At 66.5% G+C, this 115343-nt stretch carries 106 protein-coding genes and 1 pseudogene (1 of these 107 running past the window's edge); 33 read left to right on the forward strand and 74 right to left on the reverse strand.

The window, feature by feature from the left end; translation table 11 throughout:
- Nucleotides 1-223: the 3' portion of a hypothetical protein gene (locus BJ987_RS29005; protein ID WP_372446958.1), read on the forward strand. The gene continues 209 nt to the left of window position 1, outside the view; 223 of the gene's 432 nt are visible here — the last part of the coding sequence; its start codon lies beyond the left edge, outside the window; the stop codon is at nt 221-223.
- 19 nt (nt 224-242) lie between these two features.
- Here BJ987_RS29005 and BJ987_RS38100 read toward each other — a convergent pair whose 3' ends face one another.
- Together BJ987_RS38100 and BJ987_RS38370 are read right to left on the reverse strand one after the other, a co-directional pair.
- Nucleotides 243-611, reverse strand: a complete 369-nt coding sequence (locus BJ987_RS38100) for a chorismate-binding protein (protein WP_209896119.1) — start codon at nt 609-611, stop codon at nt 243-245.
- The gene (locus BJ987_RS38370) at nt 556-867 is read right to left on the reverse strand and encodes a hypothetical protein (RefSeq protein WP_504739755.1); all 312 of its coding nucleotides are present in this window, start codon (nt 865-867) and stop codon (nt 556-558) included. Before BJ987_RS38370 ends, BJ987_RS38100 begins: the two co-directional genes overlap by 56 nt.
- Nucleotides 868-1236: 369 nt before the next feature.
- Between BJ987_RS38370 and BJ987_RS29015 the strand changes: the two genes are divergently transcribed.
- The 14 genes from BJ987_RS29015 (at nt 1237) to BJ987_RS37880 (ending at nt 16287) form a co-directional block, all read left to right on the forward strand.
- Nucleotides 1237-2334 (forward strand): hypothetical protein, encoded by a 1098-nt coding sequence (locus BJ987_RS29015; protein WP_209896121.1) that lies wholly within the window; start codon nt 1237-1239, stop codon nt 2332-2334.
- Nucleotides 2322-2963: an LmeA family phospholipid-binding protein gene (locus tag BJ987_RS29020; protein ID WP_209896123.1), complete on the forward strand. Its 642-nt coding sequence runs from the start codon at nt 2322-2324 to the stop codon at nt 2961-2963. Before BJ987_RS29015 ends, BJ987_RS29020 begins: the two co-directional genes overlap by 13 nt.
- A 521-nt stretch (nt 2964-3484) precedes the next feature.
- Nucleotides 3485-3868, forward strand: coding sequence for a hypothetical protein (locus tag BJ987_RS29025; RefSeq protein WP_209896125.1), 384 nt, complete (start codon nt 3485-3487; stop codon nt 3866-3868).
- A 650-nt stretch (nt 3869-4518) separates the two neighbouring features.
- A complete protein-coding gene (locus tag BJ987_RS29030; RefSeq protein WP_209896127.1) occupies nt 4519-5823 on the forward strand; it encodes an MlaD family protein in 1305 nt (434 codons plus the stop codon).
- On the forward strand, nt 5820-6857 hold the full coding sequence (locus BJ987_RS29035) for an MCE family protein (RefSeq protein WP_209896129.1): 1038 nt from the start codon (nt 5820-5822) through the stop codon (nt 6855-6857). Before BJ987_RS29030 ends, BJ987_RS29035 begins: the two co-directional genes overlap by 4 nt.
- Nucleotides 6848-7912 carry an MCE family protein gene (locus BJ987_RS29040; RefSeq protein WP_307869791.1) on the forward strand — a complete coding sequence of 355 codons (1065 nt, stop codon included), beginning with the start codon at nt 6848-6850 and terminating at the stop codon, nt 7910-7912. Before BJ987_RS29035 ends, BJ987_RS29040 begins: the two co-directional genes overlap by 10 nt.
- A complete protein-coding gene (locus tag BJ987_RS29045) occupies nt 7909-9021 on the forward strand; it encodes an MCE family protein (RefSeq protein ID WP_209896131.1) in 1113 nt (370 codons plus the stop codon). The genes BJ987_RS29040 and BJ987_RS29045 overlap by 4 nt, the downstream gene beginning before the upstream one ends.
- Complete coding sequence (locus BJ987_RS29050) at nt 9018-10124, forward strand: MlaD family protein (protein ID WP_209896133.1); 1107 nt, start codon at nt 9018-9020, stop codon at nt 10122-10124. The genes BJ987_RS29045 and BJ987_RS29050 overlap by 4 nt, the downstream gene beginning before the upstream one ends.
- Nucleotides 10121-11398, forward strand: a complete 1278-nt coding sequence (locus tag BJ987_RS29055; protein ID WP_209896134.1) for an MlaD family protein — start codon at nt 10121-10123, stop codon at nt 11396-11398. The genes BJ987_RS29050 and BJ987_RS29055 overlap by 4 nt, the downstream gene beginning before the upstream one ends.
- 272 nt (nt 11399-11670) lie before the next feature.
- A complete protein-coding gene (locus BJ987_RS29060; RefSeq protein ID WP_209896136.1) occupies nt 11671-12186 on the forward strand; it encodes an Rv1363c family protein in 516 nt (171 codons plus the stop codon).
- Between the two features lies 1 nt (nt 12187).
- A complete protein-coding gene (locus BJ987_RS29065; protein WP_209899272.1) occupies nt 12188-13033 on the forward strand; it encodes an MlaE family ABC transporter permease in 846 nt (281 codons plus the stop codon).
- A gap of 1 nt (nt 13034) precedes the next feature.
- Nucleotides 13035-13889: an ABC transporter permease gene (locus BJ987_RS29070; protein ID WP_209896138.1), complete on the forward strand. Its 855-nt coding sequence runs from the start codon at nt 13035-13037 to the stop codon at nt 13887-13889.
- A 621-nt stretch (nt 13890-14510) separates the two neighbouring features.
- The gene (locus BJ987_RS29075) at nt 14511-15428 is read left to right on the forward strand and encodes a hypothetical protein (RefSeq protein ID WP_209896140.1); all 918 of its coding nucleotides are present in this window, start codon (nt 14511-14513) and stop codon (nt 15426-15428) included.
- A 727-nt stretch (nt 15429-16155) separates the two neighbouring features.
- On the forward strand, nt 16156-16287 hold the full coding sequence (locus tag BJ987_RS37880) for a hypothetical protein (RefSeq protein WP_281070398.1): 132 nt from the start codon (nt 16156-16158) through the stop codon (nt 16285-16287).
- A gap of 43 nt (nt 16288-16330) precedes the next feature.
- Here the strand turns inward: BJ987_RS37880 and BJ987_RS29080 are convergent, their stop codons facing one another.
- The 22 genes from BJ987_RS29080 to BJ987_RS29185 form a co-directional block, all read right to left on the reverse strand.
- On the reverse strand, nt 16331-17698 hold the full coding sequence (locus BJ987_RS29080) for a CocE/NonD family hydrolase (RefSeq protein WP_281070550.1): 1368 nt from the start codon (nt 17696-17698) through the stop codon (nt 16331-16333).
- A gap of 953 nt (nt 17699-18651) precedes the next feature.
- Nucleotides 18652-19653: a DUF6461 domain-containing protein gene (locus tag BJ987_RS29085; protein WP_209896144.1), complete on the reverse strand. Its 1002-nt coding sequence runs from the start codon at nt 19651-19653 to the stop codon at nt 18652-18654.
- A gap of 319 nt (nt 19654-19972) precedes the next feature.
- A complete protein-coding gene (locus BJ987_RS29090) occupies nt 19973-20311 on the reverse strand; it encodes a hypothetical protein (protein WP_209896146.1) in 339 nt (112 codons plus the stop codon).
- An 864-nt stretch (nt 20312-21175) separates the two neighbouring features.
- On the reverse strand, nt 21176-23746 hold the full coding sequence (locus BJ987_RS29095) for a vWA domain-containing protein (RefSeq protein WP_209896147.1): 2571 nt from the start codon (nt 23744-23746) through the stop codon (nt 21176-21178).
- 11 nt (nt 23747-23757) lie between these two features.
- Complete coding sequence (locus BJ987_RS29100; RefSeq protein WP_209896149.1) at nt 23758-25692, reverse strand: hypothetical protein; 1935 nt, start codon at nt 25690-25692, stop codon at nt 23758-23760.
- 18 nt (nt 25693-25710) lie between these two features.
- On the reverse strand, nt 25711-29430 hold the full coding sequence (locus BJ987_RS29105; RefSeq protein WP_209896151.1) for a phage tail protein: 3720 nt from the start codon (nt 29428-29430) through the stop codon (nt 25711-25713).
- Nucleotides 29427-30989 (reverse strand): baseplate J/gp47 family protein, encoded by a 1563-nt coding sequence (locus BJ987_RS29110; protein WP_209896153.1) that lies wholly within the window; start codon nt 30987-30989, stop codon nt 29427-29429. The genes BJ987_RS29105 and BJ987_RS29110 overlap by 4 nt, the downstream gene beginning before the upstream one ends.
- Nucleotides 30990-31001: 12 nt before the next feature.
- Complete coding sequence (locus BJ987_RS29115; RefSeq protein ID WP_209896155.1) at nt 31002-31367, reverse strand: GPW/gp25 family protein; 366 nt, start codon at nt 31365-31367, stop codon at nt 31002-31004.
- Nucleotides 31368-31383: 16 nt separating this feature from the next.
- A complete protein-coding gene (locus tag BJ987_RS29120) occupies nt 31384-31743 on the reverse strand; it encodes a hypothetical protein (RefSeq protein WP_209896157.1) in 360 nt (119 codons plus the stop codon).
- A complete protein-coding gene (locus tag BJ987_RS29125; RefSeq protein ID WP_209896158.1) occupies nt 31740-32462 on the reverse strand; it encodes a phage baseplate assembly protein V in 723 nt (240 codons plus the stop codon). The genes BJ987_RS29120 and BJ987_RS29125 overlap by 4 nt, the downstream gene beginning before the upstream one ends.
- Before the next feature lie 9 nt (nt 32463-32471).
- Nucleotides 32472-33611 carry a hypothetical protein gene (locus BJ987_RS29130; RefSeq protein WP_209896160.1) on the reverse strand — a complete coding sequence of 380 codons (1140 nt, stop codon included), beginning with the start codon at nt 33609-33611 and terminating at the stop codon, nt 32472-32474.
- Nucleotides 33608-33922 (reverse strand): hypothetical protein, encoded by a 315-nt coding sequence (locus BJ987_RS29135; protein WP_209896162.1) that lies wholly within the window; start codon nt 33920-33922, stop codon nt 33608-33610. The genes BJ987_RS29130 and BJ987_RS29135 overlap by 4 nt, the downstream gene beginning before the upstream one ends.
- Before the next feature lie 10 nt (nt 33923-33932).
- On the reverse strand, nt 33933-34658 hold the full coding sequence (locus BJ987_RS29140) for a hypothetical protein (RefSeq protein WP_209896165.1): 726 nt from the start codon (nt 34656-34658) through the stop codon (nt 33933-33935).
- A 14-nt stretch (nt 34659-34672) separates the two neighbouring features.
- Nucleotides 34673-36469, reverse strand: a complete 1797-nt coding sequence (locus tag BJ987_RS29145) for a hypothetical protein (protein WP_209896167.1) — start codon at nt 36467-36469, stop codon at nt 34673-34675.
- Between the two features lie 3 nt (nt 36470-36472).
- A complete protein-coding gene (locus BJ987_RS29150; RefSeq protein WP_209896169.1) occupies nt 36473-38161 on the reverse strand; it encodes a hypothetical protein in 1689 nt (562 codons plus the stop codon).
- A gap of 1 nt (nt 38162) precedes the next feature.
- Complete coding sequence (locus tag BJ987_RS29155; RefSeq protein ID WP_209896171.1) at nt 38163-39911, reverse strand: hypothetical protein; 1749 nt, start codon at nt 39909-39911, stop codon at nt 38163-38165.
- Between the two features lie 19 nt (nt 39912-39930).
- Nucleotides 39931-40101, reverse strand: coding sequence for a hypothetical protein (locus BJ987_RS29160; protein ID WP_209896173.1), 171 nt, complete (start codon nt 40099-40101; stop codon nt 39931-39933).
- Complete coding sequence (locus BJ987_RS29165; protein ID WP_209896176.1) at nt 40098-40916, reverse strand: T4 family baseplate hub assembly chaperone; 819 nt, start codon at nt 40914-40916, stop codon at nt 40098-40100. The genes BJ987_RS29160 and BJ987_RS29165 overlap by 4 nt, the downstream gene beginning before the upstream one ends.
- Nucleotides 40917-40927: 11 nt before the next feature.
- Entirely contained in the window at nt 40928-41404 is a 477-nt protein-coding gene (locus tag BJ987_RS29170; protein WP_209896178.1) for a phage tail protein, read from the reverse strand.
- 52 nt (nt 41405-41456) lie between these two features.
- Nucleotides 41457-43520: a phage tail sheath family protein gene (locus BJ987_RS29175; RefSeq protein ID WP_209896180.1), complete on the reverse strand. Its 2064-nt coding sequence runs from the start codon at nt 43518-43520 to the stop codon at nt 41457-41459.
- Between the two features lie 22 nt (nt 43521-43542).
- On the reverse strand, nt 43543-44544 hold the full coding sequence (locus tag BJ987_RS29180) for a hypothetical protein (protein ID WP_209896182.1): 1002 nt from the start codon (nt 44542-44544) through the stop codon (nt 43543-43545).
- A gap of 76 nt (nt 44545-44620) precedes the next feature.
- The gene (locus BJ987_RS29185; RefSeq protein ID WP_209896184.1) at nt 44621-45385 is read right to left on the reverse strand and encodes an AfsR/SARP family transcriptional regulator; all 765 of its coding nucleotides are present in this window, start codon (nt 45383-45385) and stop codon (nt 44621-44623) included.
- 342 nt (nt 45386-45727) lie between these two features.
- On the opposite strand from BJ987_RS29185, the gene BJ987_RS29190 reads away from it, so the two are divergent.
- Nucleotides 45728-47785 carry a WD40 repeat domain-containing protein gene (locus BJ987_RS29190; protein ID WP_209896186.1) on the forward strand — a complete coding sequence of 686 codons (2058 nt, stop codon included), beginning with the start codon at nt 45728-45730 and terminating at the stop codon, nt 47783-47785.
- Complete coding sequence (locus BJ987_RS29195) at nt 47782-49917, forward strand: WD40 repeat domain-containing protein (protein ID WP_209896188.1); 2136 nt, start codon at nt 47782-47784, stop codon at nt 49915-49917. Before BJ987_RS29190 ends, BJ987_RS29195 begins: the two co-directional genes overlap by 4 nt.
- A 17-nt stretch (nt 49918-49934) precedes the next feature.
- On the opposite strand, the gene BJ987_RS38105 is transcribed toward BJ987_RS29195, so the two are convergent.
- The 12 genes from BJ987_RS38105 to BJ987_RS29255 form a co-directional block, all read right to left on the reverse strand.
- Nucleotides 49935-50777, reverse strand: a complete 843-nt coding sequence (locus tag BJ987_RS38105) for a WD40 repeat domain-containing protein (RefSeq protein WP_209896190.1) — start codon at nt 50775-50777, stop codon at nt 49935-49937.
- A gap of 518 nt (nt 50778-51295) precedes the next feature.
- Entirely contained in the window at nt 51296-51784 is a 489-nt protein-coding gene (locus tag BJ987_RS29205; protein ID WP_209896192.1) for a hypothetical protein, read from the reverse strand.
- Nucleotides 51785-51795: 11 nt separating this feature from the next.
- Nucleotides 51796-52038 (reverse strand): hypothetical protein, encoded by a 243-nt coding sequence (locus tag BJ987_RS29210; RefSeq protein ID WP_209896194.1) that lies wholly within the window; start codon nt 52036-52038, stop codon nt 51796-51798.
- A 3-nt stretch (nt 52039-52041) separates the two neighbouring features.
- A complete protein-coding gene (locus BJ987_RS29215; RefSeq protein WP_209896196.1) occupies nt 52042-52179 on the reverse strand; it encodes a hypothetical protein in 138 nt (45 codons plus the stop codon).
- A gap of 123 nt (nt 52180-52302) precedes the next feature.
- A complete protein-coding gene (thiG, locus tag BJ987_RS29220) occupies nt 52303-53259 on the reverse strand; it encodes a beta/alpha barrel domain-containing protein (RefSeq protein WP_209896198.1) in 957 nt (318 codons plus the stop codon).
- Complete coding sequence (locus BJ987_RS29225) at nt 53252-54550, reverse strand: aminotransferase class I/II-fold pyridoxal phosphate-dependent enzyme (RefSeq protein ID WP_209896200.1); 1299 nt, start codon at nt 54548-54550, stop codon at nt 53252-53254. Before BJ987_RS29225 ends, thiG begins: the two co-directional genes overlap by 8 nt.
- Entirely contained in the window at nt 54547-55575 is a 1029-nt protein-coding gene (gene speB, locus BJ987_RS29230) for an agmatinase (RefSeq protein WP_209896202.1), read from the reverse strand. Before speB ends, BJ987_RS29225 begins: the two co-directional genes overlap by 4 nt.
- 36 nt (nt 55576-55611) lie before the next feature.
- Nucleotides 55612-55890: a hypothetical protein gene (locus BJ987_RS29235; protein WP_209896204.1), complete on the reverse strand. Its 279-nt coding sequence runs from the start codon at nt 55888-55890 to the stop codon at nt 55612-55614.
- Nucleotides 55891-56007: 117 nt separating this feature from the next.
- A complete protein-coding gene (locus tag BJ987_RS29240; protein ID WP_209896206.1) occupies nt 56008-56733 on the reverse strand; it encodes a PAS and ANTAR domain-containing protein in 726 nt (241 codons plus the stop codon).
- A 394-nt stretch (nt 56734-57127) separates the two neighbouring features.
- Nucleotides 57128-57475, reverse strand: coding sequence for a Clp protease N-terminal domain-containing protein (locus tag BJ987_RS29245; RefSeq protein WP_209896208.1), 348 nt, complete (start codon nt 57473-57475; stop codon nt 57128-57130).
- 300 nt (nt 57476-57775) lie between these two features.
- On the reverse strand, nt 57776-58498 hold the full coding sequence (locus BJ987_RS38110) for a GAF and ANTAR domain-containing protein (RefSeq protein WP_209896210.1): 723 nt from the start codon (nt 58496-58498) through the stop codon (nt 57776-57778).
- A 429-nt stretch (nt 58499-58927) separates the two neighbouring features.
- Nucleotides 58928-59878, reverse strand: coding sequence for an alpha/beta hydrolase (locus BJ987_RS29255; protein ID WP_209896212.1), 951 nt, complete (start codon nt 59876-59878; stop codon nt 58928-58930).
- A 408-nt stretch (nt 59879-60286) separates the two neighbouring features.
- Here BJ987_RS29255 and BJ987_RS29260 point away from each other — a divergent pair, with 408 nt between their 5' ends.
- Nucleotides 60287-61402, forward strand: a complete 1116-nt coding sequence (locus tag BJ987_RS29260; RefSeq protein WP_209896214.1) for a GGDEF domain-containing protein — start codon at nt 60287-60289, stop codon at nt 61400-61402.
- A 109-nt stretch (nt 61403-61511) separates the two neighbouring features.
- Here the strand turns inward: BJ987_RS29260 and BJ987_RS29265 are convergent, their stop codons facing one another.
- The gene (locus BJ987_RS29265) at nt 61512-62804 is read right to left on the reverse strand and encodes a family 1 glycosylhydrolase (RefSeq protein WP_245366180.1); all 1293 of its coding nucleotides are present in this window, start codon (nt 62802-62804) and stop codon (nt 61512-61514) included.
- Between the two features lie 332 nt (nt 62805-63136).
- Here BJ987_RS29265 and BJ987_RS29270 point away from each other — a divergent pair, with 332 nt between their 5' ends.
- Together BJ987_RS29270 and BJ987_RS29275 are read left to right on the forward strand one after the other, a co-directional pair.
- Nucleotides 63137-63925: an ABC transporter ATP-binding protein gene (locus BJ987_RS29270; RefSeq protein WP_209896218.1), complete on the forward strand. Its 789-nt coding sequence runs from the start codon at nt 63137-63139 to the stop codon at nt 63923-63925.
- A gap of 9 nt (nt 63926-63934) precedes the next feature.
- On the forward strand, nt 63935-64696 hold the full coding sequence (locus BJ987_RS29275) for an ABC transporter permease (RefSeq protein ID WP_209896220.1): 762 nt from the start codon (nt 63935-63937) through the stop codon (nt 64694-64696).
- Here BJ987_RS29275 and BJ987_RS37890 read toward each other — a convergent pair.
- Nucleotides 64693-64821 (reverse strand): hypothetical protein, encoded by a 129-nt coding sequence (locus tag BJ987_RS37890; RefSeq protein WP_281070400.1) that lies wholly within the window; start codon nt 64819-64821, stop codon nt 64693-64695. The two genes, BJ987_RS29275 and BJ987_RS37890, sit on opposite strands and share 4 nt — an antisense overlap.
- A gap of 245 nt (nt 64822-65066) precedes the next feature.
- Complete coding sequence (locus tag BJ987_RS29280) at nt 65067-67490, reverse strand: molybdopterin oxidoreductase family protein (RefSeq protein WP_209896222.1); 2424 nt, start codon at nt 67488-67490, stop codon at nt 65067-65069.
- A gap of 282 nt (nt 67491-67772) precedes the next feature.
- On the opposite strand from BJ987_RS29280, the gene BJ987_RS29285 reads away from it, so the two are divergent.
- From BJ987_RS29285 to BJ987_RS29295, 3 genes are all read left to right on the forward strand, one after another.
- Entirely contained in the window at nt 67773-68060 is a 288-nt protein-coding gene (locus BJ987_RS29285; protein ID WP_209896225.1) for a hypothetical protein, read from the forward strand.
- Between the two features lie 183 nt (nt 68061-68243).
- Nucleotides 68244-68972, forward strand: coding sequence for a class I SAM-dependent methyltransferase (locus BJ987_RS29290; RefSeq protein ID WP_209896227.1), 729 nt, complete (start codon nt 68244-68246; stop codon nt 68970-68972).
- A 74-nt stretch (nt 68973-69046) separates the two neighbouring features.
- A complete protein-coding gene (locus tag BJ987_RS29295; protein ID WP_209896229.1) occupies nt 69047-70834 on the forward strand; it encodes an AfsR/SARP family transcriptional regulator in 1788 nt (595 codons plus the stop codon).
- Here the strand turns inward: BJ987_RS29295 and BJ987_RS29300 are convergent.
- The 17 genes from BJ987_RS29300 to BJ987_RS29380 form a co-directional block, all read right to left on the reverse strand.
- Nucleotides 70807-72366: an FAD-dependent monooxygenase gene (locus tag BJ987_RS29300; RefSeq protein WP_209896231.1), complete on the reverse strand. Its 1560-nt coding sequence runs from the start codon at nt 72364-72366 to the stop codon at nt 70807-70809. The two genes, BJ987_RS29295 and BJ987_RS29300, sit on opposite strands and share 28 nt — an antisense overlap.
- A complete protein-coding gene (locus tag BJ987_RS29305; protein ID WP_209896233.1) occupies nt 72363-72821 on the reverse strand; it encodes an SRPBCC family protein in 459 nt (152 codons plus the stop codon). Before BJ987_RS29305 ends, BJ987_RS29300 begins: the two co-directional genes overlap by 4 nt.
- Before the next feature lie 18 nt (nt 72822-72839).
- Complete coding sequence (locus BJ987_RS29310; protein ID WP_209896235.1) at nt 72840-73595, reverse strand: cyclase family protein; 756 nt, start codon at nt 73593-73595, stop codon at nt 72840-72842.
- Nucleotides 73595-73840, reverse strand: a complete 246-nt coding sequence (locus BJ987_RS29315) for an acyl carrier protein (RefSeq protein WP_209896237.1) — start codon at nt 73838-73840, stop codon at nt 73595-73597. Before BJ987_RS29315 ends, BJ987_RS29310 begins: the two co-directional genes overlap by 1 nt.
- A 16-nt stretch (nt 73841-73856) precedes the next feature.
- Nucleotides 73857-75074 (reverse strand): ketosynthase chain-length factor, encoded by a 1218-nt coding sequence (locus BJ987_RS38115; protein WP_209896238.1) that lies wholly within the window; start codon nt 75072-75074, stop codon nt 73857-73859.
- Nucleotides 75071-76324: a beta-ketoacyl-[acyl-carrier-protein] synthase family protein gene (locus BJ987_RS29325; RefSeq protein ID WP_307869793.1), complete on the reverse strand. Its 1254-nt coding sequence runs from the start codon at nt 76322-76324 to the stop codon at nt 75071-75073. The genes BJ987_RS38115 and BJ987_RS29325 overlap by 4 nt, the downstream gene beginning before the upstream one ends.
- Nucleotides 76325-76333: 9 nt before the next feature.
- Nucleotides 76334-77092, reverse strand: a complete 759-nt coding sequence (locus BJ987_RS29330) for a glucose 1-dehydrogenase (RefSeq protein ID WP_209896240.1) — start codon at nt 77090-77092, stop codon at nt 76334-76336.
- Between the two features lies 1 nt (nt 77093).
- Entirely contained in the window at nt 77094-78131 is a 1038-nt protein-coding gene (locus BJ987_RS29335) for a methyltransferase (protein WP_209896242.1), read from the reverse strand.
- A 128-nt stretch (nt 78132-78259) separates the two neighbouring features.
- Nucleotides 78260-79027, reverse strand: coding sequence for a class I SAM-dependent methyltransferase (locus BJ987_RS29340; protein ID WP_209899278.1), 768 nt, complete (start codon nt 79025-79027; stop codon nt 78260-78262).
- A gap of 28 nt (nt 79028-79055) precedes the next feature.
- Complete coding sequence (locus BJ987_RS29345) at nt 79056-79406, reverse strand: DoxX family protein (protein WP_209896244.1); 351 nt, start codon at nt 79404-79406, stop codon at nt 79056-79058.
- Nucleotides 79358-79777: a chitin binding peritrophin-A domain-containing protein gene (locus BJ987_RS38285; protein WP_209896247.1), complete on the reverse strand. Its 420-nt coding sequence runs from the start codon at nt 79775-79777 to the stop codon at nt 79358-79360. The genes BJ987_RS29345 and BJ987_RS38285 overlap by 49 nt, the downstream gene beginning before the upstream one ends.
- On the reverse strand, nt 79728-79955 hold the full coding sequence (locus tag BJ987_RS29355; RefSeq protein ID WP_209896249.1) for a hypothetical protein: 228 nt from the start codon (nt 79953-79955) through the stop codon (nt 79728-79730). Before BJ987_RS29355 ends, BJ987_RS38285 begins: the two co-directional genes overlap by 50 nt.
- Nucleotides 79956-80080: 125 nt before the next feature.
- Nucleotides 80081-80437, reverse strand: a complete 357-nt coding sequence (locus tag BJ987_RS29360) for a hypothetical protein (protein WP_209896251.1) — start codon at nt 80435-80437, stop codon at nt 80081-80083.
- A 580-nt stretch (nt 80438-81017) separates the two neighbouring features.
- Complete coding sequence (locus tag BJ987_RS29365) at nt 81018-81608, reverse strand: DUF6630 family protein (RefSeq protein ID WP_209896253.1); 591 nt, start codon at nt 81606-81608, stop codon at nt 81018-81020.
- 1022 nt (nt 81609-82630) lie between these two features.
- On the reverse strand, nt 82631-83227 hold the full coding sequence (locus BJ987_RS29370; RefSeq protein WP_209896255.1) for a hypothetical protein: 597 nt from the start codon (nt 83225-83227) through the stop codon (nt 82631-82633).
- 93 nt (nt 83228-83320) lie between these two features.
- Nucleotides 83321-83716 (reverse strand): hypothetical protein, encoded by a 396-nt coding sequence (locus BJ987_RS29375; protein WP_209896257.1) that lies wholly within the window; start codon nt 83714-83716, stop codon nt 83321-83323.
- Nucleotides 83717-84225: 509 nt separating this feature from the next.
- Entirely contained in the window at nt 84226-84876 is a 651-nt protein-coding gene (locus tag BJ987_RS29380; protein WP_209896259.1) for a TetR/AcrR family transcriptional regulator C-terminal domain-containing protein, read from the reverse strand.
- Between the two features lie 88 nt (nt 84877-84964).
- On the opposite strand from BJ987_RS29380, the gene BJ987_RS29385 reads away from it, so the two are divergent.
- Nucleotides 84965-86431, forward strand: a complete 1467-nt coding sequence (locus BJ987_RS29385) for an FAD-dependent monooxygenase (RefSeq protein WP_209896260.1) — start codon at nt 84965-84967, stop codon at nt 86429-86431.
- Nucleotides 86432-86472: 41 nt separating this feature from the next.
- Here BJ987_RS29385 and BJ987_RS29390 read toward each other — a convergent pair whose 3' ends face one another.
- Entirely contained in the window at nt 86473-86766 is a 294-nt protein-coding gene (locus BJ987_RS29390; RefSeq protein ID WP_209896262.1) for a hypothetical protein, read from the reverse strand.
- Nucleotides 86767-86774: 8 nt separating this feature from the next.
- Here BJ987_RS29390 and BJ987_RS37525 point away from each other — a divergent pair.
- Nucleotides 86775-86858, forward strand: a pseudogene (locus BJ987_RS37525) (short-chain dehydrogenase/reductase); the annotation flags it as partial.
- Between the two features lie 801 nt (nt 86859-87659).
- Nucleotides 87660-88265, forward strand: a complete 606-nt coding sequence (locus BJ987_RS29395) for a hypothetical protein (RefSeq protein WP_209896264.1) — start codon at nt 87660-87662, stop codon at nt 88263-88265.
- A 272-nt stretch (nt 88266-88537) separates the two neighbouring features.
- On the opposite strand, the gene BJ987_RS29400 is transcribed toward BJ987_RS29395, so the two are convergent.
- The gene (locus BJ987_RS29400; RefSeq protein WP_209896266.1) at nt 88538-89233 is read right to left on the reverse strand and encodes a hypothetical protein; all 696 of its coding nucleotides are present in this window, start codon (nt 89231-89233) and stop codon (nt 88538-88540) included.
- Nucleotides 89230-89520 carry a hypothetical protein gene (locus BJ987_RS29405; RefSeq protein WP_209896268.1) on the reverse strand — a complete coding sequence of 97 codons (291 nt, stop codon included), beginning with the start codon at nt 89518-89520 and terminating at the stop codon, nt 89230-89232. The genes BJ987_RS29400 and BJ987_RS29405 overlap by 4 nt, the downstream gene beginning before the upstream one ends.
- A gap of 634 nt (nt 89521-90154) precedes the next feature.
- On the opposite strand from BJ987_RS29405, the gene BJ987_RS29410 reads away from it, so the two are divergent.
- Nucleotides 90155-90568, forward strand: a complete 414-nt coding sequence (locus BJ987_RS29410) for an acyl carrier protein (protein WP_209896270.1) — start codon at nt 90155-90157, stop codon at nt 90566-90568.
- A 219-nt stretch (nt 90569-90787) separates the two neighbouring features.
- On the forward strand, nt 90788-92191 hold the full coding sequence (locus tag BJ987_RS29415) for an MFS transporter (RefSeq protein WP_443677977.1): 1404 nt from the start codon (nt 90788-90790) through the stop codon (nt 92189-92191).
- A 1015-nt stretch (nt 92192-93206) separates the two neighbouring features.
- Here BJ987_RS29415 and BJ987_RS29420 read toward each other — a convergent pair.
- The 4 genes from BJ987_RS29420 to BJ987_RS29435 form a co-directional block, all read right to left on the reverse strand.
- A complete protein-coding gene (locus BJ987_RS29420) occupies nt 93207-93833 on the reverse strand; it encodes a hypothetical protein (RefSeq protein WP_209896273.1) in 627 nt (208 codons plus the stop codon).
- On the reverse strand, nt 93833-94441 hold the full coding sequence (locus BJ987_RS29425; protein ID WP_209896275.1) for a hypothetical protein: 609 nt from the start codon (nt 94439-94441) through the stop codon (nt 93833-93835). Before BJ987_RS29425 ends, BJ987_RS29420 begins: the two co-directional genes overlap by 1 nt.
- A gap of 283 nt (nt 94442-94724) precedes the next feature.
- On the reverse strand, nt 94725-96125 hold the full coding sequence (locus BJ987_RS29430; RefSeq protein ID WP_209896277.1) for a hypothetical protein: 1401 nt from the start codon (nt 96123-96125) through the stop codon (nt 94725-94727).
- On the reverse strand, nt 96122-96439 hold the full coding sequence (locus BJ987_RS29435) for a hypothetical protein (protein WP_245366182.1): 318 nt from the start codon (nt 96437-96439) through the stop codon (nt 96122-96124). The genes BJ987_RS29430 and BJ987_RS29435 overlap by 4 nt, the downstream gene beginning before the upstream one ends.
- A 251-nt stretch (nt 96440-96690) precedes the next feature.
- Between BJ987_RS29435 and BJ987_RS29440 the strand changes: the two genes are divergently transcribed.
- Complete coding sequence (locus tag BJ987_RS29440; protein WP_209896279.1) at nt 96691-97617, forward strand: DUF808 domain-containing protein; 927 nt, start codon at nt 96691-96693, stop codon at nt 97615-97617.
- A gap of 73 nt (nt 97618-97690) precedes the next feature.
- On the opposite strand, the gene BJ987_RS29445 is transcribed toward BJ987_RS29440, so the two are convergent.
- Together BJ987_RS29445 and BJ987_RS29450 are read right to left on the reverse strand one after the other, a co-directional pair.
- On the reverse strand, nt 97691-98827 hold the full coding sequence (locus BJ987_RS29445; protein ID WP_209896281.1) for an MAB_1171c family putative transporter: 1137 nt from the start codon (nt 98825-98827) through the stop codon (nt 97691-97693).
- Between the two features lie 135 nt (nt 98828-98962).
- Nucleotides 98963-99349 carry a RidA family protein gene (locus BJ987_RS29450; RefSeq protein ID WP_209896283.1) on the reverse strand — a complete coding sequence of 129 codons (387 nt, stop codon included), beginning with the start codon at nt 99347-99349 and terminating at the stop codon, nt 98963-98965.
- 466 nt (nt 99350-99815) lie between these two features.
- Here BJ987_RS29450 and BJ987_RS29455 point away from each other — a divergent pair, with 466 nt between their 5' ends.
- Both BJ987_RS29455 and BJ987_RS29460 read left to right on the forward strand, forming a co-directional pair.
- The gene (locus BJ987_RS29455) at nt 99816-100541 is read left to right on the forward strand and encodes an aspartate/glutamate racemase family protein (protein WP_209896285.1); all 726 of its coding nucleotides are present in this window, start codon (nt 99816-99818) and stop codon (nt 100539-100541) included.
- A gap of 169 nt (nt 100542-100710) precedes the next feature.
- Complete coding sequence (locus BJ987_RS29460) at nt 100711-101439, forward strand: endonuclease/exonuclease/phosphatase family protein (RefSeq protein WP_209896287.1); 729 nt, start codon at nt 100711-100713, stop codon at nt 101437-101439.
- 3 nt (nt 101440-101442) lie between these two features.
- On the opposite strand, the gene BJ987_RS29465 is transcribed toward BJ987_RS29460, so the two are convergent.
- From BJ987_RS29465 to hxlB, 4 genes are all read right to left on the reverse strand, one after another.
- The gene (locus tag BJ987_RS29465) at nt 101443-102360 is read right to left on the reverse strand and encodes a hypothetical protein (RefSeq protein WP_209896289.1); all 918 of its coding nucleotides are present in this window, start codon (nt 102358-102360) and stop codon (nt 101443-101445) included.
- Between the two features lie 138 nt (nt 102361-102498).
- Nucleotides 102499-103491, reverse strand: a complete 993-nt coding sequence (locus BJ987_RS29470) for a zinc-dependent alcohol dehydrogenase family protein (protein WP_209896290.1) — start codon at nt 103489-103491, stop codon at nt 102499-102501.
- A gap of 47 nt (nt 103492-103538) precedes the next feature.
- Nucleotides 103539-104276 carry a triose-phosphate isomerase gene (locus BJ987_RS29475; RefSeq protein WP_209896291.1) on the reverse strand — a complete coding sequence of 246 codons (738 nt, stop codon included), beginning with the start codon at nt 104274-104276 and terminating at the stop codon, nt 103539-103541.
- A 12-nt stretch (nt 104277-104288) separates the two neighbouring features.
- Complete coding sequence (hxlB, locus tag BJ987_RS29480; protein ID WP_209896292.1) at nt 104289-104912, reverse strand: 6-phospho-3-hexuloisomerase; 624 nt, start codon at nt 104910-104912, stop codon at nt 104289-104291.
- 397 nt (nt 104913-105309) lie between these two features.
- On the opposite strand from hxlB, the gene BJ987_RS29485 reads away from it, so the two are divergent.
- Nucleotides 105310-108465, forward strand: coding sequence for a beta-phosphoglucomutase family hydrolase (locus BJ987_RS29485; RefSeq protein WP_209896293.1), 3156 nt, complete (start codon nt 105310-105312; stop codon nt 108463-108465).
- A 98-nt stretch (nt 108466-108563) separates the two neighbouring features.
- On the opposite strand, the gene BJ987_RS29490 is transcribed toward BJ987_RS29485, so the two are convergent.
- Genes BJ987_RS29490 through BJ987_RS29500 form a run of 3 tightly spaced genes read right to left on the reverse strand, consistent with a single transcriptional unit; the run spans nt 108564 to nt 111306 of the window.
- Nucleotides 108564-109184 (reverse strand): hypothetical protein, encoded by a 621-nt coding sequence (locus tag BJ987_RS29490; RefSeq protein ID WP_209896294.1) that lies wholly within the window; start codon nt 109182-109184, stop codon nt 108564-108566.
- Nucleotides 109185-109236: 52 nt separating this feature from the next.
- A complete protein-coding gene (locus BJ987_RS29495) occupies nt 109237-109749 on the reverse strand; it encodes a hypothetical protein (RefSeq protein WP_209896295.1) in 513 nt (170 codons plus the stop codon).
- 30 nt (nt 109750-109779) lie between these two features.
- Nucleotides 109780-111306: a tetratricopeptide repeat protein gene (locus BJ987_RS29500; protein WP_209896296.1), complete on the reverse strand. Its 1527-nt coding sequence runs from the start codon at nt 111304-111306 to the stop codon at nt 109780-109782.
- A 524-nt stretch (nt 111307-111830) separates the two neighbouring features.
- Between BJ987_RS29500 and BJ987_RS29505 the strand changes: the two genes are divergently transcribed.
- Nucleotides 111831-112241, forward strand: coding sequence for a DUF7144 family membrane protein (locus BJ987_RS29505; RefSeq protein WP_209896298.1), 411 nt, complete (start codon nt 111831-111833; stop codon nt 112239-112241).
- A gap of 8 nt (nt 112242-112249) precedes the next feature.
- Here the strand turns inward: BJ987_RS29505 and BJ987_RS29510 are convergent, their stop codons facing one another.
- Together BJ987_RS29510 and BJ987_RS29515 are read right to left on the reverse strand one after the other, a co-directional pair.
- Complete coding sequence (locus BJ987_RS29510; protein WP_209896300.1) at nt 112250-114724, reverse strand: winged helix-turn-helix domain-containing protein; 2475 nt, start codon at nt 114722-114724, stop codon at nt 112250-112252.
- A 151-nt stretch (nt 114725-114875) separates the two neighbouring features.
- The gene (locus BJ987_RS29515; protein WP_209896303.1) at nt 114876-115235 is read right to left on the reverse strand and encodes a hypothetical protein; all 360 of its coding nucleotides are present in this window, start codon (nt 115233-115235) and stop codon (nt 114876-114878) included.
- Nucleotides 115236-115343 lie beyond the last annotated feature (108 nt).

Below are 115343 nucleotides of genomic sequence, written 5' to 3' on the forward strand. Positions count from 1 at the left end.
ACTGTACAAAGTGCGGTACACCGACGACACCCTCGAGTGCAAATACCCCTACCCACCGCTCGGGCCACCAGAAGGCGCCCAAGGCAAGGACACCGCCCAAGACGACTGGGGAATCCAGCCCACCCCGAAATACCACCGGCTCGGCTTCCGCGAACTCGTACGCCTGCACGACGAACGCGAAGCACGCAAGGCTGCCGGGCAACACCAAGATGCGCCCCGGTGAGCACCGGCCAGTTGCTCTGTCAATCGGGCGTGTTCCGGCCAGCGGCCGCGTCGCCACCGCACCCACGTCGTCGACGGTGATGATCGCCCCAGGACCGAAACCGGCTGTCAGCGGCGCCACCGAGCTGAAGCAGGAACGAGCGAGCAGGCGTGTTCGCCCGCCGACCGAGCTCGTAATTCGCAGGCACATCGACAGAAAAGAGGAACCGTACCGAGCGTGACAGGATCACCTTCTGATACTGACCCTCCCGAATCTCCTTGACGGCCTGCGCAACCCGACTTCGGAGTGCCCGGTCGGTAAACAGACCCGATGACAGCGGCAGTCGATCGAGGTCATGCGCGCGGGCACCGCGGAACACGGAAAACCAGCGGTGCAACGACAAGTCCACGCGGCGGTATTACGCCGCTGGGGACGTCGTAGGCGGTGGATAGGTGGGCGACTCGCTGGGCGCGACTGAGACGTGGTGGGTCGCTGCCGTCCCGAATGACGCGGCCGCGGGCTTCGAAGTCGGTGAGGAAGCTGCGGGCGCACGTGACTTCGTCGAAAGTGGGGCTCAGAGCATCGTTGACGATGCGCGCGCAGCAGCACGTAGACGTTCCTGCCGGATAGCGCCGATGTAGCTGAAATTGCAAGCATTGCAACATATTTCGTGGTTGAAGAATGTTGCTCTCATCTACGGAAGTTGTATCTCGGCGGGGATGGGCTCAAGGGGGCGCTCAGCCTGGATCGGGGTGCTCGGTCGACATACAAACTGGTGATACCCCAGCAACCGCGGGATTCACGCCAAGCCACGACAATTTACCTGTGCCGACGGCGGGCCTCGCGCTCCGGCGCCGGAAGCGGACGGCATTGCCAGTTTCGACATCCGGCCCACCGTCCGAGCATCGCAGAGCTATGCGCGGAACGCTTCACCGGATCAACCTCGGATAATCCCGACCACCGGAGTCGTCGACGGCTCCGATGCCAACCCATGTTTTCACAGCGGATTCAACTGAATTTCAAGGACTTTCATCGTGAAGGTTGACCATGTCCAGCAACGATCGCGGTTCGCGCCGACAGCCCGCTGGTTGCGCGATCTGATCATCGAGCGCAACGCGCAGGGACGCCCGAACATGCTGTTCGCGGGCCAATCAGTCAGTGAAGAGGGGGCGCACCTGGCCTACACGCTGAGCCTGGTGCATACCCCGGGGACCGGGGTCGGCGACTGCGTGTCGTTTCTGGCGAATTCAACCGAAGAGGGGATCTCGGCGGCGGTCAAACTCGCACGCCACACTGCCGCCCGCGACGACCGTTCCGGACAAATCCTGTTCATCGATCCGGAACAGTCACTGGTCCAGTACTTCGACCCGGCCCGAGCCGGGCTCGCCGATGCCCTAGTGCCAGGTGTGCAGTCGACCGATTCCGTCAAGGCGGCCTTCGACGTGCTCGCCACGGAGTCGTGGGCTGCGGTGCTGATCGTTCTTTCCGACGAATTCGACGGGCTTTCGGACGAAGTGGAGGACCTGCTGCGCAGGGCGTCCGCTGACGGCGCGATGCGCATTGTCTGCGACCGTCTGCCGATCCCGGCAGCGATCGGTGATCGCCGGCTGCCCGCTGCCGCGATCGACGCCGATGTCTGGGTCTACGGTGAGAACCTCACCGACCACCAGGTCCCGTTCGGTTGCTCGGTGATGACACGGCGGGCGTACACGGTGTGGAACAACCCGGTCGACTGCCTCGCGCACAGCTCGACCTTCGGCGGCAACGGTATCGCGGCCACGGCCGCACTGCACGTGCTGCGGGAACGCGGCTATCTCGACGATCGGGCCGAGCGGGTGCTCGCCGATATCGTCGCCAGCCGACGCGCCCGCAATGCCGCGTTCGCCAGGCACATGGCCGCGAAGATCGAATCGCGCATCCCCTCTTCCTCGCGGTGGTGCTCGGGTTGTCGATCATCGCGCTCACCATCGCGTTTCGAGCTCCGCCGGTTGCGCTCAACGCGGCCGTTCTCAACGTGGTGTCCGTCTGCGCGGCTCTCGGTGTGGTCATCGCGGTATTTCAATCCGGTTCGGGCAGCTCGCTTCTCGGTGTCAGGGAGCACTGGCCAATTCCGGCATACATGGCGTTGCTGATATTCGCGTTCATCCTCGGATTGTCGATGGACTACCAGGTGTTCATCCTGGAGCGCGACCTGGGCTCCAAGGTCTCGGTCAGCTTCGGTCCGAAACCGTTGCTGCTCACCGCGATCGACCATCAGGTCCAGTACGTGAGCCTCGACAGCGACGATGTCGGATTCGGGTCGGCCATGGATCTGAAGGTGCACGCGCGGCTCAACGACATCACGCTGATCGACGACGGTCGTGGCGGCGCCGACGTCGGCAGCAGCAGCGTCGAGGCCACCTGGAGCAACGACGGCATCGCGCAGACGCTGAAGGGCCTGGTCTCGGAGGTCCGGACCGATTCGCGCACCGGCGTGCTGGAGTTGCAGGTGCTCGGCGGCATCGCCGACCTGCAGGTGACACCGCACATCGTCGGCGGCAGAGTCGAAGCGAACACGCGATCGGCACAGCTGTTCGGCATCGGTCTACCCACCGATCTGGCGGACAGCATCGTAGAACTGTTGACCAAGATCCTGCAGAGCTATCCGATGGACCTGAAGCCGACCGAGGTGCGAATTACCGACAGCGGTATCACGGTCAGGCCGTCTGGCGGCGCCACCCGCCTGCAGCCCGACCAGAACGGCGAAACCATCTCCTGCTGACCACCCGGTATTCAGAGGTTGGCGAGGCGGGGCGCGGATGATCGCTCCGCTTCGCGGGTGAGTTCTCCTGCACTCCCGAGTGCTTCAGTGTGCTCGTTTGCTGTCGACCATGAGGTGCGTCACAGCAAAGCCGTCGTACAGTAGCGCGGCTACTTGGGCGCCTGGCCGCAGTTCGCGCGGAGTTTCCTCACCGTTGCACCGGGCGCCTGACCACGGTCATTGGCAGGTTCGACGGTTCGCCGAAGAGATCAGGCGCACTCGCCCGGTGCCGTGACCGGCGCATCGAGGCACAACTGAGCGGCGGTGCCGAGCAGCACCCATTTCAACCCGCGTCGGCGATGGAAATGTTATTCTCATCAATGATAATGACGATTCCGGAGAGTAGTAGTGGTGTTCTATGCCAGTTCGCTCGCGGAGACACCGCGAATCCACAGCCGATCCGACGGTGCGGCCGAACCACACCGTTCGCGAGAACCACGCCGCGTGGTGCCGGTTCGACACCGACAGAGGATCGATCCACGGTGACGCTGCGGTCCGTGATGGACGAACGACCCAAACGCCTCAGTCAGAACGAGGCCTTTGTGGTGTTCGATCCGGCGACCGGGGAGCAGACCTCCGCGTTCACCGACCGCAGGGAAGGCTGCGCTAACGATGCGGTGGGCCGTGTCAAATCCTCGTTCGAGGCGAGCATTTGGCGCGAAGTTCCCGCTCGGGAGAGGGCGAAGATCATGTGGCGCATCCCGGATCTCTCCGAGGCCGTGGCGATGGCCAACGACAGCACCTATGTTCTCGAGGCTATGGTGTGGACCATCAATCTCGACCGCCGGGGCCATCGCCTGGCCAAGCGGGCCGCCGACGGGCGCCATAGGCCTGAACTGTGGGTTGGCCTTCGATCACGACACTAATCGCGCCGCTGATCCGCGAACCGCGCCGGCGGGGGAAATCCGCGCGCCGCGACGACGCCACACAGCGTCTCGATGCGGGCTGACCGAATCGTCTCGCATCGATACGGTTGCCCCGCCGGGATCGCACACTTCCGCGCCGCGCCAATGGGGGTGGTATTTCTGATCGAAATTCCGAAAGTTGATTACAAATAGCGCGAAGCTATGTCTCGAAGACGAATTTCTGCTGCCCGTCGAAATGGAGTAACCAAGTTCCGTATTACGACAGGGTGCGATTTGCCCTGCCCGGAATAGGTGCTGGAAGCGCCTGAAAATATTCACCTAGCACCTATTGACTCATCAAATAACCGCGTGCAGAATCGTCGCAGTAGTGAATCCCCCGGGGGGCTTCGACAATGAGTCGGAAACATCAATGTCGCACGAACTATTGCCACGGCCCCCTGGTTGCGCGGCCCACCCCGGACCCAAACCACCTAGACCGCTGCGGATTACGACCGACCTCAGAGGAGCCGGCGATTACAGATTTCGACACCATCGACTATTTCACCGGCTCCGCATTGAGTCCTGGCCTCTATATGCATTTCGACCACTTGCGAAATTAATACACGCACTGTTGATGATTACCGACGCACCGAAAGGGTGAGTGGAACCCAGTGTCGACCCAGTTCGATCCCGACGGCCGTGGCCCGTCCCGACTTCGGCTGCTGCTCACCGGAATCGGGTTCGTCCTGATCCTCGCTGTCGCCGCCGGCGCGATGATCGCGAACTCGCGGGGGGTGTTTCGCAGCACCGTGTCGGTCACGGCGGTGATGACGAATGTGAGCGACGGGCTACCCCCCAAATCGGATGTGAAATTCCAGGGGGTACGCGTCGGCCTCGTCACCGCAGTCGCACCTGCGGAGGACGCCGGAATGAACGATGTCCGCATCGAATTGGATCCGCGCTACGCGCGGTCGATTCCTCGCACCGTCACCGCGCGGGTAGTGCCGAGCAACGTCTTCGCGGTGCCCTCGGTGCAGTTGGTCTACAACGGCGCGGGCCCCGCGGTGACGGCGGGCTCGCAGATTACCCAGGATCGCAGTCTGGCGACCGTGCGCCTGCAGACTTCGCTGGATCAGCTGCACCGCATCATCGCCGCGGTCGGCCGCGAGGACACCGACACCGCGGTCGGCATGCTGGCGACGCTCGCACGCGCCACCGAGGGACGCGGCTCCGCCCTGGGGGACGCGGGCGCGCAATTACGTGAGATCGTCACACAGCTGCGGCAGGTGGTGTCGGTGCGAGAGGCTCCTTCCGCGCTCGACTCACTGTCCGCGGCGCTACACGAAATCCGAACGGCGACACCGGATTTGCTCGACGCCCTGCACCATTCGATCGTACCGATGCAGACGCTCGCCCAGGAGCGGGCCAAGCTCACCGCGCTGCTGGCCGGAGGTCTGCACACCTTCGGGACCGTCGGCGACGCTCTGGATCACAACACCGACCGCCTCATCGACATCACCACGCACATCTCCCCCGCACTCGGCGCGTTCGGTGACGGCGCCGCGCACTTCCCCCAGATCAGCGTCTCGGTGACCAGGCTGAACACCCTGTTCAACGAACTGTGGGACCCCGAGACGCAGCTGATCACCCCGAAGGTCATCGTGCAACTGACCCCGAACCGGCAATACACCACGGCGGACTGCCCCCGCTACGGCGCGCTGGCAGGGCCCAACTGCGGCGCCCCGGACACGCTCGCACCCACCGAGGCGCTCCCGTCCAGCCTCGACCCGCGGAACTTCGTGCCACCGAACTCGCTGGCCCCGGCGATCGGCCCGGTCGGTAGCCCGGCGGAGCAGCAGCAGATCGCCGACATCCTCGGCGGGAAACCGAACGCGGCCGCCAACATCCTGTTCGGCCCGCTCGCCCGCGGTACCACCGTCACCGTTGTCCCGGACCCGAACGGAGGTGGCCGATGAGCTATCGCAGGTCATTGCTCGTGCTGATCGTGTTCCTCGTCGTCTCGGTGGTGCTCACCTGGACCGTGATCGTCACACTCGAACGCGGCATCAGCGGTGCCACCCATCGGTATTCCGCGATGTTCACCGATGTCTCCGGCCTGCGAGTGGGCGACGACGTGCGGATGGCCGGGGTCCGGGTCGGGCGGGTCGATTCGATTCAGCTTTCCGGCGCGCTCGCGCGGGTCGGTTTCGAGGTACAAGACGACCAGGTGATCACCGGGAATACCACCGCTTCGGTGACCTATCAGAATCTCATCGGTCAACGCTATCTCGGGCTGGCCATGGGCAATCACAACGATCCGGCTGCCCTGAAGCCCGGCGCCGAGATTCCGGTCGGTCACACCGAGCCCTCGTTCGATATCTCCAAGCTGCTCAACGGATTCGAGCCGTTGTTCGGCACGCTGGACCACGCTGCGATAGACAACATCACCGACGCCCTGATCAAGGCGCTGCAGGGCGACAACGGCGCGATCACCACCCTGATCGCCGAAACCACCAGGCTCGCAGAGGCTTTCGCAGGGCCGGACGAGGTGCTGGGCCGGGTTATCACGAATCTCGCCAATATCACCGGGTCCCTCGCCGCGCAGAGCGGGAATTTGACAACGGTCATCGAGCAGACCCGCACCCTCTTCGAGGGACTGGCCCGCAACCGGCAGGTCCTGTTCGATTCCGTGGACCGGATCTCGGTGGTGGTCGCCCGCGCCTCGCAGATCCTGGCCGCCGACATGCCCACGCTGACCAACTTCCTGAACCGAAATCCCGGCTACTCCCAGCACTTCCTGGACAACAGGCACAAGTTCGAAAACCTGGGCTTCAACCTGCCACTCGTGCTCAAGGGCATGGCCCGTATGACACAGGAAGGGGCCTATGTCGATGCCTACCTCTGCAATATCTCCGTCTCGCTGGTCCCGGGTCTGACTCCGATGATTCCGGAAATAGTCGACGCCGTGACCCCAGGTGGGTCGGCCCAACACACTTCCAAGTGCAGGTGAACAATATGCCACTTAAGTGGAACCTACTCCGCCGCAGCATATTCCGGCGCCACCAGCTCGAAGACTTCAGCAGGCCGTGGCTCGGTTTCGCCGCGATCGGCTTGCTGGTCGTGGCGGTAGCCATTGTGCTTGTCGTCAATTCGCTCGATATCGGGCAGCGACGTGTGGAGGCCGACTTCGCGCAAGCCGCACAGCTCGGCGTCGGGGATCAGGTGACCGTGGCGGGTGTGCCGGTCGGGCGGGTGGCCGGGCTGCGGCTCGCCGGTGACCATGTCTCGGCCACGCTGAGCATCAACAACGATGTAGCGCTGGGCTCGAACACGACGGCGGCGATCAAGCTCACCACGCTGCTCGGTAACCGCTATGTGGAACTGCGACCGGCGGGCTCCGGAACCCTGGCCCGAATTCCCGTGGCGCAGACGGAAGTTCCCTACGATCTGCAGTCGGCGCTGTCCGACGCGACGACGACGCTCGACCAGGTCGACGCCGACAAGGTGGGCCAGGCGCTCACCGAACTGTCCACCCAGCTGCAGGGTGTGCCGCAACTGGTGCCGTCGGTGATGCAGAACGTCAAGACCCTTTCGGGTGTGATCGCCGATCGCCGTGACCAGATCGGCACCCTGCTGACCAGTACCGCTCAGCTGACCACGGTGGTCCAGAACCAGCGCACCAGCCTCGATGTGCTGTTCACCCAGGGCGGCGAACTGTTGCGGGCGGTTCAGGCCAAACGCCAGGCGATCACCCAGATCCTTACCGCTACCCGCAATTTGGTGAACACGCTGCAACCGCTCGCGGTGAACGATCAGCAGGAGATCCAATCGCTGATGAGCAATCTGAACCAGATCACCGGGATGCTCGCCCGCCACGACGACCTGTTCCGCAATATCCTGCAGATTCTCCCGGTGACCTGGCGGAACTGGGCGAACTTGGCCGGATCGGGACCGGAGATGGAAGCGAACGCCACGTCGGGGGCGTTCATCGACGCTTTCATGTGCGCGGTCGTCGCGCGGGACCCGCAGGTGAATCTGCCGCCGTATTCGGAGGATTGCAAATGAGGTCGCTGCCCCGCCCCGTCAAGCTCGTCCTGCTGCTCGCGGTCGTCGTGGCGATCGCCGGTGCGGCCACCGGCTCCATCGCCCGCCTGACCAGCGAAGACCTCATGATCACAGCGCAATTCGAGAGCGCGGCCGGTGTCTTCCCGGGGAATTCGGTGGCTGTGCTGGGGATGCCGGTCGGTAAGGTGGTGTCCGTCGAGCAACGTGGGGCGTACGCCGAAGTGCGGATCAGTGTGGACAGCTCGGTCCGGATTCCCGCCACCGTCACCGCGGTGATCGTCTCGGATTCGGTGCTGACCGACCGGCACATCGAATTCACCCCCGTTTACCGCTCCGGACCGGTGCTGGCCGACGGCGCTGTGCTCGGTCCGGACCGGACGAGGACCCCGGTCGAATTCGACAGCCTGCTCGCCATGGCGGACAAGCTGTCCACCTCGCTGGCGGGTGACGGGCAGGGGCACGGCCCGATCGGCGACATGGTCGAGGTCGGCGCCGCCGTCGCCGGCAGCAACGGCAACGACATCAAGAGTGCGCTGGATCAGCTGTCGCGGGCGCTGCGCATGGGCGACGATCACGGCGCGGCGACCCGTGACGCGATCACCACGCTGGTGAACAACCTGGACGCGCTGACCACCGCCGCCGCGAACAACGACCAGAAGATCCGCGAATTCGGTCAGGGCGTACGGCAATTGAGCGATTTGCTGGCCGACCAGCGTCTCGGTGAGGGCGACACCGGCGCCAAGCTGAACGAGATTCTCATCCGGACGACCGATCTCATGCAGCAGAGCCGAGGTGAGCTGGCGGGCACGGTGTCCGGCGGCAACGTCGTCATCAAGTCCCTGGCGGATTACCGCCGCGAGGTCGCCGAGTTCATGGATGTGTTCCCGCTGGCCGTCAACAATGCCTACGCCGTGGTCGACCAGGAGGCCGGCGCGGCCCGGGTGCACGTCAATATCGACAAGGTCGCGCTGGACGGGCAGATGGTGAAGCAGATCTGCAACCTGCTCGACCTGAAGCAGCTGGGCTGCAACACCGGGAAGATGTCGGATATGGGACCGGACTTCGGCATCGTGGCCATGCTGGTCGGAATCGCAGGTTTGCCGAAATGAGCACGAGGAAAACAACATCCGCGGTCGTCGCGGCGGTGAGCGTGCTCTCGGCGAGCGCGTGCTCGGTGAGCCTGGATAAGATCCCGCTCCCCGCTCCCTCGGTCGGGACGCACAGCTACGCGCTGACCGCGACGTTCGCCAACGCCCTGAACCTCCCGACCAAGGCCAAGGTCAAGCTCGACGGCGCCGATATCGGCGAGGTCGAGTCCATGCGGGCTCGCGACTACAACGCCGTCGTTGCCCTGCGGATCCGCTCGGAGGTGGTGCTGCCGGCCGGCACGACCGCCGAACTCCGTTCCGCCACACCGCTGGGCGACGTTTTCGTCGCGCTCAACCCGCCGCCGAATCCACTACCCGGGGCAACGGCTCTGCACGATGGAGACCACATCCCGCAGGCGTCGACCTCCGCGGCGGCCACCATCGAATCTGTGCTCGCCCGCGCCGCACTGCTCGTAAACGGCGGCGTGATCCGGGATCTGACCAAAGTGATCAACGGGCTCGGTGCCGAATTCGGCGGGCGCGGTGACCCTCTCGGGGATCTGATTGCCCAGTCCACCGAGCTGATGCGGACCCTCTCGGCCCGGTCGGACCAGATCCGGGCCGTAGTTTCCGACACCGCTGCGCTGACCGATTCGATTGTGGCGCAACAGAATACCGTCAACGATGCGGTCGCAGCGGCCGGACCGGCACTGACCGCCCTGAGCTCCGACACACAGAACATCGTAGATCTCGCGGCCCAGCTGGACCGGATCGCCCGCAACCTGCAGCGGTTCCCTTCCATACAGGGCACGGGGCAGCGCAGCCTGGTCACCGACATCGATAACCTCGCCGCTGGGCTCAATGCCGCGGCCCAGGACCCCGGCGCTGATCTCGGCCCGCTGTTGAACACCCTGGCCATTGTCGGCGGCAAGGTGGCCAACGCCCCCGCAGCCAGCGTGAACGCTGACATCGCCCAGCTGGTGCTGGGAGCGGTGCCCGATCCGAACTTCGCCGGCAATCCGGAGGCCCGAGTGCCCGATCAGACGGATTGGGTCAACTTCGTCGGCTCATTGGCGTACACGCTGGGCCGGCTGCACGACCGAGTGATCGGACCGGGCCGATGAATCCAGGCTCCAATCCCGATGTCCTGGAGTCGATCTCGACCGCGATCGTATCCATCGTCGACCGGCTGGTCCGGCATCGGCTCACCGTGTCGGGGCTCGCACTGGTGGCCACATTGCTCATGGGCGCAACGTATCTCGTGTTCGGGTCGCTGGAGTTGAATCCGCTGGCATCGACCTATCAGATTCGGGTGCACCTGCCGCAGTCCGGCGGGCTACTCCAGGACCGCAACGTGACCGTGCGCGGGGTGCGGGTGGGCCGGGTGTCGTCGGTCGACCTCACCGGCGAGGGCGTCGTCGCGATCGCATCGATCGACAGCCGCACCCGGATCCCCGTCGACACCACGGTTCGAGTGGCGGGATTGTCGATGGCCGGTGAGCAGTACCTGGATTTCGTCCCCTCGAACTCCCGCGGGCCCTACCTGGCCGACGGCGCGGTCGTCGACACCGCCCGAGCCTCCGTTCCGGTGCAGCTGGCGCAGCTACTCGTCGATCTCAACGGCACCATCGTCCAACTCGATCCTGGCAAGCTCCAAACGATCGTGCACGAACTGGGCACCGGTCCCGCGGCGCCGGAGAAACTGGCGGCGATCATCGACGGCGGCGCGTTCCTGATCACCACGCTCGGTTCGGTCCTGCCGCAGACCGTCAGCTTGCTGCACCACAGCGAGATCGTGCTCAGCACATTGCGCGATGTCGGGCCGGGACTGGTGGCCACGGCGAACGGTCTCGAGCGCACCCTCGCCGGAGTGGAGTCGATGACCGGCGGATTCCGCACCCTGGTCGGGACCGGACCACAGGCGCTGCAGACCATGGATCAGATCATCGCCGACAACTCCCCGACGATGGTCCAGCTGCTCGGAAATCTCGGCACCGTCGCCCGGATGTCGTATCTGCACGTCCCTGCCATCCAAGAGCTGTTCTTCCCGCAGGAGCGAGCCGGTTCCACAGCGGACGCCGCCGCCATGGCCGTGCACGAAGGCAGCCTCTGGGCGCTGGTCAATATCTATCCGCGCAAACAGTGCGACTACGACCTGCCGCGTCTGCCGGCCATCCTGCCCAATTTTCCCGAGCCTTACCTGTACACCTACTGCAACGACCCCACCCTGATACCGCGCGGCGCTCGCAACGCACCGCGACCGCCCGGCGACGACACGGCCGGCCCACCCCCGGGTGCGGATCCACTCGCGACCGCCGACCCCACACCCGTTGGGCCGCTGTCGGTTCCGACTCCTTACGGCGGCGCGTTCGTGCCGTCCTATGTACCGCCGAAGTGACACGACCAACGAAGGTCTGGAGGACCGCGATGAAGAAGGCAACAATGGAGGTAGCTGAGGGCTCTGCCGGGGCAGGCGAAACACCCACCGTGGCAGCGGATGTCGCGGACCGCACTGAAACATCGACCGCGGCGGCCGAGTCCGAATCACCGACTGCGGCAGCGCGCGGATCCGATGCGGAGACCGCGGCGAAGGGTCGTTCCGGGACGACCGATGCCACCGCAGAAGCAGACGAAGAGTCCGGAACCAACGAGGTCGCAGCGGAAAATGCTGTGGCCCAGAATTCTTCGCCGGAATCCCGGCGACGGCGCCTGGCCGTACGCATCGGTGCCGGTGCCGTCGCCGTACTCGCCGTCGTGGCGACCGTCACCGCCACTGTCTTCGGCTGGAAACTGCACGACCGCGAGGAGATCGATACCGCGGCCCGGCAGGCCTCGACCATCGCACAGGACTATGCGGTCAAGTTGACCAGCATCGATTCCCAGCACATCGACCAGAATTTCGCCGATGTGCTGGCCGGTGCGACCGGGGAATTCAAGGAGATGTACGCGCAATCCAGCGATCAACTCAAGTCTTTGCTGGTCCAGAACAAGGCGGCGAGCAGGGGCCGCGTGGTCGACGCCAGCGTCAAATCCGCGTCGAAGGATCGCGTCGAGGTGATGATGTTCGTCGATCAGCAGGTGACCAATGCCCTCAGCACCGATCCACGCATCGATCGCAGCCGGATCCTCATGACGATGGAACGCGTCGGCGGCCACTGGCTTGCCAGCAAAGTGGAAATGGCCTGAGATGACCGTTCGACCGTCCGGGTCATCGACGTCCCGGATTACCGCGTGGGGGCGCGGCTATCTGCACCGGCATCCGGTTGCCTCGCTCGATACCGTGGGTGCGCAATTCATCATGGGTGTGCGTGCCGTGCAATACCTCGTGACCGATATCGTGACGGGCCGCTTCGCTTTCAAGGAGTTCGTGCATCAGGCCGCATTCATGGTCAAGACCTCCTATCTGCCGACCGTCGCAGTCGCGCTTCCGATCAGTGCCACCCTCTCAATTCAGTTCGGCCTGATCGCGGGCCAGGTCGGTGCAACCTCTTTGGCCGGAGCCGCAAGCGGTCTCGCGGTCATCCGACAAGCCGCGCCCGTGGTCACGGCTCTACTGCTGGCCGCAGCCGTCGGGTCGGCGATCTGCGCCGATCTCGGCTCCCGCACCATTCGTGAGGAGATCGCGGCGCTGGAAGTCATGGGAGTCTCGGTACTGCACAGACTCGTGGTCCCGCGGGTGGCCGCCGGTGTGCTGGTCGCGGTTGGGCTGACCGGGCTGAGCGCGTTCGTCGGATTCGTCGCGGGATATCTGTTCAATGTCTATGTCCAGGGCGGCACGCCCGGCAGTTTCATCGCCACTTTCTCGTCCTTCGCCCGTATCGGCGATATGTATCTGGCGATGGTCAAGGCGGTGGTGTTCGGGATGATCGTGACCGTTGTGGCGTGCCAGAAGGGGCTCAGCACCAAGGGCGGGCCCGGCGGGGTGGCAAATTCGGTCAATGCCACCGTGGTCGCATCGATCGTGCTGCTCATGGTGGTGAACGTCGGGTTTACCCAGATGTATACGATGCTCTTCCCACGACAGGCGCTCTGAGATGGCTGCATCCTTTTATCCACTCGGCCTCGGCAGGCTCGTCCGCGCGGCCGGTCCGCCGATGACGGAAATGATGCGCCTCGGGCACATCGCGACGTTCCTGTTCCGCGCGCTGTTCTCGATTCCGGTGGTGCTACGCCACTATCGCAAGGAACTGTTCCGGCTGATCTCCGACATCACCTGGGGCAACGGGTCGTTGATCGTCGGCGGCGGCACGGCCGGAATCATTGTGGTCCTCGGCGCGAGCTCCGGTGCGCTGGTGGGAATTGAAGGCTACAGCGCCCTGAAATTGCTCGGGATCGGCCCTGCCACCGGACTGGTTTCGGCGACGGCCTCGACCCGGGAATTGGCACCGATCATGGCCTCCATCGCCTTCGCCTCGCAAGCAGGTTGCCGGTTCACCGCGCAGCTGGGCGCCATGCGCATCGCCGAGGAGATCGACGCACTGGAGACGATCGCCATCCGGTCCATCCCCTATCTGGTAACGACCCGCCTGATGGCCTCGGTGGCCACCATCATCCCGCTGTACATAGTCTGTCTGGCAATGAATTTCGTCTCGGTCGAATTCGCGATCGGCATCGCCGGCAGCCGATCCCCCGGAACCTTCAGCCACTATTTCCACCTGGTGCTCACCTCTACCGACATCCTCTACTCACTGTCGAAGGCCATCGTTTTCGTAGTGATCACCACGATCATCCAGTGCTACTACGGCTACTACGCCACCGGCGGCCCGGTCGGCGTCGGCGTCGCAGCTGGCCGTGCCATGCGCGCAAGCATCACCGTCATGATCTGCGTCAACCTACTGATGACGCTGGCACTGTGGGGTTTCGACTCCGGCGCCCAGATCAGCGGATAGATAGTGTGGCCCACACGCTCATCGTTCACTCGTGATCGGGTCCCACAGACCTTGCGCTGCAGCATGTTCGACCTGGGCCACACGTTGGCTGCGGGCGGGTCGACGAGCGCTCGCAGCTGGAGGCCGGTCAGGCGCCGCTGCGATACAACCAGCCTCTCAAAGTCACCCCGCCACTGGCGAATTCGACATCGACGCGCATGAAGCCCCCTCCAAAAGATCCTCGCGCCTGACGGTACGTCGTTGACGGCTCGATGTCGAAGGTTTCGTGCGCCTGAGCGGTAAACCCTGACATGAGGTAACGCGAGTGAACAAGAAGACAGCGCGAAGGAAGCGCAGTGGCATAAGTCCGACCTCGATCATCGTTTGGAACTCGCGCCAGTTGTCTGAGCCGATTGATCTTTGATTGCCTGACGTTCGCCGGATCGCCTCGTCCCGTTGTGCGAACGTTCGTTGTTGCCGACGTGCGAGTTCGCGGGCACGGGGTTGTCCGTCGATGTCCTGGCTGTTCGGGCAGGCATGTCGGGTGTGGCGGGTATCCCTTGGCTGGGCAGCGATATGGCTGGCCCGCAGGTGTTTCCGCGTCCCCCAGCACAGATAGGTGATCGAAGGGAGTTCCACGTTATGGCTAGTTTCCCGGACGGCAATTTCACCATCACCAACAACGAAACCGGCCGCTGTTTGCGCGTCAGGCTCGGCCGGAGCGAGGACGTCAGTGACTACAAGGAAGGCACGAAGTATCTACAGACCGTGACCGCCAAGCCGTGGCTCGAGCTCGGCGAGCCCGATGGCAGCATCGCCACCGCCTGGTACTTCCGCACCGTCATCGATCCACTTGAGAAGGTGCCTGTGAACCAGATCGCCAGTGTCGCGGTCAGCGACCTGCAAAACATCGGTGATTACTGTGTCTGGCTTCGCGTTCCGTTCCTCGACGATGCCACGGCAGCGTCCAAGACTGCCTACCGGCAGCTGCCGGCGGTGATGGAGTCCCGTGAGCCCGGGCGTGTGGAGCTGATGGGCAGCAAGATTCCCGCGCAATGGACAGGCAGCCAACGACACTGGGAACAGTGGTGGATGCGTTATCTGATCGAAGGTGAGCAGGCCCCCCTCGACAGCGCCGTGCACGGGTCGAGGGCGTCATGGAAGGGCGACCGCGCAGAGTTCATCGCCGCGCTGAACAGCTTCTCGGCGCACGCCCGCCCGGAGCTCGAAGCCGCGGCGAAGGCGTCGGGAAACGAGCAATCGAGGGTGGCCGACGCGACCACGGAACTGCGCGGATGCGGGGCCAGCCGCGGCGATACATCCACCTACCGGTGGGCCACCGACGGCCGCTACATCTACGGCGCCGATGACACGACCGTGCCCTCCTCGCGCACCTACTGGACCGATCTCGGCAGCCAACTGGCCGGCTGTCCCCGAGGCCGACCCGGCCAAAGCTGGACTATCAAACCCTGGAACCCGCCACCGCCCCCTGCCGACGACGGTGAAGCCATCATCCGCACCGGCCTGTTCGGCCCGATCGGCACCCTTCTCGGACTCTGAGCTCCCCGACCGCCCGGACGCCCCTTTCGGCGCCCGGGCGGTCACCACGACGCCATGCCATCCCCCTCGTCGACGCGGCCAACTGCAATCGTCCGGTCGGCCCCGATTCTTTGTTGACCGCCACCCCGATCCAGACCTGGTCACGAGGTCGATGATGGGTCTCCTGACGTGGTCGGGTGTAGACCATTCGCGTATCTCACTGGTGCCGAGGACCTTGACTGAATACCACGCTCACCGAAATGTATTGGCGCAGTTGCCTTTCTGTGGGCCCTGTGCGTCGAACACCGGCATCTTCGGGCAGTCCGGAGCGGCGACGGCGACCAGCTTGCCATATGGCGAGATCCTGCTGTCGACAGCCGGTAGACGACTTTCGTCTGGGTTCCGTCGATGAGCACACCGGTCGGGTTGCCGGGGCAGGCTACTACTGCGTATTTGTCGTCGGCGGAGCAGGAGATGCCGGAGGGGCTGCTGACGTGCTCGATGGTCGTCACACGGGCCCGCATTTCGCTTGATTGCGCCGCTGTGTCCGGGGTGTGCGGGAGACATTCAGAGCAGTCGCGTCGGGCCAGACGCGCCCAGCACTCGGCGGTGGCGGGTGTGATCGCGAGGATGTCGGCGACAACGGTGGACAGGCATATCAGTGACCGCAGCCATGATGGCAGTGCCGCAGCGATCCGCACGGGTAGCCCATACTCGGCTAGGAGCCGTTGCAGGGCAATGGAATTGCGTGGCCGCGACGGTGGCTGCCAGGAAACAGGTATTGCGCATGCACCTGATCGCCATGCAGCACGTGGCCCTGGAGCACATCGATCGGCTGTACTCCGAACTGGTTGCCGTCGCGGCCGAGCCGGACGAGTGATCCCGGTGCTAGACGGTAGGAATCACTCGCCGGGAAGTAGGGCTCAGTATTGCTGGGCTCCTTCCAGGGCCGGGATCTTCTCGATCGGAATGGTGATGGACGCGTGCCCGTGCGTGCTGGACAGGGTGAGAGTGCCGCCGGGAACGGGGCGGGGCAAAGGCTGAAGATCACTGCGGGGTGGCCTGAGGTTGGTTCCGTACTCGTACAGCCAATCAATGCTGTCGACGATAAAGACGATATTGTGCCCCCGCGGAACGCGATAATCGGTGCCCTGCAGGGTGAGCTGAACATTGGTTGGAATCTTTGGTTCGTTGTTGCGCACGGTTTTCACCGCATGCGTGATAACTCGCAGAATTTTGGTGAGCGGGTTGTAGTCGAACAGATATGCCGCCACCGTTACTTGCTTGTCTTCCGGCGTGACACTTATTTGCAACTCAGGATACCCGGCGATGTGGCGGGGTTCGGCAAAGGGAGCAGCAAAGGTCCAGACCCCCGCTTGCGTGCGGCGCACGTCTGCCAGGGATTGCAGCATCGGGAGACCGAGGCGCTCCCCGAAGCCATTGACGATGATCGCGTCCGCCATCTGCACTTGCGGCATACCGGAATTGAAGCTGGTGCGGAAGGATATGGGAGGAAATGTCGCCAGCAGACCGTTGCCGGATTCGGAGCGCGGTTCATGCAAGTAGAAACGCCATTGCCGCTTGGACCATTTATCCGTGTTCGGTGCGGAGTAGGTATGACCGAGATTATGCATGGTTTCCAGGTGCATGACCCCGTCACTATCGATGCCGTTGTCGACTTCGAGCAGGTAGTGATCCAGCCAGTCGTAGCCGGCGTCGGTGGCGCGGCCGGGCACACCATGCATCGCCGGAAGCATGTCCAGGGCGCCGTGGTCGCCGATGGCTACGTCCAAGCGCTTGGGCCCGGGATAGGAATCGACGTATTTGAGCAGCTGGTTGGCCGGGAAGAGTGTCTCGTGCCAATAGGTGGTGAAAAAGGTTGGCGCATAGTTTGTTCCAGTCGAGTGCGCGGGAGACCGCAACTTTGCCCAGTCCACGATGTCTTCGATATTGTCATTGTTTCGGAAGTCGTCGACGATCTTCCGCAGTTCCGAACTGGGTCTGGTGCCCACCGCGTAGAGAGTTTCGACCGCGCCGGAGTGCCGCGTGTGCTTGTCGTAGAGGGCTTCTGCGAGATCGGCCCACGTGCTCAGCGCCACTACAGCCTTGACTCGACTATCTGCCAGAGCCGTGAGTTGACTGATACCCGAGCCGTAGGAAAGGCCGAACATCCCGATCTTGTCGCGGTCCACCCGCAATTCTGGGTGTTCTATCGCCCAGTCGATGACCTTGACAGCGTCCTTGATGTCGCGGGGGCCGGCGATCTCCAACTCCCCCTCCGACCCCGCCAGGCCCCGCCGGCATAGGCGACAACGGCGTAGCCGCGGGTCAACAGATGGAACATTGTGCCGTAATACATCCGGTAGCCGGCGTCTTGATTCAGCCCTGCCGGTAGTACGACGAGAGGGAACGGGCCGTCACCCTCGGGGCGGGCGGCAAACGCCTCGAGCAGCACACCTCCCGCGCCGGGAATAAATGGATACTCGAAGTCATTGTCGGTGAGTATCTTACAATTCTGCCGGACCGCGACGATGTAGTCGACCAGCGGTTCCGGAACGCCTTCCAGGCTACCGGTTTTCAGGGCGCTGGTAACTGCGCGGACTCCGTTCAGTTGGTCCTCGGTCAGTAATTGCATACCGCAGGAGGTCGGCTGTGACATATGCCGTTCCTTTCAATTCTGGTTCCATGGAGGGTTTTTCGAATGCCGCGCACGATCACAGCCGCGCACGATCGATACGCATGGCTGGGGGCGGCGTTTCACGAACCGCTAACACGCCAGATGAATGAGAGACACTGCCGGAAATCTTTACGGCCGAGAGGAAACATCCTCAGCGACATCGGTTGGAGCAGTATATATTCGGTCTCGCGAGTACAGCGTACCTCAGCAATCCGATGTTTGGACAGAACTTGCCGGATCCTGCGGATCGCCGATAGCCAATTAATCGAGCTTTCGGCGAGGTGTTCGAAAGCCATCGAGATCACCGGTTATCGCGATGTAATCGAGATAACTTGTGCCATCGCCGATGTGAAGACCCCCACCGGCACCTGGACCAGATCCAGGCCGGGACCGGGTCCTGACAGCAAGTGTCTAATGGGTGCAGCTCGGCAAGTTCTCGATCGAAGAGTGACCGAATCGGTTGGCCCCGTGCGGGTTCTTTGCCTGATCGAGTGTGTGGTGATGTCAGCCGATTCTGACGGCGAACATCCCGTAGACAGCCGGGGTTCGGCTGGTCCGAGCGTGTTGTCAACCCGCAGTGGTGGGGCGGGGTTGGATGGCGGCGCCGAGAGCGCGGGCGAGCAACCGGAGGTCGGACGCGCGGTCACGTTCGATCTCGGTCATCCGCCACCGTCCCGCACCGCCATTCAATGCCCTATGGGCGCGCCGGTCCTCGGTGAGCCAGCTGCGCACCTGCTCACCGAGTGGACTGTCGGGGGCGATCGCGACCGGCTGTCCGCGTTCTGCCGCGGCGAGTGCGTCAGTGAGGCCGGGAGTATCGGTCAAGCCGTGCAGACTGGTGAGCCGTCGTACTTCGGCGACCGCGTCGACAGGGCCGTCGTAGCCGGGGCGAACAGCCGGATCGTTGCGTGCTCGGGCGAACCAGGGCTCGATCTGTGCACTCATCAAGGGGCCGGTGAGCGCCTCGAATGTAGGCAGACGGCCGGTGAGCCGCTCGATCAACCGTAGGCAACGCCCATGGGGGCGGTCGTGGTTGGTGTCGAAAGCGTCGTCCTCGTAGAAATCGCCATCCTCATCGAAAATGTCGTCCGCGTCGACTTCGTTGTCTCCCATATCGAATCCGACTTCGAGCATGTGGGAGAGCAGGCGGTCGGGATCGGCGCCGTACCGTAGGTGCGGGTAAGGGCAGGTCGGATCGAACCCGGTGATCAACACCCCATCGACTGCATAGGCGAACCCAGGAGACGCGTAGTCGTGCCGCAGCACCGATAACACCTCGGTTCCATGTGACAGCGCGGAGGTCAGGCTGCGGCCGTTGAACCCCTCCGACTCGAATACGACGGTCCACCCACCCAGCGGTAACGCCAACGCCATCTCGGGATATCCATCGTCGAAGTTGTCCAGGCCCCCGACATCCGCCCATGTGCGGGTCGCGAACGTGCCGGGCAGACCACCCATTCGCCGCAACGCCTCCGCAGCGTCCACATCACGGATGAAGGTGAGACAGTAGATCTCTCCCAGCGAATCTACTCCCCCACCGTCCGCCCAAGCCAAATCATCGACAGCCACTGGGTCACCTTTCGTCAAGCAAGGCTGCACGTGAGTCTAACGTGCTTGCCGCGGCGAATTGTTTTGTGCCGCTGCCTTTTCAGATCTTTGCCGCGGGTTTCTGCACAATTCGATGCGCCACAGCTGGTTTCGCCGGTGCTCGGCATAGCTGCGCTGAGTCGAATGGTGGTGCCGGGCAGCGGTTGTGCGAAGGACAGCTTCGCGTTTACCTGCAATCGCTGTGCCCTTATGCCAACTCACCAAGACCTCGGCCGAGGCGCCCGCCCTCCACAGACGGGTGACATGAAATCCGGGGCCCAGCCGAGCCGACATGCCCCGATTACTCGCCTTCATACATGCAATAGTCCCGGCCGGCGTCGAACCCCTTCCTGTAACCTTTCTCGAAGCCCTCCCTGTACTTCTTATCCTGGGACTGAAGAGATCTCAGGGCTTGGGCGAGCATCGCCTCCTCCTCCCAGCACATCTCTTCCCCATCCTTGCGGCCCTGCCTATAGCCCTGTCTGAAACCTTTTTCGTACTGCTCCCGCTGCTGGCTCCGGTCTTCTTGGGTTGGGCTGCTCATGCGATCATCTGCCTGGATGTCGGCGTGTGCGAGCGGGGTGGCGGCGATCCCGGCGCACAGCAGCGCCGCGGCCAGCAGAGAACGTGTTCCACGCATGACGGAGCTTCCTTCCGAAGTATTTGCAACGACAGACATTCCACGACGCGGGTAGTGAAGAGTCGGCGCCGACAGCGCGAGCCCCTTTCAGCAGGACGGATTCAGTTTCGGATGGCACAACCCGGGCGGGGAGAGGACGCGCCGCGCCGGAATCGACCCCGAGCCGTGCCTGCCCCGCAACGCACATGATCTTGCTGCGTGCCGGTGTGGGGTACCGGTGTCCGGGGGTGCCTCGGCGCACCGGGTTCATTGCTCTTACAGGCGGCCAGCGTCTGTCTGCGTCCTTGTGCCGACCGTGATCGTGAATACCGTGCCCGGGGAACCCTGGTCTTGCCCAGGAAACGCCGGATGGATTTGATGGACTTCGGTCGGAATCAACAGATCGAAAAGGACTGAGGCATATGAGTTTTCGACGGGCGATCGCCACCGTATCGGTAGTCGGCGCATGCGCGATGCTGGGAGTGGGCGCGCCTACCGCACTGGCCGAGACCGGCCCCGGGGCAGGCGGATCGACGACGGGTAGCGCCAGCGCGTCCGGGCTGGTTTGCATGTTCCAATGGGCACTCTGGTGGGGCGGCAGCGCGGGGCATCCGACCCCTCAGTATCCGTGCGGCCCGCTCGGGTAAAGGGTGGGACCGCGCTCGCCGATGTTACGTCGGCGAGCGCGGATCACGCAGCGACTGGGCGACAGGACGTCGCAGGAAGCGCTCGAATCGACCGGCTGGTCCGGCCACGGGTTGGTCGGGGCGCCGGAGGCGTGTCGATACCAGCTCGATTTCGCCGCCCCGAACACCGTGCCGGCGAGCGCCTGCCGCACCCATCGCTCATACCCTTCGTGGCCGGTGTGTTCCTGCTGATCCCCTCTTACCCCGAGGAATTCCAGGTTCGCCAGCGCGCGAGCACGCGGCGGCGCGGCCGGCGGCGACGGCCGACCGGAATCGGGTCGAGGACATGCCCTTTGACTGTCACCGTGACAGTGCCCGCCGCTCCTTCCGGCAGGCGCAGTACCCGGGTGTAGCCGCCGTCGTAGCGGCTCAGCAGCGCACCGCCGTCGGGGCGCGGATAGCTGATGCCAAGCGCGTAACCTGGTATCTCGCTGAAGAATTCGCCGATATCGGTGTCGAAGCGGACGTCGCTCGGACGGAAGGGGCCGAGATCGCCGCCGTTGCGGTCACGGGGGTGCACGGTGATCGCGAGATGTCGCGAGTCACCGCGCGATTCCTGCCATTCGGTCTCGACGGAGCTGGCGGACGGGTCGACGCCGACGCCCACCCAGCGCGAAACCATGGCGACACGGGCGAAATCGCTGCCGTCGGGCAGGGTGCCGGTGATGGTGAAACGCCACCGGTAGCTGCCCTCGTGGAGCGTCTCGACGTACCGGTTGCGGTAGTCCCCGGTGTCGTCGACGTCGAAGAGTTCGGCGGTGCCGTCCTCGAAGACGGCGGTCGGTGTCTCCTCGGGCAACCCCGGGTCGTCCTCGTCGCGTAGCAGCGACCGGATCATCAGAGCTTTCGGGGCGGCCGGGTCGGGTGGCCGCGGGCGGCCCGGACGGTATTCCTGCCCGGCGGCAGCCAGGACTGTGCCCAATGACGCTGCGGGACGGACGAGTTCGACATGGACGCGGGCATTGCGGACCGCGTCGTCGCCGGCCCGGATCCGGCAGGTGATCTCGATCGGGTCGCCGGTGTCGTAGCGGTCCCGGTCGAAGCCGACGGCGGCGCGCACCAGCAGGTCCTCGAAGGCGAGCAACTGGGTGATCGGGACCGGCGTGCCTGCGGCCCGGTACCGCACATGCCATTCCGTGCCCGGGACGGCGTTCTCGTCACCGCCGAACAGCGCCGCGACGTCCACCGAGGTCAGCACGTGAGTGTCGAACACCAGGCTGGTGCCGGTGACGGGCACCAGTGGACCACCCGCCTGCGGCCGATACGACAGCTCCACCGTGCCGCCGGGCGCGGCGTGCACCGAGAACACCACCCGCCGGGCGCCCGCGGCGACCAGCACCGTGTACTCGTTGCCCACGCCGGGCGTATTCACCTGGGCCGGTTCCACCCCGGCGGCGAAGGCGGCCATCTGCCCCAGCGCGGTCGTGAGCTGACCGACCTGGGTCAGCTTGACGTACGCGCCGCCGGAGTCCACCGCGAGCGCGTCGAGCACGTCTTCCTGCACGGTGGCGCCGAATCCGATGGTGTACAACGACATCCGCTGATCGACGGCGAACCGGGCACCGGTGGCGCGGGCCACCTCGAACCGCTGCGTGCCCGTCGGCGCCGGACTGTTCGGGTCGACCACCACGACGCCCGCGTTCTCGTATCCGTCAGTGAGCAGCACCGTGGTGAAGTGCGGGTCGCCGGTGGTGCCCGCGGCGGCGAAATCGTTCATCGCCGCCACCAGGGCATCACCGATCGGCGTGCACGCGCCCGGGGCACCGAAGGACACACTGGTCACCGCCGCGTTGCCGAGCGCGGACAGGCCCAGGATGCGCTCCAGCGAACTGTCCGGCGTAGCGGTCTTCCAGGCGCACCCGGAGTGGTCGAAGGCGAGCAGTGCGAGGCGATCGTCGCTGTGCACGCCGGACCGCATCGCGACGAACAGGCCCGCGAGCACTTCGGCCGCCACCACCGCGTTGTCCCAGCGCCCGCCGGCCGACATGCTGCCGGACCGGTCCAGGACCAGCGCCAGTCGTTGCGGGCGCGGCGTCACACCGAACGTCCGGCTGGCCGATCCGGTCAGGCCGGTCCCGGTGTAGGTGAGGCGAAGCGTCGTGGTGATGGTCTTCGGCTGGTATACCGTCGGCAGGGCGCACACCAGCGTCGGATTCGGGCCGGTCTGCGGAAACGCGGTCAGCACAACGGGTCCGGTCTTGGTCCAGGCGTATTCCAGCGGTGGCGCCGCGCCCACGGCGGTCGATCCCGCGGTGCCCGCGGTGCAGGTGACGGTATCGCTCTCGCGCACCGTATCGCCGGACAGCGTGGACGCCGCCACGGAGAAGGACGCGGCCGGATCGCAGAGCACGCGCTGAATTGTCCGGTGCCCGGGTTGATTCGAACTCTGGCCGATATCCCAGGTGGTCGGCGCGCTCGCGGCGGCCCGCACCGACCACGCCTCCTTGGCCGCCGGATTCGCGACCGCCACCACCTCGACGCTGATCACCACATCGACGCCCTCCGCCACGACCTCGGCGACGATCCGCCGCGCGGCGACCGCATCGCTGGTGTGGGACGCCCCGGCGGTCGTCGGCAGCGCCACCGTAATTCCGCCGTGCTCCAGCATGACCGCGGGCGCGACGGTAGCGGCCGGAAATCGCACCGTGAAGGTGCCGAAATGCTGTGCGGTGAAGATATTCAGCGACAGGTCCGCCAGCAGGCCGTGGGAATCGTGAGCCCGGTAGACCGGCTGGTCGAATGTCGTCGGTGTAAGGAACGGTGCGGCCATGGTCGACTCCTTCATACCGCGGTGACGAATCGCTTCGTGTAGATCCGGACCGAGCCGGTGCGCGTACTGGCCCAGAACACCCAGACGGTGGTGTCGGGCCCGGCCACGGCGAACGGCATCGTGTCGTCGAACCGGCTGCGGACCAGGTGACGCGGAGTCCCCCACTGCCCCATCTGATCTCGCCGCATGGCCAGGAGGTCGCCCTCCAAGATCGGCCCCCGGCACCAGATCAGCCAGAAGGTGCCGTCCTCGGCGTCCTCCACAGCGCACGGCGCGCGGTCGGTGGAATCCGCACCGCCCAACCCGGATACCGGTGTCTGCCAGGCGTTATTGATGAATTGGCTGGTGTTGATCCCATTCGCGTCTTGCCAGAACAGCCACGCGCCCCCGCCGCGCGGGCACAGCATGAACGGCGGTGAGGTCGCGCCGCCGGGCGGGCCGGCCACCTTCATCGGCGTGCCCTTCTCACCCGTGCCCGGCTTCACCCAGGTCGCCTGGATCCCTTGGCTGGTCACCATGACCGTCCAAATTCTGCCGGTGCTGTCGAGCGCGGCGTGGAAGTCGCGCAGAGGGGTGTCGAGGGCGGCCAGTTCGGTCGGCCCCTCCACCCAGTCGTCCGTGACCATGCTCCAGCGCCGGAAGTACCAGCGCTGGGTGACCTGAGCACCGGGCACCGTCTTGTGGAAGAAGACGGTCACCACCGCCCCGGCCGCGACGACGAACGGATTGTCCTCGGCCACACCGGGTGTCGCCGCGACGGGCAGTTCCGGTGCGGTTCCCAGCTCACTGAACGGGGCCCGTTTGGCGTGCACGCCGGCACTGGACGTCGATTCGCTCTGATAGACCACGAACAGGGTCCCGTCGGGCAATTCGGCGACCGCGGGGTTGGCGTGTGCTACGCCGTCGGTCACCCGCAGGGCGTTCGCGAATCCACCGGCCACATCGTCCAGGCTCATGCGAGACGCGTAGACCTGTCTGTTGTTGCCGCGATCGCTCTCGAACACCGTGACCAGGCCCCGGCGGCTGTCCCGCAGCACCGCGCGGGCGAGGGTATCCACCGTGGTTGATCCGGGCGGCGGCGGCGCGACCGGTTGGTCGGGCGTCATCGGCAATTGGCCGCGCAGCAGCGCGTTGATCGCGTCCCGCAGGCTGACCGGCGGCCGGTCGAATCCGGCGCGATAGTTCGAGGAGCTGGTGCCCAGCACGTCCTCGATCAGGGTGGCGGGCGGCAGTTGCAGCCGGCGATGGCGGCGATCGTCGACATCGGTGGCGCGCACGGTGCCGTCCCCGGCGCGCCTGGTGAGTACCGCCAGCAGCGAATAGGAATGCCCCGCAACGACATCAGGCTCGACGCCGTGTGGAGCGGTCTGTCCCGACCGGACCCGCACCGCCCAGTCGCGGCGCACCCGCGCGCCGGTTTCCACACCCAATCCGGCGTGCAGCAGGCGCGTGTCGTCGTCGGCGGTGACGAAAGACTCCCACACGTCGAGGTAGATCGCCATCTTCCCGTCGTCGGTGGCGTTCGTCAATCGGCGCACCGGCGGCACCCCCAGTTGCTGCGCCAGGACCTGCGCGCCTGGGTGATCCTCGTGCAGTTTCTGGGCGGTGAACGCGATATCGGCCGCAATGGTGGCGTCGAGCCCGTCGACCAGAATGCGGCCCACGCCCCGCAGTCCGGCTTCGTCGGCGGGGATGTTCGCGTCCGCGGCGGTGCCGCCCGCGCCGATGGTGAAGTCGTCGACCGCGCCGGTGCCGGTGATATGGAATCCGTCGTTGCCGTCCGGCACACCGTCACCGACGAACCATTTCAGATAGGCGCGGAGCTCGAACTTGCGAATGTCGTCGAGTTCGTTCAGATCCACGTCGGCGATCGGAGCACCCTGCAGGATACGGACATTGACGTACCGGGCCAGTGGATCGAAGGTGCTCGCGGAGATCTGGGTCATGGTCTTCCTTCCGGGTGATCAGCGGTCAGGGATACCGGCGATGCGCACCTGCGCCGCCACGAATCCGGCCAGCAGCCGATCCAGGCGGCGGGCGTCCGCCGTGCCGACCGCGGTCCCGGTGTGGCCGGGGCCGACGTGGATGGTCACAGTGCTCGGCAGATAGCGTTCGCCGGGCGCGGGGGCGTCGCCGCGGGGGCGCTGCGGCGTGTAGGCCAGCAGGTCGCCGAAGGTTCCGGCGGCGGTGTTGCGGGCGGTGTCGTCGATGTTCACGGTTCGGGTGCCCGCGTAGCGCCGCACCGAGATCTCCGGTGCTGCAGCCCCGGTGGCCTGGTTCGCGAGTGCGGCCGGTGCGACATTGCGGTCGCTGCGGAACAGCAGGGTCGGCGGCGCCGCATCCGGCAGCACCGCCGGATCGGTATCGGAGGCGGGTCCGGTGGTGACCGCGACGGGCGCGGACACGATACCGGCGGCACTCACCTGCACCCGCCAGATACGTTCCCCGCCACCACGATCGGAGCGGAAGTACACCCGTATCGATCCGTCGGCCGCCGGGGCGAGAACGGGTTCGCGGTCCTGCGCGCCGACCGGAGTCAATGCGGTGACAGCCGACCACGTGGCGCCGCCGGCCGCCCGGCGGCGCAGGGTGAGCTGCCAGGTGCCACCGGTCGCGGTGCGGTGCCGGCGGGCGGCGGCCAGCAGCACCGTCGTTCCGGCCCGGGCCAAGTGCGGTTCACGTTCCCCCGCGGCGGAATCGGCGGCGAGTTCGAGTGCCGACCACGGCTCGGACAGGGCGACAACGCTGCCCGGCCCCACGTTCCTGGGCGACCAACGGCCGCCGCTCCCCCGGCCGAATGCCCCGTTGGCGGTGGCCACCCAGATCTCGTCGCCGGTGGCCACGATGGCGCGGCAATTCGGATCGGCGATCCCGGCCGCGCTGCCGTGCAGGATTCGCCGCCGCGCGTCCCGGATCTCCACGACACCCGCCCCGGTGGCCGCCCAGACGGTGCCGCCGTCAGCGGTGAGGTCGCGCACATCGGTGGCACCGGGCGCGAGGTCGGTGAGGTCGTCGGCGACGAGATCGCCGCCGCTGATCCGCAGCACTCCGGTGGCGGTGGCCACCCACACCGCGCGGTCGGGGGCGATCAGGATGCGCCGCACCTCCGGACGGTTCGCGGCCCGCAGCGTCGTCCAACGGTCCGCCCGGCGCACCGCGATCCCGGTCGGCGTTCCGGCCCACACGCTCCCGTCCAGGCCGACCGCGATGGCGCGAATATCGTCGGCGGGCAGGCCCTGTGCGGCGGTGAACGCGGTCCAGGCGCCCACCGGATCCCGACGGCTGACGCCGCCCGCGGTGGCCACCCAGATGCTCCCGTCCGGGCTGATCGCGACGCCGCGCAGCGTATCGGAGACCAACCCGCCCGCGGTGGTGGCCTTGGTGAAGGTGGTGACCGCTCCGGCGGTGTTCCGGGCGGCAAGCCCGGCCGTGGTGGCGAACCAGGTGGTCCCCTCGACATCGGTGACCGCGTCCCGAATATCGTTGGCGGGCAGACCCTGCGCGGTGGTCAGTGTCGAAATTCCTTCCGGCGTAACGATATTCAGCCCGGTACGTGTCGAGACAAGCATCCGCCCGGTCCAGCGGGCCGTGATCAACCGCCAGCTCCCGGCGTCGTGGTGACTCCAGCACAGCCGTACCGCGCCATCGCCTTCCACCAGGGCGGCACAGTCGGCGCTGTGCCCGGCCGGTGCGGGCACCACCCGGCGCGGCGGGCCCCAGTCGACGGCGGCGTCCCAGCTTCCCCGCCCGATCGCCTCGCGATTCCCGAGGCCCAGTGCCCAGGCTCCGGTGGAAGCGGCCAGGTCGACGCGCAGGGTGGCCTCGGGTCCGGCCGCGACCGTCTCCAGGACGAGTCCGTGCAGATCGACGGCTCGCAGGCCGGCCAGCTGGGCGTTCATGGCCGCCGCCACCTCGGCGGCGGTCGCCGCGGCGGGATTCGCGTAGTCCTGGGCGCGCACGGTGAAGCGCTGCGCCGCAACCGATCCGGTGAACGTCACGGTCGCGCCGGGGACCAGTCGGAACGGTGCGGGCAGTTCCGCGCGCAGTCGCGCCGGAATCGGCGGCTCGGGGACACCGATCCGGAAGTACGGCATCGAGTGGTCGGTCGCCGGATCCGAGATCCACGCGCACCACAGGCGTCCACCCGGCAGCGCCACCAGTGCCGGATCGGATTCGGGCCGGCTCGCGGTGCCGGTCTCGAAGCCGTCGCCGCCGATCGGCCGCGCGTCGTACCAGCGCTCGCTCCGGCGCGCGAGCACCCGGAGATGCGCTGCCGGCGCGTCGGCGGCGCAGGTGGTCGCGTAGGCGACCCAGTGCACCCCGGTGCCGTCGAGCGCGGTGGCCAGGCGTCCCCGCGGCGCGCCGTCCAGGGTGAACAGCGAGGCGGCGGCGGCCGAGACCGCCACCCGCGCTTCGGCCGTCGTGCGCACCGAGGCGATGCGGAGCTTGCCGCCGACGACGTTCGCGCTGACCCCGGGCACCCCGCGTGCGACGACCGCGGCCATCTCGGCGGCGGTAGCGGCGCCGATCCGGGCGAAATCGGCGGCGGACAATCGCAGCACCACCGGCGGAGCACCGTCGACGGCCACCCGCAGCCGCATCCCCTCGGCCAGTGCGTAGGGCCCGGCGGCCGCGGTGACCTGGGTACCGGTCGCGCCGGCCAGTCCGAGCGGCACGGCCGCGTCGGCGCTGCCGGTCCAGCTGCCGTCGGCGCGTTCGACAGCGGCGTGCGGATTGCGCTGCGGCGGGCTGTTGGTGTGTGCGAGTTGCTGCGCCGCTTCGCTGATACGCGCGGTCCAGCCGGTGTAGTGAGTGACCAGCTCGGCGATGCCCGCGATGGTGCCCGCCGTCCGGTAACGCTGTGGCGCGGCGGCGATCTCGCCCCGCAGCCGGGCGACCTCGCCGCGCACACCGGCGATATCGTCGCCGCCGGGTTCCCAGCCGATCCACTGCGCCAGCAGCGGAAGGTATTTCGCGTCGGTCCGCGCGGTGTCGCGCAGTCCGCGCAGGCCGTCCGCGCCGCCGCGCAGCGCCCCGACCGCCATCCCGAAGACATCGACCAGGCGCTGGAGCTGACCGCCCGCCGCACCGGCCTCCGGGAACCAGCCGGTCCCTTCGTCCACGGGCCGTGTGACGGTGTCGCCGCGGCGATACACCTCCGGAATCGCCTCGTACAGGGTGCGGTGGTAGTGGTACACGCCCCCGGGAGTCGCGCTGACCCGCAGGACTTCCGGTGGGGCCGCAGCGGATTCGAGCCGGTAGTAGCAGGTGCGGCCGGGTTCGAGGGGTGCCGCCGTCCCCGCGTCCAGCAGTTCGACCTCCTGGCGCACCAGACTGTGATCGGCGCGCGTGAAGGTATATATGGTGCGGCGCAGCACTTCCCGCATCCGCGCGCCGTCCGGCCGGGCGACGCTGATCGTTTCGGTGGTCCGGCGCAAGCCCTCGACCAGGTCCACCGCGCCGGGGAGCCGGCGCACCGCCACCTCGGCGCTCTCCGGCGGCGGAAACGCCGCGCTGTCGTACACCAGATACGGTGCGGCGGCGGCCGGGAAATCGAAGTCGCGCGCCTTCCGGTGCACCGAGACCCGGGCGAGCCCGCCGTTCGCATCGGGAACCACGGTCCACGACAGCAGGATTCGCCGCCCGATCAGATCGGCGGACGCGTCGAAGCCCACGGTGGTCATGGCCGTGCCTCCCGGATGTCCAGGGTGCCGAGCACCGGGATCTCGAATTCGCCCGCCTCGACGCGGCCCCCGGGCGCGATATCCGCGGACACGGCATCGCGCACGAAGACCGGCAATCCCTCGAGCGCAGGCAGGCCCGCCGCGGCCAGCGCCGCCTCGACATCGGGCGCGGGCCGATCGGCGCGACGGAACCGGTCGACGGTCGCACCGAGGACACCCGGCACCGATTCCACGACCGCGTACACCTCGCTGAGATAGATCGTCTGTCCGAAGTCCCGGTCCGCGAACGACAGCAGTCGCGCGACGGCCGAACCCACCGCGGCGGGCACCGTACTCGGCGCGGCGCGTTTGTCCACGACCACCGAGACGGTGATGTCGATCGGTGCCGGCCGCGCGCCGAACACCGAGACCAGCGTGGTCGCCGACCGCTTGTCCTCGAAGTAGGCGATCAGGTGATCGCGCAAGGAATCGGGCAGCGGGGTGAGCCGGTCACCGGCGGGCGCGACATACAGATCGACCCGGTTCCAGGAGCGACTGTGCACCCGCACCTTGGCGACAGCGCCCGCGCGCCGGGCGAGCGCCGCGTAGTCCGCCGCGGTGACCGCCCGCTGCATGGAGCGGAACAACTCCGGAGCCGTGCGAATCGCGCTCTGCACCGATTCCGCATCGCTGCCACCGGCCGCCGGATCCGGATTGGTCACCGTGGCCAGTGCCGTGATCGGCGCCACCGCCTCGGTGATCGCCCCGGCGGCGACATTGCCGCGCGCCCCGACGCACACCCGGTAGCCGGCGCGAATATTGTTCAGGGCGACCGGCGGCCGACGGGCGCCGAACACCACCTGCGGCGTTTCGGTCGCGTCGACCACGAGCCGATATTCCCGGGCCACCGAATCCGGTGTTCGCGCCGCTGCGGCCGTCCGCTCCCAGAGTACCCAGCCCGCGCCCTCGTTCACCTCGACCCGCACCGAGTCCAGGTCGATCTCGCGGTCCGGCAGCGCGACCATCTGGTCCGGCACGTCGCCGCCGGAGCCGATGACCACCGGCGCCACCACCCGGCCCTGGGTGACCGGCAACCGGTCGTAGTGCACCAGCGGCGCGAAGGGATCCGCGCGGACCTGGCTCGAGCGCAGATCGAGCGCCAGATCCGGCCCCAGGTAACGGAATTCGATCGCGCCCTCGGCCGCCACCTGGGCGCGGAAGCGAGTGCCGGTGGCCACCGTGACCCGGTCCGGGTCCGCGGGGGCGACCGGCGCCCGGAAACTCAGCCGCAGATCGGCGCGGGCGGGCGTGGACAGCGCGAATTCGTAGCCGATCAGCCGCAGCAGGTCCACCAGGCCGGCCCGCTCGGTCGCCGTGGACGGGAACAGCTCGCTGGCGATCCGATCCTGGTAGTAGGCGACGATATCGCCGCAGTAGGCGAACAGATCGATGAACACCATGATCAGATCGGACGGTGAGCGATCGGTCCACTCGGGCAGCCGCTGCGCGGCCAGGCGCAGCAGCGCGGCCCGCAGGGACGCGTAGTCCTTGTCGGTGTAGTCGATCGCGGGCGTGCCCATCGGATGCCTCACTCAGGCCAGAGGAATGATCGCCAGACCCGACGCCGGCGCGTCGGCATGGAGGTACCGCAGCGCCAGCTCGACCGTGTCCCCGTGTCGCCGGACCTGCGCGCTGGTGACGACAACCCTTGTCTCCCAGCAGATCACGGCTTCCTCGGCCTGGCGGCGGAGCAGGTCCGCGGTGACGTCGTCGTCGGGTTCGTGCGCCAGCGCGGCGACATTGGACCCGAATTCGCGCAGCATCGGACGTTCGCCCAGCCGGGTGCCGAGCAGCAGCATCAGATCCTCGCGGATCTTCTCGGTGCCCGTGCTCCAGGCCGCCGACCCGGTGCCCGGGTCGATACGGAACGGGATGGACGGGCCTCTCGGTTCGGTCATGATCGCTCCTCGATGATCAATCCAGCGGGCACGGCGGTAGTGCCGGTGGTCGCGGCAGTGCGGGCAGGTCCGGTAGCGCGGGCAATCCGGGCACGGCGGGCAGTGGAACGGCCACCGACGGCAACGGCGGCAATGCGATTCCGGGCAGGTCGGGCAGTTCCAGATCCGGCAGGGCGGGCAGGTCCGGCGGGGTGGGCAGGCCGGGCACGGCGGGCACCGGTACGGCCACCGCCGGCAACGGCGGCAACGCGATTCCCGGTAGCTCCGGCAGCCTCGGCACCGGGACATCGGGGAGATCCGGCGGCACGGGCAGGCCGGGCATCGCCGGAATCGGCACCGAGATCGCCGGGAAGGGCGCGAACGCGCACTTGCTCATTTCACGACCACCGAACTGCTCAGGTGCACACCGGGGACCAGCTTGGGCAGCACCGCCAGCTGCGGCGACGGCCCGCCCGGCGGGTGGACATGGCTGACCAGCAGCGTCCACAGCGCCTCCATGCCGCTGCCGAGCACGGCGGTATCGGTGGCGCCCGCGCCCAGGGCCACCGTGGTCGCCTCCAGCACGACCTTCGCCGCCCGGATGTGCACCGTGTCGCCGGTGACGTTCACGACCGCGCCCTCGGCGTTGATCACGCCGATTCCCTTGTCCCCCATCGCGAGAAAGTTGCCGTGCCCCTCGGCCAGCGTCGCCGATTCGCCGGCCGCGTCCAGGTGCAGATACGACCCCGCCGGACTCGACAGCAGCACGCCGCCCTTCTCGTCGATCGAGATCAGTCCGTCACCGGTGTGCTTGATCAGCACGGTGTCGGCCGAAACCTTCGCCTGCGCATCGGGATTCAGCACGACCGCGGTCCACAGCGGCGATTCGGGATCGCCGGCTTCGAATTCCACGAAGACGCCCGCACCCACCGGCGGCGCCATGTATGTGCCGTACGGCAGGCACGCTTCCGCGCTCACCCGGACCCCGGTCCCGAACACATCGGGCACCTCGACCTCCAGCATCCCCCGCTGTTCGGCATCGGCATTCGCCAGTACGGTGGCGCGGTACTTGCCGTAGTAGCGTCCGACGTGGCGGCTGCTCTCCTCGATCAGCATCGCGATCTCCTATCTCGTGGCCAGGAATTCGGTGGAGTAATTCGGCCCGCTGCCGCCGCGCCGGTAGTGGTGGCCGACGCGCCGCACATACCAGTCACCGACCGCCCAGGGGGCTACGCCGGCGATACGCACCCGGGATTTCGCGCGCAGCGCCACGGTGCCCAGGGCGATGCCGCGCCCGTGCAGCCCGAGTCCGGCGGTCGGATCCTGGGCCGGCCGGTAGGCGAGTTCGGCTGCGGTGCGGGCGGATTCGCCGCTGATCCGCTCGACCGGCCCGGCCAGCCGGGCGGTCGCGGTCGCCGCCACCTCGGTCAGCGCCTCGAGCGCGGCGCCGCGGCGCGCGCCCAGCTCCGCCGCGCGGTCGGTATCGGGTGCGGGCAGCGGCGCGGCGGTGGCGACGGCCGGGGCGGGCGCCGTGCGCGCCGTGCCGGTCGCCGGATCGATCGTGGCGGCGGCGCGGACCGGCGCCGCCAGCGCGGAGCTGCGCTCATAGCAGAATTCGAGCAGCGTGCCGCCACCGCGCGCGTAGGTCAGCTCACCGACCGGCTCGGCCGCGACGATCTTCGTCAGCGGCGTGAAATAGAAGTTGGAGGTGTCGACGCCGTCGAATTCGCAGAAGGCCAGGCAGCCCTGCCGCCGGGCCTGATCCAGGACGAATTCCCATTCGTTGACATTGGCCGGCCGGCTCGGCCGGCGGGTGTCGAGCATGATGTCGGCGCTCGGCTCGATCTGGAAGGGCCGCAGGTCATTGGCCGGCCGGCCGACGACGCGGGTCAGCACCGAACTCAGGGTCTCCCCCGCTCGCCATTCGGCCGGATCATAGGGGCGGGCGGCCAGCCGATAGGTGAAGTCGAGCGCGGTGAGTTCGACCAGCTGCCGCCGCGGCGCCGCGAGCATCCGCGCCGCCATCACGACACCTTCGAAAATGTAGGTGGGCGTCGCCGATGCACCGAATCCGACGCGCACCTCGAGGCCCTCGAAGGAGGCGTCGGCGAGTACCCCGGTGCTGTCGTCGAAGCGGATGACCGCCTGGTCGGTGATCCGGTCGTCGTCCTCGACGGTCACCGCGGCGAGCGGGGCGCTGACATCGCGCCAGTCGGTCCCGTCGGCGCTGACCAGCACCGTCGCCGTCACCGCGCTACCGCTCACCGGAACACTCGCGTCCGGTCGGTCCGGTCGGGCAGCTCACCCACCGGGATGTCGAGAATGTCACCCGCGCGCAGATCCAGCGGGAACCGCACCGGGTTGCGATCGGCCACCGCCCACCACGCCGCGCTGTTGCGCAGATAGCGCCAGGCCAGATACTCCAGGTCCTCGACGCCGCCGAGCCGATGCCGGTAGCCGGCGGTGTCCACCGCCGGGGTTCGGCGGATGGGCAGGGTGGCGTGTACCGCGCCGTCGGCGCCGGTGGCCTGGTAGGCGCCCAGTTGCCGGTAGCGGGAATTGATCGAGACGGCCATGACTGTCCTTTCACAGATCGAACACGTCCTGCGCCAGCCCGAAACCGGGAATCTGTTGCAGGAAGTCGTCTTTGTCGAGGCGGCCGCCGCCGAGTGCGCGCACGGCGTTGATGTTGCGGGTGATCGTGTCGACGACGGTCGACAGCGAACGCGGCTGTTCGGACAGGGTCAGGCTGATCTCCGCGCGGGCGGCGGTGAGGTCCGGCGCGAATCTGGTGATCTTGATGTTCAGATCGGTCATCACACACTCCAGGGCGATATCGCCGAGCTTGAGCTGACAGGTGGGCGGAAATTTCCACGCCGGTTTGCGAAACAGCTGCGGCAATTCGACCGACGGATTCATGAAGGACCGCAGTACCGCAAGATCCAATTCGATATCGCGCGGTTTCGCCGGACCGCGCACCGCGACATCGGCCTCGTCGGGTTTGCCATTGGTGTCGATCGCGAATTCCAGAGCGAAGGTCCGCGCCTTTCCCGCCTTCGCGACCTGCGCCTGGGTGGCGGTGAGCAGGGTGCCCAATTCCAGCAGGTCGTCGTAGGCGCCGCCGGCCATGGCGAGTTGCTTGGCGCCACCGGTCTTGCCGACCCCGGCCGCCTTGGATTTGTCGAAAGCCCAGTCGCCCCGATCCTGGGACTCCTCGTAGGTGAAAGACCGCTTCTCCGAGAGGATTTCGGGGTGGTATTGGAATTTGAAGATGAGCGGCGGCAGGTTGAGTGCGTTCGCCAGATAACCCATGCGCATGACTCCTCCTAGCCGACCTGCGGTACATAGGGCCGGGGCTGGAACAGGGTGCCCCGGATGGCGTCGAAACGGTCCCGCCCGGCGATCCGGTCGCGGATGTCCGCTCCCGGTCCCGCGGGCTCCTCGGGCCGCCAGAACGATTGCGGTGGCGGCTCTTCCGGTGCGGCGGCGGGCGCGATATCGATGACGACCTCGTCGATCCGGATCACCGCGGCGGGCGCGCCGAGTTGCGGCTGTTTCGCGAAGTCCGGCCCGGCCCGCGGTGTGGCGAAGTAGGTCCCGGCCTGGTCGAGCAGCCGCCCGAGCCCGCTATCGACCAGCCATCTGCCGTAGGCCTCGGCGATGGGCGCGAAATCGGTCGGAGCCGCGGGCAGCGGCGGCAGCAGCTCCGCGGCGGTCCTGTCCGCTTGGGCACCGAGCTTGGGCAGCCGGTCGGCCAGGGTGCGATCCGAGCGTTCGACCTCCTCGAGCGCCGCCTTGTCCAGGCTCTCGGAGAAGGAGGTAAGTCCTTCGCGCAGTGCGGCGGTCGGCTTGCTCACCAGATCGGCTCCGGCGTCGCCGATCTTCTTGGCCGCGGCCTTGGCCTCGGTTCCGGCGGTCGCCATGATCTCGGCCAGATCCGGTGGCACCGGCGGCAGCGTCAGCGGGAGACGTCCGGCATCGCCGGTGCCTTTCGTTCCGGGCGACGGTGTGGTCGCGCCGTCGGCTTTGCCCTTCGCCGCCAGGAGCGGAACCAGATCCACCACCTTCGACAGCAGCCCGAACACCCGCAACGCCCCGATCTCGCGCAGGATCTTGTCCACCGCCGGAACCAGCCAGTTCAGCAACGCGTTCGCGGTCTTGACGACGGCGGCGCCGACCACGCCCACCAATCGCAGTGCACCGTCCAGCACTCCGCCGATCGCGGTGAACACCGCACCGAGCGCCTCGGTGAGCGTCGCGGACAGGGTGCGCACCGCGAGCGCGGCCACCCGCACGATCATCGCCAGTGTCTCCAGCGCGAGCACCACGACGGCGCCGCGCAGCACCAGCACATTGCGGACCGCGAAGCGCAGCATGTCGACAATGGCGTTGCGCAACCGCGGCAGCCGGTCCAGCAACCACGACAGCGCCGCGATCGCGGTCGGCACCACGGTGAGCAGACCACCGGCCAGCCGGGTCGCGGCGTCGAAGGCGACCGTCAGGGAATCCGCGAGACCGCGCCAGCGTTCGGCGTCCGACGGGGCGGGCCCGGGCGCGGCGCCGGCGGCGGTGGGGCGCGCGAATTCGCCGTGGGCGGCCCGCAGTAGCGCGGTGACCACCTCGAATCTGCCGCGCACCGACTTCAGCGTGGCCACCAGGTCGATCGGGGCTTCCGTCGCCGCGGGCGGCACCGCCGCGGGCGCCATCGGCGCGGAAATCGCCGGTGCCGCGGAGCGACCCAGACCGAGCCGGGCGATGATGCGCTCGACGCGCTCGACGATCCGGTCGATGGTCTGCAGCGATCGGGCCAGCCACCACGATCCGGCCGTACCGCCCACCACACCGCCGAACAGATTTCCGACGAAACTGCCCACGCCGCCCAGCAATCCGGCGAGTGCGTCACCGAAACCGCGCCCCGGTTCCAGATCCGAGAGATTGACGACGTACACCCGCAGCGCCCCCTCGTGCAACGGCGGAGCGCCGAATCCGCCTGTGCCGGAACCGAATGCCGTCATGGCCGAGAGGCTGTAGCGGGTGGTGGTCCGCTCGATGTCCTCCAGCGCGCGGCGCGCGTAGCGGGTCTGGGTGAGCAGCAGGCCCAGGGCGGTGATCACGTCGTCCATGACTCACCTCCCGATCTGCGCGCGATAGGACGAACGCACGGTGGCGGCGAATTCGGTGGCGACGGCGTCGAGCACGTCGTCGGTCACCGGGCCGCCCACTCGCACCAGCACCCGCGGCACCGCCACCCGGGGCAGTGGACGACGGGCCAGCACATGCGGCGAGGTGGGCGTGGGGCGTCCGGGGCCGGGCCCGGCCGGCTCCGGTTCGACGAGATAGCGCGCGTGCCAGCGCTGTGCGGTGTGCCGCGCGTAGCCGTCCAGGGCGGCCGCGAGCGTCGCCACTCCTCCGGCGACGAGCCAGGATTCCAGGGCGAGGGCGAGCGGATCGCGCTGTGCCGGTTCGGGTTCCAGCGGTAGAACGGTGTCGGTGAGGTCGCCGTAGTCCAGTGCCAGGCGCGCGTCCAGCCGGGTGTTCGTGGCCGCCAGGCGCCCGAAGTCACCCGCGGTCGCCGCCAGCCGGTCCGCGATTCCGGTGAACCCGGTGGTCAATGCCGCTCGCACGTCGGTGCTGGTCGTCGCCAGTACCGAGGCGACGTCCCGACGGACCTCGGCGCCGAACAGCGTCCCGTCCCAGGCCGGTGTCGTCAGATGGAATTCCAGCGCGGCTTCCGGCTCCACCGCGGGCGCGTCGAACGGTCCCGGAGGCAGCCAGCGGTCGAGTCCGATCAGCTCGAGCAGTCCGGCCACGAAACGCACCCAGGCGACCAGCACATGCAGGAAGTGCGCCAGCTGGGCGACGAAATCCCGGACCGCCGCGCCGAGCGCCGTCCCGAAGCCGACGGCGAACCGCGCCAGCCCGTGCGCCATTCCGCCGGCCAAGCTCTCGACCCCGCGGAACAGCCGCAGCATCCACGATCCGATGGACCGCAGCCCGGCGAACAGCGCGCGATAGGTCCCCGCGAGCGTCCGGTGAACATAGCGCTCGGCCAGCTCGAGCAGGTCCAGGACGAGCAGCTGGGCACGAATATCGAGGGCCGCCAACAGGATCGACGCGAGCCGTGGCAGCGCGACGACCAGCAGACCGGCCGCCAGCACGATCTCATCCGCTTCGTCGCCGAGGGGCGCGGCACCGGCGGACCCCGCCCCGGCTCCGGATACTGTGCCGGCTCCGGCAATGGAGCCGGCTGCGGCGGCGAGCGAGAGTGTCTGTGGCGCAGGGGGTTCGGCTGATGCGATCGCGACAGCGCGCACTACGGCGGCGGCCAGCAGATCGAGGTCGCCACCGGGCACACCGGCCCGCAGCAGACCTCCGTAGAGCGCGGCGGTCACCCCGACGAGGTCGAGCACGGTGCGCGCGCCGGGATCGAAATCCGCCGGCCTCGGCCGGTCGTAGCGGGTGATCGAGGCGTCGATCGCGGCCAGCAGTTCGTCCGCCGCCGCCACTAGAACGGGCACTCCCTGCGCCGCGCTCCACCAACGGGCCCATCCGGTCTCGACCTGCGCGCCGAAGGCGACGAACCCGCCGAACGACGCCGGATCGGGCTCGGCCGCCACCGGGACCACCAGCACAGCCGGCGCGGCCCCTTCGAAGGCCAGGACCGGTAGCTCACGCGAACCGAGGTCGGCGGCGCGCACCGTAGTCCCTCGTCGCGCGACCGCGGCGACCAGACCCCGTGCGGCCGCGGCCGCCAGGCGGTCCTGGCGAATCAAGGCGGCGAATCGAATCGCGAGGGCGGCGAAGTCGAGTGGCATCTCACTGCCCTCCGGCCGGGACGGACACCGCGTAGGACTGCGCACCCAGGCGCCGCGTCAGTTCCTCGCGTAGCGATCGCGCGTCGGCGGGCGCGTACCCGGGTGCGCGCACCCGCAGGGTGCCGATCTCCGGACGCACCGGTATCGATGCCTCGGGGCGCAGCACCGGCAGCACTCGCTCGGCGGCCCGCGGCGATTCGGCCTTGCCGTACACGAATCGAGCTATCCGCTCCGCCGCGGCCGACAACTGCGGTGCGTACCGGTTCCACAGTCCCGGAGTCAAGTACGTGCCGATCAACGGCGTCAGTGCGGCGATGAGCTCGGTCATCCGCACCCGGTCGGCCGCAAGCCGCTCGCGCAATCCCGCGCGCTGCGACGCGAAGACGCTGGGGCGGTCCGCCATGCTCGCGAGCGCGAGCGCGCCGCGTACCTGCCACACCAGCGTGGGCCTGATCGAGCCGCGTGGCACGACGGCGCCCGCCTGGGTCAAGGCTTCCATCGTCAACGGCGGCCGGGCCGGTAGCGGAGTTCGCTCGAGAATCTTGCCCACCTCGGGGAAATCCAGCGGCGGCAACAGCAATTCGCGCCAGGTCGGATGGACCGGCGGCGGCTCCCCGGCCTTGTCGGCCATGGCCGCGGCCAACGCGGTGATCATCCGGACGGTCGGGTTCGAACGGAACGAATCGACCAGGTAGGTGACGACCTGTTCCAGGTAATCGCCGATCAGGCCGGGCAGCCGTCCGGCCTGCCGTTCCATCGTGTCCATCGCCAGCTCGATGCCCTGCCCGGCGACATCCATCAGGACGACGATCAACTCCTGGACGGGGGTCGCGAGATCGCCCAGCCCCCGGCCCGGCGACCGATCGCCGGTGCGGAACCGGGTCAGCTCCCGGCCCGCGGAGTCGACGATGGCGGCCAGCGCGGCCGCGGTCGTGGCCAGCGCGGCCCGGACCGCCGCGATGCTGCGGGCCACCGGGACGAGCTGTGGCACCACCCGGGTCACGACGAAGGCGATCGCGCCCAGCAGCTGAGCAGCCACGGCGCCCATCCGATCGCCGAAGCGCAGCAGGGCCGCCAGCAGCGGATTGCGTACGGCCGCACGCGGTCCGGTCAGCAGCCGCAGCAGGGCCGTGGCCGCGGCCATGGTGGCGGCCACCGCGGCCGCCGTCGCGAGTACGGCGTCGATCTGCTCGCGCAGCAACAGGAAGGCTCCCAGCGCCCCCGCCGCCCCGAGCGCGGCCGTCGCGCCGAACGCGGTCACCCCGATCGTGGCCAGCGCACCGAGCTCGGTCACCCCCAGCGGCGACAACACGATTGCGGCGGCAAAGGCCAGGGCCAGGGCCAGCAGTTGCAGCACCCCGAACAGCACGGTGACGATTCCGAGCCGGCCGGTGCGGAACAGGAGCTTCCAGCCCTCGATCTGCCCGCCGGGGCTGAGCAGCAGACCGCCGAGCATGCCCGCCAACGCCGATACCGGGTTCACCACCGCGGCCGCACCGTCGGTCGGCGCACCCGTCGTGCTCAGCAGGCGCGCGTCGAGTTCGCCGCGATTGATGAGCACGACCCGGACCTGACCCCGGGTGTGCGGCACCGAACGCCCGAACCAGGCGGACAGGAACGCCCCGCGCCCCCGCTGGATCAGCACCGCCTCGGCGCGCAGCGTATCGGCCCACGACAGCAGGGCTTTCGCCGCCGCCAGGGGCACCGACAGGCGTGCCGACGGGGTGTCCAGCAGCAGTGCGATCGGCACCGTCGTCACCTCCTTCGACTCAGCGGCTCTGCGCGGCCTCGATGTGGGCGTTCTCCTGATCGATCTGCTCGACCAGCAGTCGTACGAAGTCATGGCGTTCCCCGACTGCCATGTCCATCAGGTCCGGATAGGACCAGTGCAGGTGGTAGGCAAGGAAGAACACCTCCCGGCGCAGTTGCTCCGCACTCACTCCGGAGCTAAAAAATTCGTCATGTCCAAGCTCGCCCGGATCTCGTGACCACAGGCCGGGCAATCCAATTCGCGCACCAGGTCGATGCCGGGTGCGGCCTCGTTGAATGCCTTGTCGATCAGCCGCCGATCACCCAGGGTGAGATCGGCGAAGATCTTGGTGCCCAGCGCCTCCATCCGATGCGCCGGCATCTCACCCAGCCCGCGCAGGCAGCGGGCCAGCAGCGCGTTCTTCCCGAGCGAGGCGTTCTTGCGCATCTGCGGCGCGGCCGCGGACTCGTCGTCGCCGCGCGCCAGCCGCAGCGTCATCGTGGTGTGCGCCGTCCCGTCCTGGTCGAGGTAGCCGTCGCGCAGCTCGACCTGGATGTCCTCGGGTAGTTCGCCCTCGGCCAGCATCCGGGTGGGCAGATCGTCGAGGTGCTCGGTCGTCTCGAATCGCTCACCGCAGGCCGGGCAGGTATAGGCCGCCGCCAGTTCGTCGCCGAAGGTCAACGACCGCAAGGCGATCAGCAGATAGTTGCGGTCCACCGAGTAGAGCGCGTCGACATCGCGGCGACCGAAGTTCGGCAGGTCGCCCAGGCGCACGATGCAGCTGGCCAGGAGCGCGGTGACCAGCCGGCCGCCGTTGCGCTGATTGGCCGGATCGGCCAGCAGCGCCTCGTCGCGCCCGGTCATCTTGCGCAGGGTGATGCTCCGATGCACCTGACCGTGTTCGTCGCAGAAGCCGACGGGCAGGCGTAGCTCCACCTCCCGTCCGCCGCGCAGCGGGCGGGGCGGTTCCGCGGTCACCACCGGTGGGGTATCCATCATCGTCATCGCGACTCTCCTCAGTTCTTCGGACTCCACTCGAGACCTTCGTGCTCGAGCACAATGGTTTGCAGCATCAAATTGGTCGATCCCGCCTCGAGATCACTGAATTTCGACGACTTGACCCAGGCGAGCCGGAACAGGAAGCGGCCCACCTCCTCGCCGTTGTGGTTCTTGATGATCGCGCCGTTGCGGCGCTTGCCCGACCCGCCCTGGCGCAGGGCGTCCAGGTCGAAGGTGTCGCGAAACCACTGCCGGAATTTCGCGTCGTCGTCGCTGCCGTCGACGCGCCGCTCGATGGTCAGCGGCTCGAATTTCACCTTCGCCGCCGACAATCGATACACGTGCCCGGTCCGCCCGTCGGGCTGCTCGGTGGTCTCCACCTCGCCCTCGCTCAGTCCGGACACCTTGCTCAATCGCGGGCTCCACGTGCCGTCGACCTCCATATAGAACTCGCCGGCCCGGTAGCCCTCCCAGAAATCGCCGACCTGTGGCATCGAAACTCCTTGGTTACGTTACGAATACGGTTCTGTGCGAGACATTCGCGCGCTAGCCCTCCGCTACGGTGGCGCCGCTGGCCTGCTGGCCGACCCGGACCACGATGGTCTCGGCGGGACGCGAGGGATAGAAGTACACCTCCGCCGTCAGCAGCCCCTGCTCCACCTGATCGGGTGGGTTGTTGGTGGCGTCGACGATGACGGTGAAGGTCTGCGCCGCGGTTCCGGTGCCGAAGGCGCCCTGTCGCCACAGCCCGAGCAGAAACGGGGTGATGGTCGTGTATTTCACCGAGGTCCACAGCGCGTCACGATTGGGTTCCTGTCGCGCCCACCGCAGTCCGTCGCGCAGACTGGATTTCACGTAGTTGAACAGCAGCCGCACGTTCACATACCGCCAGCGCGGATCACCACTGGTGGTGCGGGAGGCATCGATCACGATCCCGGCGCGCGGCACCATCCGGATACCGTTGACCGAGCCGTTCACCACCAGGTTCGTGTGATCGGCTGCCGATAATCGAGTTTCGACGTCGAGTGCGCCGCGCAGGCTCGCCTCGTCACCCGCGGGCGCCTTCCAGATCCCGCGGGTGGTCTCGGTACGCGCGTACACGCCCATGACGTGGCCCGTGGGCGGGACGGTGAGCAGCGGATTGTCGCCGACCCCGGCCGGATCCGGCACCACGATCCACGGACCGTACAGTGCCGCATACCCTTTCGCCGAGGACAGCTTCTGGCCGTAGCCGACGGCCGCGTCCACGTCGAGCCCGCCGGGGACCGCGCCGACGAACATGACATCGCCGCGCTTCTCGCAGTAGCCGATGGCCTGGCGGGCCACCGAGTATTCGGTGCGTTCACAGCACAGCAGCTGGATGTCGATCGGGTCGAACGCGGTGAGCCCGGCTATGAAGTGGGTCGCCGTGGGCGTCGCGTCGGCGCCGCCGGACAGCGGCGTCCACTCGGTCTCGATCGGCCGTTTGGCCGCGCCGGGCTGCGCGGCGACCCGCACATACCGGGACCCGGACACCTGGTTGTTGATCACGCGCGCCACATGATTGCCGAGGCTGTCCTGCATGGACAGCCCTCGATAGGTTTCCACCACGTGCTCCGCGTCGCCCTTGTCCCTGGCGATCAGCAGATCGAAGACCGAGGTACCCACAACGACTTTGCGGACATCGTTGAAGGCGGCGGCATTGGCCAGATCGGGGCTCCAGGTCAGCTCGCCGGTCGCCGGATCCACGGAAGTGACTCGGGCGCTGCCGTTGTTCGTGCCGTCGGCGATATCAATCAGGTCGCCGACCGAGAATCCGGCGGGGTCGGCCAAGGTCGTCGTGTTCTTGCTGAATGCCGCGACCTGTCCGAGCTGCGGGTTCGCCGCCGGAGTGGCGAAACCCAGTGGAGCGTTCGCGGCGACAACCTTCATGCTGGTGAATCCGGACCCCTTCGCCGCCCGTTCGCCCGTGGAGGTCAGCACCAGTTTCGTGCCCTCCAGGGTCACCTCGAGGTCATTGGTCTTGCCGTTGACGACGCTCGCCAGCCCGGCCGCCGTCACCTGGGCCGGATTATCGAAATCGCCCAGCTGGAACGGTATTTCGACCAACGCGCCGTCGACCTCGAGTCTCAGCGGCGGCGCGGTCGACATATCGATGGGCTCGGTCAGCGTAGTGCCGGTGAGCTTGGCCGGCGCGGTCTCCCGGACCCGGCTGGTCCGGGACGAACCGTAGGCGACCCGCGCGAACAACCGCCGGGCCCAGCTGCCCGGATCCGGCTGGCCACGAAAACCACCTTCGACCGTCAGCACCACCGGATCGTTGGCGGCACTTCCGGACTTGATCGCCAGTTTCGCCGGCGTCGTCCCAACCGAGTCGACGATGCGAGCGACGTAGGCGGTCTGACCGCCGTTGTCGAAGAATCCCTTCACCAGATAGGCGCCCATGCTGCCGGTCCGGTAGCCGCCGAACCGCTCGACGAATTGCGCGAAGCTGGTCACCCGGGTGGGCTGCCCCGGTACGCCGCGGTCGGTGGTCACGCACAAACCCGCGACCGACACCGCCGCCCCGGTCACCGACGGCGCGGTCGCGCCATCCACCTCGACGACATTCACCCCGATATCGAAACCCATTGTCCGACTCCTTCTTCCAAACTCATGCCGAGATGTCGAGCAGGTCGCCGACCAGGTCGACGCGCTGCACCGGGACGGCCGCCGCGAGCGCGACCGGCGGGGTACGCACCCCGATCCGGTACCGCAGGACCGGCGCGCCGCCGATCCGATCGCCGTCCGGCGCGCCCAGTAGTTCGAGGGAGGCAGACTCGCCCTCGATTGACAGCGCACCGGCGGCGGGCAACCGGGACAGCACTGTCTCCAGCAGTTGCGCCTGTGTCGCGCGATCGGCGGCGATCACCCGCACCGCATAGTCGATATCCAGCGGCGTCCCCGCCCGGAACTCGCGGTAGCCGCCCGGGGTGAAGTCGCGCCGCACCGGGCGATCGACCTCCCGCGCGGCCGCCCGGCGGATATCGAACTGCTCGATATCGATCGCCGGCGGCGACGGAATCGGTTGCGCGGGAGTCCGAATCGCGACGGGAACAGCGGTGTTGCCGATCCGGACGCTGCCCAGGCACGTCAGCAGCGCCGCGTCCGCGTCGGCCAGCGGCCGTGGCAGCACGGCCGCCAGATCGTCCAGGTGGATCGCGAACGGCCCTGCCACGCAACGTAATCGGAGACCATCGACGCCCGACGCGATCGTCGCCGGCAGGTCGGCCAGGCTCATCGCCACCACTGTCCAGCCGGAACGGCGTTCCACCGGAATCAGCCGCCGCCAGGTATTGGCGGCATGGTCGAACCCGACCGCCGCCGAGGCCAGTTGTACCTCCAGCAGGAAGTCCCCCGGCGGCGCGGTCGTCACCGCGAGCGACAGCCGCAACTCACCGAACGCCGAGATATCGGTGGCCGCGATCCCGCGCTGGAACCGGTGGCCGGCCGCTTCCGGGCTCGCGGTGATCCGCGCACTCACGCCGTCGGTGCCCCAGCCCGCATGCCCGGGGTCGGAGGTCATGGCCAGTTCCGCCGACCCGCTCACCCCGTCGGCCGCCAGTGCTCGCCACGCTGTCACATCGTCCATCGCGTCGAGCACCATCGCGGTCATCGCGGCATCCCCGCGTCCCTGCTGTTCATAGCCTCGACAATGGCAGTGCGGGTGTCACATCCACGTCACCGCGGCGTCACCGCGCCCGCGGCCCCGGTTCGGCGGGCCGGGCGACGAGTTCGGCCAGCGCCGAGGACGGCTCGACGCCGAGCTCGCAGCGAACGATACGGCGGTAGAGCTCGAACGCTCGACGGGCCTCACCCAGGTTGCACTCGGCCAGATGGGCTTCGATGAGTACGCGCTGCGCGCTCTCCCGCAGGGGGTCCGCGGCCACCGCCATCATCGCGGCCTCCACGCTCTCCGCGGACCGGCCGGCCTCCCGCAGCCGCCGCGACAGCTGTTCGGTAGCGTGTAATATCCGCTGCCGCAACCGTTCCCGCGCGATGATCACCCAATCGTCGTACCAGCCCGGCAGCAGATCCAACGCGTCCTCCAGCCACGGCATCAGCCCGAGATCCGCGGCGGTCCAGCTGCCGTCGATGAGGCGGCGCGCCCATTCGCCGGCCAGCTGGGCGTCCACCAGGACGCGCTCCCGCACCGACAGCACCGAGCTGTCACAGGACATGATGTCGACGCCGGCGCCGCGCAACCGCCACAGCGCCGAGCGCAGATTTCCGGCGGCGCGCTGATCGTCGCCGTCGGGCCAGAGCCGGCCCGCCGCGAAATGCCGGTCGACGCTGGGATGGTGCAGCGCGGTCAGCACGACGACGCGTCTGCTGCCGACCGGAATCTCGCGGCGCTCATCACCGACGGTGACATAGGGACCGTGAAACAGATGTAACCCCAGGGAAACCGCTGAATCTCCCGCCAAGGCGGTAGTGGGCGGTGGGAATGTTCTCATCTCAACTCATCAATTCGGCCTGTCAGCTGATGATGCAGTCGCGTAAGAACCCCCGCACAGCTTCGACCGCACCGTCGATATCGTTGAACCGACGCGTCCGCCCGATCCGAGGATCGCTGCCGGCCAGGTCGGTCACAACCGTGACCAATACATCCCCGGTCTGCGCCTCCGCCCGAACAATGCACAGGCCGACCGGACCCATCGATAGCATATCCGTCAGGATGAACGTCGAGCGTCACCGTTGCGTTACCGGTTCCGCCGAGATCACGACCCGTCCGCGATTATCCGGTTTGCTCTGGTCAGACGGGCCGAGCTGTGCTCTCCTGGGTCTATGGGAGAGCCATGAACCCCATGGTCTTGTGCACGGTGGACCACGCGGCCGCCGCGGTGGCGTTCACCCCCGACGGCGCCCGCATCCTCAGTACCGGCCCCGACGGCACGGCGCGGCTCAGCGACATCGCGACCGGAGCCGAACTGACCCGGTTCACCGCACCGGTGCCGCTCGCCCAACCGGCGATCAGCCCGAACGGTGCCCGGATCGCCGTCAACGGGGTGCTGTCCCAGGGCGAATTCGGCGAGGACTCGGTGTACACCACGTTCGTCTTCGATTCCGCCTCCGGCAGCAAACGCTGGGACGTCTCGCATCCGCAGGTGGCGTTCGTAACCGATCAGGTGCTGTTCCCCGCAGGCGGCACGACGCTGTTCCAGGCCGCCATGTACAGCGCCGCGACCCTGTTCACCGCCGCGGACGGCGCCGTGCGCTGGAAGCTCCCCCTCACCCGCCCCGACCCGCTGACCTGCGTGGCCATCGATGTCGATCGCGCGCTGATCGCCTGCGGCAGCGGCGACATGTTCGCCTTCGAGCCGGATACGCCCGGCCGGGTCCGGCTGCTCGAGGCGGCGACCGGGACTGTGCGCTGGAGTGTCGCGGTAGCGCACCCGGTCGTCGGGATCGACCTGCACGCGGGCGCGGGCGTGCTCGCCCTCTGCCGCAACGACAACAGCACCGCGCTGCTCAGCCTGGCGACGGGTGCTCGCCTGCGCGAGCTCGGGCCCGCCCACCAGGAGTTCACCGTGCTCGGCTGCTCCGTGCGGATCGCGCCCGACGGCCGCACCGTGCTCACCCAGGACGCGGTCAACATCGACACGGTCTACTCGGTCTCGAGCGGAAACAAACTGTGGGCCTGGGCTTTCCCTGACCCGGATGCGTTTCCGACGCCGCCCTCCTACAGTCCCGATTCGCGCTGGATCCTGCTGCCCGGAGAGACACTCACCGCCGTGCGCGTCGTCGCCGCGACTACCGGCGCCACCCGCTGCGTCCTGCCCCATCCGGCAGCGGTCCGGTCCGCGGAATTCGATTCGACCGGCGCCCGGGTCGTCACCGGCTGCGCGGACGGCAAGGTCCGGGTCTGGCGGCTGCCGCCGGCCGAGCGCCTGCGCCTGGCACAGGCCGGCGCGGTCACCGGCATCGTCTTCGATTCCGCCGGAACGACTCTCGCGGTCGCCGCTACCGACAAGACCGTGCGCGGCTTCGCGGTCGCCGACGGCGCACCGCGCGCGCGGCTCGATCACGGCGGCCCCGTCCGGGTGCTCTGCGCAGTACCAGGTCAGCCCTGGATCGCGACCGGCAGCGACGACGGCACCGTGCGGATCCTGGACCTCGGCACCGGCGGCGAACGGTTGCGCCTGGGACACGACGGTCCGGTCCGGGCCGTCGCCGCCGATCACAGCGGCACCCGGTTGGCCACGGGCAGTGACGATTTCACCGCTCGGGTGATCGATACGGCGACCGGCGCGCAGGTGCGCGCACACCAGTTCAACGGCGAGGTCACCGCGGTCGCCTTCCACCCGGACGGCACCCGGCTGGCCGCCGCGAGTACCGAGGGCGTCGTCCGGCTCTTCGCCACCACCTCCGGCGCACCGCTGCTCACGATGCAACCCGGATCCGCCGTCACGGCGGTGGCCTTCCACCCGGACGGCCTGCGGCTGGCCACCGCGCAAGCGGACAACACCGTGCGTGTCTTCGACGCCACCAATGGCAGTCAGCGGTTCAGCATCGCCGTCGACGCGGCGGTGAACGCGCTGGCGTTCAGCCCCGACGGCACCCGGATCGTCATCGTGAGTGCGGACCGGACCGCCCGGATCCACGACAGCACAAACGGAGCGCTCGTCCACACCCTCACCCACCCTGCGCCGGTCACCGCGGTGGCTTACCGCGCCGACGGCGCCGCCATCGCGACAAGCGCCGGAACCTTTGTCACCCAGTGGGATTCGAGCACCGGCGATCGAATCGTCGAATTCGGGCACGACGGCGCGGTGACCGCGCTGGCCTACCAGCCGCTCGACCGGGCACTCGCCACCGCCACGGCTACAGCGGTACTGCTGTGGGACGCGCCATGAGGACGCCGGGCGATGTACTCGACACCGCCGCACTCGATTTCGATGTCCGGGTGCTCGCTCTCGCACCCGACGGCGGCCGGGTCGTCGCCGCCGGAACCGCCGTGGCGATCCTGGACGCCCGGACTCTGCGACCGCTCTGGCAGGTGCCCGCTATCGGCACGGTCCGGACCGTCCGTTTCGGGCCGGACGGCAGCCGCATCCTCACCTTCTCCACCATCGATGACGAGCACCATCAGGTGCGGTTACTCGATGCCGCGAACGGCGGTGTCCTCGCGACGTCGGATGTGCCGACACCGATCACCGTCTCCGGTGGCGACCCGGAAAATCCGGTGGGCAGCGCGTTCGGGCTGTTGTTTGCGGGAGCGATCGCCACGGGGATACTCCGTAAAGCGCTCGACGGCACCGCACGCAGCCTTGCCTTCAGCCCCGACGGCCGGCATTTCGCGGGACCGCTGGGTGTATTCGATGGCGCTGACGGCCATCGGCGGTTCGCGCTGCCCGGCCTCACGGAACCGGCCGGGGCCGTCGTCACCGGTCCCCTGACTCTGGCTTTCAGCCCGGACAGCCACACCCTGGTCGCGGGCTGGCATCGCGCGGTCCGATCGATGACCGCCGCGACCGGCGCCGTCCTCTGGACCCATACCCAGCCGGGCAAGATCGGCCGGGTCTGGTTCGGCACCGACGGCCGGGTCCACGTGCTGTGCACGCCGAGCCAGGACATCCTGACCTTGAACGCCGCGACCGGCGCCGTCGAGAGCACGGTCCGGCTCGACCTCGCGATTACCAATCCCATGTTCTTCATCCCGTTTCCACCGCACGCCGAGCCCTCGGTGGACCGCCGTCAGCTGACGGTCTTCGGCGCCACCCGGATGACAGTGTTCGACCTCGCCGACGGCACACGGCGATTCGAACCGATCCCGTATCAGTCGCCGATGGAGGGACCCCCGGTGCATACCCAGCTCGCACCCCAGGGTGATCTGGTCGCGCTGAACCGGATCCCCGGCGCGGCGACCGGAATCATGGTGGTGCGCACCGGTTCCGGTGCCAGCGTGTGGCAGGACCCCGCACCGATCAACGACGCGACCTTCACCGCGGCCCCGCGGCGGCTGCTCGTCGGCGGCGATCGGATGGTCCGAGCACACTGGATCGGCCCGGTTCAGCTCGCTCCGATCAGCCGGCTCGACCACGGTGGCGCGGTGCGGGCGGTGGCCTTCGCACCCGACGGCGGCAGCGTCGCGACAGCGTGCGCCGACAGCACCGCCCGCGTCTTCGACCGCACGACCGGGACCGAACTGCGGCGATTCGATCATCGGGACGGGGTCACCTCGATCAGCTATCACCCCGGTGGCGCCCTGCTGCTGACCGGCTCGGCCGACGGGTTCGCCCGCGGCTTCGACCTCACCGACGGCACCGAGGCATTTCGCCTCCGGCACGAGGGCGCGGTCACGGCCATCCTCGCCCTCGACGACGGTAACCGGGCGATTTCGGGCAGCGCCGACGCCACCCTGCGCATCATCGACCTGAACTCCTCGACGGTGACCCGGACGATCCAGCTCGTCGGCGCGGTGGAATGCCTTGCCGTATCCTCGGATTCGACCATGGTGGCGGTCGGCGCCGCCGATTCGACGGCGCGCCTGTATCACCTGGGGACCGGTCAGCCGCTACTGACGCTGAACCACGACGCACCGGTACGGGCCGTCGCCTTCAGCCGCGACGGAACCCGGCTGGCCACGGCAGGCGGCAGGACCGCCTTCGTCACCGAGATCGCTTCGGGCGACCCGCAACGCACGGTGACACACTCCGGCCCCCTGCACACGGTGTCCTTCCACCCCGACGGCGTCCATCTGCTCACCGCCGGCGCGACGGCGCGCATCACCGACCTGCGCGACGGCGCGACCACGCTCACGATCACCCATGATGCCCCGATCCACGCCGCCGCCTTCCCGCCCGACGGCAGCCGGGTGGCCACCGCCGGAGCGGACGCCGCCGGCCACCTGACCGAATATCCCGGCGGTGCGGAGCTTTTCGCCCTCCCGCACGACAGCGCGGTCGACGCCCTCGCCTTCGACCACTCGGGCACCCACCTGGCCACCGCCGCCTCCCGCAGTGCCCGCGTCTTCTCGACCATCTGACCGGGCCCGGCGCGCCGCTATGCGAACGCCCACGTTTGGATTACCCCACCTGTCGTGGCTGCCAGGAGATGGCCGGTGTCGAACGCCAGCGACTCGGGTTTTCCGGATGCCTCGAACTCGTCCGCCCTGCTGAACTCGCCCGAACCGACGTGCCAGACCACGATCGAACCGTCAGCGCTGCCCGCTGCCAAGAACCTTCCGTCCGGACTGTAGGCAATGGAGAGGATTGGGGAGGCACCACCGTTCAGGACCTGAAGTTGGCGCGGGGTTGCCAGATCCCAGAGCCGTATCTCCCCTGCTGTGGTACCTGTTGCCACCACTGTGCCATCGGGTGAGACCGCGACCGAGACGAACCCGTCCTCGTTCCCTCCCGCGCCGGCGAGACGGGGGCGGACCGGCTGCAAGGTCGCGGTGTTCCACACGAGAATTGCCGCCTCGGGGGCGGCGGAAACGGAAACGAGCCGTGTGCCGTCCGGGGTGAACGCGAGCGCAGTTACTCGCGTGGCCTGCCCGAGCAACGAAAACCGGCGCGGCTGGTCCCGGTCGGAGATATCCCACATTGTGACCGTCGGGGTTTCGTCGCTCACCGCCAACCGCCTGCCATCGGGGCTGAAAGCAATCGATGCCACAGGACTGCGGCCCAGTTGCAGCTCGGCGATCACCACCTTCGGGCCGGACGGGTCGATCAGCAACACCGTTCCGTCGGAACTGCCCATCGCCAACAGCCGCCCGTCCGGACTCGATGCGACAGCAGACACTGGGCCGCCGTATTTATAAACGACCGCCGATCCGACCCGGACGGAACCGTCCCGGCTGCCCGAAACAACCCTGCCCGCACGGTCGTACACCGCCGAACTCACGCCGGGAACGTCTTGCGTTGACGCCAGTTCGAAGGTCCGCGAGGAATCGGGCGGGCCCACAAGCCGCACTGCCAGCAGGATGAGACAGATAACGACCCCGGCTACCGCTGACGCCGCTGCCACGCGTGTCCACCAGCCAGTCTTCGCGGTTCTTAGACCCAGTGGCGGCGCGGATCCAAAAGTGGGCTCTAACGGTCGAGAACCGTTGACACGGTCGGCCCGAGCCGCAGCGGAAGTGCGTGAAGGGCGGGCCGATGCGGCGGGTTTGCGTGAGAAGGGCGCCGAGGGCGGGTGGCTCGAATTGGTCGGGCGATCGCGGCGCACAGCGGCGCCAGGATCGGATCGATCGAGGACATGTTCGCCGTCACCGCGACGGAGGACGACAGTGCCGAGCGGCTGAGCGGCCCGCGCGGGACTCGGCACAGTCGAGATCGGGCGATTGGCGATGGCCGCGGCGATGCGGTCGATCAGCGTCGCCGGACCGCGCCGCCGACGACCCGCGGGGCGACGCCAGGTGTTCAGGATTGACGCCATTGTTCCTCCGAGGCGAGCGGTGCGGGTAGCGGGTCAGCGATCTGTTCGGCTGCCGGAGTCGCCACCACCTGAGGATCCCCCTGCCCCGTTCCGGTCGCCGTCTCAGCGACGGCAGGGTCCGCGACCGGATCGCCGGCCGGGGTCTCGGCCGGAAGATAAGTGCTGGCAGCACCGCTGAGCGCGAAGGTCGACCCCGCACCGATCACGATGGCCGCGCCGAGTCCAACTATCCAACCGGCCGCCGCTTGCAACCCCACCACCATCATCGCGACAGCTACGCGAAGAAGGACATTGCTGCACAGCCAGAACATGAAGGTAGGAAAGAGCGGTTCGCCTTCTTTCACGGCTTCACCTTTGCCCCGCCACGGGTATCGAACTGTCTTACGGGTGAATTGCCACAACTCGTACGTGGCGGCCGCAATGGCCGCAACACCGCCGGCCGCGGCGTACTCGGCGACGGCCGATACGTCCATACCCGGCATTATTACTGAAAACTCTTGCGTCCGAAGCCATACAGTCGTGGTGCTACACCCCGATGACGCTGTGCAGCGGGTGGTGCATGCTGTACGAATAGTCGCACGGACTTGATCTGCTCGTAGAAGCCGCTCTCCTGGAGGTCGCGGCTGTTCGCGTGACCATAGCGGTCAGCTTGAGCGAGATAGCCGTAGCTCGTCTCGCCAGTCTGGTTGGGACCCTTGTAGTCGATGGTGGCAGCCTGGACAGTCATCGCTCAGCCCTCCTCTGCTCGCCCCGCGGCGCTGAGCCGCCTGATCCTTTGCACGACGTAGCCGGTCAGCGTGGCCTGATCGGGGCGGGCCAGTGCCCGCGGTATGACCTCGTCGACGTCGTACCATGGCAGTTGCGGCATCCCGGTGCACCTCGAGATGCACGCGCTGGCACCCGCGGCAGGGCGCTTCAGACGCCGCTTCGGCCGATGCGCTGAACTGAACGACCCGCCGCGCGACAATACTGTGCGGTCGGCCGAGCACCCTTACGGCCGTCGCCTTTGCTGCTGGGCAAGGTAGGCGGCCCGCCCAGCGGCAATCGCGTGCGCGAGCGCGACAGCGGCGCCGGCTTGATCGGGCGCGCGAAAGACGACCGTGGAAGCGACTGCGGCGCAACCCATTTCCATGGCCTGACACGCGTGGGCCGCCGTGCCGGTCCCCGCGCCCAGGATGACCGGAACCTCAACGCGGTTTAATACCGCAGCAAACCTGTCGAGGTCCGTGATGCCCCGTCCGGACCCGCTCGGCGACCCTTCCAGTACAAGTCCGGCACAGCCGATCGCGACCAGATCGGCCGCGACGTCCGGGTCGGCAAGGATGCGGGGATAGACGTGAAAGCCATCCTCGACCAGCTGCTCCGCCGCCGCGATCAGGCCACCGGCATCCGGGGCATCATCGGCGGTGACGATCAGCTGCACCCACCGGGCACCGACGATGTCACCCCCGTGCCGCGCTGCGACGACGGCGGCGCGAGCATCCTGGCATCCGGAGGTGTGGGGCAGGATGCGCACGCCTTGGTCGAGCAGCAGATCAACGACATCGCGCAGTACGTCTGGGGTTTCGGGGCTGGCTTTGATGGTCGCGGATTGGATCCCCGACGCCTGGGTGACAGCCGCGAGATAGGTGAGGTCGGCGTTCTCGGGAATGGCGAACATCAACCGTGACTCGAGTTCGTGCTCGCCCAGTTGCCACGGATCGGGCGTCCGGCTCTGAACCGCGCCGGGCTTCAAGCTGATCGCGCACAACTCCAACCCCTCGGTGAGCGCGTAGTCGTGCCAGTCCGCGCGGCGCACGATACGGCCCCGGACCGACACCGAGACCGCGTCGGCCGAATACCCTGCGCTGTGCAGGAACCCGGCAATACTCACCGGTGCGCACAGCCGATGCCGAGCCCGGTTGACAGTCACCGTGACCGTATCCGCGGTGCGGGCGGGTTCAGGCATGGCCGGTTTCCCTGTCCGGTTGGGTGATGATGATGTTCTGGTCGACGAGGGCGCTGAGGGTGCCGCAGAGTCGTTCGACGTGGTCGGTGGTGTTTGCGGCCGTCATCTGGATCCGGAAACCCGCCTCCTTCTTCGGGACCAGCGGGTAGGCGGCCACGGTGACGTAGATGCCGTTGTCCCACAACAGTTCCGCGGCTTGCGGAACCTTCTCCGGTTCGGCGACGGGAATCTCGATGATCGGTGAGCCAGAGACGTTCGGGGTGCCGATGCCGAGCGCGTCGAGATGGTCCAGAACGCGGCGGGTCTTGCCGTAGAGATCGGCGCGGATGAGGTCGCCGTCACGGTCGTTGACCTCGAACCCCGCCAGCACCCCGGCCAGCGACGCGGTCGGCGACGGCCCGGAGTAGAGATAGGGCGGAGCGCTGTATTTGAGCTTCTCCTTCAGGGCGGTCGGTAGTGCGATGAACGCCAAGATCGCGGAGTAGGCCTTGGAGAAACCACCGACAAGGATGAGGTTGTCGTAGCCTTGGTCGAGGTGGCGGACCACACTGTTGCCGCGATATCCGTAAGGCAGTGCGGGCGAGGGGTTTTCGCCCAGAACACCGAATCCGTGCGCATCGTCGACATACAGAATCGCACCCTGGCGCTCGCACAAGGCGGTCATTTCCGCCAGAGGCGGCACATTGCCGGTCATGCTGTTGAGCCCGTCGAGGCAGACCAGCAACGGCTGCCCCGCGCCGATCGCGGCCCGCGCTTTGCGGAGTTGGTCCGCGAAAGCGTCGAGGTCTTCTTGGCGGAACCGTTCGAGGTAGGTGCCCTGGTTCTTGGCGATGACCGCGGTGTCGTACAGGGTCTTGTGCGCTCGCCGTTCCAGCAAGATCGCACCGCCCTCGGCGAGCATCGGCAACACCGCGGTGTGGATGAGCGTAATCGTCGGCAGGACAAGGGAATCCGCGGCGTGCAAAAGATCGGTGAGGCGCTCCTCGATCTCGGGGTAGAGCGCGGGATTGCCCAGCAGACGCGACCAGCTCGGGTGCGTGCCCCAGCGCTCGATCGCCTCCTGGGAGGCGGCGATGATCTCCTGGTTCAAGTCGAAGCCGAGGTAGTTGCAGGAGGCGAAGTCGGCGAGCCACTTGTCGCCGATTCGGATGTTGCGTCCGTCGACCTCCTCGATGGTGGCGTCGTACATGGTGGTCTGTTCTCCGGTGCTGTCGAGATCGCCGGCCCCGGAGTCGATTCGGGCGGTCAGTCGGCTCATCGCGGAGTTGCCGGGGTGCTCGGAAGATGTCACGGGTTTCTCCCTGGACGGTCGTCGAGTAGGGGGCGTTCGGGGGGCCAAGCGTCACCGGTGCTGAGCTGCCGGCGGCGCCAGGCGATTCCGGAGAGCGCTTCGAGGATCACGCGGTTGGCCAGGTAGGCCGTGGTTTCGGCATGGTCGTAGGGCGGGCTGACCTCGACGATTTCGATCCCGGCCAGCGGGAGTTGCTGGGCGAGGGCGCGGACCGAGTCCAGGAGTTCACGGGAGGTGAACCCGCCCGGCTCGGGCGTGCCGGTGCCGGGCGCGGCAGCGGGATCGGCGACGTCGATATCGATCGAGAGATAGACAGCGCTTGCGTATGCGGTCGCGGCCGCCATAGTTTCGGTCAGCACCGCGGGCAGGCCGCGGGCGCCGATCTCGCTCATCTCGTAGGAACGCAGCCCGTTGGCGGCCATCCAGGCCAAGGCCGGCGGAGCGGGCCAGTAGCCGCGCAGGCCGATCTGGATCAGGTCGGCACCGTGCACGGTGGCTTCTTCGACGAGGCGGCGCATCTGCGTGCCGTGGGCCTCCCGAAGTCCGAACTGGGTGTCGTCGGTGTCGGCGTGGGCGTCGAAGTGCACCAGCGCGGTTCGTTCGGGTCGTCGGTGCGCGGCCAGAGCCCGCATCGTCCCCAGCGAAATGGTGTGATCGCCACCGAGTACGACAGGGATGGCATCGGCCGAGAGCACGCTGGTGACGGCTTCCCGCAGCCGGTTCATACTCTCGGATGTGTCGCCGGGCGGCATTTCGATGTCGCCACCATCGACTACCCGCAGATCGGTCAGCGGGTCCACGCGCAAGGCCAGGTGTGGGCGCACACCATCCCAGGGTGCGCAGTCCGCGCCCCGAATCGCGTTGGGCCCGAACCGCGCTCCCGGGCGATGCGAGGTACCGGCGTCGAAAGGCGCACCCAGGATCACCACGTCGGCGATACCGTTTCGCAGCTCGCGCAACTCGACGGCAGGCACCCCGAGAAAGGTGAAGGCCGGACCGAACATGCTCCGGTGAGGACTGGTCATCGGCACCTCCTTGCCGCCGCCACTACAACGCGTGGCTCAGCTGTTCACGTTGTCGCGGTGCGCGACATAGGCCCAGGTGCGCATCACCTGGGCCACACAATCCGCGGAGCGGGTGAGGGGGTCGTCGTGCTCGAAGGCTGTAAGAGATGACCGGAGCGATCTGCTTTGCCCCTGAGTTTGAAACCCCGCTGGCGAGAACAGCTTCCAGACCTCGAGGCCGGGCCGTTTCGCGCGGGCGGTGATAACCAGGAGGTCCGCGCCGACATGAGTTTCCGGGTCAAGGGTGGCCGATTCGGTGAAAAGTTCTGAGGTCATACAGGTCTCACTTGCCTGGACATCATGTCTAACCTGCATAACCCGACAAACCCTGCATAAACGTCGCCGTCTGCGTGTCGCCGGTGTTTCCCGCCGCCGAATCGAACAGTTACGAAATCATTGGCCTCCGGCCGGACTACCGCCACCGACGACAGGCGTGAGCCCCAACGGGTCGGGCTGTTCGTGCGCGGTCAGCAATAGATCATCGAACTGGGTTCGAACTTTGACCGGAGCACCGTGAAGGCCATCGACCGCGTTCAAGATTTTGGCGGCCAGGACCCGCAGCTTGGTATTGGTCTCCTGCGAACGCCAGCGCAGCACCCGGAAGGCCTGCTCGGCGTTGATACCGTAAACGAACATCAACACCCCCTTGGCCTGATCGATCACCGCCCGCGCCTCGACCAATTCCGGCAGCACCTCATTGAGAATTTCTTGACGGGACTGATCCAACGGGGTGGTCAGGTCGATGTAGTAACCACTGGAACCCACCACCGTCCCGGCGTTGTCGTGCATCAACTCCCCGACCACCAGGACATAGCGGATCGTCCCGGCGGTGTCGATGATGCGGTGCCGTGAGCAGAACGCCTGACGTAAGCGCACCGCGGTAGCGAGAGCCTCGGCGACGGTGTCGCGATCGGCAGGATGTTTGTGCGCGAGCAGCAAAGCGGTAGTCGGTTCGACCGCACCCGGTAGGTAACCGTGCAAGGCAAAGACCTCATCGGACCATTCCCAACGTTGATCAGCGAACCAGAACCGGAACCCGCCCGTCACATAAGGACCGTCGACGGCACTCCGCCCTGGAGTTGCCCGTCCCGAGCCGGCAGATGAAGGCGGTTTGGCCATACCTGATTATGGACTTTTATCTCGCAGAAGAGCGTCCCCGATAACGGTGTGCCTGCCACCAGGGCGAGTCGCGATATTCCGTGCGTCTGCTGCCTTTCCCATCAACTGGGTTCCTTCGTTCCGCTTCGCGCCGCGGAAAACTGTGAGCCTGCTGTTGTCCCGACGTAATTCCTCCGCCGAGTTGTCGACGAGGATATTTACAGCGTGCAATCGCCGCGATGCCCGTTGTTCGGCGCCGGAACCCGCACAGCCAGCGAAAACGCTACCTTCCACTCCGAGCACGGCACGCTGACCGCGGAGGGTGCCCTGATCCAGCCCGGCGACACGGCGTACCTCAGAGCTGTCGGCGCGGGCATCAATTTGATCGTCGAGGGTGTTGGCATCGAGGTGCGGGTCATCGGCGGATCGAGCGCCAGCAGAATATGTCGGTAACCCGTCGAGGTTGGTCGGCTTCGACGTGACTGGCCGCTACGACGTTGATCAATGCCTGCTGCCACTGCGTCACCGTCTGGGCGTCGTTTCCGGCCGTCCGGGCTGTCGAATATGGATTCTCGAGGATCGCGAGCGCGACATGTTCGATCCGCACCTGCTGTTGGCCGGCGGCGTTGGCGATATCCACCGCGCGTTGCAGCACCCGCTCGAGGTCGGCGGTGACCCATCCTTGGAGTCGCGTCGCGTGCGCAGACAGTGTCGGATCCGGGGTGGTTGGTTCGCTGGGGCTGGCAGCGGCCGTCGTCGTCACTCTTGTCCTCCGGTCTCGAGCGGTGCGATCAGGATGGCTTGCAGGGACTGGAGCAAGAGTCCGATGCTCAGCCCAGGCGTGAAAACGCCTGAGCAGGGCGCTGATTTCACCATTGTGCACCCGGGCTGTGCAAAGCCCTACAAACAAACCGCAAGGGCACGCGACAACGGGATTCAATGGACGAGGTGCCTCTTTCACCACCCTCGCGGAAGAGCCTGGAACCGCTCACAGGTCGTCTGGCTGGGACCTCGTCGCTCATCGCAGAAGCCACGGCACTGCTCCCGCTCGTGGGTGAGTTCATCACTTTTCGGGATCAGGATCGAAACGCAGCCGACGCGCCACCACATCGGCGGCGACCTCGGCCAAGGTGTGCCCACACCCGCACGCGTGGGCCTGCAGACGGGCGTAGGCATCGCGCACCGGTATCCCCAACTGCGCGGCCACCATCCCGCTGGCCTGATGGATTTCGCGGGTGCGGGCCGTCGTATTCCACCACTGACCCAACACAGCCGCTGGATCGACAAGAGAGCCGCTTTGATCCGATAGCAGGATCATCGTCACCATCGTGGTGACCGCGGACACTGCCGCCCACTGTGCTCGATCCAAGCAACCAGGCGTCTCTCTGAACAGATCCAGGACTCCGAGCTGGGCCGCGCCCACCCGCAGCGGTATCGAAAACACAGCGCCGATTTCGCCGAGCTCCATGCCCGCACCGAGCAGCGGCCATCGATGCGGGATCACCGCCGAGTGCTCGACCACGACCACCTCGCCGCACGCTGCGGCGTCGAATCCGGGGCCCTGGCCCGCGGCGGCCTGCAACGCCTCGAACCGGCCGGCGGCGGGATCGCTGGCGCACAATACTTCCCAGCCACGTCCTGTCACCTCGACCGAGATCGCGGCGCCCTGCACCGGCAGCACCGCTACGCAAGCCGCACACAGACGCGGCGACCCGAGCGCACTACGCGGTAGCGCCGACAAGGCCGCCAGGAAACGTTCCGGGCCCACCGCATCGGCACCGCTCACGAGTGCCGCACATCCTCCGAACGACCTACGCGATCGAGAACGTGGACCGCGCACGGCTGGACCCGGCGGCGGTTTCGCGGTGCAACCCAGCTGATCTCCATGTCCCGATACCCACTGTCCACTCTGTCGGAAGCCGGCCCCCGGGGAACGAGGCGGCAACAAACAACGCTAGCGTGGAACACGCTCCCTGACAGCAGATTTCAGGCAAACCGCGCACCCACCCGTAATCCCTCACGGCGATCGCCGTCTCTCGATTCCGCGTCGTCGATCGACGACCGACCGAGGTTCTGTCGGGTTCACCGTGACGCCGAGGGTTCCACGGTTGGGTTCGAACTCACGATGACCACGCCGGAGTGACCGGCCACCGGCGGAACGCACTGGAACGGGTGCGGTTGCTGCTCCGAAGTCGAGCTGAGATGTTGATCGATGTCATCCGACCTCGGAATGTGCTCCCGCGAAAAGGTCTCTCAACCAGCGATGGGCGGCGCCGATGTGTCTCCGGGCCAGATCGGTGTCGTGTGCCCATGTTTCGAAGCCGTGCGGTGCGCCGGTCGCTTCGTGGAGCGTGACGTGGACACCGGCACGATCGAGTCGTCGGGCGTACTCGCGGATTTCGTCGGAGAACAGTTCGATGTCTCCGACTCCCAACCATGCCGGGGGGAGCCCTTCGAGAGTTTCGGCGCGGGCGGGGACGGCTCGGGGATCGATATGGGCCGATCCCGGTTCGTCGGCGAGGTAGGACCGCCAGCCGAATCTGTTGAGGCGGTTGTCCCAGACGTGGTGCCGGATCCGGTCCAGTTCGCGGCGTGCGGCGGTGCGGTCGTCGAGCATGGGACTGAACAGCCACTGTCCCAGCGGCTGGATCTGGCCGGTGTCTCGAATCCGTTGCGCCAGTGCCGCTGCCAGGCCTCCGCCCGCGCTCTGGCCGCCGACCACCACCTGTCGGGAGTCGATGCCGAGGGTTGCGGCGTTGTCCTGTAACCACTTCCACGCCCGCATGCTGTCGTCGAGGGCGGCGGGGTATGGATGTTCGGGTGCCAGGCGGTAGTCGATCGAGACGACCACGATGCCCAATTCGCGGACAGTCGCTCCGCACAGACGATCGTCCTGGACAGCGCCGCCGATGATCAGCCCGCCCCCGTGGATCCACAGCAGCGCCCGGGTCGGCTGCACGGAATCCGGCCGATAGATCCGCAGCCCGACTCCGTCGACGACCGAGCTTTCGATCCGCACGCCCGCGGTGGGGGTGGCCTTCATCCGGGCGAGGAGCTGGACGGACAGCCGACGAAACCACGCGCGATGCAAGGGAAGCCTGGGTAGCCGGCGCAGCGCGGCCCGCAGTTGCGGCGCCGGGGTCGGCACCACCGCTGATCTCTTCACGAGTCCACCTCTCAATTCGATGTCGCTCCCGATCTTGCCGACATCCAAGGCCAGAGGAACCCGTAATCGACGCGATACTCATAGGGTGCGACGTCAGAGCTGGGTGGGAAGCACCTGCGACGGGCCGCGGCTGGAAAGCGCCGGTCCCGGTGGGACCCGTTCGATACCGGTCACCACTCCCGGCGTCCAGCGGTTCGAATCTCGGCGTCACAGCGACAGGCGCAGCGTGTTCTCGCGTTCGTTGCCGGCACCCGGCCCAACACTTGTGACGTTCTGCGACATATACGCGCTTGTCGGGTATAACGTGTCCGAGCCGGCCCGCTGCCGATCAGCCGGTGAGACCTCCGGGCGACCGCGAACACAGTCCGGTGACAGTGGGTGACGCGACCTGGACCCAAAGGTGAGTCGATGGATCACGGCAAGACGCTGCGTGCCTGGTGGCGCGACTCGGTCGACTATCGATGGCTGGTCCGCACCCTCCAAGCTCGATCGGTGCTGAGGCCTCTGAAGATATTGATAGGCCTCGCGGGAGCCGCGATCGCGGTGATGGGCGCGGTGATCGCGAGCACGCCGGTGGGCCCTCCTGGACATCCCGGCATAGCGTCAACGGTCGGGGTGCTGTCGGGAACGTTGTGGGCATTGCGCTGGTGGCTGCTGCCGTGGCCGAACAGGATAGAGTCACTGGCGCTGATCGGCTGCGCCGATGTGCTGTTCACGATCGAATTCCTGCAAGTGCCGAACCGGCTGTTCGGTGCGATGGGCGCGGTGCTGCTCGTGGTCACCGGCAGCTATTTGAGCTTCTTCCACAGCGCGCCGGCATTGGTCCTGCATTCAGCGTGGGCACTGCTGTCGGTGACGGTGTTCTCGGTGCGGATCGCCACCGGCGGCGAAGATATCCGCTTGGCTATCGCGGTCGCATTGCTTCTCGTCGCATCAGTGGTCAGCGCGCCGCCCGCATTCAAGATCCTCTATTGGCTGCTGCGCGCCGAATCGCTGGCGGACCCGCTGACCGGTTTGCTGAACCGGCGAGGTCTCGAGACCCGGCTGCCATCGCTGATGGATCACAGCGCGGCGATCTGTGTCATGTGCTTCGATCTCGACAGATTCAAGGACGTCAACGACACCTGGGGTCACAGCATCGGCGACGTGGTCCTTGCTCGCACCGCGCGCCGCCTTCGAGATGCCGCCGGAGACTCCGCGGTGGTGGCGCGAACCGGCGGGGAAGAGTTCGTTGTGGCCGCCCCGATCGCAGCGGTCGCCGCACCGTCCGAGGCGGAACGCCTGCGCCTCGCGATCGCCGAACCGGCGGAGGGCGCCGTAACGGTCACCGCGAGCGTCGGGGTCTCGGTATTCGATACGAAGATTTGTCCCGACTGCCCCCGCCCGACGGCCGAGCGTTTGCTGCAATCGGCCGACGCCGCGATGTACCGGGCCAAACAATCCGGCGGAAATCTGGTGATCGTCGATGGACCCGCTGCCCTGCGGCATACACACCACGACCCCAGCCCGCACCGCCCCCGATAGCGCACTGCTCGAGGTGCGCGGGAGGCCTCTCGTGCCCACCGCGGTCGAACCGAAAGCGCGGGCTGCCAAGGCTTTTCGGCGAGGTGGTCCAGGATACCGTGCGGGCGCGTCAGCGTGGCTCGACCGACACCGGATCGCCGCAACTGTCGGGCAGCGCGATCAGTGCGCACGGTGCCGGCTGGCGCGTCGGCCGGTAGGTGGAGGGCACGCCGTGGTTTTCGGTGATTTCGCGGTAGGCCGCCACCGCGACGGTCGGGCGGCGGGTCAGGGCGGGGTCGTGGACGGCGTCGACGCTGTAGAGGCCGAACCGGGGGCCGTATTCACCCCATTCGTAGTTGTCGGTGAGGCTCCAATAGTTGTAGGAGACGACGTTGATGCCGTCTCGGCGTGCGCGCTGAATCCAATAGACGGTGTCGCGGAGATGGTCGTCGCGGCGGTACCCGTCGGCGCGGTTCTGATTCGCGTCGGTAGCCAATCCGTTCTCGATGACCCGCAGCGGTTTGCCCGGATATTTGGCGGCGAAATAGCGCAGCACGTAATACATGCTCTCCGGTGATTGCGGCAGATTCCAGAACGAGCCACCCGAGGTGGCGAACGACGCCAGTTCCGACGGCGCGATCGAGTAGTACTGGTCGACGCCGATGAAGTCGAAGGAATCGACCATACGGTCGGAGAACATGGCTTCCAGCGCGGGTTCCACGCCGGGCAGGGGGATGTAGGCGATGTTCGAGGAGACCTGGCCCCCGGGCTGCACGGCATGGATGTAAGACGTGATCGCCCGATGAGCCGCGATGATCCCATCGACCATGAGTCCGGTGTTGGCCGGTGCCAAACCGCCGTAGGTCAGTTCCCGCCGGACGTATTCGCTGGGCTCGTTGAATGTGATCCAGATGGGCTCGGCCCAGGTATAGCGATCAACGACGCGTCGCCCGAATGCAGTCAGGGCCGCGGCCATCTCCGGGTTGTTCCATCCTCCACGATCGACCGCCCAACCAGGATGAACCCAGTGATTCAACGTGATCATGGGGCGCATGCCCGAGGCTACGACGCGGCCGATCACCGCGTCGTAGAACGCCCAGCCGGCCGCGTCGTCGACACCGGGCTGCGGCTCGACGCGCGACCACTCCACCGACAGGCGATAGTTGTCCACGCCGATCGAGGCCGCCCTGGCCACATCGCCCTCGTACTGATGGAAGAAGTCCACGGCGTTTCCCACCGGCTCGTGCAACTTGCCGTCGTTGCCGTAGCGCAGGTAGTTCGAGTCGTGGTTGAAACCTTCGGACTGGAAACCGGATTGAGCGACCCCGAACTCGAAGTCCGCCGGTAACGCGGGAAGGTCTTCGGCCGCCGAGGGGGCCGCGAGGGTGGTGAGGGCCAGCACTGAGACCACTGCGGACACCATCGCGGGGACAGTTGCCGATCGACGCATATCTTCCTCGCTTCATTGCTTCGACGTGCCGCTGGCCGTCGGCCATCAGGCGCGGCGCAGCAGCGCCGTCGTACGGTAACACGGTTACTCATGCACTTCGGGTGCATCAGAATCCGACTCGCCAGCTGATCCGTAAGCGGCCCCCATGCCCCATGGAGCTGCGAAATGCTCGTCAGCGGCGCTCGCACTTGCCGAAATCGCCCACGGGTTGCGTATAAGCATACATCTACTTACAGTAGGTTCGCATACGTATACATCTACTTATGCCGGGCATCCGCTCCGGGAGAAGAAGGTAGGGCCATTCGATGACGACACAGCAAGCTCCGGCGATCTCCGTGCGAGGCTTGGAGAAGTCCTACAAAGACCTGCATGTGCTGCGCGGCGTGGATTTCGACGTGGCGCGGGGCAGCATCTTCGCCCTGCTCGGCTCCAACGGCGCGGGCAAGACCACGGTCGTGCGCATCCTTTCCACCCTGTTGCACGCGGACGCGGGCACGGCCACCGTCAACAGCTTCGATGTCGCGACGGAAGCGGCTGAAGTCCGTGAATCATTCAGCCTCACCGGACAATTCGCCGCCGTCGACGAAATTCTCAGCGGCCGGGAGAACCTGGTCCTGATCGCACACCTGCGGCGCATCGAGAACCCCGGCAAGGTCGCCGATGAACTGCTCGAACGCTTCTCGCTGACCGACGCCGCCGGCCGACGGGTCTCGACATACTCCGGTGGCATGCGCCGCCGTCTCGACATCGCCATGAGCCTCATCGGGAACCCGCCGGTCATCTTCCTCGACGAACCCACGACCGGGCTCGATCCCCAAGCCCGCATCGAAGTCTGGAAAGCCGTCAAGGATCTCGCCGCGCACGGCACCACGGTCCTGCTCACCACCCAATACCTGGACGAGGCCGAACAACTCGCCGATCGGATCGCGATCCTGCACCGGGGCCGGATCATCGTCAACGGCACCCTCGCCGAGCTCAAGGCACTACTGCCGCCCGCCAAGGTCGAATACGTCGAAAAGCAGCCGACTCTGGAAGAGGTCTTCCTCGCACTGGTCGGCGACACGGACACCGACACCGCAACCCCCGCAGCGTAAGGAACAGCGATGACCACTCGATTCTTCGGCGACACCGGCTACCTGCTGGGACGATCCCTGCGCCACATCGCCCGCAGCCCCGACACCATCATCACGACCACGATCATGCCGATCGCGTTCCTGCTGCTGTTCGTCTACGTCCTGGGCGGCGCGATCAACACCGGGACGGATTCCTATGTGACTTACCTGCTGCCCGGCATCTTGCTCATCACCATCGCGTCGGGCATCGCCTACACCGCGTTTCGCCTGTTCCTGGATATGAAGAACGGGATCGTCGAGCGATTCCAATCCATGCCGATCGCCCGGTCGTCGATCCTGTGGGCGCACGTGCTGACCTCGATGGTCGCCAACTTGATCTCGGTGGTGGTCGTGGTGGGCGTCGCCTTGATCATGGGGTTCCGATCCAGCGCGGGCATCGTCGCCTGGCTCGCCGTGACCGCGATCCTGACCCTGGTCACGTTGGCGCTGACCTGGCTCGCCGTCATCCCCGGGCTCACCGCGAACTCCCCCGACGGCGCGAGCGGATTCTCCTATCCGCTGATCTTCCTGCCGTTCATCAGCTCGGCGTTCGTGCCCACCGACTCCATGCCCGGCCCGGTGCGCGCCTTCGCCGAACACCAGCCGACCACCTCCATCGTCAACGCCATCCGTGACCTGCTCGCCGAGGATCCGGTCGGCACCGACATCTGGATCGCGCTGGGCTGGTGCGCCGGAATCCTCGTCGTCTCCTACGCCTTCGCGATGAACATCTACCGCCGCAAAGTCTCTTAGCCGGCCCGTCCGCCCGCTCGTGGTGCGCTGTAAACGGGGAAGACACTGTGGTCGCCGTAGTACTGCGCGAAGGCGTCGTTGGGCTCCCCGCGGGGGAAGATCTGGTCGAATCCGTTGTGGCTCAATGCTTCTCCTGTTCTACGGGATGTCGTGAGTGGATCGGGTGCGCCGACCGGTACCGCGGCCACGGTGCATCCGGGTCGGATACCCGGGTCCGCGCCGCGGACACACCGCCCGTCAGAGGTGGCTTTCAGTCTCGCGAGCCTCGAATCCGGTTGCCGTGCAACGTTTGTCCGCACCTCCGGGCGCTGTGCATCTTTCCCGACCGACCAGCTTGTCTGTCCGGAAGGACGACGGCCGACCGGCAACGTCATACCGACCTGTCCACCACCAGCGCGTTCGCGCACACGGTCGGTGGCACCGAGCCGTCGACCGGCGCGGACGCCGCGGTCGTGGGTGCCGGGGCGGGACCGGTGCCGCGTTCGAGCAAACGCAAACGGGCGGCGCCGGTCTTGAAGATCGGCTGCTTGGAAGCCGGGTCCCAGGCGGTGGGCGTCAACTCGTTGGCGGCGCGATCGTGGGCGGGGTCGTCGGCGTCCCAGTAGCCATAGTGGAACGGAACGAACAGCACACCGCGGCGGATCCGCGAAACCCGCACTCGCGCCCGGATTTCGCCGTGCGGTGTGGTCACCTCGATCAGGTCGCCCTCGGCGATGTCCCACTCCTGTGCGTCCGCGATGGAGATCTCCACCCAGACTTGTGGTGCGGCGCCTTGTAGTTGCGGTGCGCGCGCGGTTTTCGTCCGGGTATGGAAGTGATAGAGGGTGCGCCCGGTGATCAGCGCGAACGGGAAGTCCGCGCTCGGCCGTTCCTTCGCCGGATGGAACTCCGCCGCTTTGATCATCGCGCGACCCTCGGGGTTGAGCTCGCGGTAGGCCGCCTCCCCCAGGGATTCGCCGGTGACGATGTCCTTGCCGTAGGACTCGCAATAGTCGGGACGGCTCCAGAATTTCCCGTCGGCGTAGAGACGTTCGGTGCCCTCCGGCCGGTCCGCCGGGCAGGGCCACTGGATGCCCGAACCGCCGCGCAGCAAGGTATAGCTGAGGCCGGTGTAGTCGCACGGCCGGCCCGCCGAACACGCCTGCCACGCCCGAAACGCCGATTCCGGGTCGTGCCAGTGCACCAGCGGATTGCCGTCGCGGTCCCGGAAATCCATGCGGCGGGCATAGTCGAGCAGGATCTCGAGGTCGCTGCGGGCTTCCCCCGGCGGCGTGACTGCCTGATCAGAGAGGTGGATCGTGCGATCCGCGTTGGTGAACGTGCCGGTCTTCTCGCCCCAGGTCGCCGCGGGCAGGACGACATCGGCCACCGCGGCTGTCTCGGTCAGGAAGATGTCCTGCACCACCAGAAACAGACTGTCCCGCTCCAGAATCGAGCGGATGCGGCGCAGTTCCGGCAGCGACACCGCAGGGTTTGTCGCGCTGACCCACAGCATCTGCAGACTGCCCTGCTCGGCCAGTTCGAAGAGCTGCATGGCGTGGGTCGGCGGCCCATCGTGGGACAGCCGGCCGGCGTCTACGTTCCACAGGTCGGCCAGCTCCTGGACGTGCGCGGCGTTGGCCCAATTGCGGAAACCGGCGATATCGCCGTCCGCACCGCACTCGCGCGTGTTCTGCGCGGTCGGCTGGCCGTTCATCTGCAACACCCCGCAGCCCGGCCGGCCCAGCATGCCCCGGACCAAATGCACGTTGTTGACCTGGACCGCGGCCGCCGTGGCCTGATGCGATTGATAGAACCCTTGCAGCACGGTGGACAGCAGGCGGCGTGCGGTGCCGAGCACCCGGGCCGCCTCCCGGATATCCGCGGCCGGGACGTCGCAGATGCGGGCGGCCACCTCCGGCGAATAGTCCGCTACGCAGGCGCGCAGGTCGTCGATGCCGACGGTGTGCACGGCGATGTACTGCTCGTCGATCCATCCGTGGGCGAGGATCTCGTGCAGCAGGGCGTTCATCAACGCGACATTGGTCCCCGGCAGCGGAGCGAGATGCACGAGCGCATGCTCAGCGACGGGTGTCGGGCGCGGATCGACGCAGATGAGCTGGGGCGGGTCACCGCCCGCCAACCGATCCAGGATGCGCGACCACAGTATTGACTGCGTCTCGGCGACATTGTGGCCGAACAGCGCGATCACATCGGCGTGATCGACATCGGTGTAAGAGCCGGGCTGGCCGTCGCAGCCGAAGGACTCTTTGAGCGCCTCGGCCGCGGTCGCCGTGCACAACCGGGTGTTGCCGTCGACGTGATTGGTGCCGATCCCGGCGTGCGCGATCACGCCCAGGGTGTAGTACTCCTCCAGGAACAACTGACCCGAAGTGTAGAAGCCGATCGCTTCCGGCCCCTGCTCCCGCAGCAGGGTCCGCGTCCGCTTCGCGACATGGTCCAGCGCCGTGTCCCAATCGGTTTCTACCAGGTGCCCGTCCCGGCGGATCAGCGGACGGGTCAGCCGATCCGGTGCGGCGTTGGCTTGCCAGCCGAACAGGTCTTTCGGGTCCAGCCGTCCGCGATTGACCCGATCGGACGCCCGGCCGCGGACGCCGACCATGCGGTCGCCTTCGACCGCGATGTCGAGCGCGTCTCCGTTGGAGTGCAGTATCGAGGCCGACTGCGCCCAGCGCACCGACGCCGGGTCGGCCCCGGCCACGAGATATTCGTCCTGCCGGACTGGCCAGCTTTCACCCGCAGCGTATGGCGTCCGACGGCCCCAGGGCTGTGCGATCCGATCCCGAGTGTCCATAGCCGCGGCGTACCCTGGCCCTACGGCAACTAACCTGCTAATGATCGGGCTGTTCAGTGCCGCGCCGTCAACAGTGAACTCATCCGCGCCGGAGCGCCCGACCGTGCGCTCGGCGGACCACACCAGCGCGCTGACCCAGGACGAATTCGCATCCTTGCCGAGCGGATTGTCGCGAGGAGCGTGGCTTCTGCTGTAGCGACCGCCATTTCGTTGTCTCCCATGACATCCCGCGTTCCAGCGCTTCCGCCTCATGTTCCTCGGTCAGGGCTATCGTGGGAAAGTATGACGACCAGGGATGTCACGGTGACTGTCTCCATGGACGACGTGCAGTGGTCCAGCCTGCGAGCGGCGGCCGATTGCGCGGGGATGAGCGTTGAGGCATACCTCTGCTGGGGGATTCGGCTCATAGCGGCACAGTCGCTGCCCGGTAAGAACTTGTCCGCTCGTGTCCGCGGACCGATCACCCCCTCCCGCACACCACCGGCCGTCACAGAGGATCCGGCGTCGGCATGGATGGACACCTTCTCCGAACGACTGACACATCGCGCCGAGCCCTATCGCGAAATCTGAAATCCCGAACACTGTCCAACGCGTATCGAAAAGTGCTGGCAGGGAATGGATTAGAGGTACCTCGTTTACGATGTATTCGGTGCCGACGATATTATCGATATGACCCCCAGGGATCTGAGCACCATCGCCTGCGGCCGGAAATGCTCAGTGCGGTCTGCGTTTTCAGGAAGCGGAGGCCAAAGAATGGATCGTGAGGACCGCGACGGCCAGGTACCGGCGGAGGACCGGATTCAGGCCGGTATCGAGCCCTATCATCGCCGCATGCTGGCCGTCTACGACTGGCTGGTGCTGGGGCTGGTGTGCCGGTGGGTCTGGCGCTGCCCGCGCTCGACGATGCTGGCGCACTACGACGAGCACGTCGGCGCCCGCCATCTCGATCTGGGCCCTGGCACCGGCTGGTTCCTGGACAACTGCCACTTCCCCACCCCGGCGCCGTCGATCACGCTGGTCGACCTGAGCGAGGCCGCCCTGGCGACGGCGGCGCTGCGCATCGCCCGGTATCGACCGGTCCGTCACAGCGGTGATGTCTACAAGTCACTGAATCTGGGTGCGGCGCAATTCGATTCGGTGGGCATGAACCTGCTGCTGCACTGCCTGCCCGGTTCGTTCCGGCAGAAAGCCGTCGTGTTCGACCATGTCACGCCACATCTCGGCGCGAACGGGCTGGTCTTCGGCAGCACCATTCTCGGTATCGACAAGCGGCACACGACGCTGTCCACCGCGCTGTGCCGTCGCCTCAATCGCGCCGATTCCTTCGACAACGCCGCCGATCGCATCGAGGACCTGGCCCGCGAGTTGGAGACCCGTTTCACCGAGGTCCGGCTCGTGCGGTCGGGTGTCGTCTGCCTGTTCTCGGCGCGACATCCCCGCCCGGCGGCTCCCGCCCGGGGAGGCGCCGGCGCCCTCCGATAGACGAACCACCCGGCGCTATCGACGCTGATGACAACGAGCTGAGTGGGCGGATCCCAGGTGAACAGAGGCAGCACGTGTACGTCACGGTTCTCGGTGAGTTCTCGGTAGCGCTCGACGATATCGACCTCACGCCACGGCAGTCCAAAGTCCGCAGCATGCTCGCCCTGCTGACCATCGAGCACGGGCGCACGGTCCCGATGGAGTGGATCGTCGACGAGCTCTGGCACCGCCCCACCTCGGCCAAGCCGGACAAGACGGTGCACACCTATATCTACGCGCTGCGCAAGGCGCTGGCTTGTTACGACGCGAATCCGATCGTGACCCGGCACGGCGGCTATTCGCTGGTCCTCACCGACGCCTACGTGGATTCCGACGAGTTCGAGACCCTCGCCGACAGCGGCGCCGACCTGTTGCGCGCCGGCATCAGCGAGGACTGCCCGGAGAAGCTGTCCGAGGCCAGCGACAACCTGGGCCGGGCGATGTCGTGCTGGCGGGGCGCGCCGCTGCGCAACGTGATTCTCGGCAAGCGTCTGCATACCCGGGTGGCGTGGCTGGAGGAACGCCATCGGCAGGTGATCGACATGCGGCTACGCGCCGAGATGCGACTCGGGCGCTTCGATCAGGTGATCGCCGAGCTGACCTCCCACATCGAACAGAACCCGTTCCACGAGGGTTTCCACGAAACGCTGATGGCCGCGCTCGCGCACTCGGGCCGGCGGTCGGACGCGCTGAATGTCTACCGGGACTTGCGTACCCGGCTCTCCGGCGAGATGGGCATCGAGCCCGGCAAGTCGGTGCAGCGGCTGCACCTCGACATCCTGCACGGCATGGGTTCGGCCCGCACCGCGCCCGCCGCCACCCGGCAGTCGGTCAAGCTGGCGCAATTGCCGCCGATGGTCGCCGATTTCGTCGGCCGCGATCGCACCGTCGACACCGCGGTCGATTTCCTGACCCGGCGGTCCGCCTCCAAACTCGCCACGATCTGCGTGCACGGCATGCCCGGCGTGGGCAAGAGCGCGGCGGCGCTGACCATCGCGCACGCGGCGGCGCAGTCGTTTCCCGACGGCCAATTGCACATCGACCTCGACGATGCGAACCGCTCCGGCCTGGCCGCCTTCACCGATCTGCTGCGCGCCCTGGATGTCGGCGACCGCGAACTGCCTGCGACGCTGGCGGGCGCGGTGGCGCTGTTCCGCTCGATCACGCGCGGGCGTCGCCTGCTGGTCGTCCTGGACAATGTGCCCCGCACCGCGGATATCGTGCCGCACCTGCCGCTGGGTTCGGCGACGATCATCACCGCCCGCCGCCCGCCGACCGGTCTGTTCGGCGCCGAGAAGTGCCTGCTGGATCCGCTGCGCACCCCCGACGCCCTGCATCTGCTCGCCGCCATCGTGGGTACGGCCCGCATTGAACGAGAGAAGCGCGCGGCCGAGCGGCTGGTCGAAACAGTCGGCGCGCTTCCGCTGGCCATCCGGTTCATCGGTGACCGGCTCACCTGCTCACCGTGGTATCCGCTCGACCTGCTCTGCCGGCGGATAGCGAATCCTGTTGACGCGGTTGCGCTTTCCGATCTCGCCAACCTGGGATTCGACCTGTTCTATCGCATCGACGCGGTCTATCGTGACCTGGATACCGTGGAGCGCATCGTCTTCCGCAGCATCGCCGCGCTGCGCGATCGACCCTTCGGCGTCGCGGACGTGGTCGGGCTCGCACCGACCACGCCCGCGCAAACCGAGGTCGCGTTGCTGAGCCTGATCGATTCGGGCATGGTGACCGTGCGCGGACCCTGGACCGAACTGGCCGACCCGATGATGGTGCACCCCATGGTCGCTCGCTATCTGACCGAGCTGGAGACCGGTTGAAGGATCGCGCGTAGCACGGCCGCCAGGTCGTCCCGGTTATCAGCCGCTCGGCTGCGCCAGGCGATGAAACCATCGGGCCGTACCAGCACCGCCCCCGTCTCGGTGACCCCGTAGGCCGCGGGCAAGCGCGCCGCGGTGATCCGGTGTACCGGCAAGCCCGCGTCGGCACCCGCCCGCTCCCAGCTCGCGTCCGCGGTGAGCAGCACGAAATGCCTTCCGAACAGGTCGAGGGTGGACTTGCCGTGTTCGACGATATGCGCCGCCCTGGTCCCCGGCCGCCCGGACGGGTTTCGCGGATCCTCGGTGGCCTCGGCGGTAGCCGGCGCTTCGGCGATCAGCGCACCCTCGCGATACCGGTAGCCCAGGCAGATGCTGGCCTTGCCCGGGCGGTTGGCGGGCTGGTGGGCGCCGCCTTCGGCAGCACCGGCCAGCAACAGGCCCGCGCGCACCACCGAGTCCTCGATCAGCAACTGTGCCACGGGTTTTCGCTCCTGCTCGTAGCTGTCGAGCAGCCCCGGCCCGGCCGTGCCCGCGAGCACGGACGCGATCTTCCAGGCCAGATTATGCGCGTCCTCGATGCCGGAGTTACCGCCGTAGCCGCCGGTCGGCGGCAGTGTTTTGGCCGCGTCGCCGACCAGGAACACCCGACCGCGCCGGAACGAATCCGCGAGTAGCGCCCGCATCTGCCAGATGTCCACGCCGAGTACCTCGACGCCGAGATCGGGCACACCCACCGCGCGACGGATCAACTCGGCACAGCGCGCGGGCGAGAGTCCCGCGTCGGCCGCCGGATCGTGCGGAACGCTGAGCGTCCAGCGGTGCAGGTTGCGGCGCAGCAGCACGTTCAACCGCATTCCCGGTGCGGCGTCCTGGAGTTCGTCGACCATGCACAGCACGAAACTGCGGCCGCGCAACGCCGCGGTGAGGTCCGCGCGGAACAGGATGCCGGCTTGCAGTGCCAGCAATCCCGGTCCGGCATAACCGATTTCAAGCGCTTCCCGCACTGGGCTGCCGGAGCCGTCACACGCGATCAAATAGTCGGCGAGCACGGTGGTGCGGCGCCCGGTCGCCTCCTCGCGCAGATCGGCCCGCACCAGCTGGTCCGATTGCTCGAAACCCGTGAGTTCCACGCCGAAGCGCAGGTCCGCGCCGAGTTCGGCGGCCCGGTCCCGCAGGATCGGTTCGAGCTGATCCTGATCGCACCACACCTGCTTTTCCGGTGTGATTCCGCCGAATTCCTCCGGGCCGCCCATCGGGAGCCGGTCGAGTTCGCGTCCGGCGAGCGTGTCGACCCGCAGGATCGTGCTGTCGCGGTCCTCGTCACACCGGCGGACCCGATCGTGAATTCCCAAGACGCGCAGCAGTTCCATCGCGCGCGGCCCGATGTCGTTCATGCGCGGATGCGCCGAGAGTCGCGCACGCCGCTCGACGAGCCGGCACTCGATCCCGTGATGGGCCAGGAACGCGGCCATCGTCAGCCCGCTCACCGCGCCACCGACGATCAGCACCGGCACCCGTTCCACGGCGTTCACCGCACGCCCGGCGCATACGGTTGTGCGACAAGGGATTCGATGTAGTCGCGCATCGCTTCCTGGTTGGCGGCGGTGTGTTCGGCCATGCGCTCGCGCCACTGTGGTTCCTCGTCGCGCTTGTCCTCGGCCAGCTCGAAGTACATGTCCCAGGTCATCTGGCTGCGGTAGCCGGGCAGCGGCTGATACACCCAGGTGAGGTGATTGAAGGTGAACGGCGCCAGTGGATCGAAGCGTTCCGCGTAGGAGATCAGTGGCGGATACAGCATCCGCCACGACACCCAGGACGCGTTGTCGGCGTTGGTCAACCGGAACCAGATCTTGCGGCCCTCGTGGCGCAGGATCTCCGCCTTCAGGTATTCGGGGATCATCTCCGGCCACTGATCGATACGATTGGAGATCTCGTAAACCATGTCGACGGGTGCGTCGATGATGACCGAGCGTGTGATGCACTGCATGGTGTTCCCCCTCGGGGTTCAGAGGACCGCGATCGCGCGGGTCCACGCCGCCGTGGCGCCCGCGATCAGAACGGGTAGGGCGATGACGAAGAAACCGGCGGCCGGGAGCTTGTCCAGATTGGCCAGGCGCTCGATTTGGTAGTAAGGACGTCGGCGGCCGAGAACGTGTGCGGGCCAGAGGGATTCCCGATCGCCGTCGGCCAGGAAGCGTTCGATCATCGGCTCGAAGGGGCCGTCGAAACTGGCTCCGTCCGTGCCGATCACGTCGATGCCCGCGTCGAGCAGGTATTCGATGACCTCCGCCGCGATCGCTTTGTCACCGCCGGTGCGGATCAGCACGATGGTGCCGGGGCGGGTGCCCTCGGGCAGCACGATCTCGGTGCGCGTGATCACCGAGGTCTGTACTGCCGCAACGTCGAACAGCAGACCGGGCCCGAGGAAGGAACGTAGTGGCGCACTGTTGATTTCACGCTGCACGCCGTCTGCGGCGGGACCGTAGTGCCCCGGCGCGTCGATGTGCGAGCCGGCGTGCACCGAGGCGTGCACCATTTCGTGCCGGAGGAAGGCGCCGTCGGGAAAGTCCGCCGCTCGCAGCCGGCCCACCGCGTGCGCCGCGATCTTGGGCAGCACGTTCTCGCAGAAGAACGCGGCGCCCGGCTCGGGCTCGAGCGCGTCGATGCGGGTGCCGAACGGGCCCTCGGCGTGGTTGCCGATATCGCTGGAGATATCGATCAGTTCCGAGCCCGCCAGCAATCCCGCCCAGTCGCCGGGCATTACCGCTCACCTCGGTGATCGGCGACCAGGCTCAGCACTTCGCGCGGCGTGCTGGTCGCTGCGATGGCGTCGTCGCCGAGTTTGATGCTGTAGGTGCGCTCGAGATCCGAGGTCACCTCGAGCAGTGCGATCGAGTCGTAGCCGAGGGCGTCGAAGTCGGTGTCGATGATGGTGTCGTCGAGCACCACCTGATCATCGACACCGGCGCAGCGGCGCAGTATCGCGATTAGTTCACTGAGTCCCATGGGGTTTACTCCTGTTCTAGCAGTGGGTTGTGCGGCGCACCACCATCGCGGAGTTGAATCCGCCATGGCCGCGAGCCAGGATCAGCGCCGCCCGCAGCGGCAGTGGCCGGGCCGCGCCGACCACCAGATCGATGTCGTGCTCCGGGGCGGGCGTCACATGCGGGGTGGGCGGAACGACGTTGTCCCGCAACGACAACAGCGCTGTTGCCACATCGAGCGCGGCGCCGCCCGCGCCGAGACGGCCGATCAGGGTTTTCGGCGCCGTGACCGGAATCCCTCGGGGGCCGAAGGTTTCGCGGATCGCCCCGGCTTCGGCGGCGTCGAGCGGTGCCTGCGCCGCCGCGTCGGCGAAGACGACGTCGATGTCCGCCGTGCCCGAATCCGCTGTCGCGAGGGCCGTTTCGATCGCCCGGCGCAAACCGTCCGGGCTTTCGGCGCGCGGATCGAAAGTCGCTCCGTACCCGGCGATCTCGCCATAGCAGCGCCGCACACCACGCGCGGCCGCATGGTCGGCGTCCTCGAGGACCAGCAGCGCCCCACCCTCCCCCGGCACGTAACCGCCGGCTCGGGTGTCGAAGGGCAGGTAGGCGCTGCGCGGGTCGCGGGATTCGCTGAGCTGTCCGCGGGCGAGATGACCGGCCCACCCCCACGGGCAGACAATGCCGTCCACGCCCCCGCACACGACGACCGGCGTGCCCCGGGCCACCAGGCGACGGCCCTGCGCGACCGCCTCCAGACCGCCCGCGTCCTCGGCGACCAGCACCCCGCCCGGTCCGCGCAGGCCGCGCCGGATCGATATCTGCCCGGTGTTGACCGCGTAGAACCACGCGAACGACTGGTAGGCACTGACATACGGGCTGCCCTTGCTCCAGAGGTTCTGGAGCTCGCGCTGACCGAACTCGAATCCGCCCGCCGAACTCGCGGTGACCACGCCGCCGTCGAAGCCGTCGCCGACCGCCGGACCGATCCCGGCCTCGTCGAACGCCCAGTCGGCCGCGCTCAAGGCGAGCCGGGTCATGTGATCGGTCTGCGGTAGCAGTCGGCCCGAAAGATGTTCCTCGGCAACATAATCGACGACCTCACCGGCCAGCTGCGCCGGATACCGCCCGGCCTCGAACCGGCGCACCCGTCGAATTCCATTGGCTCCGGCCAGGGTCGCCGACCAAAATCGCTCGGTTCCGAGTCCGTTCGGGGCGACGATACCGAGCCCGGTGACCACGACCGGCGCGCTCACAGTCCCGCACCCGGCCCGGCGAGCACCATCGCCGACTGGAACCCGCCGAACCCGCTGCCGACGGTCAGCACCACGTCAGTACGCCACTCCCGCGCGGTGAGCGGCACGTAGTCGAGATCGCAGGCGGGGTCGGGCTCGTGCAGATTCGCGGTCGGCGGGATCACGTTGTCGCCGATGGCCAGCACACACGCCGCGATCTCCAGCGATCCGATCGCGCCCAGCGAATGGCCGATCATCGACTTGATCGAGCTCATGGGAACCGCACCGGCCCGCGCACCGAAAACCCGCTTGACCGCGTTGGTTTCGTGCAGGTCGTTCTGCTTGGTGCCGGACCCGTGGGCGCTGATGTAGTCGACGTCCTGGGTGGCGACCCGCGCTTGGTCCAGCGCCGCCCGGATCGCCGCCGCCATCTCCGTCCCGTCCGGGCGCAAGCCGGTCATATGGAAAGCGTTGCAGCGCGATCCGTAACCGACGATCTCGGCGAGGATGTCGGCACCGCGCGCCCTGGCGACGCCGTACTCCTCCAGGACGAAGGCGGCGGCACCTTCGCCGAGCACGAAACCGTCGCGGGTCCGATCGAAGGGCCGCGAGGCGTGCTCCGGATCGTCGTTGCACTGGGTCGTGGCCTTGATGGCGTCGAAGCAGGCCGAGGTGATCGGGGAGATCGGCGCGTCGGTCGCGCCGGCGATCATCACCTCCGCCGTGCCCTCCCGGATGAGTTCGGCCGCGTGCGCGACCGCGTCGATACCGGAGGTGCAGCCGGTCGACACCACCGCGACCGGCCCCCGCGCGCCCACCCGGCGGGCGACCTCCGCCGCGATGGAGCTGGGGACGAAGTAGTCGTAGAGGTGCCCGGCCGCCAGCCGATGATCGACCAGCCAATCCCGGCCCTGCGCGCTGACCACTCGGTATTCCCGCTCCAGGCCCATCGTCGCGCCCACCGCCGTGCCGATCGTGACGCCGGTGCGGTACCGGTCGAACGAAAATCCGGATCCGAGCGCCTCGCCGACCGCCGCGAGCGCCAGCTGGGTGGCCCGGTCGAGGCGGGCCGCGTCGACCGCGCCGATGCCGTGTTCGCCTGGGCTGAAATCGATTTCGGCGGCCACCTGGGAACGGAAAGGAGCCGGATCGAACAGCGAGATCCGCCGGGTCGCGGTGCGCCCGTCACCGAGCAGTTTCCAGAACTCCCCCACCCCGACACCACCCGGCGCCATCACCCCCATACCGGTGATCACCACTCTCCGTCGCACGCCGGCCTCCTACCGAGCCACCAGGCCGCCGTCGACCACCAGCGGGTGACCGGTCACATAGGAGGACTCCGGCGAGAGCAGCCACAGCACCGCCTTCGCGATCTCCGCCGGCGCCGCCATCCGGGCCATCGGCACGATCGCCGTGTAGCGGGCCTCGACCTCGGGCACCCCGCCGGTGAAACGCTCCAGGAACGGTGTCCGCACGACGCCGGGACAGACGGCGTTGACCCGGATGCCCTGTTCGGCGTACTCCAGCGCCGCGGTCTTGGTCAGGCCGAGCACCGCGTGCTTGCTGGCGACGTAGGAGCCGTTCTTGTCGAAGGCGACCAGCGCGGCGACCGAGGCCCCGTTCACGATCGCCCCGCCGCCGGCCGCCAGCAGGGCCGGGATCTCGTACTTCATGCTCAGCCAGACGCCCTTGAGGTTGACCGCGAGCGCGTCGTCCCAGGCCTGTTCGTCGGCCTGATGGATCTCGCGTTCGGCCATGCCTTCCACGCCCGCGTTGTTGAACGCGCAGTCCAGTCGTCCGAAGTGGCTCACCGCGCACTCCACCATGGCCTGTGCGTCGGCGGCGCGCGATACATCGGCGTGCACCGTGATCGCCTCGCCGCCCGCGTCTTTCACCATTCGTTCGACCTCCGCGCAGTCCTGCACGTCGGCCAGGACCACCCGCGCGCCGGCGGTGGCGAGTTCCACGGCCGCCGCCGCGCCGATGCCGGAGGCGGCGCCGGTGACCAGCGCCACCCGATCGTCCAGTCGAATGCCCATGTCAGCGAACGCCTTCCGAGACGGTGCCCGCGACCAGGGCGAGGAAGGTGCCCGTCTGGCGGACACGGTCGAAAGTGATGCCCGCCCGTTCGAACAGGCCCGCCACATGGCGCGAATCATGTTTCCGCCCACCGACATTGAGCATCAGCAGAAGGTCCAGCGCGGAGGTGACGGCCGGCTCGGGCGTGTGGTCGGTGAGCGTCTCCACCACCAGGACGCGCGCCCCGGGCCGGGCGTTGCGCCGCACGTTCCCGAGGGTGCGCAGCGTGCTCTCGTCGTCCCATTCCAGGATGTTCTTCAGCAAGTAGACATCGGCCCGGATCGGAATATCCTCGCGGCAGTCCCCCGCGAGCACCGTCACCCGCTCGGCCAGCGCACCACCGGCTTGCAGTTCCGGAAGGGCCTGGGCGACAACGCCTTCCAAATCCAGCAGATACCCCCGCACCCCCGGATTGGCCGCCAGGACGGCGCGCAGCAGCCGACCCTGTCCGCCACCGATATCGGCCACCGTCTCCGTGCCGGACAACCCCAGCGCCTCGACCACCGCATCCGCGGTGTGATTGCTCGCCTGGGTCATCGCCGCGGTGAACACCGACACCGCCTCGGGCTCGCGCGTGTGGATGTAGTCGAAGAAATCGCTGCCGAGCACCGCCGCGGACTGGGCTTTGCCCTCCCGCACGGCGCCGAGCAGATGCGGCCACAGCCGCCAGAAGATCGGATGCCCGATCCAGCGCACCAGATAGGTGACACTGTTGGGGTCGTCCTCGCGCAGCAGTCTCGACTGGGAGTTGTTGCGGTAGAAGCCATCCGCATCGCGGTCGAACACCCCGCGGGTAACCAGCGCGTTCAGCAACTGCGCCAGCGCGACGGGATCGGCGTCGAGTTCCTTGGCGAGAACGGTCGCCGAACGGGGCCCGGCCTCCAGTGCGCCGGCCACCCCCAGGTCGACGGCCGCCACCAGCGCTGCCGTCGAAACCAGGCCCCAGGCCACCTCTTTGAGACGAGAAATATCGGATTGCAGTGCGGAGTTGCGCGTCATGCTTGGCCTTCCTCGCGGTCGATCAGGCAATCCTGACGACGGCGGCTCCAGCCGGAGTCAACCTCGGCTCGAGCGGAACTGAGCCGGGCACAGACGTGCTCGAGCCCCACCCGTGCGTGGAAGTTGACTCAGCCGGCGCGCCCGTAGACAACAGGCAGCAGAAAACCGAAAAGCGTTTCGCCTTCCGGGAATTCGACGGATATATCCGTGTCGGCGGCCTGACCGAGGGCACGGAAGGCCGATCGGCTGTAGGAGCGCAGCAAGCTGATGACCGCGTCGTGCACGACCGCGTGGATGGCCCGCACCGGCGCGAAACACGCGGCGACGGTCACCATCATCAGCAGCACCAGCGGAAATCCCAGCAGCAGCACGGCCGTCGGCGGGCGCTGCGCGTCGACGACAAGGAACCTGGCGCCGACCCGGGTCGCCTCGGCAATGGCCCGGGCGGCGGGCTCCGGTGGCAGGTGGTGAAAGCCGTCGACGAAAACGACCAGGTCATAGCTGTCATCCGGAGCGTCGATCGCGGTCGCGTCGACCACCTCGGCACGCACGCGTGCCTCGCGACCGAGAGGTCCGGCCGCGATCCGGTCTACCGAGGCGGGGTCGAGATCGGTCACGGTGAGCCACGCCCCGGGATGGCGCCGGAGAATCTGCTCGGAGACACGCCCGTGCCCCGCCCCGATCTCCAGGATTCGCGGCTGATCGATACCCGCGACCAGGCGCAGCGCCAATCCCGCACTCCTGGAATGGATACCGAGCCGCGCGCCGCCCCGATCCAGCGCCGTGATGACCTGCTGCCGCAGTGCTTCCGGAACATCACGGCGATCGGTGTACTCCAGCCGTTCGGTCTGGAACAGCCGATTCAGCCGCGACGCCCGCGGGCCGCCACGCGGCATCGACCCGATCTCAGTCGACACCGAGACGTCACATGGTCAGCAGGCGCAACACCAGGGCCGCCACCGCGAGGAGCAGCACCACGACCGGCGTAGGCAGGTTCTTCCAGTCCTTGTCCTTGATGTGGAACCCGCACGCGGCGACGAAGTAGAGGACGAGCCCCACCGCAGCGGCCACCCCGATCGGCGCCCACCACAGCCCGGCCACCAGCCCGACGGCCCCGGCCAGCAGCACCGCCGCCAGCGGATTGAGCCAGCTGTCCGGCACCCCGGCCTTCGTCATGGACGCCACGACCTGCGGATTACGCGTGACCTTGAACGTCGCCGACACACTCAGGAACGCGGCGAGAAGAATTGAAACGACAACGGTGGCGATGAACACGAGGCCTCCTGGAATGCCCCTCCCGGACAGCTGAACTCACTGTAGGCGACGAGCAGCGCCGGGACCAGCGATTCGCGCCTACCCCGCCAGATCCCGCAGCCAGTTGTGCGGCCACGCCGTGGGGGTGGTGCCCCCGGCACGACACAGCTGGCGGTTTCGGGGTTGTAGTAGGTGCCCGGCCCGCATTGGTAGTCGTAGCGAACCAGCTTCCCGTCGCCCTCTCGGGCCCAGCGGTAGTACCGGGTGCTGTCGCTGGTGTCGGGGAAATATTCCCTCTTCGGTGCAGGTAGAGGACGTATTGGCTTGCGGCGGAAGCTACGGTTACCACTGCGCTTGATCTCTGTAGCTGTCCCATTGCTCGTTGAGTTCATGGCTCAGCGAGCTATCTCCGTCATGGCGAACATGGAAGTTCAGGTCACGGCTGCTGCTGAACGCGCGTGCGGACATCCAGATCGCGCTGATGAAATCCCCGTACATCTCCGGTGTGAGCTCTTCGTCGAACTCGATAGTGATTCGTTTGCGCATTGCCTGACCTTCCGCCGCAGGCATTGGCGTACCCGATGCCGTTGCGCGACAACATAAGCACAGCGGGACCGCTGCCATGCGCGAAATCGGGCAACCGCCAGTACCCCGAACTCTGCGTATTCGTGCGGCGTAGGGCAGCGTGATGTCCCCTACGGCCGCAAGCGGTTTTGCTGAGGGTCGTAGCAGTTGAGGCCATGGACCTTCGCCAGTCCAGCCACGAAGGTGGACACCTCATCTTGTCTGCCCCACTGAATATTGATGTGCAGCGAAGAGCCCTCTGCGTGACCGGTGCCTGCACTGGACCAGGGGCTGGCGTCCTCCCCGCAGTCCGGCCATCGCCGTAGGAGGGCCTCAACAAAGTCTTTGATCTTCGGGCTCGGCAGCTCGCTCGCCTCGCCCCGCAGATAGCGTTGTTCGCTGGCGTCGCTCATTGCGTCGAGTGTTTTGCGAAGGTTGGTAGCACAGCAGGGCTGCTCACCCTCCCAAATCTCCAGGTCGTAACTCATGGCAAAGATTCTGCAGTGCCACTCCGACAGTCCCGGACTCGTGAGCGCGATATTGCCGCTGAGGAGTCGGCTGACGGAGGGGATCTGCCGCGGCTCAACACATTGCACATGCCGATGAGCGAGTCGCGAGGGAATCAGCTGGTGCTGCGGCAGCGAACGCCTGCACGACGAGCAAGTACTTCGCTGCCGACGAACAGGTGCAGATCATTGCATTCATCGATGCGGATGACATCGTCGTAGGGTTGGGCGGCCAGCCGGGCCGGAGTCGCGCGAACGGGGCTAGCGAAGTGCTCGGGCCATCGCACCGTTCGGACTGTGCACTGAGGGGTTGAAGGTGTGATGCTGCCAGGGGACTTTCGCCGAATCGGTAACACGAACGCCGTGTGGCGAGCGTCGAGCCAAGCGAATTGCGTTGCGGCTGCGTCGAACTCTGTGAACGGTTATCGATGGCGGGTACTGCCTGCTTTGAAAGATTCCGCGTCCCGTAGCGCTCTACCCAGGCGTTGAACCGTCGTACAGATTCCCGGGTCGACCGAGCTACCAGCGTGCGCACATCCGGTATTGCCGACGTGCGAGCAACTTACCGGGGTTCTACGATCTCGAAAATACGGTCCGCCTCGTAGGTGAAGCCGGCGGCGGCCGCGTCGGCCAGCAGCAGACCGCAGCGGCCTGTTCGCACGAAGCCCAATTCGTAACTGTCACCTCGTCGCAAGCGAAACAAGTCCAGGCCCATCGCACGGCACTGCCCGGCCACTTCGCGCAGATAGGTCTCACCGTCAAGCTGATCGGGTTGAGTGAATCCGAGGCTCGTGGGATCCAAGTCCAACGACATCTTCCAGTTGCGAGACACGCGATTCAACCGTTCGGAGATGTCGACGGCGCCATCGCTGTGATCGCACAGGGCCAGGTATGCCTCCATGCCCCACATACCTCCCCCCAGTGAGACGATGAGCGCTTCACGTGCGAGTTCGACCGGAGTGCAGGGACGTTCGTCAAGCCAGTTGCGATGTCGCCGTTTGAACTCATCTGGGTCGTTCAGTGCGTCAGTGACTACCTGGACCAGGTGTGATGCCCAGTTCTCGTCCGGGGCGAGCAGCACAGCTGTGGAAATCAGCGCGTACTCCGCAGAGCAGGGCAGCGGTGACCGCTGCTGGCGGGAGTGCTCGGACAAATTCTCCTACAGTCTTCGAACCAGTTGTGCCGCAGTAGCTTAGGGCCGGAGGGTGACAGCAGGCAGCAGCGGGCGTGCGCGGCGGGGCACTAGGTCATGTCTCTCGATCGATTTCCTCGATCGTGCCCGGCAAGCATCACGCAGCCTTTGGTGGATCAAATCCGCGACTACCCCGGCGTGGGAACGGGCCGACTGACTCTCGACCGCCGTCAGTGACCGCACATGCCGATTATGTCGCGGCAGTGGATGATCCGGTCCTCGCCAGATCACCCACCCACGACAGCGTCCTGACTACCTCCGTCTCACCGCGCCCTGAAGTGTGCGCGGCTCAATCCGGCCTGCAAGTCCAGCCGCTCTTGAACGGAGTGGGGTGCCTGCCCTCTGGGCAAGTCCGGACGAGCTTCCATTCGCCCGTGCCAGAGTCGCACATATAGATCGACCGTCCGTCTATAGCGCTGCCGCCCTTTTTGCATGCTCCCGTCGGCGGGGCTGCATGAGCGACCGAGTCGACCGCTGTCGCGGCAGAAAAACCCAGCACCCCGACGACGAGAACCAGAGCCGCGGCGTGCTTGCGATATACCGAGATGGACTGGGGTTCAGCCATTCTCCAACTCCTCCTATTGGTGCGGTGTACTCATGGCAAGGCGTCCAGCCAACGAGCGAAGCCACTTCCGATGCGCGTCCTCGTTCGGCAAGACCCGTCGGTTCGGTTCATTCTCCGTTGCCGCCCGCTGGCTGGATGAGGACGCGCTACACCCAACGCGCCTCCTGGGCAGAGCCCGCCCCGGACCGTGTGGCCACCGGAAGCTTTGGACCTTTGCGGCCCCCGCCATTACCGCTTACGGGCCGCCTCGGACCGCCGGCGTAGCGTCCGCTGCTGCCGAGGAGCGAGCTCTCCGCTTTGTCGGCATGCCTGGCGATCATGAGTCAATAGATGTGCTAGACAATGGATTCCGGTGCGGGTCGACGTTCGACGCGCACCGAAATTCGAGCTTCCAGCCGGGGAAAAGCCGTTTCCGGACTCAGCGATGCTTGGCACCCGGCCGTGGCCGGGTCTTCATCGCGGGCTGCGGGTCCGGCGGACGAGAGCGACCGGCGAGGGCCGCGGACCACAGGACGACGGCGAAAACCGTGTACAGCACGGCCCAGGGCAGCCAGCCCCAGCCGGCCGCGGCCGCGCGCACGAGGCAGTAGATCGTCAGCCCGGGCAGGAGCACGCACGGCGTGAGCACCACCAGCACTCCGGCGCCGACCAGACCCCACGCCCCGCGGCCACCGATGGTGCCGAACGCGAGGCGATCGACGCCCGCGATCGCGTCCAGCCGGGACTGAAGATGCTCCAGCCGGTGCTGATTCAGGGTCGCCGCTTTGCTCATCACCACGGCCAAGGTCACGAGCACCCAGATCGGTAGCGGCACGAGAGCCACTCGGAAACCCTGGAACGTCAGGGGATGGTTGGCGATCGCGGTGATCATGACGCCGGTGAAGGCGAAGACGATGGTGTACACGGCCACCACCCCGGCCTGCACCGCGCTGTCGCGCTGCATCGCCGCCGCGTAGAGCGCGGTAAGGGCGGACAGGCGCGCCGCCGGATCCCCCTGAAGCCGTGCCTCATCCATCGTTGGGCACCTTCAGCGTGCGGTACCGAGGCGCAGTGTTGTATCCGTGCACGGTCAAGCCCTTGTCTGTCGGTATCGCCTGGATAGCTCGCTTTACCAGTTGCGTACCGTGAACGTCACATCGGCTTTGTCGTCAGGCTCGCCGTCGCGCCAATTCTGCACATGAATTTGCCAGGAAACTGATTGGCCTGGCCAGATGAGCTTATGCTCGAACGCGCTACTCCCGCCCAACTCGTCCGTGTTCGTAGTTGCGCCCTCGTATAGTTCGACTAGACCTTCGGTGACTGCGATGAGTCCGTCCGGTCGTTGAGTGAGGGCGTAGTGGAATTCGACTCTGATCTCTCCGCCGCACTTTATCCAGAACGAGGGGCGCTGCGTGGAGCCGACTTCGATGGAACGGGTGCGGGGTTTGAATTCACCCTTGCAGACTTCGTTTTTCTCCGGCCATGTCTCGTGATCCATGATCCGGTATGCGGCGTTCGCGGTCACGGTTCGGGGAGCCGCTTGAGCAGGTGCGGCCAGAGCCGGGAGGCCGATGGCCAATGCTGCGCAAACAGCAAGCGTCCGCCAAGACGTGGTAACCGCGGTCGGGGATCGTAGTCGTGTCGAGCGTATACGAGGTCTGGTGCCCGTGCGCAGGCCTCTGAACGTCGAAGAATCGGAACGAAGCAAAAACATGATCACTCCCAAGTGGTCCTGTATGTCGGGTTTGCCGAAAGATATCGACCCGCCGCTACTGTGCGCCGCCCTTTGGCGAACAGTTAGTTCGGTGCGGCGGCTACGGACGTTTCACGCCCACTCATAAAATGATCCGCCGCGCACGTACTTCCAACACGAGTAGTTGGCTACTCGTGTTGATCGGATTTGGGACGCGGACCGGTCGAATTTCGCGGAACCACAAGATCGATAGCCCGATCAACGGCCACAGATAATTTCCGAAGCCGCGTGCGCAAGGTGAGCGTCAGGTCAGGCAATTCATTCGGTCCTGCCCGGCGGAGTCAGGTGCGCTCGGGTGCGGTGCGGGTCGCTTCGACCCCCGCGAGGATGACGCGGATCCCGTCCCGGAATTCCATGTCCACGTCGTCGACGACTAGATCGGTGACCATGCGTGCGGCGCGGGGATAGCGCTCGCCGTCCACGAGCCGGCCGATCAGCTCCGGCCGATACGGGTTGTCGGCGTATTCGGCACCGGTGCGGGCCTGCTCCTCGATCACGAATCCCGTTGTGTAGTGCAGAAGCAGCGGGAACACCCGGGCGGCTTGCTGGAAGGAGAATCCGGCGTCCTCGAGCGTGCGTAGCGCCAGCTCCACGGTCCGCCACATGGCGCTGTCGGCGACATAGGTGCCGGCGAGGAGTTTCGCTCCGTCCCGATAGCGCAGCATGGCCGCCCGCAGGCGCCCTGCGATGTCGGCCAGCCAGTCCTGCCAGCCGACGCCGTGCCGCGGCGCCTCCAAATCCGCTACGGCGGAGACGAATACGACGCGCGCCATCGCGTCGAGCAGTTCTCGTTTGTTCTTGACGTGCCAGTAGAGCGTGGGCGCCTGCACGTCGAGCGCGGTCGCGACCTTGCGCATGGTCAGTCCGTCCAGGCCGACCTCGTCGAGCAAGCCCAGTGCCGCGGTCGCGATGGCTTCACTGTCGAGCTTCACCGTTCACCTCCGATCACTTGACAGACTAACAGCATTCGGCGTACCTCTAACACTGTTAGAGAATTTATGAACACAGTTAGGGGTTGTCATGGAAACCACGGAGGTAGTGATCGCGGGCGCCGGGCCGACCGGCCTCATGCTGGCCTGCGAACTTCGACTGGCCGGAATCGAGGTGGCCCTGATCGACGCACTGCCGCAGCGAACCGGCGAATCCCGCGCGGGCGGCATGCACGCCCGCACGATCGAACTCTTCGAGCAGCGCGGCTTGCTGGCGCGCCTCGAAGCGCGTGGCCGCTATCTCCAGGCCGGTCATTTCGCCGGACTGCGCATGGATTTCAGCGACTTCCCGACCCGGCACCCCTACACATTGGCCGTCGTCCAGGCCGAGATCGAGGACGAATTGGACCGGCGCGCAACGGAACTGGGTACGCCGGTGCGTTGGGGCGCGCCGATCACCGGCTTCCGCCAAGACGGCGAGGGCATCACCGTCGAGATCGACGGCGCGGCGGCTATCCGGGCCGCGTACCTGATCGGCTGTGACGGCGGACGCAGCACCGTGCGCGGGCTCGCGGGCATCGGCTTCCCCGGCACCGAGGCGACCATGGCCTGCATGCTGGCCGACGTGGAGCTGTCCGACCCGCCCACCGACACCGTGTTCAGCGAGCGCCGAGGCATGGGCGACTACTCGGTCCTACAGTTCGGCCCCGACTGGTACCGCCTCATCGTGCAGCGCCACGATCGCCTCCTGGAGCGTGGCGCCAAGCCGACCTTCGAAACCTTCCGTGACTGTTTCGTCGACATCGCGGGTACGGACTTCGGAATGCACAGTCCCCGTTGGGTTTCGCAGTTCGCCGATGCCGCACGGCAGGCAGACCGGTACCGCAGCGGCCGCGTGCTGCTGGCCGGGGACGCCGCCCATATCCACTACCCGGCGGGCGGACAGGGCCTGAACATGGGCGTGCAGGACGCGGTGAACCTCGGCTGGAAACTCGCCGCCGTTCTCCGGGGCGACACCCCGGAAGATCTCCTCGACACCTACGAATCCGAGCGGCATCCGATCGCGGCCCGGGTCCTGCACAACACACGCGCCCAGACCGCATTGGCGCGTCCCGGTGCGCACGCGAACGCCTTGCGCGACATCGTTTCCGGCCTGCTGGATATCGACGAGGTCCGGCAGCGCCTCGGCCTGATGATCACCGCGCTCGATATCCGCTACGACATGAAATCCGACCACGTGCTGGCCGGGCGTCGCATGCCCGATATCGATCTGACCACGGACGGCGCGGCTACCCGGGTCACCGGCCTGCTCCACTCGGGACGCCCGATCCTGTTGTCCGGCAAGGGAAACAATGTCAAGCAGGACGGATGGTCCGACCGGGTCGGCCTGGTCGACGCCGACTTCGGCGCCGGCAAGTGGACAATCCCCGGCGTCGGCGTCATCGACGCACCGGCGGCGGTCCTGCTGCGCCCGGACGGCTACGTCGGCTGGGCCACCGACTCCGGTCCGGCGGGTCTCACCGACGCACTGACGGACTGGTTCGGTCCGGCTCGCTAGGTGCGCAAAGCTCGGCCACGCACAGCCTGCTCGTCGTCCTGCTATCGACTGTCGAACGGTGTGGGTGCGTGATGCGGGAGTGACGACATCTTCAGCGGTTTCGTGGCTACCGCACGGGCGTCCTCGAGGTCGAGTCCGAACATGCGCAGCAGGTTGATGGCAAGGGTGTCGATGTCGGTACCGGGATCGGTGGCGAGACGCTGCAGGCAACCAAGCAGCGAACCGGCCGTGCAGGCAAGCGCGGCGGGATAGTCGCTGATATCGAGGCGGCCGGTCTCGCCCGCTCGGCGCAGGTCCCGCAGGGCGCGGGTTGCGAGGCCCCGCTCCGACGACACCAAACGAAGCCGCGGTGCTACCCGGCATGCGCGAGCGCCGGACCGGGCGGGTGGTGATGGTCGGCTCGATGCTGGCCAGCTTCCCGCTGGCCGGTGCCGAGCGGGGGCGGTCGATGTCAGCGATGAAGCGCGCAGTCAGTAACACATATCCGTGTCACCGAGGCCAACCAGCAGCCAAGACTTCCCGTTGTGGCTCACTACACATATCTTCAATTAATACCCTCGCGAGCGGGGGATTTGTCGTGTGAAAGTCCGGATTCCGGTAGCGCAATTGCAGCGATAAGCAGTCAACTCGTTGGCATAGCTGAAACGGAAGTCGTACAGTATGAAACGTATCCGGTGCAGCTTCGGACGGTTCACGTTGGGAGCATCGAAAGCACCATCCCCCAACAAGATTCGAGGAATGATCAATGCGTATTCGTAATGCTCTGTGCGCTGCATGCGTTGCTCTGCCCACCGCTGCGGGGGTAGCCCTCGCCGGCACCGGTGCCGCCAATGCCGCTGTCGGCGAGGCTCAATGGATGGAGACCCCAGCGCCCGTCGCCGCTTCGAGCACGAACTCGGTCCCGGCTTCCCTCGCCGCGCCGATCCCCGCTCCCCTGGCCGGGTCCGTTCCCGCTTCCCTTGCGGCATCGGCTCCAGGTGCCCTGGCCTCGACTCCAGCCCTCGCGGCCTCGGTCCCGGCTTCCTTAGCGGCATCGGTCCCGGACTTTCTAGCGGTCTCGGCTCCGAACTCCCTAGCGGCATCGGCTCCGACTACCCTTGCGGCGCCTGTCCCCGCTTCGCCTACGGCCCGCACAGAGAATCCCGGCACGGCTGCCGTCGACGATCACGATGCCCCGCCGGTCGATCCGGTGTTGCAGGGCGCCGCGAACGGCGCACGGGACGGTGCGGTGGCGGGTGCTATCACGGGTGGAGTCATCGGCCTGCCCGCCGGTGTGGCCGGCGCGGTGATCGGCGCCCCGCTCGGCGCGGTCGTCGGTGGGACGGCGGGCACGATTGCCGGTGCGGTGGCCGGCGGCGCTCTCGGCGCGGCGGCCGGCGGCGCGGTGGCGACGACAGCCGTTATGGGAACCGCGCTGGTGGCCCCTGATCTCGTTCCGGTGGTAGCCGGCGCGGCTCCGGCGGTTGTCTTGGGTGGTTTCGGGCTCGGCGTTGGCGCCGGCGGCTTGGCGGGCTTGGCGGTCGGCGCGGTCGGCGGTGGTTTGGCCGGTGGTGCGCTGGGCTTCGCCGCTGGTGAAGCCATCCCCGTGGGCCTGGGTGCTGCGGCCGGTGCCGCGATCGGTGCCGGCATCGGTGCCGCGGCCGCGGCGGGTGCGGCCAACGCCGACAACGGCGGCCACTGCGGCGACGGTACTCAGCAGTCCCGCGACAGCGGCGACGCCGTGCAGTCCAGCGACGCTGTGCAGCTCGACGACGCCGCGCAGTCCAGCGACGCCATGGGTTTCGACGACGTCGTTCAATCTTGGGACAGCGGCGACACCGTTCCGCAGCTCTGAGCCCAGTGGCGCACCCTTACGCGCAGACCCTGGTTCGAAGTCGCGGGCCGGGGTCTCGCACCACGCGGAAATGACACACGCGGGCCCGGTGGTCATCACAGAGGGCGGCGCATTCGTTGCAAGTTGCCACGGATGCGAGGCAGTACAGGTTCAGCCATTCGCAGGAACAATATCGCACATCAAATCACCGGCGCGGCAAGGATTTCCGAACGAGGACGCCAGTACGACATCGGCGACGGCGTGAGCGATCCGCCTGGCCACGCCGATGAGAATCACCCATTCGCGGCTGACCGGGATCGCCATTTCCGGATCAGGTTATCGATCCCGGCAGCGGAGACCGCCAGCAAGACGATGCTCTCCAGGGGATACCGAAGGTTCCAGAACGCATCGGCGAAGCGACCGGGATCAACGGTCGCGCTGATGCGCAGGAGCGCGACGGTCAGACCCGCCAGGGCGGACACACCGAACCACACTTGGGTGCGGGTCCAGGGCCGAGCGGAGAGCACAGTGGCGCCCATGACGACGTTCGCGAGTAGCAGTGCGCCCGAGACGATCAATCCGTGCACGGTCGCGGTGCGACTGAGTCCTTCGCCGATGTAGTGGCGGTGCTGGCCGCTGTGCTCGGCAAGGGCGTAGGTGATCGCAAGCAGCGCCGCGAGGACCGGGGCGGCAAGTTGAGCGATCTTGGCCAGGCGCGTGAAGCCCCAAATGTGGGCGATGTACGCGCATTCCAGACAGACCGCGGTCAGCAGCAGCACGTCGTACCCCATCCCGGACCAACCCGGGTCGTCGAAGTAGGCGTCGAGGTTATCGCTGAGACCGGGGTGCACGAAGGCGGCGGATGCCGCCAGCAGAGCGAGTACCGCGGTGAGTAACCGTGTCTGGGGCGCGGCGCGCCAGAGGGAAAGCCTGGCGAGTGCCGCCAGAGCCGTAATCGCGACCACGATCCCGAACAGGGCGTCGGTCATTCCTCGCGTAGTCCTTTGCTGAGCCGCTCGCGGCGGGTCCGGGTCGGAGTGGACGGGGGCGCGTCGGGGGCGAGGCGGCGGCGGACTTCCTCGGCGAGTTCGGCTCCGGTGGCCTCTTGGAGAGCCTCACGCACCGACGCGCGCTGGACCTCGGCTCGAGTGAGGACCCCGGCCGCGATCAACCCCTCTACCGGACTCACCCCATAGGTGCGGCTGAACGCGACAACGGTCTCCGCGACCGGAGTGTCACTGAGGTGGCGCGCCACACGCATCTGGTTGGTTCCCATGCGTGCGGCGATAGCGCGATCACTGTCGCCGTGCGAAACGGCCTGTTTCCAATCCCGGAAGCCCACACCCCCGAGTGTGTCCCGTAAGTGTGTCATTGTGCAAGACATCCTATGCAGAGGCGCGGGGGCGACGACCTCGACTCGCCGAACCGTCGTACAGGGCGCCGCATATGAACAGTTCATCCCAGGAGGCCGTAAATGCCCCATTCACGCAACATCCAATACGGCCACAAAAGTGAATATTTGTAATCTGTGCCACTCGAAGTGCCTGCCACATATGGCATTTCAGGTCGCGACGTTGCAGAATTGAAATTCTATATTCCATTTTCGGGTTGATTCGAGGCGTCCGCTGCGGGAATAGTGGGGACCGGAATCGCCACAGCCCATAGCGGAAAGCCCCGGAGAAAGGGAGTCAAGATGCTGCTGGCCGTACTAGCCGCTCTCGGCGCTGTTCTCACTCTGGCACCATCCGCCGCCGCGGCGCTCTGGGCCTGGTCGTCGCACCGGTCCACGGACCGTCGCCCACAGGCGAACTAACCGCCGCCCGCCTCGGGTTCGCTCGACCATCACCCGCGGGACAGCTCGCCTCCAGAATTCCGGCAAACCCTCGATACACATCCACGTCGAAATCGAGTTGACCATCATGTTCATCCGTCACATTTTGCGCACCGCCGCTGCCGTCGCGGCGGGCATCGCACTGTCCGACACCGGCACCGCCGGCGCGATGCTCCCGCTGATAGCCGACCCGGCTGCCGCGGCTGAAGCATCCAGGGATGTAGTCCACGATCCGTCGAACCGGGCCCTCGAATCTCGCGATAGCACCGAGATCCGAGAACGCATCCTCGATGTCCTTGCCCGATTTGTCGGCGATCAGCCCGAAATGGGTGAATTTGCCGCGCTGGACATGGATCAATACGACATAGCCGCCTTTCTCTGCGAGGTAGAGGAGGCGCTCGGCGTCTACATTCCCGACCATGTCGGCGAGCGACTCACGAGTGTGGAGGGCGTCGTCGAGTACGTTCAGGCCCATCCCGAGGGTGCACGCTGAAGCTGCCCGTTCGCGGCATCTTCCGATGGCGGAGCAACGGAGCCGAACAGTGGACGCAGGCTGACTTACCTTGTGCCGCAACGAATTCCGAATCGGCAACCGCGGTGCACTCTGCACCGCGAATCACCCCTGACAATCAGCGATTCGAAAGGACGTAGTCTTGTGGATTTCTCGTCGAACAGCGATGCAGCTCCATTTCGCGCCTGGCTCGGCCTGGCTGTGCTGATAGTTCCGGTACTGCTGGTCGCCATGGATATGTCGGTGTTATATCTCGGGATGCCAGACGTTTCCAGCGCCCTGCATCCCTCGGCAACCGCGGAGATGTGGATCATCGACATCTACGGGTTCAGCCTCGCCGGACTATTGGTGACGATGGGAAACATCGGCGACCGGTTCGGACGTCGCAAGATTCTGCTGGCGGGCGCGGCCGTCTTCGGCCTGGCTTCCGTGCTGGCAGCCTGCGCGCCGAACGTCGGCACCTTGATCGCCGCGCGCGCATTACTCGGAGCCGGAAGTGCGATGCTGTTGCCGGCGAGCCTTGCCTTGATCTCGAACTTGTTCCCGGCCGGCCGCTCTCGCCGGACCGCGGTGGGCATCTGGACGGCATTCTTCGCAGGCGGCGCCGCGATGGGTCCGGTAATCGGGGGCACGTTGCTGTACGAATTCTGGTGGGGGTCTTTGTTCCTGATCAATGTGCCGGTCGCGCTGGCTGTACTGGTAGCCGCCCCGTTTCTGCTGCCCGATTACCGCGAGCCCGACGCCGGCCCCCTCGACCTACTCAGCGTCGGCCTGTTCCTGGCGGCGGTGCTTCCCTTGGTATTCGCGCTCAAGCGCGCCGCGGTGGAAGGCCTCGACGCTCCGACCGTGGGCGCCGCCGTCGTGGGCACGGCGGTGCTGTTGTGGTTCGTCCGGCGGCAACGTTGGCTGCCCGAGCCACTCTTGGATCTGTCACTGTTCCGGCGGCGCGCGTTCACCATGGCGGTCGCGGCAGCGTCCGTCGCGGCGCTTTCCTGGGCAGGGCTGAGCTACCTCACGTGCGCCTATCGGCAATCGGTACTCGGCTACGACGTACTCGGAGCCGCCATGCTCGGCGTTCCCATGGCGATAGCGGTGTTCGGCTCCGCGGTAACCGGTGTTCGCATCGGGACACGATTGGGCACCACACGCACGATCCTGCTCGCCCTGGGTGCCGCCGCGGCCGGAAATCTGATTCTCCTCGGAACCAGCGCCGTAGCCGGAACCCTCCCGTTCACGGTCGGCTCGACCATTGCGGGCTTGGGGTACGGCGTCCTGTTCTCCTTCGCCTCGGAGGCCGCGGTGTCGGCGGTACCGATCGACGAGGCCGGTGCGGCGGCGGGCATCTCGGAGACAAGCCTGGAGTTGGGCAGCGGCGTCGGCATATCTCTACTCGGATCATTGGCCGCGGCGGTATTCCGCGGGGGCGGAGATTTCGCACCGACGTTGTCGGAAACGATTGATGCCGCCAAGGGCGACGAAACGGTAATCAGTTCTGCTCGCAGCGCATTCGTCGACGGAATGCATATCGCCACCCTCGTAGGCGTGGGCGCTGTGGTGTTGACGGCCGCCGCGATATGGGCAGTCACCAGGAAAGGCGGTGGATGAACCTGTCGGCGCCGCATGGACCAGGGCCACCACCGAATGGCCCGGGTCACATGTGCCCCGGGCACGATCGAGAAAACTCGATGGGGAGCCGTGACCGAGTTTGCCGAGCCACCGAATCGTTGAAATAGATACAGGTCAAGGGTCTTCGCTGGCGGCGATGGCGATTGCCCGGAGTGTGGCACTGAAGACAACTGCCTGCTCGGGTAGCCGTAGTGGGCCGGGTGTAGGTTCGGATGCCCAGCAGGAACCTGGCCCCGCGAAGGTGACTGGCAACAGCACCATCCGGCCGCTCGCGCGTGGCACGACATTGTGTTGCGCCAGCCGACGCTGCCGACAGCGCGAAACGGGTACCGGTGGGCGCGGCATCTCGACCAAGAAAGTCCAATGCCTCTCGCGGGAATTACTCACGATCGGAACCGATGGTTCGTCGGGCAGCAGGGTGCGGACCCGGCGGCCGAGCGCGGCGGGCATATCGATCGCGCCTACCTGCTGTCCGCATCTCAGCATGGGTCGACTGTCGGCCAGTTCGACCGGGAGCCCGTAGCGTCGGCGCAGTAGGTGAGCGATATCGACTGGGGTGCAACAGGAGTGGAACATCAACGTGCCTCTGCTCCGTCGGTGGGAGCAGCCCGGCATTCGTCATGTGCGACGGATAAGTACACATGCATCAGCATCTTTTTGGCAACCTACTTCCAGAGCGGTCTCGGTCCATGAATCGGCACTACTCACATGCGGCACACTGCGCACTGCGTGAGAGCCGTTGCTGTGCGCCATGATTGGCTGTCGGTAACGGAAGCAACCTCATCATGATCACGTTGCTGACCTGTTTCATCGGCATTGCTGCCGCATTGCTCGTTGGCGATTTTCGCTGCCGTTGCCAAGGCGGTTCAGTCAGGCGTTCCGGCGACCCGTGCAGCCCGCAGAGCCTGGCCCCACACCGAACGCGCAGGGCAAGATTCGCCGGCCGAGCATGATCGGACGCGTCTGATCATGCTCCGAGCGTTGGTTGCACGAATCAGTAAGGCGGCGAGGGCAATCGGGTCGACGTGGAGATGCGGAGAACGTAGCGGCCGCTGCCGATGATGTCGTGGCGCTGGCGGTCGGCCGGGCATCTACCCGCGCCGCCGGCGTCGTCGCCGACGTTGAACAGGCCGGAGCATTTGCGGCACCACCGCCACTTGTCGTCGCCCCCCGGCCCGTCGCGGTGGGTCACGTCCTCCAACCTGTAGAAGCCTGATCCGAAGGGAACATGATCGGGCAGGCCGCTGAACTGTGGGGAGGGGCACACGCTCCGCACTCCAACCTGGTTGATTCCTTGGAACCACAGACCCTGGCATCGTTCACACCAGCGCCAACCGGACTGGCCCTGACCGCCATCGGGGTCTTCTTTGAGGATGTAGTCGTAGCCGCTGCCATCGTCGTGATGACCGCCGTCGAGGATGTCGCCGGCCGGGCAACCGCCACGAGTGTTGTTGCCCGAGAACCAAAGCCCCCGGCAACGCCCACACAATTTCCACAACCGCTGGGTAGCCGACGCGGGGGCGGCGTTCCCGATCAATATCGGCCCTGCGACAGCGGTCAAGGCGGCAACTGCCGCGCCGCGCAGCACTATGCGCCGGGAAACGTCCGGATTGCCGACCATCATCGCCGCCGGCGGGGTGTCGAGGTCCGGGCGCCGAGTTCGCCCGCGGCCATGATCAAACCGCCGATGGCGAAGATCGCGAATCCAGGACCGGGGACGCTTTGAGCACCCTGCTGGCTCAGCATGATCAGCATCATCGCCCAGCCGAAGGCGGCGATCGCGCCGCCGATCCACAGGCAGCCCTTCGTCCAGGTCGGGGCCCCCGAGATGTCGTCCGGTTGCGGGGCGTAGTAGTCATAGGCCCAGACGTTGCCTCCTGCGGTGTGACCATTGCCGTCGCCGCGCACCACGATTCGGCCGTCCCGACCGAATCGAGCGACGATCTTCTCACCCCCCGCCCGGTCGATTCGCGCTCGCAGATCGGCCAATTCACGTTCGAAATCGGGGTCGGTTGCCGCCGCTTCCTCTATCGCCGTCGCGACCCGTTCCCGTGTCCGGATGCTGTCCGGGTTCGCACCGAGGTCGTCCAACGGCCCCTGTCCGAGCCTGCGGGTCACCGACGCGGAGAGGGCGCTCAACCCCTGATCCAGCGATCGGTTCATCAACCTGTCACCGGCTCCCCCCAGCGCTGCGGTCAGATATTCGGCAATTGCCGTTCCGTCGATCATGCCCATCTCCTCGGTAGGCCGCCGCAAAGTGCAATTGTCTAATCGGCACCACGATCCGATGTGTTTCAACCGTTTTCAGCCGAAATCCTTTGTGAGGACAGGTAATTGAATGGTGCCCACACTCGGCGGACCGTCTGCGCCTCCACCCGGCGCGCCATCTTTCAGTGCGGCCTCCGGGGACTGATCCGCGTGGGTGTGAGGATACGGCCCGCCGTCAACTGGATTCTGCGAACCGTCCGGAGCCGTGCGGATCGAAGGACAGTCCGGTGGCGCTGTGCAAGATCTAGCGGTATCCGCCGTCGGATAGTCCCGCGTCTTCCTCGGTCTCGTTGCCGCCGGTAACCCGCTCCCACAGATAGGAGGCCAGGAAGGCGGTGCCGCCTTCGTGCGCCCATTGGCGGGAGTGACGCTCCTCGTGGTGCAGCAGTCGGTCCATGTCGAGTTCACCGCGGAACGGGCCGTCGGCACCCTCGCCCCACACCTGTCCCGACTTCGCCACCTCTCGAAGCTGCGGCGCCGGGTCTTTCGGGTTATCGATGTCCAGCATGAACATGTCGCCCCAGGTGGTTCCGCCGCCTTGGCTGAACTGATCCTGGACGACATTCCCACCCAAGCCCATCATTATGCCGTTCGGGGTGGTCACTATCCGCCCACCGTTGTCGTGCACAAATCCCACGTCTTTGTGGTAGCTCCAGGAGTTCTGGCGTTGCCGGTCGGCGATTCGCCACAGTGCGCCAGATCCGTACGGAACCGGCCCGAAGTCGGTCGTTTCGCCTTCTGTGCCGTAATCGGTGCCCGCGTTCAGGAGGTAGGTCATCCGCACCGCCTTTGTGGCGTCGTCCGCGCTGATGTCGGTCGGCAGCAGGAAATACGACTTGAAGATCCCGTCGCCGTCCTCGTCTTCGCGAATCTCTTTCATTCCGTCGAGGATTTCGAAGTCCTCGGGCGTGATGCGGTGTTCGGCGGCGATCTTGACGATGGTGTCGATCGACACGCGCCGGCGCACAGCGTTCTCGAGCCACTGCCGGTAGTAGCCGGACGCGGATGGCCCGGTCAGCAGCCCGGCGTCGCGCAAAGCCTGCTCCATCTCGACCATTCGAGCGTCGATCTTTCCGGCCTTGCTGGCATCTGCCAGGGTGGTCGCCCCGTGGTCTCTGATTTTACGGTCCAGCGCGAGTTGCATCACCCGGGCGAGAGCGGCATCGATACCGCGCGCCGTATCGAGTATCGCCTTGGTCTCCTGTTCCAGCTGCTTCCTGATCGATGCGCGGTGCCGGTCGGCCACGGCGCGCTGCTCGGACTCGAGCAGAGACATCGGTAGCGGATCGGCGGGCTTGTCGTCCACGATCGCGCCGTCGGCGGCGATTGTGAATTGGTAAGTGCCTGCGAGATAGTCGTTGTCGGCGACCCGGCGTTTCAGGGCGGACACGTCGTCCGACGCGCTTTGCAAGGCGTATTCGACGGCGGACAGCTCCGCGACCAGAATTTCGGCATTGTTGCGCGTATTTCCCAGCGAACTGCGAACGCGCTCGCTCGCAGTGCCGCGCCAGGCGGGTAATGTCTTGGCGTCGTCGAGTTCGTCCTGCAGCCTGATGAGTTTGTCTCGCCGCCCAGCCAGGTTGACGGCCACCGTATCGAGCTCCTCGGCGTCCCAGGCGCGGACGTCGTGGTAGCCGATAGTCATCCCCCGAAAGCCTTTACCGCGAGATCCTCGTTGTCGGAGTACAACTCCGCGGCCGAGGCGACCGCCGCACTCCAATAACCGACCTCGCCTGCCCACCCTTTCGCGCGCTCATTGAACGTCAACGCCAGGGTGCGGCCGCTCCTTGCCGCATCCCCACCGGGCAATGCCGCCGCGATCGCGTCCAAGCCGGTGCCCGGGTCCAACGCGCCGGCCTGACCTGCGGCAGATCCCGCCGCCTCGGCAGCTGACCGCAGCTGACCGATCTCGAGCTCGAACCCGCCCACATCCCGCGACCCGACGCCTGAATCCATCATCAGCCCGCAGCCTAATGGACTTCAGCGGCGCACGTTCGGCGTCCGCTGCCTGCGACCAGGGACATTCCGACCGGACGGGGTGATGACGACAGGCTTTCACCGCCTGGTCACTCCTTGTTCGCCTGGCATGGTCGTGTCGGCGTTGGCGAACTCCTACCGGGGACGACATCATGGCGATTCGAGTCGGGCTTGGCAGCCCAGAAGCCTGGACCACTTCGTGCTGACTGGTGACACGCCGTATCCTGCCAGGCATGAGCGCAGGACTGTTCGGACTCCTCGACGACGTGGCCGTACTGGCCCGCCTCGCGGCTGCCTCCATCGACGACATCGGAGCAGCCACTGGTCGGGCAGCCGCCAAGGCCGCCGGTGTGGTGATCGATGACACCGCCGTGACACCGCAGTACGTGCACGGCATCACCGCCGACCGTGAGCTTCCGATGATCAAGCGGATCGCCATCGGATCGCTGCGCAACAAGCTGCTCTTCATCCTTCCGGCGGCTCTGGTTCTCAGCCAGTTCGCGCCGTGGCTGCTGACCCCGATTTTGATGATCGGCGCCGCCTACCTGTGTTTCGAAGGCGCCGAAAAGGTGCTGAGCCGGTTCCTGCATCATGAGAGCCACGGTCCCGAGTCCGGCGTGGCCGTCGATGAGAAGGCGATGACCGCGGGCGCGATCCGCACCGATTTCATCTTGTCCGCCGAGATCATGGTGATCGCCCTCAACGAGGTCGCCGACCAGTCGTTCTTCCCGCGCCTGATCATCCTCGTCGTCGTCGCCCTGGTCATCACCGCCGCGGTGTATGGCGTCGTCGGCGTCATCGTGAAGATGGACGATGTCGGGCTGGCGATGGCCCAGCGCTCCTCGAGGGCAGCGCAGGCTATCGGCCGGGGACTGGTGACGGGAATGCCCAAACTGTTGACTGCGCTGTCGATCATCGGCACGGTCGCAATGCTCTGGGTCGGCGGGCACATCCTGCTCACGGGCACCGACACTCTCGGCTGGCACGCACCCTACGAACTGGTGCACCACGCCGAGGAGGCTGTCCGCGATGCCGTTCAAGGTGTCGGCGGACTGCTGGCATGGCTGACGAACACAGCCGCTTCGGCGGTCATCGGCTTTGTTGTCGGCACCATTGTGGTACTGATCGTGCAGGCGCTGCCCTTCAAGAAGAGCCACTGACCCGAGCGCGGTAGCACCCGCTGACCGGTCACGCTGGTGACACCACGCGGCCTCGAATCACCCACCGCAACCATCAACCGGTCCTAGCGCGTGAACGCCGCCTTCCTGACCGGTGGCCGCGCACAGTGGCCCCTGCGGGCCACACCCTGGCCAGATCGAGCAACCTGCTGAGGTCGGACTCGAAATCGCCCGCACCCCGGGGCAATTGAGCCGCGGAGAAGGCATAGATCGGAGCAGCACCCGCTCGGCGTGTGGCTGCCGCGGCGGCGACCCGTCGCGCGAACTCCTCGCTCCTCTCGGTCAGCGGTGCGGGCCCGGCAGGCAGATACGGTGCGAGATGTATGAGGGCGTCCCGGATTTCGACGGTCATCCGCAATAGCCGGATGACGGGATCGGGCGGCCGCGTGGGGCGGCCGGCCGGTTTCACGATCTCTGGAACGGCGGCGGTGAGATCTCGCCAGAGCGGTTCGAGGCGACGGCAGGCCCGTCCCTCGCGATCCAGGCGCGCCGCGCGCAGCACGGCCATCGCCAGCGGCAGCGTGGGCGCGATGCTGTTGACGACGACGGCGACCGTGAAAGCCAGCTCGGCACGCGGCAGGTGCGGGCCCAGTTGAGGTCGGCCGGTAAGCAATTGGAGGATGGACAGCAACTGGGTAACCCAGACGAACGCCATGCTCGCCACCATGCTCGAGCCGATGACCCGTTCCCCTGCGGTGAGGTCGCCGAGGCTGGACTCGCGCAACACCATACGGGCGAAGACCACCGTGTTGACGGTGATCGGCACGCCGATCGCGGCCGTGATCACCAGCCCGTCCCAGGTGCGGCCCAGGTCCACCGGTCGTCCCGCGCTGCGCGCCGCCGTGCCAGCGATCACGATCGCGGCGGTCGAAAGCAGACCGATACAGACGGATCGGCGCTGCCGCCGGCGCAGAGTCGCGGAGTCGATATCGCCGCGGCGCAGGCAGCCGATGGCGTAGAGGCAACTCGTCGACATCACCGCGCCACCCGCTGCCAATTCGTAGAGCGGAGCGGAGAAGTCGGACGCGGCCGCAAGCCGGTACAGCAACAGAGCCGCCGCACACCAGGCGAACAGCTGATTGAGCATCTGGTCGATGGCGGTATCCCGGAAGAGCCAGAAGCGGCCGAGCACCGACAGCATCGTCCAGACGGTCAAGGGCCACCCGAGATAGCCGGGAATCAACGACGACAAGCGACCTGCACCTCACAGCCGAGCGAAATACCTTCGCGCACAGTATCGGCGGGCCCCAGCGCCGCCACTGTCAGCGCACCGGTTGCGTGGCGCGGCCTCCCCAGCTCCGAGCAGCGCGGCTGCACGAGGCTCGGCCTAAGCAGCAGCAATCACCTCGATCTCTACCAACCAATCGGTCTCCAGCAGTTGCACCACGATGGCCGTCGTCGGCACCGCGCGGCCCCCGAGCGCCGCCACCCTGGCCGCGGCGTTGGCCTCCGCATACGCTGGATCTCGCAGGTAGCTGGTCAACCGCACGATGTTGTCGACGGTCATGTCCGCCGAGGCGAGAATGACCCTGACATTGCGCCAGATCCGCTCGAGTTGCTCCGCCACAGTCGTCCCGGCCACCCCCGCCGGATCCAAACCCATTGTGCCCGCCACGAATACCAGCCGCTCGGGGCGGCGTACCTCTAGTGCATGCACATAATCGGAGGTCGCCGGATAGATACCTTCGTTCGGACTGTGCGCTACCGTCTCCATCAGCCGATCATGCTGCGAATCCTGTTAGCCGTCAACGCAACTCGTTGCAGCGCACCTACGCCGCGTGCGACGGGAGCCGACAGAACACGGAATGGAGTTCTCGGGCACGCCCGGGTGACAACCGCTACACCGGAGTTCGTCCCGGCGGACACGCCGGACGGTGGACTTTCGGACGGAGCGCAGCTGGCCGACGTGCGCTTTGCGGTGCGGCTCTTCGAACCGATCCCATGGCGTCCAGGATTGACACTGAAATCGACTCGGGTTCAGAGGGGTAACGGCATCACCACTTGGATGATCATGTCGGCGTGCAGGTTTGGGTGCGGACCGTGGCGCTGGCCGTACCCTCTATCGCCGATGCCGGTCATGCCGTATCCTAAACTGCGTTCACCGATCACAGTGCGGGAGATCGGCCACGTCACCCGACGCGATATGGGACCGGCACGTTCGGTGCTGACAGGAGGAATACATGAGGCATGTCGGGATCTTGGCGCACAGTATCGAAGGGGCGTCGCTGTGCTTGCGGACCCTCTCCCAGGAGGGCGCCCGCGAACTCGGACCGCACCAGCACGCAGACGTGACCCTGGACTGCATCGCGATGGGCCGCAGCATGCCCGCCTGGGAAGCCGGCGACTACAGTGCGATTCGAAAGACGTTGGCTTCCAGCGTTGACCGCCTCGCCAGGGCTGGGGCCGAGTTCTTCGTCTGCCCCGACAATACCGCGCATATGGCATTGGAGTCCGACGGCGAAGACCTGGCCCTGCCGGGTCTGCACATCGCCGAAATCGTCGCGGAAAAAGCGGCTGCGGACGGCTACCAGCGAGTTGGAGTGCTCGGTACCAAGTACACGATGACCGGCCCGATCTACCCGCGCGTCCTAGCAGCCAACGGAATCGCCGCCGAGATACCGGACTCCGACGAACGCCACTTGATCGACGAAATCATCTTCACCGAACTGTGCGAAGGAGTCTTCACCACCGCATCACGACAGTATTATCTCGACGTCATCAACCGGCTGTCCGATCTGGGCTGCGACGCCGTCGCTCTGGTCTGCACCGAGATCCCCCTGTTGATAACCCCGGACGTATCCCCTTTGCCCACACTGGATTCCACCCGCCTGCTGGCCGCGGCCGCCCATCAGGTCGCCACCGGGGCACGCCCACTTCCGACCTGGCACGGCGGCGCCCTCGGCTGAGAGTCGCATGGCCATCCGCCATACGCACCGGCGTCATCACCGACGTCCTCGTCGCCCACGCCGGACTCGTCCGAGCACTACTGGTGACACTTGGCGGAACCAGTTGCGAAGGGCTGCCCCAGATCTCGGGGGCTTGCCGCCAATTTTGCTGTAGCACAGAGTCCTTAGGATGACGGTTAAAGTTGATGAGGCACAGTTGCAGAAGCTTCAGACCGAAATTGAGCGCGCGCAGGGCGCACTCGTGCACGGACTGAGCCTGATGAACGGCGCGTCCGTGCAGGCCAGCGGGATCGAGCAGCTATTGCTCGGATCCACTGTCACCCCGTTCGGTAACACCGCCGGTGGCCAGGCCTGCCATTCAGCGCATTCGGAGATCTACACCGGCGGATCGAACACTGTGAAGGCTTTCGCGGGCACAGTCGACTCGGACGCCGAGCGAATGCGGATGGCGCTGGGGTTGTATCGGATCATGGACGACGAGAACGCCGAGAATCTGATGAAGCTCAATGGTCATGTGCTCGACTTCCTCAGTACCCACTTGAGCAAGTCCGACGATGGATTCGGCGACGAGCAGGCCGCGCAGATCAACAAGCTGCGGGGCCTGGTCGCCGATCTGAACGCCGGCAATGTCGTGGTCGGCGGCGACTTCAACGCGGTGACCAACGACGGCAGCCCGTCCGCACAGGCGATCCGCAATTTCGCCGGCAACGGCTTCGATACCGACGCGGGCACTATCCACGACGGCCCGGGCGGTGCACCGTTCGGCACCTCGGCGAGCAATCGGCCCATCGATCACTACCTGCCGCGCGGCCTGGGCACGGCCCCGGCCGAACGCTGGTATCGGGAGCAGTCCGACCACGACGGGCAACGCGTGGACCTGACGCTGCCCGCCTGGTAGACCTCAGCGATCGACAATCACACGGACCCGAGTGGCGGAGCGCTTTTCGTCGCCGGGTCCGAGGTCGGTCACCGTCGGGTCCCCGGTGGCGATCAAGCCGCTACCGGTCCGGACAGCGACGGCGTTGCCGAAATCGGCAGGGATTCCCAGGTATCGAGCCTGGCCCTTCCATGAGGCCGGACCGAAGTGGACCTCCCAGTTACCGTTCGGGTCGCGCTCGTTCAACTCCTCCTGCAACTTTTTCGCCCCGCTACCGAAGAGTTCCTGCAAGGTCGCCACGTCCACTTTGCCGTCGATGACTCGCTGCGCCAGTTCACCCATGTCGCCGTTTTGGTAGCCCTGTTTCGCGCGGAACTTGTTGCCGTTGCCGCCCTGCTGAACATTCCAATTCAGTGTGCGTAGCGTGCGCCGGGTCCAGGTGCTCTCGAGCGTCTTGAATTCGGTCACCGCCGCACGGAAGGCCGCGGTCTGCGGCGCGAGTTGCGCGTCCACGCGGGCCCGAATGTCGTTGTAGGCCTTGACCAATTTCTCGACCAGCTCGTCCTCGTCTTCGTCCTGTGGGTCGAGGGTGACGACACCGTCGGAATCCACGCTCATCCGCACTTTTCCCTGGAGCTTGGATTTCTCGTTGTCCAACTGCGCCTGGTTGAAGCGCAGGGTATGGATGCACGCGTTCACCGCGGTGGCGGCCCGGCCTGCCAGGTCCGCGCATTTGTCGACGTCGGCGACGAGTTTTCGGCGGTGACCGTCGTAGCGTTCGGACGCGGGCCCGGCCCAGCCGCGCCCGACCACGCTGTTCGCCGCGCCGTTGATGGTGTCGGCCGCCCAGGACGATTTCTCTTTCAGCGATTTCCACGCGGACTCGTATGAGCCGAGCTTTGCCAGATCAGCTTCGAGGTCTTTGACATAGGTGACTGCCATGAAAAAATCCTGGGTCGCGGTGTGATCGGCCTCAAGACCCAAAATGCTGCGGCATAGCAGAGGGATTGCGGAGCAAGCCCAGCCCCGGCCGCGAAGGTCGCGTGACCAGTGCAGGCCATCGGCATGCTCACGGACGCGCTAATGACGCACCGTGACAACAATCTTGCCGACCTGGCCGTTGGCCTCCAGGTAGCGGTGCGCGTCGGCGATGTCTGCCAGGTCGAAGGTCTTGTCGATGATCGGATCGAAGGAGCCGGAGGTCAGCCCGGCGTTGACGAAGGCGACACCGCGGCTCAGGCGTTCGGCCGCCGCGGTGACTTCGAAGACGGTGTAGGTGCGGGTGCGCAGCGGAGGAAAGCTTTGGGCGTTGGGCAGCGGCGTGGTGCGCGGATCGAGTGCGCCGTAGACGACGAGTTGGCCGCCCGGGGCGATGCCGCGTGCGATCTGCTCCACACCGGGTCCGGCGATCGGGTCGAAGGCAGAGCGCACACCGGCGCCGCCGGTGATCCGGTCGATCCGGGTGTGCAGGTCTTCCTCGTCGGTGACGATGACCTCGGCGGCACCGTGGTCCAGCAAGCGCTTCTTCTTCTCGGCGGTGCGCGTGGTGACGATGGGGATCGCACCGATGTGGTTGGCGGTCTGGATGAATGCGTGGCCTACGCTGCCGGAGGCGGCGGTGATCAAGACGTGGTCCCCGGACCTGGTGTGGCCGTCCTCGACTATGGCGCCGTAGGCGGTGAGGTAGGCCATCCAGACCGCGGCCGCCTTCTCGGCGGAGATACCCGCGGGGCGTGCGACGGTGGCGGAAGCGGGCACCAGCACGTGATCGCCATAGGTGCCGTACTCGGTCAGCAGGAAGGCCGGCACCACGCCGACCACGTCGCCGGGGGAAACATTCGAAACATCAGGACCCACGGCTTCTACGACCCCGGCGGCCTCATAGCCCAAGCCGGAGGGGAATTTCGGTTGGTAGAGATAGACCCCTTCCCGAAACTGCACCTCCGACCGGTTCAACCCGATCGCATCGACCCGGATGCGGACCTCGCCGGGCCCGGGATCACCGACCTCGACCTCGCGTACCTGGAGAACCTCGGGTCCGCCGACCTTGTCGAATTGCACTGCTGTAGCCATGCCATTTCCTTACGTCCCGACTGTGTATTCCGATAGGGCTCAGCGGCTCACGGAGCGGTCTCCTGGATCTCGCAGAGCACATCGGCGAGTAGTTCACGATCTTTGGTAACCCGCCCGAGGCCCATGCCCCCGATGTCAGCGCCTGCGGCGATCAGGTCGGTATAGGTGCCGCTGACCACGCCACCGCCATAGAGGATGGTCAACGTCGCGCCGCGATCGGCGAACCGCTGACGAAGTTCCGCGCATACGGCCGCTACGTGGTCGGGCGCGGCCGCGGCGGCACCGACGGTCCAAGCGGGTTCGTACATCACCCGCAATGCGACGGTGTCGGCCAATTCCCGGGTAGCGGAATCGAGCTGACGCACAGCGTGTTCCGCGGCTTCGCGGGTGGACAGGTGTTCGGCCTCGCCGATGCAGATCAACGGCTTCATTCCCGAACGATGCACCCCGGCAACTTTTTTCGCGATCAGCTCGTCCGTTTCGCCGCGAGCTCGACGGTCGGCGTGCCCGACCATCACGTCTGTGCAGCCGATCTCGGCGAGTAACGACGGTGCGTCCTCGCCGGTGTACTCGCCGTCCTCGTACCACGCGTCTTGTGCGCCCACCGCGACCGAGGTGCCACGCAGTGTCGCAACCGATTCGCGAATCAAAGGGCCTGGCAAGCAGGCGAAGAACCCTGCACGGGACAATTCTCCGGCCAAGGGCATAACGATACTTTCCAGCCACTGTCGTGTGTCCGCAGCGCTCATGGTCGCCTTGGTGTTGGTACAGGTGACAACACTCACTCCGGCCTCCGCTTATTCGAAATTGGTGTGGCGCTCCAACATTTCGTGCCGGTCGGACTTCTTCGAGCGCTCGATAAGCAACACAACGGCATCCAGATAGACAAGAGCGCATTGCTCGAACAAAGTCCCCACGAATTGCACCGATTCGCCTTCGTCGCCAGCCGGGGATCGTTCCGGTATATCTAGCAAAGTGTCGGCGAGCTTCGCCAGACTCGACTTTCGCGTCGCGGTGAGGACAACCAGCCGCGCACCCGTCTGCCGGGCGGTTTCCGCATGCTGCACAATGGTCGGAGTTTCTCCGGAGCCACTACAGGCCAGGAGGAGATCACCGTCACCGGCGATTGCCGGTGTAGTGACATCGGAGACAACATAGGCACTGTAACCGAGGTGGACCAGCCGCATCGCGAAGGCATCGACCATCAGCTTGGAACGACCGGCTCCAGCGACGAAGATCCGTCGGGCGGCGTCCATCTCACCGATCAGGTCGAGCACAGCGGCCGGCTCGATCCTGCTCAGGGCTGCCAGTATCTCCGCCGGCACTTCGTGCATCGCACGCTTCACCTCTTCTATCAGTGACTCCTCGGTCCGCCGCGGTTGCCCCAAAGTTTCGCTTTCGGAATCGCCCTGTCGGACCATGACTTCCCCTTCCCTCCACAGAAGAATCTGGCATCGGCACACGACGAGTTTCCGAATGCCACCGCTTGTCCCGAGCCGAGCGGAATATGTCACATCAGAATGCCAGCGCGGGCGCGGGAACAGGAATGCAGTTCACCTAGATATCGCCTCATCGTTACAAGGTACCGGTCAGTTTTCGTCCTATGTAGCCAACCGGATGTACCGATCCGATGCCCCGGCAATTCAAAAAACCATACTTCCGTGGAATTCGAGGCAACTTCGCGGTAGCCTGGTCATACCTCCCGAGTCGATACGCAGATAGATCGTAATCGGTACTGCCCGGCCGATATCCGGCCCATACTCCCTGATATTCAAGCCAGCACGCTTCACTTTGCGTTGCCAGAATGGACCGGTTGGAATGTCTGACCCAGAGATGCGGATTCCGTACAGCGCCGTGTTGTTCGACATGGACGGAGTCGTCACCGACACGGCGGCCATCCACCAGCAGGCATGGAAAGCGTTGTTCGACAGCGTATTACAGGATCAACGGGTCGACGACGGTGCCGATACCCGGCCCTTCGATTCCGATGACTACTTCCGCCTGGTCGACGGCCGCGGCCGGTTGGACGCTATCGCGGCCTTCCTGGAAAGCCGTCAGGTAAGCGTCCCGGACGGCCACGAGGACGACACCGACGATGTCTGGTCCGCACACGGTTTCGCCGCGCGCAAGAACACACTGTTCCGAAAGATACTCGAGGAACAAGGAGTTCACGCCTTTCCCGGCACCGTCGAACTGCTCCGGCGACTTCGCGGCGGCAGGGTGCCTGTCGCCCTGGTCAGCGCCAGCCGCAATGTGAGCGCGGTTTTGGACGCCACCGACATCCGCGGGCTGTTCGACGTCATCGTCGACGGCAACGTCGTAGCGGAGCTGGACCTACCGGGGAAGCCTGATCCGGCGATGTTTGTGGAGGCCGCGCGCCGGCTCGGAGTGGAGCCCGCGCACGCTGTCGTGGTCGAGGACGCCGCCGCCGGCGTACGCGCCGCCGCCGCCGGTGGCTTCGGACTGGTCGTCGGCATCGACCGTGCCACACCCGCGGACAGTCTCGCCCGCGCGGGGGCAGACATCGTCACCGGTGACACCGCCCGGCTGGACCTCGGTTTCGAGCCCGCCGATCAATGGACGCTCCGTTACGGCGGTTTCGATCCCGCGCACGAAGGTCACCGCGAAGCGTTGACCGCGTTGTCGAACGGGTACCTCGGCGTCCGGGGCGCAGCCCCGGAGCACAGGGCCGATCGAACCCACTACCCCGGAACGTATCTCGCGGGTGTGTACAACCGGCTCACCAGCGCAGTCGACGGCATTCGGGTGGAAGACGAGCATTTGGTCAACATTCCCAACTGGTTGTCGATGGATATCCGCATCGCCGACGAACCCTGGTTGTCCGAGGGCGGATTGAACATCCGCGAGGAGCGCCGCGATCTCGATCTGCGCCAGGCGGTGCTGGTGCGAACCGCGGTGTTGAGTGACAGCCGCGGGCGGAGGCTCCGAATGACCCAACGCCGCATCGTCTCGATGGACGACCCGCATCGTGCCGCGATGGAGACCACACTGATCGCGTGGGGGTGGAGCGGTCGAGTTCAGGTGCGGTCGGGCGTCGATACCCGAGTGACCAATGCCGGTGTGCCTGAGTACCGCCTGCTCGCGCACCGTCACTTGGCGGACGCGCACTGGGAGCAAGCGGACCGGGAAACGCTCCTCGTCCGAACTCGCACGCGCACCAGCGACATTCAGATCGCGCTGGCCCATCGCATGTGGACGACGGGTGCACGGATGGTCGCCGCTATCCGCAGCGCGGAGCGTCGAGCGGAGCCACAGACACACCTCGATCTCGAAGTCGAAGACAGCCGACCGGTCGTAGTAGACAAATCGATAGCCATCGTTACTTCCCGTGATGCGGCTATCGACTCTCCCGCGTCTGCCGTCCTGGCCGCGTTGTGCCGCAATCCCGGCGGAGTCGCCGAACTACTGCCGGCACACCGCAGGGCCTGGGCGGTTCTGTGGGATCGACTGAGGATAGAGCTGGACGGTTGTGACAGTTGGACGGCACTCGCGATCAATTTGCATATTTTCCATGTCGCGCAAACGATTACGCGGCACTCGGCGGATCTCGATGCCGGTATACCCCCACGCGGACTGCATGGCGAGGGCTATCGCGGCCACGTGTTCTGGGACGAGATGTTCATACTGCCGCTACTAATTCTCAACTTGTCCGATGTGGCCGAAGCGATGCTGCACTACCGCTCCCGACGCTTATCCGCAGCGCGAGCCGCCGCAACGCGAGCCGGATGGGCGGGTGCGATGTTTCCCTGGCAGAGCGGCAGCGACGGGCGGGAGGAAACCCCGGCTCAGCTTTTCAATCCGTACTCCGGCAGCTGGATGCCGGACCATTCTTGGCGGCAACGTCACGTCGGGCTGGCTGTCGCCTACAACGCTTGGCATTTCTACGAATACACCGGTGATCGCGAATGGTTGGCCGAGAACGGTGCGCCGCTCATCATCGAAGTGGCCACATTGTTCGCGGCCATGGCCGACCATGACCGAGAGCACGACAGATATCACATCGAGGGCGTGATGGGGCCGGACGAATACCATGACGGGTATCCCGAGACGCCAGGAGCCGGGATCTGCGACAACGCCTACACCAATGTCCTCGCCGCCTGGCTCTGCGGCAAAGCGGTCGAGACGCTCGACATCCTCGCCGGCCACGCGGCCGCCGAACTCGCCGAGCGGCTCGACATCGATCTCGAGCGCGACCCCACCCGCTGGGAGCGGATGAGCCGCCGCATGGCGGTCTGCTTCCATGCCGGGGTGATAAGCCAATTCCGCGAGTACGACGACCTTCTCGAATTGGACTGGGACCGCTACCGCGAGCGATACGGAGACATCGGCCGCCTCGACCTGATCCTGGAATCCGAGGGCGACAGCACGAATCGATACAAGCTGTCCAAGCAGCCCGACGTCTTGATGCTGCTGCACCTGTTCGGCCCCGATCAACTGTGCGAACTACTGGACCGACTCGGATACCCGGCTACCACGTCCATGCTCGAACGGACGATGGACTATTACGTGCAGCGCACCAGTGACGGATCGACCCTGAGTCCCGTTGTGCACGCCTCGATTCTGGCGCGACTGCGGCCGGACGACGCGTGGGCCGCCTTTCATCAGGCGTTGCGCGCTGACCTGACCAACCAAACCGGCAGTTCGACCCGGCACGGAATCCACCTGGGAGCCATGGCAGGGACACTCGATATCGTGCTGCGCTCCTTCGCCGGGATGCATTACCGCCACGACCGCCTCACCTTCGCCCCGCGCCTGCCGGAACAGATCGAGCGGGTGCGATTCGGGCTGCATTACCACGGCCACCGCATCGATGTCACCGTCGACCACAATCTCGTGCATTTGGCCGTTCGCGACTGTTCCGCGCCACCGATAGTCGTGGAGGTCGGCGGTGTCCGGGAGAGCCTGTGCGGTGGGCAAGTCCGGGAGTTCGAGTTGGGGCGTACCCAGTCCTGATACCTCCGATTAACTTGGCCCAGAACACATCTCAGCTGATGCGCGGCAAAGCTGGGTTTCGGCCTGCTGCGCTGGATCCGGGCTGAGAGCAACAGCTGTCATCGCCGGAGCGGAATCGGGGTGTCGACCTTCCAGGTGGGGCCGCCCTCACCATTGCTGTCGTCACAGTTGGCCTTGAATCGATGGAGCCAGGGCTCGCCCGAGCCCGAGAACAGGTGGGTGAAGACGCCGCTTCGGTCCGGATACTGCACGGACATCGAATCCATGTTCCAGTTGTCGGGAGTGCTGAAGATATCGGGTTGTCCCGAAGAATAAAATATTTCCACCGCTTCGATGCTCCTCGGCCGGACCGAGTCGCCGCCATTCGAGGCCAGGGGAATTCGGCTGGAAAAATTTGTGTCATTGGGATGGGGGGAAGTGGTGAGCGTGTCCGTCGCTGTTTGCGGTGCGATGGAGAAGTCGCTGGTGAACGTAACAGTCGCCGACACAGTGGTGTTCGATCGAATGTCGTCGCCACCGACATTTATGGTGATCAAGAGTTCGTCTATGGCGGGGTTCTCGTCTGGATTGGATGCTGGAGGCGTCCAATCCACATTGCCGTTGTTCTTCCCGCAGTGTGCTGGTTCTCGTATGACGGCGTCAGCGGGCCCCGCCATAGCGGTAGAAGTCGCAACGATTGCCGACAGGACGAGAATCTTCTTGGAATATTTTTTATACACGGATCAAACCCCCAGATCAGGATCTATATCTATTGTGATGGACACAAGTTGCTCATTTTCCGGCTGTTTCGTCACCAGCCTCCTCACCCGCGTTGGGTTCGCTCACCGGCATCGCCGTGGTGGTGGTCGGCGTCCGTGTGCCTGCGACCCCTCCGAATACGGTCTCCCAGAAGAAGCCGTTCTGGAATGCGAGCAGGTATTGCGTGATGGTCAGCTCGCTGTCACCCACGCCAACCAATACGAAACCGAAAACCATTGGGCTTACCGCGAAAGCTCGCCAGAATGGGGCGGTCCGAGGTATGTCCTCAAGGGTTTGCCCGATGTTGAACGCCCCATCCCCGGCCGCTGCGGCGCGGCGATGAATGAAACTGAAGAGGAGGCCGAGTGCCATCGCGGCTCCGGCGTAGCAGAGTTGTGCCCAATTCACCTTTGCCGCTGCGGTGTTGAACCCGAGACCGCGTTCGTGGCTGTCGAGGTAGACGAGGACGAGATAGGTCGTACCGAGCAGCCATACCGGTCCCGCGATGGCGAGGATGACCCAGGAGGCTCGTGCCGAGATGTTCATATATGCCTCTGCTACGTGCTGGTGGACAGATCAGGACCCGGATGCCCGGCGTACTTTTTCGAGCTGCTGGATCGCCTCGTCAGGCAGGAAGCGGGAAAACTTCAGCCAGGAGTTGGATCCATAACCGGGATCCCGTGCGACCACAGCTCGGTAGTAGGCCACACCTTGATCTGGGGATCCTTGTTCGGTTTCGGTAATGGCCAACCCGGCGAGCGCGTCGGCGTGGTCGGGGGCCAGGTTGAGCGCCGTGCGCCAGCTGGTCGCGGCACCGGCCAGATCGCCTGTGGCCAGCCGGTTCCAGCCCAGCATCGAATGTACGTCGACCTGGCCTTCATCCGATGTTGCGGCTTGCTCGAGATCGGCGCGGGCACCAGTGTGGTTGCGCTGGATGTAGCGAATCGTGCCGCGCCATCGGTACGCATCGGTCAGCCACTGCGTGCGTTCGGTGCCGGTCAGTTCCTCAGCTGCGGTCACTGCCTGATCGAGTTCGCGCTCGGCGATGTCGTAGCGGGTCATGTCCGCCCATAGCAAACCCGTGTCGATATGCGTATTCACCATTTCGGAAAGTGATGCCGGTTCGCGAAGAATGACGAGCTGGTGGGCGAGGTAGACCGTAGGCGCTGAACTGCACAAGCTCAATTTTGCGCCCGACGGTTCAACTTTTATCTTGCTCTCGATACCGGGTGCAACGCCGGAGATATAACTGAATTCGGGCTCCTCCCCCATCCGCTTCCACATCGACAGAGTCCGTGACAGCAAGGGCGGGTGATCACCGGTATCGGCAAGAGTGATCTCAGGTTGCAGCATCGCCTGGAAAGGGAAGCCGACAATGGGTTTCTCGGCGGGGTGCAGCTGATTGTACGAATCGGCGTACAGGGTGTTGAGCATGCTCTCCAACATCAAGGACATGAACAGCAAATCGCGGCTATCCCCATTGCGTACCAACGTATCCACGACGAAGTCGTCGGCACTGACCTCACGCTGTTTGACCGGGATATCGTCCTGATCGAGGTGGTCGAGCCGGACGTGTCCGATCTCGTGGCCGATGACCCAGCGCAGTAGCGCTCGAGCGTAGGCGACGGCGACGGCGTCGTACGCCTCCAACCCTCTGCGCTGATCTTCTGGACCGACCGGTTCACCCAGCTTGCGCCGCGCCTCAGTCCAGATCTCGAGGAATTCGCGATGGAAGGGCCCCGATAGCGGCTCGGTGAGGAAATCGCGCAGATAGTCGAGAAGTTCAGCGTCACACACGATCGTGTCACCTGGCTCGACGACTCCACACTGGCAGTCGAACCTATCGAAGTAGCGTTCGGGATCCTCGCGGAACACATACAGGTTGACACCGCCGGGCACGCGGGAGGAGTTCACCGTCATCGTTCGTTCCAGCGGGGTGTGCCAGACATAAGGCTGGGCTATGTGCCAGACCAGCGCGTCGTACTGGTGATCCAGCAAGCCTCGATCGCGGTACTCGGCTAGTCGCCGTTCCAGGCTGCCGGCGCCGAACCCGCCCGGCATCAGATGAAGCCCCCCGGCCAAGACCACAAACGGCAACACCACTGCGGCCCACACGAGCCATCGGGCCCATCCGGGCCGGGACTTTCCAGCGCCGGCCGACACCACCCTACAATTTCACCGCAGCAAAGCCGCTGCGGCATGACAATCCGGAAAATTCTGGTGCGCAGCGTCTTTCAGAGATGAGACTGGTCAGGTGGCCAACACGTTTCGCTCGGCCGATCGACGTGCAATCGGCCGAGCGAACCTTGTGTGCCGGACAGCGGCGCGTCACCGCCACCGCAGTATGCGGTGATCAGACCGACCGGGTTGAATGGTCCGGCGCGAGTTTGTAGGCCGGCCAATCGGTGAGGTCATAGATCGCGTGCACGATGCGGTATTCGACCGGTTCGGATCATCATGTTCCCGTACTCGGGGAATTAGTTGTTCGTGGTGGTGCCGAATGGTTTGAACTGGTCGCAGCTCAGTTCCGCGCGGGCCGGAAAAGTCACCCGGCATGGGCGAAGCGCGGCCGACGCGGGTGAAGCAGATTCGGAGATGTCCAGCAACCCGTTGAGGAAGGGCGATCCATGACACACGAGTCCGATATCGAACACCCGCGGCGGCACTCCGTTGCGGCAGGCACATCGATCGGGGCTGCGATATTGCTGCTGACCGTCGGCGTGATCTCCATCCTGCAAGGAATTTCGGCGATCGCCGCCGACCAGCTCTACGTCGCCGGTTTCGAGTACATCTACCGATTCGACACGACGTCGTGGGGTTGGACGCATGCCGTTCTGGGCGTCCTGCTCTCGGCCTGCGCGATCGGATTGATGTACGGGGCGACCTGGGCCCGCGCGGCCACCGTCTTTCTCGCCGCGCTGTCGATCATCGGCAACTTCCTGTCCCTCCCCTACTATCCGGCGTGGTCGATTCTGATCATCGTGCTCGATGTGGTGGTCATCTGGGCCGTCACCACCTGGCGGCCGGACCGGGTATGACCCGCCGTTCAGAGCAGGCCGGTGCGCCGGGCCGAAACCAGGGTTTCGGCCCGGGAAGTGGTACCGAGTTTCGCGTAGATGCCGCGCAGGTGGGTCTTGATGGTATTGATCGACACACCGAGGCTTTCCGCGATCTGCTGGGTAGTCTGCCCGGACGGCAGTTGATGGAGCACGGTGCGCTCGGTGACGGTGAGACGCGGCGGCGCGGCGCCGCGCCGCACGGCGGGGTGATGCCGGATCTGTTCGACATATCCGTTGTGCCGACCGAAGGTTCCGGTGTGGGCGTCGAGCAATTCCACGACACCGGTGATCTCGACGAACGGCCGCACGATGTGATCCGGCTCGGCGACGCGCAAGGCCGCCTCGACGGCGGCTTTCGCGGGCACCGGATTCCTCAGCGCCGCATGCGCCGCGGCGACGAGCAGCAGGGCGGTGACCATGTGTACGGGATGCACGGGATCGGGCGCACCGAGGATCGGTTCCACCAGTCCCAGAACGGTTTTCGGGTGTTCGGTCACCGCGGCGACGATGGCACGGGCGAGCGTGCTGCCGGTTTCCACGCCGGGTATCCCTTCGGCCTGATCGATCAGCGGCCGCACAGTGTGCGCGTCGTTGACCTCGAGCAGGGCACGGATCACGTGCGGCAACAGCAGCCCTGCCACGGCGGGCAGGGCGCGAGCATGCCGGAGCAGCGCCGCGGAGCTCGCGCGCAACGACACCGCGGCGGCGTACTTGTCCGCACCGGACCAGACAGCGCGCAACTGGGTCACGACGCCGCCGCACTCCGGCTGCCGACTCGACGCCTCGCCACCGGTTTCGCCGCGGAGGAAGCCGATGTAAGATGAAACACTCTGTGCCGCACGCGCATCGGCGGAATCGCCGAGGTGCCGGGCGCTCGCGATCCGGACCGCCCGGGCCGCCATGTCGCGCGCCACCGAGACTCCCCCCAGCACACCGATGCTGATCGCGAGGCGGGCGGTGGACCGCAGGACGAGACGGTGATTACCGACACACTTCGCCAGCGCCAAGCCGCGCCGGAGCTGTCGCCGGCCGCCGTGGAAATCTCCACGCGCCAGCAGTACCGCGGCCACCTCGAGGGCCACATAGGAGTCGATATCGGCTTGCCCGGTGACCGGAAGATGTTCCGGCACATTGATTTCCGCGAGACCCACGCCGGTCGCGACGGCGGTGGCCGCGGTCGCTGCCAGCGTCAACGGCACGATCCAACCATGTGGCGCCAGGGTCTCGGTGTTCGATGCGCGTTCGCACACCAACTCCAGGTGCGTAACCGCGGTGCCGACATCGCGCCGTTCGAGTGCATCGATCGACCGCAGCACCCACAGATACGGGTCGTCGACCGGGAGCGTTCCGGCCTGCTCGAGTTGCCGGAACAACCGCGGACCATCGCCGTCGAGCACGACGCGTAACCCCAGCTCGCGCAGGAAGCACACCAGCTCGGTGGCCGTGCCCGCCAGCACATGCGGCAGTGCCGCCATCGGCATGTTCATCGCCGAATACCAATCGGCTGTGCGCCTGTTCACCTCGGGATGCCTGGCGCCGTAACGGGACTCGGCGAGCAGCTGGGTGCGCAACATCGGGTGGTAGCTGAACCAGAGCTCGCCACCGCGGGCGGCATGCCGCAGCGGGAAGTTGATCCGGAGCAACCCGTCCAGAATCTGATGGGCGTCGAGGTCGGTGAGCTGTTCGGCGAGGGCCGCGCTGAAGGTGGCCGGCACGCTGGTGTCGACGACGAATCGGCGCACCTGCTCCGGCAGTTCGTCCACACATTCACCGAACAGGAAGTCCGCCACCGCGCGTGGTGTGTCCGCTAGTTCGGCCAGCGCGGTCTGCCGATCGCCGCCGGCGGCGAGGTGTCCCACCGCGATCCGCACCAGGGCCGGCCACCCGTGCGTCAGTTGCATGACGGCACCGAGTTCGGCGTCGGTGAGAACGCACTCGCGCTCCGCGCACAACTGCCGAACGCGGGTCGGCGTGAACGCCAGATCCGCTGTGCGCAAATAGGTTACGAGTTGCGACTGCTCCACCGCGTGCCACCGCAACGGCGGCGCGAAACGAGCCGAGATCACCGCGGTGGTGGAGGCCGGCAGGTGCGTGAGCACGTGTTCCAAATAGGCGAGGGCGGGCGGATCGGTAATCAGATGCGCGTTATCGATGATGAGCAGCGCCGGCGGCCCGGCCGCCGAGGGGCCCAGCGCGGCACGCAGTGTCGCCGCACCCGAGTTCTCCCTGGTCATCGTGAGCCATCGAACGTCGCTTCGAACTCGCGACGGGTGCAGGCGGCTGCCGATCCAATCGGCGATCAGCACGGTTTTCCCACTGCCCGCCGGCGCCGAGATCAACACCGCGTGGCCTTGGGCCGTAGCGACGGCGGCATCCAACCGCTCGTACAGCTCGGGTCGGGCGAGCGTGGTGCAGGCGAAAGTCGGGATATCGGTCTCGGCTGATTTCGATTCTTCGGACATCGGTTTCCTTGGACTCGTTCGATCGGCACGCCCGATCGGGCCGTACCGTTTCCGGCTCGACACTTCCGAAACACTTTCGAATGGAATATCTACTGATCGGCTCGAGCGCTCCGGCCATGTGCTGAAATCACATGGCCGGAGCCTCGGCCGATCACTCCATTGTGATCAGAACAAAGGGCGCGTAGTCGCGCACATGGCCATCCATCCATTCCCAGAGCGACGGGTCCTCGACAGCCGCGCCACGCTGCCTGCGCAGCCGCCAGCCCGCCTCGGATCGCTGCCAGACATCGCCGTCACGATCCAGGTACAGCCCGGCCAGGCGCGGCTCGCACAAGTCCGCGGAGCCAGCCGAATTCAGTTGTGTAGCAGCGTCGATACGGTGACCGGCGAAGAACTCCGCCAGCGGCCCCGGACCGAACAGCGCGATCAGGACGGATGTGCCGCAACCAGTCGGCGTCGGGCGGGTCTCCGGGGTCGACGGTCCGGATTCGATGGTCGGCGATATGGGCATCGGATGCGCTCCTGCGGATCGAGAAAATGTTGTCACAACGATTGTCCGCCACCGGTCTTCCGTATCTCTTCCAATTATCTTTCGCTCGACTTACCGTGCAATTCGATA

The organism is Nocardia goodfellowii, assembly GCF_017875645.1.
Taxonomy (GTDB): Bacteria; Actinomycetota; Actinomycetes; order Mycobacteriales; family Mycobacteriaceae; genus Nocardia; species Nocardia goodfellowii.

What these genes read in the sequence shown, in the direction of transcription:
- BJ987_RS38370 (WP_504739755.1), bottom strand. Translation starts at nt 867, where the DNA reads ATGTTGCAATGCTTGCAATTTCAGCTACATCGGCGCTATCCGGCAGGA.
- BJ987_RS29020 (WP_209896123.1), top strand. Translation starts at nt 2,322, where the DNA reads ATGGCGTTGCTGATATTCGCGTTCATCCTCGGATTGTCGATGGACTAC.
- BJ987_RS29035 (WP_209896129.1), top strand. Translation starts at nt 5,820, where the DNA reads ATGAGCTATCGCAGGTCATTGCTCGTGCTGATCGTGTTCCTCGTCGTC.
- BJ987_RS29045 (WP_209896131.1), top strand. Translation starts at nt 7,909, where the DNA reads ATGAGGTCGCTGCCCCGCCCCGTCAAGCTCGTCCTGCTGCTCGCGGTC.
- BJ987_RS29050 (WP_209896133.1), top strand. Translation starts at nt 9,018, where the DNA reads ATGAGCACGAGGAAAACAACATCCGCGGTCGTCGCGGCGGTGAGCGTG.
- BJ987_RS29055 (WP_209896134.1), top strand. Translation starts at nt 10,121, where the DNA reads ATGAATCCAGGCTCCAATCCCGATGTCCTGGAGTCGATCTCGACCGCG.
- BJ987_RS29065 (WP_209899272.1), top strand. Translation starts at nt 12,188, where the DNA reads ATGACCGTTCGACCGTCCGGGTCATCGACGTCCCGGATTACCGCGTGG.
- BJ987_RS29070 (WP_209896138.1), top strand. Translation starts at nt 13,035, where the DNA reads ATGGCTGCATCCTTTTATCCACTCGGCCTCGGCAGGCTCGTCCGCGCG.
- BJ987_RS29075 (WP_209896140.1), top strand. Translation starts at nt 14,511, where the DNA reads ATGGCTAGTTTCCCGGACGGCAATTTCACCATCACCAACAACGAAACC.
- BJ987_RS29090 (WP_209896146.1), bottom strand. Translation starts at nt 20,311, where the DNA reads ATGCGTGGAACACGTTCTCTGCTGGCCGCGGCGCTGCTGTGCGCCGGG.
- BJ987_RS29095 (WP_209896147.1), bottom strand. Translation starts at nt 23,746, where the DNA reads ATGGCCGCACCGTTCCTTACACCGACGACATTCGACCAGCCGGTCTAC.
- BJ987_RS29100 (WP_209896149.1), bottom strand. Translation starts at nt 25,692, where the DNA reads ATGACCCAGATCTCCGCGAGCACCTTCGATCCACTGGCCCGGTACGTC.
- BJ987_RS29105 (WP_209896151.1), bottom strand. Translation starts at nt 29,430, where the DNA reads ATGACCACCGTGGGCTTCGACGCGTCCGCCGATCTGATCGGGCGGCGA.
- BJ987_RS29110 (WP_209896153.1), bottom strand. Translation starts at nt 30,989, where the DNA reads ATGGGCACGCCCGCGATCGACTACACCGACAAGGACTACGCGTCCCTG.
- BJ987_RS29115 (WP_209896155.1), bottom strand. Translation starts at nt 31,367, where the DNA reads ATGACCGAACCGAGAGGCCCGTCCATCCCGTTCCGTATCGACCCGGGC.
- BJ987_RS29120 (WP_209896157.1), bottom strand. Translation starts at nt 31,743, where the DNA reads ATGAGCAAGTGCGCGTTCGCGCCCTTCCCGGCGATCTCGGTGCCGATT.
- BJ987_RS29125 (WP_209896158.1), bottom strand. Translation starts at nt 32,462, where the DNA reads ATGCTGATCGAGGAGAGCAGCCGCCACGTCGGACGCTACTACGGCAAG.
- BJ987_RS29135 (WP_209896162.1), bottom strand. Translation starts at nt 33,922, where the DNA reads ATGGCCGTCTCGATCAATTCCCGCTACCGGCAACTGGGCGCCTACCAG.
- BJ987_RS29140 (WP_209896165.1), bottom strand. Translation starts at nt 34,658, where the DNA reads ATGGGTTATCTGGCGAACGCACTCAACCTGCCGCCGCTCATCTTCAAA.
- BJ987_RS29145 (WP_209896167.1), bottom strand. Translation starts at nt 36,469, where the DNA reads ATGGACGACGTGATCACCGCCCTGGGCCTGCTGCTCACCCAGACCCGC.
- BJ987_RS29150 (WP_209896169.1), bottom strand. Translation starts at nt 38,161, where the DNA reads ATGCCACTCGACTTCGCCGCCCTCGCGATTCGATTCGCCGCCTTGATT.
- BJ987_RS29165 (WP_209896176.1), bottom strand. Translation starts at nt 40,916, where the DNA reads ATGACGATGATGGATACCCCACCGGTGGTGACCGCGGAACCGCCCCGC.
- BJ987_RS29170 (WP_209896178.1), bottom strand. Translation starts at nt 41,404, where the DNA reads ATGCCACAGGTCGGCGATTTCTGGGAGGGCTACCGGGCCGGCGAGTTC.
- BJ987_RS29175 (WP_209896180.1), bottom strand. Translation starts at nt 43,520, where the DNA reads ATGGGTTTCGATATCGGGGTGAATGTCGTCGAGGTGGATGGCGCGACC.
- BJ987_RS29180 (WP_209896182.1), bottom strand. Translation starts at nt 44,544, where the DNA reads ATGACCGCGATGGTGCTCGACGCGATGGACGATGTGACAGCGTGGCGA.
- BJ987_RS29185 (WP_209896184.1), bottom strand. Translation starts at nt 45,385, where the DNA reads ATGAGAACATTCCCACCGCCCACTACCGCCTTGGCGGGAGATTCAGCG.
- BJ987_RS29190 (WP_209896186.1), top strand. Translation starts at nt 45,728, where the DNA reads ATGAACCCCATGGTCTTGTGCACGGTGGACCACGCGGCCGCCGCGGTG.
- BJ987_RS29195 (WP_209896188.1), top strand. Translation starts at nt 47,782, where the DNA reads ATGAGGACGCCGGGCGATGTACTCGACACCGCCGCACTCGATTTCGAT.
- BJ987_RS29205 (WP_209896192.1), bottom strand. Translation starts at nt 51,784, where the DNA reads ATGGACGTATCGGCCGTCGCCGAGTACGCCGCGGCCGGCGGTGTTGCG.
- BJ987_RS29210 (WP_209896194.1), bottom strand. Translation starts at nt 52,038, where the DNA reads ATGACTGTCCAGGCTGCCACCATCGACTACAAGGGTCCCAACCAGACT.
- BJ987_RS29215 (WP_209896196.1), bottom strand. Translation starts at nt 52,179, where the DNA reads ATGCCGCAACTGCCATGGTACGACGTCGACGAGGTCATACCGCGGGCA.
- thiG (WP_209896198.1), bottom strand. Translation starts at nt 53,259, where the DNA reads ATGCCTGAACCCGCCCGCACCGCGGATACGGTCACGGTGACTGTCAAC.
- speB (WP_209896202.1), bottom strand. Translation starts at nt 55,575, where the DNA reads ATGACCAGTCCTCACCGGAGCATGTTCGGTCCGGCCTTCACCTTTCTC.
- BJ987_RS29235 (WP_209896204.1), bottom strand. Translation starts at nt 55,890, where the DNA reads ATGACCTCAGAACTTTTCACCGAATCGGCCACCCTTGACCCGGAAACT.
- BJ987_RS29240 (WP_209896206.1), bottom strand. Translation starts at nt 56,733, where the DNA reads ATGGCCAAACCGCCTTCATCTGCCGGCTCGGGACGGGCAACTCCAGGG.
- BJ987_RS29260 (WP_209896214.1), top strand. Translation starts at nt 60,287, where the DNA reads ATGGATCACGGCAAGACGCTGCGTGCCTGGTGGCGCGACTCGGTCGAC.
- BJ987_RS29265 (WP_245366180.1), bottom strand. Translation starts at nt 62,804, where the DNA reads ATGGTGTCCGCAGTGGTCTCAGTGCTGGCCCTCACCACCCTCGCGGCC.
- BJ987_RS29270 (WP_209896218.1), top strand. Translation starts at nt 63,137, where the DNA reads ATGACGACACAGCAAGCTCCGGCGATCTCCGTGCGAGGCTTGGAGAAG.
- BJ987_RS29275 (WP_209896220.1), top strand. Translation starts at nt 63,935, where the DNA reads ATGACCACTCGATTCTTCGGCGACACCGGCTACCTGCTGGGACGATCC.
- BJ987_RS29280 (WP_209896222.1), bottom strand. Translation starts at nt 67,490, where the DNA reads ATGGACACTCGGGATCGGATCGCACAGCCCTGGGGCCGTCGGACGCCA.
- BJ987_RS29285 (WP_209896225.1), top strand. Translation starts at nt 67,773, where the DNA reads ATGACGACCAGGGATGTCACGGTGACTGTCTCCATGGACGACGTGCAG.
- BJ987_RS29290 (WP_209896227.1), top strand. Translation starts at nt 68,244, where the DNA reads ATGGATCGTGAGGACCGCGACGGCCAGGTACCGGCGGAGGACCGGATT.
- BJ987_RS29305 (WP_209896233.1), bottom strand. Translation starts at nt 72,821, where the DNA reads ATGCAGTGCATCACACGCTCGGTCATCATCGACGCACCCGTCGACATG.
- BJ987_RS29310 (WP_209896235.1), bottom strand. Translation starts at nt 73,595, where the DNA reads ATGCCCGGCGACTGGGCGGGATTGCTGGCGGGCTCGGAACTGATCGAT.
- BJ987_RS29315 (WP_209896237.1), bottom strand. Translation starts at nt 73,840, where the DNA reads ATGGGACTCAGTGAACTAATCGCGATACTGCGCCGCTGCGCCGGTGTC.
- BJ987_RS29330 (WP_209896240.1), bottom strand. Translation starts at nt 77,092, where the DNA reads ATGGGCATTCGACTGGACGATCGGGTGGCGCTGGTCACCGGCGCCGCC.
- BJ987_RS29335 (WP_209896242.1), bottom strand. Translation starts at nt 78,131, where the DNA reads ATGACGCGCAACTCCGCACTGCAATCCGATATTTCTCGTCTCAAAGAG.
- BJ987_RS29340 (WP_209899278.1), bottom strand. Translation starts at nt 79,027, where the DNA reads ATGCCGCGTGGCGGCCCGCGGGCGTCGCGGCTGAATCGGCTGTTCCAG.
- BJ987_RS38285 (WP_209896247.1), bottom strand. Translation starts at nt 79,777, where the DNA reads ATGAACTCAACGAGCAATGGGACAGCTACAGAGATCAAGCGCAGTGGT.
- BJ987_RS29355 (WP_209896249.1), bottom strand. Translation starts at nt 79,955, where the DNA reads ATGCCTGCGGCGGAAGGTCAGGCAATGCGCAAACGAATCACTATCGAG.
- BJ987_RS29360 (WP_209896251.1), bottom strand. Translation starts at nt 80,437, where the DNA reads ATGAGTTACGACCTGGAGATTTGGGAGGGTGAGCAGCCCTGCTGTGCT.
- BJ987_RS29370 (WP_209896255.1), bottom strand. Translation starts at nt 83,227, where the DNA reads ATGGATGAGGCACGGCTTCAGGGGGATCCGGCGGCGCGCCTGTCCGCC.
- BJ987_RS29385 (WP_209896260.1), top strand. Translation starts at nt 84,965, where the DNA reads ATGGAAACCACGGAGGTAGTGATCGCGGGCGCCGGGCCGACCGGCCTC.
- BJ987_RS29400 (WP_209896266.1), bottom strand. Translation starts at nt 89,233, where the DNA reads ATGACCGACGCCCTGTTCGGGATCGTGGTCGCGATTACGGCTCTGGCG.
- BJ987_RS29405 (WP_209896268.1), bottom strand. Translation starts at nt 89,520, where the DNA reads ATGGGAACCAACCAGATGCGTGTGGCGCGCCACCTCAGTGACACTCCG.
- BJ987_RS29420 (WP_209896273.1), bottom strand. Translation starts at nt 93,833, where the DNA reads ATGGTCGGCAATCCGGACGTTTCCCGGCGCATAGTGCTGCGCGGCGCG.
- BJ987_RS29425 (WP_209896275.1), bottom strand. Translation starts at nt 94,441, where the DNA reads ATGATCGACGGAACGGCAATTGCCGAATATCTGACCGCAGCGCTGGGG.
- BJ987_RS29430 (WP_209896277.1), bottom strand. Translation starts at nt 96,125, where the DNA reads ATGACTATCGGCTACCACGACGTCCGCGCCTGGGACGCCGAGGAGCTC.
- BJ987_RS29435 (WP_245366182.1), bottom strand. Translation starts at nt 96,439, where the DNA reads ATGATGGATTCAGGCGTCGGGTCGCGGGATGTGGGCGGGTTCGAGCTC.
- BJ987_RS29440 (WP_209896279.1), top strand. Translation starts at nt 96,691, where the DNA reads ATGAGCGCAGGACTGTTCGGACTCCTCGACGACGTGGCCGTACTGGCC.
- BJ987_RS29450 (WP_209896283.1), bottom strand. Translation starts at nt 99,349, where the DNA reads ATGGAGACGGTAGCGCACAGTCCGAACGAAGGTATCTATCCGGCGACC.
- BJ987_RS29455 (WP_209896285.1), top strand. Translation starts at nt 99,816, where the DNA reads ATGAGGCATGTCGGGATCTTGGCGCACAGTATCGAAGGGGCGTCGCTG.
- BJ987_RS29460 (WP_209896287.1), top strand. Translation starts at nt 100,711, where the DNA reads ATGACGGTTAAAGTTGATGAGGCACAGTTGCAGAAGCTTCAGACCGAA.
- BJ987_RS29465 (WP_209896289.1), bottom strand. Translation starts at nt 102,360, where the DNA reads ATGGCAGTCACCTATGTCAAAGACCTCGAAGCTGATCTGGCAAAGCTC.
- BJ987_RS29470 (WP_209896290.1), bottom strand. Translation starts at nt 103,491, where the DNA reads ATGGCTACAGCAGTGCAATTCGACAAGGTCGGCGGACCCGAGGTTCTC.
- hxlB (WP_209896292.1), bottom strand. Translation starts at nt 104,912, where the DNA reads ATGGTCCGACAGGGCGATTCCGAAAGCGAAACTTTGGGGCAACCGCGG.
- BJ987_RS29485 (WP_209896293.1), top strand. Translation starts at nt 105,310, where the DNA reads ATGTCTGACCCAGAGATGCGGATTCCGTACAGCGCCGTGTTGTTCGAC.
- BJ987_RS29495 (WP_209896295.1), bottom strand. Translation starts at nt 109,749, where the DNA reads ATGAACATCTCGGCACGAGCCTCCTGGGTCATCCTCGCCATCGCGGGA.
- BJ987_RS29505 (WP_209896298.1), top strand. Translation starts at nt 111,831, where the DNA reads ATGACACACGAGTCCGATATCGAACACCCGCGGCGGCACTCCGTTGCG.
- BJ987_RS29510 (WP_209896300.1), bottom strand. Translation starts at nt 114,724, where the DNA reads ATGTCCGAAGAATCGAAATCAGCCGAGACCGATATCCCGACTTTCGCC.
- BJ987_RS29515 (WP_209896303.1), bottom strand. Translation starts at nt 115,235, where the DNA reads ATGCCCATATCGCCGACCATCGAATCCGGACCGTCGACCCCGGAGACC.